The organism is Cellulosimicrobium sp. NPDC057127 (assembly GCF_042670945.1).
Classification (GTDB): Bacteria; Actinomycetota; Actinomycetes; order Actinomycetales; family Cellulomonadaceae; genus Cellulosimicrobium.
Genome location: NZ_JBHUUP010000012.1, coordinates 1 through 115,343, shown reverse-complemented (window position 1 = coordinate 115,343; position 115,343 = coordinate 1). Strand labels below are relative to the sequence as shown.

Sequence of the window (115,343 nt, the reverse complement as noted above, 5' to 3'; positions counted from 1 at the left end):
GCAACGAGGCGTGCGTGTGCACGTGGCAGGCGCGCGACTGACCGCTCGTCGCCGCGGGTCGCCGACGGCCGGACGGGATCCCGTCCGTACCGGTGGCCGTGCGCGCGTCTCGGGTCGAGAGATGCGCTTCGGTGCGAGGGATGCACCTGTGAGCGCATCGTTCGAGCCGGAGCGCATCGCTCGGCCGAGGCGGAGCCCGGTGTCGCGTCGCGTCGCGGCGAGGGGCGGCGTCGGGCAGGGTGGGAGGAGACCCACCTGACCCGAGAGGCGACCGGATGGCCCTGCACGCACCGACCGACGAGACCGCCCCCCGTGGCGGGTGGCCCGGCAGCGACGACCCTGGCGCCGCGCCCTGGTGGACGCGCGCCGTCGTGTACCAGGTCTACCCGCGCTCGTTCCAGGACTCCGACGGCGACGGGATCGGCGACCTGCCGGGTGTCCTGCGCCGCCTGGACCACCTCGAGCGGCTCGGCGTCGACGTCGTGTGGCTCTCGCCGGTGTACCGCTCACCCCAGGCCGACAACGGCTACGACATCAGCGACTACCAGGACGTCGACCCCCTGTTCGGCTCGCTCGCGGACGTCGACGCGCTGATCGCCGGCCTGCACGAGCGGGGCATGAAGCTCGTCATGGACCTCGTCGTCAACCACACGAGCGACGAGCACCCGTGGTTCCTCGACTCTCGCTCCTCGCCGTCGAGCGACAAGCGCGACTGGTACTGGTGGCGCCCCGCCCGCCCTGGTATGGAGCCCGGCACACCCGGGGCCGAGCCGACGAACTGGCGCTCGTTCTTCGGCGGCAGCGCGTGGCGGTACGACGAGGCGAGCGGCGAGTACTACCTGCACCTGTTCGACACCAAGCAGCCGGACCTCAACTGGGAGAACCCCGAGGTGCGCCGCGCCGTGCACGCGATGATGCGGTGGTGGCTCGACCGGGGCGTCGACGGCTTCCGCATGGACGTCATCAACCTGATCTCCAAGGCCGTCGCGCCGGACGGCTCCCTGCCCGACGGCGAGGTGCACTACGGCGTGCTCGGCGACGGCAGCCCGTACTATACCGACGGCCCGCGCGTGCACGAGTTCCTCGCCGAGATGCACCGCGAGGTGTTCGCGCCCTACCAGGCCGTGGGCCGCGAGATCCTCACGGTGGGCGAGACCCCCGGCGTGACCGTCGAGCACGGCCGCCGCTACACGGACCCCGCGCGCCGCGAGGTCGACATGGTGTTCCAGTTCGAGCACATGGGTGTCGACCACGGCGCCTCCAAGTGGGACCCCGTGCCGATGCGCCTGACGGACCTCAAGGCGACCTTCGGCCGCTGGCAGGTGGGCCTGGCCGAGGCCGGGTGGAACTCCCTGTACTGGGACAACCACGACCAGCCGCGCGTCGTCTCCCGCTTCGGCGACGACTCGCCCGAGCACCGCGTCGCGTCCGCGAAGGCGCTCGCGCTGCTCCTGCACCTGCACCGCGGCACGCCGTACGTCTACCAGGGCGAGGAGCTCGGGATGACGAACGCGCACTTCACGAGCATCGAGCAGTACCAGGACGTCGAGTCGCTGGGCCACTACGCCGAGATGGTGGAGCACGGCGTCGCGACGCCCGACCAGATGCTGGCGGCGCTCGCGGCGATGGGCCGCGACAACGCGCGCACCCCCGTCCAGTGGGACGCGGGCGAGCAGGCCGGATTCACCACCGGCACCTCCTGGCTCGAGGTCAACCCGAACCACGTGGAGGTCAACGCCGAGGCGGCGTGGGCCGACGAGGACTCGGTGCTGCACTTCTACCGCCGTCTGCACGCGCTGCGGCACGACGTCCCCGTCGTCGCGCTCGGTGACTTCCGCATGCTCGTGCCGGACCACGAGGCGCTCTACGCGTTCACGCGGGCGCTCGACGCACCGTCGGAGGCCGGCACAGGCTGGGAGCGCGACGAGCTGCTCGTGCTGGTCAACGTCGGCAGCGAGCCGCTGGAGCTGCCCGGCGAGGTGCTCGACGGGTGGGCCAGGTCCTCCGTGCTCCTCGCCACGCACCCGCTGCCGGACGGCGCGCCGGCACCGGCGCTCGAGGGGCGCCTGCGCCCGTGGGAGGCGACGGTGCTCCGCCGTCGTGAGGTCCTGCCGCCGCGGTAGGCCCAGGTCATGTGCGCGTCGAGAAAGCTTCCGCTCGACGCCATGCATCCCCTATGCTCCTGCCAGCCGACGGCACGGTCGGGGGGCGAGGCCGCCGCGCGGCCGGCGAGGGGGCACAGGTGCACGGCACGTCAGACGTCCCGGCGGTGGAGACCCGGGCACTGCGCAAGACGTACCGCACCGTGCGGGGGCGGGCCGTGGGCGTCGAGGGGCTCGACCTCGTGGTCCCCGTCGGCGGGGTCCACGGCTTTCTCGGCCCGAACGGGTCCGGCAAGACGACGACGATCCGCATGCTGCTCGGCCTCGTGCGCCCGGACTCCGGCGAGGCCCGGGTCTTCGGCCACGAGGTGCCGCGACACCTGCCCGACGTCATCGGACGGGTGGGCGCGATCGTCGAGTCGCCGAAGTTCTTCCCCTCGTTCAGCGCGCGCCGGAACCTCGAGCTGCTCGCCGGGGCGATCGGCGCGCCGCCCGGACGGGTGGGCGAGGTGCTGGCGGAGGTCGGTCTCGCCGAGCGCGCCCGCGACCCCTACCGCGGCTTCTCGCTCGGCATGAAGCAGCGGCTCGCCGTCGCGGCGACGCTGCTCAAGGACCCCGACCTGCTGATCTTCGACGAGCCGACCAACGGGCTCGACCCTGCCGGCATCCGCGAGATCCGCGACACCATGCGCGGGCTGGCCCAGCGTGGCAGGACCGTGCTGGTGAGCAGCCACATCCTCGCCGAGGTCGAGCAGGTGGCCGACACCGTGTCGATCGTCGCGCGCGGCCGGCTCATCGCGAGCGGGCGCGTCGAGGACCTGATCGGCGCCGGGGCCCGGTCGGTCCGCGTGGGCGTGCAGGACCCGGACCGGGCCGCCGACGTCCTGACCGCCGCCGGTCACGCCGTGCGCCGGGACGGGCGGAACCTGCTCGTCGACGGCGTCGTCGAGCCGGCGCGGATCACGCGCGCGCTCGCGGAGCAGGACCTGTGGGTCGACGAGCTCGTCCCGGTCCAGGCCGGGCTCGAGTCGGTCTTCCTCGAGCTCACCGCCAAGGACGCCGCCGCCGGGTCCCGACACGATCGTCGCCTCGCGGCGCAGGAGGTGACGGCATGAGCCGCCTGCTGCGCGTGGAGCTCCGCCGCTTCTCGGCCCGTCGTCTTGTCCGTTGGGCCGCGGCGGGGACCGTCGCGCTCGCGGTGCTGACGGTCGTGCTGGCGTTCGTCGCGAGCCGGCCGGCGTCCGACGCCCAGGTGGCGGCGGCGCACCAGGCGTACGAGAGCGAGCTCGCGCTGTGGGAGAGCCACGGCGAGGAGCAGGTCGCGCAGTGCGAGCGCGACGAGGAGGCCGCTCGGCAGACCGACCCGGGCGTCGACTTCGGGTGCGAGGACATGGCGCCGCAGCTGGAGTGGTTCCTCCCGCAGACACCGACGTTCGAGGCGGAGGGGAGCTCGTGGACGACGTCGGGGGCGGCGACGGTCGGACAGCTCGCGCCGCTCCTGCTGCTCTTCGCGCTGGTCGCCGGCGTCACGTTCCTCACGGCGGAGATCTCGACCGGCGCGATCGGGCTGTGGCTGACGTTCGAGCCGAGGCGGCAGCGCGTGTACTGGACGAAGGCCGCCGGCGCCGCGCTCGGGGTGCTCCCCGTCGTCGCGACCGCCTACCTCGTGATGCTGGGCGGGGCGTACGGCGCGTACGCGGTCAACGGGCAGCTCGGTCCCGTCACGGCGGACACGTGGGTGGAGCTCGCGGGCGTGGGGGGCCGCGCGGTCGTCGCCGCCGCCCTCGTCGCCGCGACGGGCGCCGCGCTCGGCGTGCTGCTGCGCAACGCGGCCGGGGCGCTCGGCGCCGTCGTCGTGTGGGTCGTGGTGGTGGAGACCGTCGCCGTCCTGGCCGTCCAGGACACCCAGCGCTGGCTCGTGCGCAGCAACGTCGCCGCATGGGTGCAGGGCGACCTGTCGATCTGGCTCGAGGAGTGCACCACCGGGCCGGACGGCACGACGTGCCAGGGGGTGCAGGAGACGTTGACGCTCGCGCAGGGTGGCCTCTACCTGCTCGGCGTGACGGCCGTGCTGTCCGTGCTCGCGGTGGCGGTGTTCCGACGCCGCGACGTGGCCTGACCGCGTCGCGGCACTCGCGCCCGTCCCATCCCGTGAGACGGGCGCCTCGACACGTGACATCGCCGGAGGGGCGGCGTAGAGTCCCATGCCGTGCAGACGATCCTTCTCGTAGTACTTCCTGAGCGCGCCGGCTGAGGCCACGCACACAGGCTTCGTCAGCGCGCTCACCCCTCGTCCAGCCCGTATCCCCGGGTCCGAGGGGTTTTTTGTTGCCACCACAACCGCACAGCACGACGCGACCGGCCCACCAGGCCACGCGACTGCCGCCCCCGCGAGACCCGTGGGTCCCGGCACCCGCACGCGCGAACCGCACGACCGCACCACGACGGTCGGCTCCGGCACCGGCGGAGCGTCCCCCGGGACGCCCGCCGGGCCGAGGCCACGACACGCAGGAGACACCATGGCCCAGGGTCCCACCCCGGCAGCCGCGCGACAGGACGCCCCGGCGTCCTCCGTGCCGGCGCCGAAGCCCGCCCCGACGCCGGCGTCCGTCGCCCCCCGGACCGACGCCCGCCGCGCGCCGGCCCGGTCCGCCTCGGCGGTCGGCGAGGAGATGACCGGCGCGCAGTCGATCGTCCGCTCGCTCGAGGAGGTCGGCGCCGAGGTCGTCTTCGGGATCCCCGGCGGCGCGATCCTCCCGACGTACGACCCGCTCATGGACTCCCAGCGCCTGCGCCACATCCTCGTGCGCCACGAGCAGGGCGGCGGGCACGCGGCGCAGGGCTACGCCCACGCGACCGGGAAGGTCGGCGTGACGATGGCGACCTCCGGCCCGGGCGCGACGAACCTCGTCACGCCCATCGCCGACGCGCACATGGACTCCGTCCCGCTCGTCGCGATCACCGGGCAGGTCGCGGAGTCGCTGATCGGCACGGACGGCTTCCAGGAGGCGGACATCGTCGGCATCACCATGCCGATCACCAAGCACTCCTACCTCGTGACCGATCCCGCCGAGATCCCGCGCACGATCGCCGAGGCGTTCCACATCGCGTCGACCGGCCGTCCCGGTCCCGTGCTCGTCGACATCGCGAAGTCGGCGATGCAGTCGACGACCGCCTTCTCCTGGCCGCAGGACGTCCACCTGCCCGGCTACCACCCGGTGACCAAGCCGCACAGCAAGCAGATCCGCGAGGCCGCACGGCTGCTCGCCTCGTCGCGGCGCCCGGTGCTGTACGTGGGCGGAGGCGTGATCCGCGCCGACGCCTCGGCCGAGCTGCGGCGTCTGGTGGACCTGTCCGGCGCGGCCGTCGTCACGACGCTCATGGCCCGCGGCGCCGTGCCGGACACGCACCCGCAGAACCTCGGCATGCCGGGGATGCACGGCACGGTGCCCGCCGTCGCCGCCCTGCAGAAGGCCGACCTCGTCGTCTCCCTCGGCGCACGGTTCGACGACCGCGTCACCGGCAAGCTCTCGAGCTTCGCCCCGCACGCCGCGATCGTGCACGCCGACATCGACCCGGCCGAGATCGGCAAGAACCGGGACGTGGACGTCCCGATCGTCGGCGACCTCAAGGAGGTCCTCGCGGACCTCGTCCCGGAGCTCGAGCGCGAGCACGCCTCCCACGGCAAGCCCGACGTCGAGGCCTGGTGGCGCCAGATCGACGACTGGCGCGAGACGTACCCGCTCGGGTACACCGCGCCGGACGACGGCCACCTCGCGCCGCAGCACGTCATCTCGCGGCTGGGCGAGATCGCGGGCCCGGACACGATCTACACCGCCGGCGTCGGCCAGCACCAGATGTGGGCCGCGCAGTTCATCCGGTACGAGCACCCGCGCACGTGGATCAACTCCGGCGGTCTCGGCACCATGGGCTTCTCGATCCCCGCGGCGATGGGCGCGAAGGTGGGGCGCCCGGACGCGACCGTGTGGGCGATCGACGGCGACGGCTGCTTCCAGATGACCAACCAGGAGCTCGCGACCTGCACGATCAACGAGATCCCGATCAAGGTCGCGCTGATCAACAACAGCTCCCTCGGCATGGTGCGCCAGTGGCAGACGCTGTTCTACGACATGCGCTACTCGAACACCGACCTGCACACCGGCCACGGCACCCGTCGCGTGCCCGACTTCGTCAAGCTCGCCGACGCGTACGGGTGCGAGGGCATCCGCGTCGAGTCGGCGGGCGAGGTCGACGCCGCGATCAAGCGGGCGATGGAGATCGACGACCGCCCCGTCGTCGTGGACTTCACCGTCTCCCGCGACGCCATGGTGTGGCCGATGGTCGCCGCCGGCGTGAGCAACGACGACATCCAGTACGCGCGCGGCATCTCGCCCGCGTGGGACCGCGAAGACTGAGGAGCGCGCAGCCATGTCCCGCCACACCCTCTCCGTGCTCGTCGAGAACAAGCCCGGCGTGCTCACGCGCGTCGCCGGCCTCTTCGCGCGCCGCGCGTTCAACATCCACTCGCTCGCCGTGGGGCCGACGGAGCACGAGGAGATCTCGCGCATCACCGTCGTGGTCGACGTCGAGGAGCGCCCGCTCGAGCAGGTGACGAAGCAGCTCAACAAGCTCGTGAACGTCATCAAGATCGTCGAGCTCGACGCGGCCGCGTCGGTCCAGCGCGAGCTCATGCTCGTCAAGGTGCGCGCCGACGGCGCGAACCGCACCGGCGTGCTCGAGGTCGTCAACCTGTTCCGCGCGAAGGTCGTCGACGTCGTCCCCGACGCCGTGACGATCGAGGCCACCGGCACAGGCGAGAAGCTCGACGCCCTGCTCGGCGCACTGGAGCCCTACGGCATCCGCGAGATCGTCAAGTCCGGGGCCGTCGCCGTCGGGCGCGGCGCCCGCTCCATCACCGACCGAGCGCTGGAACGCGTCGTCCGGTCCGCCTGACCATCGCCTACCCTCGCACCGGACCCGCACGGGCGCCGGGCGAGGGCGGCACCACCGCACGACCCACGCACCGCACACGACCAACCGAGGAGACCCACCGTGGCTGAGCTGTTCTACGACGACGACGCCGACCTGTCCATCATCCAGAGCAAGAAGGTCGCGGTCGTCGGCTACGGGAGCCAGGGGCACGCGCACGCGCAGAACCTGCGCGACTCCGGCGTCGAGGTCGTCGTCGCCCTGCGCGAGGGCTCCAAGTCCGTCGCCAAGGCGCAGGACGAGGGCTTCGAGGTCAAGTCCGTCGCCGACGCGGCGGCGTGGGCGGACCTCGTCATGATCCTCGCTCCCGACCAGCACCAGCGGACGATCTACAACGACGACATCAAGCCGCACCTCGCCGAGGGCAAGACGCTCGCGTTCGCGCACGGGTTCAACATCCGCTTCGGCTACATCGAGGCCCCCGAGGGCGTCGACGTCGTCCTCGTCGCTCCCAAGGCGCCGGGCCACACGGTGCGCCGCGAGTTCGTCGCGGGCCGCGGCATCCCGGACATCATCGCGGTCGAGAAGGACGCGTCCGGCCAGGCCTGGGACGTCGCCCTGTCGTACGCGAAGGCGATCGGCGGCACCCGCGCGGGCGTCATCAGGACGACGTTCACCGAGGAGACCGAGACCGACCTCTTCGGCGAGCAGGCCGTCCTGTGCGGCGGTGTCTCCCAGCTCGTCCAGTACGGCTTCGAGACCCTCAGCGAGGCCGGCTACCAGCCGGAGATCGCGTACTTCGAGGTGCTCCACGAGCTCAAGCTGATCGTCGACCTCATGTGGGAGGGCGGCATCGCCAAGCAGCGCTGGTCCGTCTCCGACACGGCCGAGTACGGCGACTACGTCTCCGGCCCGCGCGTCATCGACCCGCACGTCAAGGAGAACATGAAGGCCGTCCTGGCGGACATCCAGGCCGGCGCCTTCGCGAAGCGCTTCATCGACGACCAGGACGCCGGCGCGCCGGAGTTCCAGAAGCTCCGCGAGCAGGCCGCGCAGCACCCGATCGAGAAGGTCGGCAAGGATCTGCGGTCGCTGTTCGCGTGGAAGCAGCAGGACGCCGACTACACGGAGGGCAGCGCCGCACGCTGACGCAGGCAGGGCGACGAAGGAGCCCTTGCCGGAGTCGGCGGGAGGTGTCTGCCCGACCACGAGGTCCGGGGCAGCGCCGCACGCTGACGCAGGCAGGGCGACGAAGGAGCCCTTGCCGGAGTCGGCGGGAGGTGTCTGCCCGACCATGAGGTCCGAGGGCAGCGCCGCACGCTGACCTATCGCTGAACCGTCCGCGCTCACCTCGACGGGGTGGGTGACGCGTGCTGCGCGGTCTACCATCCGCGCCTCGTGCCTCGGCGCTCCCGCCAGGCCCGACCACGACCGCGCAGCACGCGTCACCCACCCCTCGTGCGTCTCGCCCCGGGCGCCGGCCGCCCGCCGTGCCCCGGCGTCGGGCGATCACGCCGCGGACGGGGCGACACACGGCGGGACGAACGTGCCGGGACCGGGCAGTTCGCCCGCGGGTGGGGGAGGATGCCTGCATGACGGCAGCACAGGGGGACGCGATGGCAGGGCGTGAGGACGAGGGCGCGACGGCGCCCGCGTCGGTCGACGGCGGTGACGAGCAGGCGCGGGCGATCCTCGCGTTCTGGGAGGCCGCGCGCCCGAGCGCAGGGATCGGGCGGGTCGGCGTGGTGATCGGGGCCGGCGCCCGGGAGAGCCTGCCCCCGCCGGCCTGGTCCTTCGGCGACAACCCGCGGCTGGCGGACACGCTGCTCGCCGCGGTGCTCTCCGGCGCCAAGACGGCGACGTCGTCGTCGTTGTGGGAGTACGACGACGAGACCCCCGTGCCGGAGAAGGGCGAGCTGTCGATCCTGCTCGACGGGGCGGGGAACCCGCGGGCGCTGATCCGCACGACGTCGGTCGAGATCGTCCCGTTCGGCGAGGTCGGGGCCGACTTCGCCCTCGCGGAGGGCGAGGGGGACACGACCGGGGACGAGTGGCGCGAGGGCCACCGCGGGTACTTCGCCCGCGTGCTCGACCGCGAGGTCGGCGACGACATGCCGGTGGTGTGCGAGCGGTTCGAGCTGCGCTACCCGCGCTGACCCCCAGGCCGCGTCCGGACAGTGAGATCGCCGTCCCGGTCCGTGGTTCGCGGGCGTAGGGTCGCTCGCATGACGCGCACCATCGAGCTGGCGGTCGTCGCCGGCGACGGCATCGGGACCGAGGTCGTCGAGCAGGGCCTGACCGTCCTCGAGTCCGTCCTCGCGGGCACGGACGTGAAGGTCACGACGACGCCGTTCGACCTGGGCGCGCGCCGCTGGCACGCGACGGGGGAGACCCTCACGGACGCCGACCTCGAGGCGATCCGCGGGCACGACGCGATCCTGCTCGGCGCGATCGGCGACCCGAGCGTCCCGTCCGGCGTCCTGGAGCGCGGCCTGCTGCTCAAGCTGCGCTTCGCGCTCGACCACTACGTGAACCTGCGTCCCGGCAAGCTGTACCCGGGCGTCACCTCCCCGCTGGCGGACCCCGGCGAGATCGACTTCGTCGTGGTGCGCGAGGGCACCGAGGGCCCCTACGTCGGCAACGGTGGCGCACTGCGCACCGGCACGCCGCACGAGATCGCGACCGAGGTGTCCGTGAACACGGCGTTCGGCGTCGAGCGTGTCGTGCGCGACGCGTTCGCCCGGGCGCAGGCCCGCCCGCGCAAGCACCTCACGCTGGTGCACAAGCACAACGTCCTCGTGCACGCGGGCCACCTGTGGCGTCGCACGGTCGAAGCGGTCAACGCGGAGTTCCCCGACGTCACGACCGACTACCTGCACGTGGACGCCGCGACGATCTTCCTCACGACGAACCCGTCGCGCTTCGACGTCATCGTCACGGACAACCTGTTCGGCGACATCCTCACGGACCAGGCCGCCGCGATCACCGGCGGCATCGGCCTGGCGGCGTCGGCGAACATCAACCCGGACCGCACCGCGCCGTCGATGTTCGAGCCGGTCCACGGCTCGGCGCCCGACATCGCGGGCCAGGGCAAGGCCGACCCGACGGCGACGGTGCTGTCCGTCGCCCTGCTGCTCGACCACCTGGGCCTCGCCGACGAGGCGCGTCGCGTCGAGTCGGCCGTCGCGGCCGACCTCGCCGAGCGGGGGACCCGAGTACGCTCGACGGCCGAGGTGGGCCGCGAGCTCGCCGCTCGCGTCGCCGGCTGACCGCGCCGGTCACCCTGACCGCGCCACCCGTGCTTCCTGCCGGGCCGGCCGGTCCTCGCCTCGGTCGTCGAACCCCGGACCGGAACCCTCTCGTTTCGACCCGGTGACGCCGTGCCGCGCCGCGCTGCCCTCACAGGGCTCGCCCGACGTGGAAAACTAGGCGAAGACCACCCGGGTCACCTGGTGAAAGGCCTCATGATGAGCACCCCGCTTGCAGCGCAGCACGAGCCGTCCTCCTCGACGGAGGACCTCATCGCCCTCTTCGACGTCCGCCGCTCCGACGCGCCGCGTCCTGCGGCCGAGCGCGAGGCCGCGATCGCGGCCCCGAAGTTCGGCACGGTCTTCACGGACCACATGGCGCGGATCAGCTGGAACTCGACCGACGGATGGACGGACCGGCGCGTCGAGAAGTACGGCCCGCTCCAGCTCGACCCGGCGACCGCAGTCCTGCACTACGCGCAGGAGATCTTCGAGGGCATGAAGGCGTACCGTCACGCCGACGGATCGGTGTGGACGTTCCGCCCCGAGGCGAACGCGGCACGGTTCGCCCGCTCCGCGCACCGCCTCGCCCTGCCCGCGCTCCCCGTGGACGACTTCGTCGCCTCGATCACCGCGCTCGTGCGCACGGACGTCGAGTGGGTGCCGTCGGGCGACGAGGCGAGCCTGTACCTGCGGCCGTTCATGTACGCCTCGGAGGCCTTCCTCGGCGTGCGCCCCTCGCTCGAGGCCGAGTACCTCGTCATCGCCTCGCCCGTCGGGCCGTACTTCTCCGGCGGCGTGAAGCCGGTGTCGATCTGGGTCGACCGCGAGTACAGCCGTGCGGGCGCCGGCGGCACGGGTGCCGCCAAGTGCGGCGGCAACTACGCCTCGAGCCTGCTGCCGCAGGTCGTGGCGCAGCAGCACGGCTGCGAGCAGGTGTGCTTCCTCGACTCGGCGACGCGCACGCACCTCGAGGAGCTCGGCGGCATGAACGTGTTCGTCGTGCGTGCCGACGGCTCCGTCGAGACGCCCGAGCTCACCGGCTCCATCCTCGAGGGCGTCACGCGGTCGTCGATCATCCAGCTGCTCACGGACCGCGGGCACGAGGTGGTCGAGCGCCGGATCCCGCTGACCGATCTGCTCGCGGGCATCCGTGACGGGTCCGTCACCGAGGTGTTCGCGTGCGGCACCGCTGCCGTGATCACGCCGATCGGCCGGCTCGCCGGCTCCGACTTCGACGAGATCATCGCCGACGGCGGCGCGGGACAGCTCACCATGGCGGTCCGCACGGAGCTCACGGACATCCAGACCGGCCGGTCCGCGGACCGGCACGGCTGGCTGCGCCGTCTGGCCTGAGCCGCCGCGAGCGGCCGGGCCCTGAGCCGACGTGCCCGACGCGCCCGGCGCCCCGTGCGTCGTCAGACGGCGGGGCGCCGGACGATCGTGCGGCCCGCGACGCCGGCGAGCAGCGACCAGACCGCGACGCCGATGAGCAGGTTGACGAGCCCGGACAGCGCCGCGGCGGTGAGGTCGTCCGTCCACGCGAACGGCAGGACGGCGATCACGACGATGACGAGCGCCATGATCCAGCCGAAGAACGCGCGTGGGCGCGGCGTGCTCAGGATCAGCAGGTGCAGCAGGCCCGCCGCGAGGAGCGCGAGGATCGCGCCGTCGATCGCGTAGGCGGCCTGCTGCGACCCCGTGCCGAAGATGTCCGGCGGCGGGACGAGAGCGACCCCGAAGATGCGCTCGAAGACGATGACGGCGATCAGCCCGATGAGGGCGGCGACGAGCGCGGTGGCGGCGGCGCCCGCCCAGAAGCGCCCCGCCTCGACGGTCAGGCGTGGGTCGGAGTCGCTGGTCACGGGCCGCTGCTGCGAGAAGTCTCCCCGCGGGTCGCCCGACGGCGGGACGGACGGAGGCTGCCCGTAGGCGCCGCCGGCAGGCTGCGCGGGCGGCTGGCCGTACCGCCTGGTCTCGCGCTGGGGGTCGTAGCCGGTGGGGTCGCTCATCGTCACTCCCTCGCTCGGTCCGGTCGCAGGGCCGCGCGGCGCGCGGGACTGCATGCGGCTGCCCAGAGGATGGACGCCGCGTCCATCGTGCCGGGACCTGTGGCACTATGTCGCCTGTGACACACGTCTCCTCGCTCATTATCGAGTAGCGCGTCCGGAAGCACTCGTCGGACGCGCAGACCTCCCGCACCCCGGGGGGTCTTTTTGTTGCCGGGCACCACCACGGTCCGGCGCGCGGCACCAGATCCAGCGAATCGGCAGGAAGAGGCCCATGACCTCGCAGACGACCCCCGTGACGACCCCGCCGGTCTTCCACGTCTACGACACGACGCTGCGCGACGGCGCCCAGCAGGAGGGCATGAACCTCTCCGTCGCCGACAAGCTCGCGATCGCCCCGCTGCTCGACGAGCTCGGGGTCGGGTTCGTCGAGGGCGGGTGGCCCGGCGCGGTCCCCAAGGACACGGAGTTCTTCCGCCGTGCCGCGAAGGAGCTGGACCTGCGGAACGCGGTCCTCGCCGCCTTCGGGGCGACCCGCAAGGCCGGCGTCCGTGCGTGGGACGACCCCCAGGTGCGTGCGCTCCTGGACTCCGAGGCGCCCGTCGTCACGCTCGTCGCCAAGTCCGACGTGCGGCACGTCGAGCGCGCGCTGCGCACGACGCCCGACGAGGGCCTCGCGATGATCACCGACACCGTCACGTTCCTCGTGGGCGAGGGGCGCCGCGTCGTCGTCGACGCCGAGCACTTCTTCGACGGCTACCGCCACGACCCGGCGTTCACCCGTGCCGCCGTCACCGCCGCGTTCGAGGCCGGCGCCGAGGTCGTCGCACTGTGCGACACGAACGGCGGCATGCTGCCCACCTGGGTGGGCGACGTCGTCGCCGAGCTGCGTGACGCCGTCGGGCTCGTGCACGGGCGCGACGCCCAGCCGGGCGACCGCCTGCTCGGCATGCACGCGCACAACGACTCCGGCTGCGCCGTCGCGAACACGCTCGCCGCGGTCGAGGCCGGGGCCGCGCACGTGCAGGGCACCGTCAACGGGTACGGGGAGCGCACGGGCAACGTGGACCTGCTCACCGTCGTCGCCAACCTCGAGCTCAAGCACGGCCTGCGCACGCTCGCGGGCGAAGGCCTCGAGGACTCGACGCGCATCGCGCACGCCGTCGCCGAGATCACGAACATCTCGCCGTACGCGCGGCAGCCCTACGTCGGCTCGAGCGCGTTCGCCCACAAGGCCGGCCTCCACGCCAGCGCCATCAAGGTCGACCCGGACCTCTACCAGCACATCGACCCGACGACGGTCGGCAACGACATCCGCATGCTCGTCTCCGACATGGCGGGTCGCGCCTCCATCGAGCTCAAGGGCCGCGAGCTCGGCTTCGACCTCGCCGGGCAGGGCGAGCTGCTCACGCGCGTGACGAACCGCGTGAAGGACGACGAGGCGCGCGGCTACACGTACGAGGCCGCCGACGCGTCGTTCGAGCTGCTGCTGCGCGAGGAGATCGCGGGCCAGCGTCCCGGGTACTTCCGCGTCGAGAGCTGGCGCACGATCGTCGAGCGCGCGGGCGGGCGCGGGACCGAGGCGAAGGCCGAGGCGACGGTCAAGCTCCACGCCGGCGGCGAGCGCATCGTCACGACGGGTGAGGGCAACGGTCCCGTGAACGCGCTCGACCACGCGCTGCGCCTCGCGCTCACGCGCGTCTACCCGGAGATCGAGGCGTACGAGCTCATCGACTTCAAGGTCCGCATCCTCGACACCGAGCAGGGCACCGACGCGATCACGCGCGTCCTCATCGAGACGACGGACGGGGTGTCGTCGTGGTCGACCGTCGGCGTCGGCCCGAACCTTATCGAGGCGGCGTGGGAGGCGCTGACGGACTCGGCGATCTATGGGCTCGTGCACGCGGGGGTCGAGCCCCGCTGACGTCTCGCGGGTGGCCGTGGCCGGGTGCGCCGGCGGGCCTCCGCGGGCGGGGTCGCGGGTCTACCATCTGGCCGCTCGTGCCTCGCGGCCTCCCGCCAGACCCGCCACGACCCGCGACCCCGCCCGCTCCGGCCCGTCCGCTCGTCCGTCGACCTCGCCGCGACCCCGCGCGCTCCGGCCCGTCCGCTCGTCCGTCGACCTCGCCGCGACCCCGCGCGCTCCGGCCCGTCCGCTCGTCCGTCGTCCCGCCTCGTGGTTCCGCTCCCGCGGCCTGCGTCTCGCCGTGTCGGGCTTAGGCTGGGCGGGTGCGCGGTGAGTACAAGGTCCCCGGTGGCAAGCTCGTGGCGGTCGACGTCGAGGTGGACGCGGGGAGGCTCTCCCGCGTCGCGCTGAGCGGCGACTTCTTCCTCGAGCCTGACGACGCTCTGGAGGACATCGACCGGGCGCTGACCGGGATGCCCGAGACGGCGACCGTGGCGCAGCTCGGGGACGCCGTCCGTCGCGCGCTGGCCGACGACGTGACGATGATCGGGTTCTCGCCCGACGCGGTCGCGATCGCAGTGCGTCGTGCGCTCGGGCGCGCGACCGGCTGGCACGACCACGAGTTCGAGATCGTGCACGAGGGACCGGAGTCCCCGGCGATGCACCTCGCGCTCGACCAGGTGCTCACCGAGGAGCTCGACGCCGGGAACCGCCGCCCCACCCTGCGGATCTGGGAGTGGGGCGCGCCGGCGGTGATCATCGGGTCGTTCCAGTCGCTGCGCAACGAGGTCGACGCCGAGGGGGCCGAGCGGCACGGCGTGACGGTCGTGCGGAGGATCTCCGGCGGGGGCGCCATGTTCGTCGAGCCCGGCAACACGATCACCTACTCGCTGTACGTGCCGGCGTCGCTCGTCGAGGGGCTGAGCTTCGAGCGCTCGTACGCGTTCCTCGACGACTGGGTGCTCGGTGCGCTCGCGGACGTCGGCGTCGACGCGACGTACAAGCCGCTCAACGACATCGCGTCGCCCGCGGGCAAGATCGCGGGGGCCGCGCAGAAGCGGCTGCGCGGAGGAGCGGTGCTCCACCACGTGACCATGGCCTACGACATCGACGCGGACAAGATGACCGAGGTGCTGCGCATCGGCCGCGAGAAGCTCTCCGACAAGGGCACGACGAGCGCGAACAAGCGCGTGGACCCCGTGCGCTCGCAGACGGGCATGGCGCGCGAGGACGTCATCGAGGCGTTCAAGGCACACTTCCGCTCGCGCTACCGCACGGTCGAGGGCAAGGTCTCGCCCGACGAGCGGGCGCGGGCCGAGGAGCTCGCGCGCACCAAGTTCTCGAGCCCGGAGTGGACCGCGCGCGTCCCCTGAGCGCGGCGGGACCCGCCGCGACGTCCGCTACGCCGTCGTGCGGAGGTCTACGACGACCTTCACGTCGTCCGGCCGGGCGCGGAGCGCGTCGTGCACGTCGTCGAGGCCGACACGGCGGGTGACGAGCCCGCCGAGCCAGTCCCGGTCCGCGGCGGCGAGCACGTCCGTCGCGCCGCGGTAGTGGTCGACGTTGGCGTTGACCGAGCCCACGACCGCGTCGTTCTCCAGCACCAGGTCGCGGTTGAGCGCCCCGGCGTCCACCTGGACGCCGCGACCGGTGGCGGAGACGCCCGTCAGGCACGTCACGCCGTAGTGCGACGTGCGGGACATGGCGTCGATGACGACCTGGCGTGCGCCGGTCGCCTCGACGACGACGTCAGGCTCCAGCTCGTCCATCACCTTCCCCGACGGCCCGGCGTGGTACGTCGCGCCGAGCCGGCGCACGAGCTCCGGCTTGGGGCCGTCCTCGACGAGGTCGAGGACGTGCACGTCGAGCCCGCGCTGGACGCCGATCAGCGCGGCGAGCAGCCCGATCGGCCCGGCGCCCGTCACGAGGACGCGCTCCGGCGCGAACCACGCCCGGCCGCCCACCGCGTCGATCTGCGCCCAGGCCTTGACGACGACGCTCGTCGGCTCGACGAGCACCCCCAGGTCGCCGAGGGCCGGGTCGACGAGGACGGCGTACTCCTGCTCGACGGTCCAGCGCTCGCTGCCGTAGCCGTGGCGCCCCACGATGCCCCGCTCGGTGTAGAGCCCGTTGCGGCACATGTCGAACTGCTCGCGCGCGCAGGCGCCGCAGGGCACGGGGTCGGGACGGCGCACGACGCCCACGACGAGGTCGCCGGGGGCGAAGGCGCTGCCCGCCGGTGCCTCGAGGACACGGCCGAGCGACTCGTGCCCGAGGACCAGGCGTTCCTCGCCGTCCGGCGCGCTTCCGTGCTCCCCGGCGACGATCTCGCGGTCCGTGCCGCACACGCCCATCACGAGGCCCTCGACCAGCAGCTCGCCCGGCCCGGCCTGCGGGTCGGGCAGGTCCTCCACCGCGAGGGATCCCGCGTCGCCCGGGACCAGCGTCAGCGCCCTCATCGTCCGCTCCTCCCGTCGGCTCGCCCGTCGCGTGGCCGGTCGTCGCCCCGCGACGTCGTGCCGCCCGTCCCCGGCTGCCCGCCGCGCCCGAGCGTGAGGGCCGCGTTGACGAGCCCGACGTGGCTGAACGCCTGCGGCACGTTGCCGAGCTGGCGTCCGGCGCGGGTGTCGTACTCCTCGGCGAGCAGACCGAGGTCGTTGCGCAAGGACAGCAGACGCTCGAACAGCGCGACCGCCTCGTCCCGTCGCCCGATGCCGGCCAGTGCCTCGACGAGCCAGAACGTGCAGATGAGGAACGCGCCCTCGTCGCCGGGCAGGCCGTCGACGCGGCCGTCGGCCGACGTGTCGTAGCGCAGCAGCAGGCCGTCCACGCCGAGCTCGCGCTGCACGGCCTCCACGGTCCCGACGACGCGCGGGTCCTCCCACGGCAGGAAGCCGACCCGAGGGATGAGCAGGAGCGCGGCGTCGACCCCGCGGGAGCCGTAGAACTGCGTGAACGTGTTGCGCCCGCCGTCGTACCCGTGCGCCAGGACGTCCGCGTGGATGGTGTCCCGCAGCTCGCGCCACCGGTCGACCGGGCCGTCGAGTCCGTGCTCGGTCACGGCACGGACGGCGCGGTCGACGCCAGCCCACGCGAGCACGCGCGAGTGGACGAACGCGCGCGGCTCGCCCCGGATCTCCCACAGCCCGTTGTCGAGGTCGGTCCAGTGCCCCTCGAGGTAGTCGAGCAGGGCGCGCTGCAGCTCCCACCCGTCCTCGGTCGGGGCGATCCCGGCCTGACGACCCACGTGCAGGGAGTCGAGCACCTCGCCCCACACGTCGAGCTGGTGCTGGTCGTAGGCGCCGTTGCCGACCCGCACGGGAGCGGACCCCTCGTACCCGGGGAGCCAGTCGATCGTCTGCTCGGGCAGCCGGCGCCAGCCGTCGAGCGCGTACATGATCTGCAGGTCGGACGGGTCGCCCGCCGCGGCGCGGAGCAGCCACTCGCGCCAGCGCCGTGCCTCCCGCAGGTACCCGGTGGCCACCAGCGCCTGCAGCGTGAAGGTCGCGTCGCGCAGCCAGGAGAACCGGTAGTCCCAGTTCCGCACGCCACCGAGCTCCTCGGGCAGGGACGTCGTGGCCGCGGCGAGGACGCCGCCCGTCGGCTCGTACGTGAGCGCCTTGAGCGTGACGAGCGAGCGGCGTACGGCCTCGTCCCACGGCCCGTCGTACGTGGAGCGCGCGCTCCACGACTCCCACACGTCCAGGGTCTGCGCCAGCGCCTCGTGGGCGTCGACGGGGCCCGGGGCCGGCTCGTGCGACGGGTGGTGCTGGAGCACGAACGCCAGCGGCGTGCCCGGTGCGGCGTCGAACCGGGCCCGCAGGACGCCGTCCTCCAGGGTGACCGGCACGGGCGTCTGGAGCGCGACGGCGTCCGGACCGGCGACGGCCGTCACGTGCGGCTCCGTGGTGACCCACGGCCGGATGCCGCCGTAGTCGAACCGGACCCGCAGGTCCATCTCGACGGGCACGCGACCGCCCCGCGCCTCGACGACGCGCACCAGGTCGGGGACGCGGTCGCGCGGCGGCATGAAGTCGGTGACCGTGAGCTCGCCGTCGGGGGTGCGCCACGTGGACTCGAGGACGAGCGTGTCGCCGACGTAGCGCCGGGAGGTGCACGGGCCGCCCGCCCGTGGCGCGATCCTCCAGCGGCCGTTCTCCGGCCCGCCGAGCAGCGCGGCGAAGCACGCGGGGGAGTCGAACCGTGGCATGCACGCCCAGTCGACGGAGCCGTCCCGTCCGACCAGCGCGGCGGTCTCGAGGTCGCCGATGATCCCGTAGTCCTCGATCAGTCCCGCCATGCCCGCGTGGTCCTCCTCCGTCGTCGCGGCCGTCGTCCCGGTCCGAGTATTCGTGCGTCGGCGGGGCGGCGCACGTCGGCGTCGGCCGGTGACCGGTCAGGCCACGGCGCGGGGGCCGAACACCGCGGTCCCGACGCGGACCGTCGTGGCCCCCTCGGCGATCGCGAGCTCGAGGTCGCCGCTCATGCCCATGGACAGCTCGCGGGCGTCGCGCGTGCGCGGGTCGCCCGCCCGCACGACGGCGTCCCGCACCTCGCGCAGGCGGGCGAAGCCTGCGCGCACCACGGACCCGTCCGGCGACTGGGCGCCGATCGTCATGAAGCCGGTGAGCCGCAGCCCGGGGAGCGTGGCCACCTCGAGCGCGGCGCCCGGAGCGTCGTCGGGCCCGACGCCGGCCTTGGACGGCTCGCCCGACACGTTGACCTGCAGCATGACGTCGAGCGTGCGGGTGTCGCGCACGCACCGCGCGGACAGCGCGCGGGCCAGCTCGGGGGAGTCGACCGACTCGACCGCCGACGCCGTCGTCAGCACCTGGTTGATCTTGTTGCGCTGCAGGCGCCCGATCATGTGCACGCGCAGCAGCCCGGCCGCGACGAGGTCGGCGACGTCGGGCGCCTTCGCGACGAGCTCCTGGACGCGGTTCTCCCCGACGAGGTCGACGCCGGCGGCCACCACGGCACGGACGGCTTCCGCGGGCTGCGTCTTCGTCGCCACGAGGAGGCGGACGTCCGACGGGTCGCGCCCGGCCGACCGGGCCGCGGCGTCGACCCGGGCCCGGACGCCGCGGACGTTGTCGGAGACGAGCGAGACGAGGTCGGCGGACGGGTCGGGCACCCGGTCAGTCTAGGTGCGGACGGCAGACCGGTCGCCGGGGTCCGGGTCCGGTCGACGTCCAAGATCAGGGTGGTCCCGGAGCCGCGACGGCGCCCGGTGCGCGACGATGGGCGGGTGAAGACCCTGCTCAACATCATCTGGCTCGTGCTCGCCGGGCTCTGGCTCGCGCTCGGCTACGTCGCGGCCGGCATCGTCTGCTGCGTGCTGATCGTGACGATCCCGTTCGGCATCGCGTCGTTCCGCATCGCGGGCTACGCCCTGTGGCCGTTCGGCCGCACGGTCGTCGACAAGCCGACCGCGGGCGCGTGGTCCACCATCGGCAACGTCATCTGGGTGCTCGTCGCGGGCATCTGGCTCGCGATCGGGCACGTGATCACGGCGATCCCGCTGTTCGTGTCGATCATCGGCATCCCGCTCGGCATCGCGAACCTCAAGCTCATCCCGGTCTCGCTCCTGCCGCTCGGCAAGGAGATCGTCCCGAGCGACGCGCCGTACCCGACGTACCGGCACTGAACGCCGAGGTAGAAACTGCGGTCGCGAGGTAGAACGCGCGGAGCACTACCTCGCGACCGGAGGTTCTACCTCGCGACGGGGGCGGTCGTGCCGTCCGTGAGGCGCAGCAGGTCGGCGGGGGAGAGCCCGACGTCGAGCCCGCGCCGCCCGCCCGAGACGTAGACGACGTCGAACGCGAGCGCGCTCTCGTCGAGCACCGTGCGGTGGCGCTGCTTCTGGCCCAGCGGTGAGATGCCTCCGACGACGTACCCGGTCGCGCGCTCGGCGACGGCCGGCTCGGCCATGGTCGCCTTCTTGCCGCCGACGGCACGGGCGAGCGCCTTGAGGTCGAGCTGACGGTCGACGGGCACGATCCCGACGACGAGCGGGCCGCCGTCGACCACGGCGAGCAGGGTCTTGAACACCTGCTCGGGCGCGGCGCCGATGGCGGCCGCCGCCTCCAGGCCGTAGCTCAGCCCGCTCGCGGGGTCGTGGTCGTAGGGGTGGAGGGTGTGCGCCGCGCCGTCGCGCTCGAGGAGCGCGACGGCGGGCGTCCCGGCGTGGGCGGACGACGACTTCTTGGCCACGGGCCGATTGTGCCCGATCGTGTCCGCTCCGTCCGTGCCCGGTCCGACGCAGGTCTTCCGCGGCCGCGCCCACCGGCCTAGCGTCGACGTATGCCGAGGTCGAGCAGTCCGACAGGGGTCGTCGAGGTGCGCCCCGCGAACGAGGTGTCGTGGGACGAGCTCGCCGCCGTCTTCGGGGACCGCGGCTACCCGGCGGTCTGCTGGTGCCAGCGCCAGGTGCTCGGCGATCGCGTCTGGTACCGGACCCCGCCGGAGGAGCGCGCGCGGCTGCTCCACGAGCAGACGAGTGCGGGCGACCCGGACGCGCCCGGGACGAGCGGGCTCGTCGCCCACCTCGACGGCGAGCCCGCCGGCTGGGTCGCGGTGGGACCGCGCCCGTCCTACCGCAGGCTGCGGGGCAGCCCCGTGCCGTGGAAGGGCCGCGCTCCCGGCGGCGCGCAGGACAAGGACGACCCCGACGTGTGGGCGGTCGCGTGCTTCGTCGTGCGGGCGGGTTTCCGCGGGCTCGGGCTCACCTACGACCTGGCGCGCGCCGCGGTGGCGTTCGCCCGCGAGCAGGGGGCGGCGGCCGTCGAGGGGTACCCGATCCTGGACCCGTCCGGTGCGCCGATCACGTGGGGCGAGAACTCGGTCGGCAGCGTCCAGGCGTTCCGCGCCGCCGGTCTCGAGGAGGTCGCGCGCCCGACGACGCGCCGCCGGGTCATGCGCCTCGACCTGCGCTGAGCAGCGACCGCCGGCGGCGGCCTACAGAGGACCGACCGCGAGGACCGTGACGACGGGCGCGCCGGCCTCGTCGCTCGCGGCGAGGTCGACGCTCGCGGTGATGGCCCAGTCGTGGTCGCCCGCCGGGTCGTCGAGCACCTGGCGCACGAACCACGTGCCCGCGGGAACCACGCCGCCGGGGGCGTGGTCCGACGTCGGGCCCTCGTGGCCCGGCGGCACCTCGCCGCCGGCCTCGACGACCCGGAACAAGGATGCGGCGCGGGCGCCCGGGCCGATGCCGACCGCGTCGTCGCCCTGGGCCTCGAACAACGGGTCCAGCGCGTCGCCCCAGGCGTCGGCGTCCCAGCCGCCGCCGAGCGCCGCCAGCCCTCGGTAGTCCTCGCGCGCGGCGAGCTCGACGCGGCGGAACATGGCGTTGCGCACGAGGCGGCGGAACGCGCGCGGGTTGCCCGTGACGGGGCGGGCGGGCGCGTCCTCGCCGGTGCCGGCGAGGGGGCCGTCCCCGACGAGGTCGTCCGCGTCGTCGTCCACGGGGCGCGACAGGCGCTCCCACTCGTCGAGCAGGGACGAGTCCGTGCCGCGCACCAGCTCGCCGAGCCACTCGACGACCTCGTGGACCTCCTCGGTGCGGTGCTCGTCGGGCACCACCTGGCGCAGTGCCCGGTAGGCGTCGGCGAGGTAGCGCAGCACGACGCCCTCGGTGCGCTCGAGCCCGTACACGGAGACGAACTCGGCGAACGTCATCGCGCGCTCGACCATGTCGCGCACGACCGACTTGGGGGAGAGCTCGGCGTCCGCCACCCACGGGTTGGACCGCTTGTACATCGCGAACGCCGGCGCGAGGAGGTCCTCGAGCGGCTTGGGCCAGGTGATCTCCTCGAGCAGCGCCATGCGCTCCTCGTACTCGTACCCCTCGGCCTTCATCGCCGCGACGGCCTCGCCCTTCGCCGCGTTCTGCTGCGCGTACAGCACCTGGCGCGGGTCGTCGAGCGTCGCCTCGATGACGGAGACGACGTCGAGGGCGTGCGTCGGGCTCGCGACGTCGAGCAGGTCGAGGGCCGCGAGCGCGAACGGGGACAGGGGCTGGTTGAGCGCGAACTCGCGCGGGACGTCGACGGTGAGCCGCACGCTCGGGCGGTAGCCGGCGGGCCGGGAGTCGTCGGGGACGCGGACGCGCTCGACGATGCCGGCCACGCGCAGCGAGCGGTAGATGCGGAACGTCTGGCGCACGTGCTCGCGGCGCTGGGTGTCCGTGTCGTGGTTGGCGAGCAGGAGGTGGCGCATCGCCTCGACCGGGTCGTGCTGGGCGTCGGCCGTCTCGGCCGCGCGGCGCGTGCGCGCGAGCACGTTGAGCACCATCGCGTGCGTCACGCGGAACGTGCTGACCAGCGGCTCGGGGTCGGCGTCGCGCAGGCGCTCGAACGTCGCGTCGGTCCAGTTGACGGAGCCCTGCGGCGCCTTCTTGCGGACGATCTTCTTGAGCTTCTTCGGGTCGTCGCCCGCCTTGGCGAGCATCTTGCGGTTCTCGACGACGTGCTCGGGCGCCATGACGAGCACCTCGCCGACCGTGTCATAGCCCGCGCGACCGGCGCGTCCCGCGATCTGGTGGAACTCGCGTGCCGTGAGGTGGCGCATGCGCTCGCCGTCGAACTTCACGAGGCTCGTGAGCAGCACGGTGCGGATGGGCACGTTGATGCCGACGCCGAGCGTGTCCGTGCCGCACACGACCTTGAGCAGGCCCGCCTGCGTGAGGCGCTCGACGAGGCGGCGGTACTTCGGCAGCATGCCCGCGTGGTGCACCCCGACGCCGTGCCGCAGGAACTTGCTCAGCGTCTTCCCGAAGCCGGTGCCGAAGCGGAAGTCGCCGAGCTCGGCCGCGATGGCCTCCTTCTCGGCCTTCGACGCGACGTTCATCGACAGCAGCGACTGCGCGCGCTCCACGGCGTCCTTCTGCGTGAAGTGGACGACGTACACCGGGGCGCGGCGTGTCGTGACGAGCTCCTCGAGCACCTCGGTGAGCGGCTCGACGACGTAGCTGAAGTGCAGCGGGACGGGCCGCTCCGCCGTCGTGACCTCGGCGACGGGGCGGCCCGAGCGCTCCTCGAGCTCGGTGACGAACCGGCTCGTGTCGCCGAGCGTCGCGGACATGAGCAGGAACTGCGTGCGGGGCAGCTCGAGGAGCGGGACCTGCCACGCCCAGCCGCGCTGCGGGTCGGCGTAGAAGTGGAACTCGTCCATGACGACCTGGGAGATCGCGTCCTCGTCGCCGCCGGGGTGGCCGTCGGCGTCGCCCGCGCCGCGGCGCAGCGCGAGGTTGGCGAGGATCTCCGCAGTGCAGCAGATGATCGGGGCGTCGGGGTTGACGGCGGAGTCGCCGGTCGCCATGCCGACGTTCTTGGACCCGAACGCCGCGACGAGCGCGAAGAACTTCTCGCTGACCAGCGCCTTGAGCGGCGCGGTGTAGTACGTGCGGCCACCGCGCCCGGAGCGGTGCGCGGCGAGCGCGGCGAACTGCGCGCCCATCGCGACGAGCGACTTCCCCGAACCGGTGGGTGTCGCGAGGATGACGTGCGACCCGGAGACGAGCTCGATGAGCGCCTCGCTCTGGTGCGGGTAGAGGTCGAGACCCTGCTCGGTCGCCCACGTCGTGAAGCCCTCGTACAGCGCGTCCGGGTCGGGCGCGGCGCCGGTGGGAGCAGGGACGTGCGCGAGGAGCGTGGCGGCGCGGCCGGTCGTCGTGGTCACGGGTCGAGTCTGTCAGGTCGGCCCGGCCACCCGTGCGGGCGAGTTCCGCGACGCTACTTGGCAGCGCTGTCAGTCGTGTGCGAAGGTGAGGCTCGCCGGTGCAGCCGCCGGTCCGAGGAAGCCCGAGACCCCACGACGCCGTGGGACCGAGGAGAAGACCCGATGAGGTTCCCCCGCGCCGTCGCCGACGCCACACCCGGCCGCCGGTCCGACGACGCACCCGCAGCGACGCGGTCCGACGGCGCCGCTGCGGCCCGGGCGGCCCGACCGCCCGCCCGGGACGAGCTCGCGCGTCGCGGTATCGACGACGACAGGGGACGTCGACACCGCGAGGCGCGTCGGACGGCGACAGGCCACCGCGCGCTCACCTGCCGGTAACCCGGCTCTGGCAGTGTGCGAGCCCGTACCGGGTTGTCACCGCTGTCAGGACCCGCCGTCGTCGACGACCCGACCCACCACCGCGACCACGCCCCACGGCCACGACGGCCTCCGGCGCACCCGTCCACGACCCCTGACCACGAGGACCCCATGAACCACGTACCCACCCGCCGCCGAGGCGTCCGACGCACCGGCCCGCTCGCCGGCGTCGTGGCGGGCGCGCTCGTCGCATCCGTCGCCCTCGTCGGGGCCGCGCCGGCCGCGTCGGCGGACCAGCTCCCGGCGCCGACGGCCGCCGAGCGCGACCTCGCGTCCCTCGTCGACGTCTTCGTCGGCACCGAGGGCGACTTCGGCAACGACATGCCCGCCGCCCAGGCGCCCAACGGGATCGCCAAGGTGAACCCGCGCACGACGCCGGGCCGCAACAACACGGGCTACGACTACGCGCAGTCGCAGATCTCCGGGTTCACCCACACGAACCTCGACGGTGTCGGCGGGTCCGGGGGCGGCGGCGACATCCTCGTCGTGCCCACGTCCGGCTCCTACACGTCGCGACCCGGCACCGGCACCTACGCACACGCGTTCAGCCACGACGAGGAGGTCGGCAGCCCCGGGTACTACGCCGTGGACCTCGGCAACATCGCGGGCACCGACGACGCGATCTCGGCCGCGGCGGGCACGATCGAGGCCGAGGTCACCGCGACCACGCGCTCCGGCGTCCACCGCTACCGGTTCCCCGACGGCGCGACGCCGAGCCTCGTCGTCGACCTCGCCACGAACAACACGAGCCGCATCGGGTCGTCGCTCGAGGTCGAGCAGCTGGACGACGGGCGGGTCGCGCTGAGCGGCGAGATCGTCGGCCACTTCTACAACGCGTCGTACACGATGCACTACTACGCGACGACGACCCGGCCCACCACCGACGTCAGGACGTGGGGCGACGACCGCGCGCTGACGGACGCCACGACGCAGGACGGCCGCGACACCGGCGCCGTCCTCACGTTCGACCCCGCCGACGCGGGCGAGATCGGCCTCGAGGTGACGCTCTCCCCGGTCAGCGCCGCGCAGGCCGAGGTCGACCAGGAGAACGAGCTGGGCGACCTCGGGTTCGACGAGGTGCGTGAGCGCACCCACGCCGAGTGGAACGCCAAGCTCGGCAAGGTCGACGTCACCGCGTCCCTCGCGACCGACCCGACCGGCGACGTCCAGCGGCTGTTCTACACGCACCTGTACCGGATGTTCGCGATGCCGATGAACGCGACGAGCACCTCCGGCACGTACCGCGGCGTCGACGGCGCCGTGCACCGTGCGCAAGGCTTCACCTACTACGACTCGTGGGCGACCTGGGACGACTTCCGCAAGTTCTCCGTGCTCGCGTACATCGACCCCGCGATGTACCGCGACATGGTGCAGTCGATGGTCTACCTGTTCGCCGACGCGGAGGCCGAGGGCACGGGCAGCGGACTCGGCGGGCTCATGCACACCGTGCCGACGGTGCGCTGGGAGCGGTCGAGCGTCGTGATCGCCGACGCGATCGCGAAGGGCTACACCGGTCTCGAGCGTCTCGACGAGGCGTACCCCGCCGTGAAGCGCCTCGTGGGCGGCTACGGCGAGGCGGACCTCGAGCGCGGCTACCTCCCCGACAACCCCGGCGCGTCCGTGCAGCTCGGCTACGACCAGTACGGCCTGTCGGTCATCGCCGACGAGCTCGGCATGACCGAGGAGGCGCAGGCGCTGCGCGAGCAGGCGGCGCTCCCCGTCGAGAACCTCGTCCAGCCCGGCGCGTGGACCGCGCAGGACGGCACGCCCGTCGGCCTCCTGACGCCGCGCAATGCGGCCGGTGACTGGCAGAGCGTGGACCACGAGCGGTTCGAGGCGGCGCGCCTGTACCAGGGCACGCTGTGGCAGTACCACTGGTACGACGCCTACGACATGGACGCGCTCGTCGAGGCCATGGGCGGCACGGAGGCCGCGCGGCTCGCTCTGCGCCACATGTTCGGCGAGCACGCGCCCGACGACGGCTCCGCGATGCTCCACTCCAACGCCAACGAGATCGACCTGCAGGCGCCGTACCTGTTCAACTACGTCGGCGAGCCGAGCCTCACGCAGAAGTGGACGCGGGCGATCTACACGAAGGAGACCTGGAACCGGTACATCGGGACCGGCTCGACGAGCTTCTTCCCGAGCGGCGGAGGCGAGTTCACGCCGCCGATCAGGACGAAGGTCTACCAGCTCGACCCGCGCGGCATGCTCGCGACCATGGACAACGACGCCGGCACCATGTCGACGATGTTCGTCGCCGCCGCGATCGGTCTCTTCCCGGTGACCGCCGGCTCGTCCGAGTACCAGATCGGCTCGCCGTTCTTCGACTCGGCGGTGATCGGCTACGACGACGGCACCACGTTCGAGATCACCGCCGACGGCGTCTCCGAGGACGCGTTCTACGTCCAGTCCGCCTCCCTCGGCGGCGAGCCGTTCGACAACACGTGGGTCGACTACGCGACGGTCGTCGGCGGGGGCGCGCTCGCGTTCCGGATGGGCACCGAGCCCAGCGACTGGGGCGCGGACACCGAGCCCGCGTTCTCCCTGAGCACGGCCTCCGACGACGACGAGACCGACGGCCCGCGCGTCGAGGCCGACCCGGCGACGGTCGAGGCCGCCGCCGACGGCGCGGTCGACACCGCGGTGACGCTCACCCTCAGCGGCGGCGCACGACTCGCCGCCGACGCCGGCACGGACCTCGTCGCGAGCGGTGACGCGCGCGTCGAGGGTCTTCCGGACGGCGTCGCGGCACGCGTCACCGTCACCTCCGCGACGGAGGCGACGGTCGTGCTCACGGGCTCGACGACCGACGACGCGCTCTTCTACGTGCGGCTGCGCGACGCGGCGCTCGCGGACGGCGTCCCCGCCTCGACGCTGCGGGGCGAGGGCGTCTCGCTGCGCTCGCCGCTGCGGCTCACCGTGGCAGCGGCGGAGCGCGAGTCGCTCGCCGCGCTCGTCGCGGACGCGGTGCTCGTGCGCCACGGCAACTACTCGTCCGTGTCGTTCGACCGGTTCTCCTCCGCGCTCGGCCGCGCGCAGGAGCTGCTCGCCGACGACGCGTCGTCGAGCACCGACCTGCGGTTCGCCGCGGACCGGCTCGAGGCCGCGATCGACGGGCTGGACATCGTCCAGGGCGGCTACCGCGTGCTCCAGGCCGAGGAGTCCGAGGCCTGGTCCGGCGGTGAGCTGAAGAACGAGGCGAACAGCTCGGACGGCAACCTCGGCGGCGTCCGGTCCGGCTCGTGGGTCCAGTACCGCGACATGGTGTTCGACGACACCGTGCCCGGCTTCCTCACGGTGCGCTACGACACGAGCTTCGCTGCGGGGGAGACCCCGAGCACCGTCGTCGTGCACGCCGGCGACGTCGACGGGCCGCAGGTCGCGACCGTCGAGCTCACCGGCACGAGCGGGTGGGGCAACTACCAGGAGGTGACGGTCGAGCTCGGCGACGCCCAGGCGCTCGTCGACGCGCAGACGGTCACGTTCGAGCTCCTCGCCCCGTCCGGGCGCAGCTGGGTCGGCAACTTCGACTGGTTCCGGTTCAGCGAGGACGACCCCGCCGAGGCGGAGGAGCCGGACTCGTCGGTCGGCGTGACGGTGGAGGCCGAGGACTGGACCGAGAACTCGGGCGGCGGGCTGAAGAACGAGTCGTCCACCTGGGCGAGCGGCCCGGTCACCAACGTCGGCGGCACCGCCGACGGCGACTGGCTCGCCTACGGGGAGGTCGACCTCGGTGAGCTGCCCCTCGGCGAGCTGTCCGTGCACTACGTGCACAACTCCGGGCGGTGCGGCGAGAGCTCGGCGCTCGAGGTGTACCTCGACGCGTTCGACCCGGCGAACCCCGGAGAGCCGTTCGCTACGGTCCCGCTGCCGACCACCGGGTCGAGCTGGTCCGCGGACGGCGTCGCCACGGTCGCGCTGCCCGAGACGGTCAGCGGCACGCACGAGGTGTTCGTGCGGCTGACGACCGAGGCGTACGCGAACCACCCGTACGTCGCCAACGTCGACAGCCTCACCTTCGCCCCCGGCGGTCCCACGGACGTCACCGTGGAGTCGGAGGCCTGGACCGAGAACTCCGGCGGAGGACTCAAGAACGAGCAGTCGACCTGGACCAGCGGTCCCGTGACGAACGTCGGTGGCACGGCCGACGGCGACTGGCTCGCCTACGGCGAGGTCGACCTCGGCTCCGCCGCGCTCGACCGGCTCTCGGTGCACTACGTGCACAACGCGAACCGGTCGGGTGAGAACTCCGCCCTGGCGGTGTACCTCGACGAGTTCGACCCGGCCGACCCCGGCGAGCCGTTCGCCACGGTGCCGCTCCCGACGACGGGTGGCAGCTGGTCCGAGGACGGCACGGCGACGATCGAGCTGCCCACCCCGGTGCGCGGCACGCACCAGGTGTTCGTCCGGTTGACCACCGAGGCGTACGCGAACCACCCGTACGTGGCGAACCTCGACAGCATGACGTTCTTCACGGACGCGTTCGACGTCGAGGAGCCCGAGACGGACACCACCGCGCTCGCGGTGGCGGTCGCCGACCTCGAGCACCTGGAGGGCGAGGCCGAGCGGTACGGCCGGATCGACTTCGGCGTCTTCACGCGCGAGCTCGCGGCCGCCCGGGCCGTGCTCGCCGCGCCGGACCCGACCCAGGAGCAGGTCGACGAGCAGCTGAGGCGCCTGCGGCTCGCGGCCGAGCAGCTCGTGCCGCTGGGCGTCGAGCTCGTCACCGTCGAGGTCAGCCCTCGCTGCCTCGCCGGCCGGCCGTACGTCGCGATCCGGGCGCACAACGTGTCCGACGCGGCGATCGACGTCGAGCTCGCGAGCGCGCTGGGGTCGCGGACGTTCGCGGACGTGGCCCCGGGGTCGAACGCGTACCAGGCGTTCGCCGCACGCGCGGCGTCGGGTGACCTCGAGGTCACCGTGACGGCCAGGGGCGCGCAGGGAGAGCAGACGGTCGAGCAGACCGTCACGATCTCGACGTGCTGACGCCGGGCTGCTGAGGCCGGACGCCTGACCGTGCCGGGTCCGGGCCCCTCGCGGGGCCCGGGCCCGGTGCGTCACGCCGTGACTGCCGCCTCGTGATCGAGCAGCAGGTCGCACGCGGCGAGCAGCGCGCGACGCAGCACGTCTCCGCGCGCGGCGAACGCGCGCTGGTGGCGCACGTACTCGGCCTTGCCGTCCGCCGTCTCGACGGCCACGGGCGCGAGCCCGTAGGACGACACGTCGTACGGGCTCGCCCGCATGTCGACCACGCGCACGTCGCGCGCCAGCTCGAACGCGGCGAGGGTGAGCTCGCCGGGCACGGCCGGTCCGAGCTTGAGGGCCCACTTGTACAGGTCCATGGTGGCGTGCAGGCAACCGGGCTGCTCGAGCGCCGGCTGGGTCTCGCGCGTCGGCGACAGCCGGTTGAGCGGCGCCGCCTCGGGCGTGAAGAAGCGGAACGCGTCGAAGTGCGAGCACTGCACGGGGTGGGTCTCGACGACCCGGTCCGTGCCCGGCCCGCCGAGCCGCAGGGGCAGCGGGTGCCGGTGGTCGCGACCGGCGTCGTGGTCGCGGTACACCATGGCCCACTCGTGGAGCCCGAAGCAGCCGAAGCGACCCGGCCGGGACGCCGTCGCTGCGAGCAGCGCGTGCACGTAGCGCACCGTGTCGCCGCGTTCGGCGAGGTACGCGTCGAGGTCGAGCGTCGTCCCCTCCTCGACCTCCCGGTACCACCGCCACGACGCGCGCTCGGAGGGCGCCGCCTGCGCGTCGCCGTCGCCGTCGCCGTCGGTGACGGGTCGGCCGAGCACCACGCCCGGCCCGGGGTGCCAGCGGCGCAGCTGCGCGGGACGCGTGGGGTAGTACGTGAAGAGGAAGTCCTCGATCGCGTGCTTCTCGCCGAGCGGCTTGCGCCGCCGCCAGCCGGCGGTCAGCGCGTCCGCGTGCTCGGCGTGCCGGCGCTCGCGCTCCTGCCACGCCGCGGGCGGCAGCACCGTGCCCGCGCGCGGCGGCGCAGCGGGACCGGCGAAGGAGTCGGAGGGCACCGAACCAGGGTACGAGACGCACGACACGCCCGACCCGGCCGGATTTCACCCGGTACGGGGGCCTGCTCGGGCCCGGTGGACGAAAGAATGGCCGTGAACGTGCTGTGAAGACCCGGCACACCTCACCACCCGACCGCGCGGCGATGCCGCGGAGGAGCACCATGACCCAGCCGCCCACCGGCTCTCCCGACCCGTACCAGCACGACCCGTACCGCGAGGGAGCGCCGCCGGCGCCCCAGCAGGACCCGTTCGCCCCGCCGTCGGGCGGGCAGGCGCCCGCACCGGAGCAGCCGTCGACGTGGGGGGCGCCCGGTGGCGAGCCGGCTCCGGCGCCCTACGGCGCGCAGCCCTACGGCGCTCCGCAGGAGCCCTACGGCGGCCAGCAGCCGTACGCGGCCGCCCCGCCCCAGGGCGGGCAGCAGCCCTACGGCGGCCAGCCCTACGCCCCGGGCGACCCGGCGCAGCAGTACGGCGGGTACCCGACCTACAACGCGCCCGCGCCGTCGACCACGAACGCGCTCGCGATCACGGGCTTCGTGCTCGCGGTGCTGGGCCTGCTCGGGTGCTGGATCCCCGGCGTGAACTTCTTCGCCGTGGTCCTCGGCGTCGCGGGCCTCGTGCTCGGGATCGTCGGCCTGCTGCAGGTCAAGAAGGGCAAGAGCGGCAAGGGCCTCGCGCTGTCGGCCATCGTCGTGGGGGCGCTCGCCGTCATCGGCTCGATCGTCGCCTGGATCGTGTTCGCCCAGTGGATCGACCGCGTGAGCACCGACTACGAGGACTCGCTCGCGCAGCTCGAGGAGGACCTGGGGGACACGTCGGCCGTCGTGCCCGAGGACGAGGGGACGACGACGGAGGAGGAGTCTCCGGTCGAGGAGGACCTCGCGGCCGAGGTGCCGTCGGCCGTGGCGCCGTTCGGCGAGGCGGTCGTCTACGAGGACGGCCTCGAGGTCAGCGTCTCCGCGCCCGTCCCGTTCACGCCCAGCGAGTGGGCGGCCGGCGGCGAGGACTACCCGAGCCACGTGCTGGTCGACGTCACGATCACCAACGGCACCGACGCCCCGTTCGAGCCCACCCTGGTGTACCTGACCGCGTCCTCGGCCGGGACGGAGGGCGACCAGGTGTTCGACTCCGACAACGGGCTGGAGGGCGGGCCCATGACGTCGGTGCTCCCGGGCCAGAGCGTGACGTTCACCGCCGGCTTCGGCGTGACCGACCCGGCCGACGTCCTCGTCCAGGTCGCGCCCGGCATGTTCGAGTACGACGACGCGCTGTTCTCCACCGCGCCCTGAGGCACCGCACCGTCACCGCCGCGCCGCGGCACGCGCAGGCCCGTCCGGACGTCCGGGCGGGCCTGCGTCGTCGTACCGGCCGGCTCGCGCCCGGCGCTACTCCGACTCCTCGAGGTACTGCGCCGCGAGCCGCTTCGGTGCGCGGGCGAGCCACGCGTCCTGGACGAGCTCCTCGAGCTCGGGCACGGGAACGCGGTCGAGGCGCGCGAGGACGACCGCGTAGCCGGCGAAGTGCGACGTGGTGAAGAACGTCCCGGGCTCGTCGCCGAGAAGCGCCTCCTTCTCGCCCTCGTCGGCGACGTAGAACGCCGCGGGCGGCTCGGACGGTGCGGCGTCGCCGAGCTCCGCGCGGTCCTTCGCGCGCAGGGGGCGTTCCCAGACGAAGGTCCTGCCGTGGACGCGCCAGGTCCGGTCGCCGTCGGCGGCCGTGTCCGGCAGGACCGCGGCGACGCGGTCGACGTCCTCCCACGAGGCCATGCCCCCACGGTAGGCCCGGCGGCGCGGTTAGGCTCGGGCGCATGGCCGACGCCCCCGCACAGCGCACCGACCGCACCCCCGCCTCGGCCGACCTGCGCCGCCTGGGCCGCTCCGGCCTCGCCGTGACGACGGTCGGGCTGGGGTGCAACAACCTCGGCCGCGCCGGGACCGCGACGCAGACGCAGGAGGGCAGCACCGCCGTCGTGCGGGCGGCTCTCGACGCCGGCGTCACGCTGTTCGACACGGCCGACAGCTACGGCGCGCAGCCCGGGCTGAGCGAGGAGCTGCTCGGCCGCGCGCTCGGCGCGCGTCGCGACGAGGCCGTCGTCGCGACGAAGTTCGGCATGGACGTCCGCGGTCTCAACGGCCCCGACTTCGGAGCGCGCGGTGCGCGCCGGTACGTGGTGCGCGCCGTCGAGGGCTCGCTGCGCCGGCTCGGCACCGACCACATCGACCTCTACCAGCTCCACACGCCCGACCACCTCACCCCGGTCGAGGAGACGCTCTCCGCGCTGGACGACGTCGTGCGCGCGGGCAAGGTCCGCTACGTCGGGCACTCGAACCACAGCGGCTGGCAGATCGCGGACGCCGAGCACGTCGCCCGCGCACGGGGCACCGAGCGGTTCGTGTCGTCGCAGTCGCACTACAACCTCCTCGACCGGCGCGCGGAGCTCGAGGTCGTCCCGGCCGCCCAGGCGTACGGCCTCGGCGTGCTGCCGTACTTCCCGCTCGCCAACGGGCTGCTCACGGGCAAGTACACGGCCGGCGGACGCCCCGAGGACTCGCGCCTGGTGCGCACCAAGCCGCACCTGCTCGAGTCGGCGCCGTGGGAACGGCTCGACCGGCTCCACGCGTTCTGCGTCGAGCGGGGCATCACCGAGCTGCAGGTCGCGTTCGGCTGGCTGCTCGCGCAGCCGCAGGTGACGAGCGTCATCGCCGGCGCGACACGGCCGGAGCAGGTCGAGCAGAACGTCGCGGCCGCCGCGTGGCGCCCGACGGACGCCGACCTCGACGCGCTCGACGCGATCTTCCCGCCGGCCGACAGGGTCGCGCTCTTCTGAGCGTCCGGTCAGCGCCCGGTCAGCGCCTCGGACGCGGTCGCGCGTCGGCCGTGCGGCGCGCGACGCCCGCCACGCCGCGTTCGAGCGGGCCCTGTCCCAGCGACCACCGCCACGCGGTCGCCACCGCGAGCGTCGCGAGCACGAGCACGAGCAGGGGACCGTTCGTCGTCTGCTCGTACGCCGCCTCGCCCCACGCCCACAGCACGACGATCTGCGCGGAGTAGACGGTCAGCGCCATCGCGCCGACGGCGGCCAGCGGGGCGAGCACCCACCGCCCGACGCGCCCCGCGAACAGGCACAGCCCGAGCACCGCGACGGCGAACCCGCCGGAGCCCACGACCTCGGGCAACGTGTCGGTGTGGGGGCCGGCGAGCCACAGGTACGTCGACGTCGGCCACGGGTCGTCCCACGCGAGCGGCTCCGGCCGGTACGTGCTCGACCACGCCGCCGCCGCGTCCTCCACGACGCGCGTGCCGCCGAGCGGCTCCACCACCGCGACCGAGACTCCGTACGCGATCACCATGGCGAGCAGGCCGCCGCCCACGAGCGCGACGCGCACCGCGGTCGACGTGAGGTCGAGACGACCGATCGCGAGACCCGCGAGCACGTACGCCATCCACACCACCGCGGGGTAGTGGCCCGACACCAGGAAGTCCGTCAGCGCGCCGGACCCGTCCTGCGGCAGGCGCAGCCCGGCACGCGCGAGCACCTCGGGACCGTAGTAGGCGAGCACCGGGCCCGCGAGCGCGAACGCCCCGGCCGCGACGGCCAGACGACCGGCCGACCACCGCACGAACGGCAGCGCGAGCACGAAGTACGCGGCGTAGAAGCCGAGGATGAGCAGCACGCGCGTCCCCAGCAGGTCGAGCAGACCGACGAGCGCGAGGAGCAGCACGGCCCGGACGAGGACGCGCGTGCGCACCTGCAGCGCCGGCAGGCCGTCGAGCGGCGTCCGGCCCCCCGAGACGATCGCGAGCGAGACCCCCGCGACGAGGGCGAACAGGATCGACGAGCGCCCGTGCGAGACCGCGAGCCAGTTCTCCGCCCCGGTGACCGGGTCCGTCGTGTACCCGACGTGCGCGGCGAACATCCCGAGGACCGCGAGCCCGCGGGCCACGTCGACACCGGTGATGCGCCCGGCACCGCCGAGCAGGAGGGCGGCGTGCCGTCGCGCGAACGTCGGTGCGGGGGCGGCCGGCGGGGCGACGGTCATGCGTGCGATTCTGCGCCCCGTTCGCCGTCCGTGCACACCGCCCAGAGTGTGAGAACGGGGTCGAGAAGGACGAACGCGCGCCCTACGGTGCGGGTATGACGGAAACCCCCACCAGCGGAGTCGGCACCAGCGGCGGCTCCCGAGGCGACGCCCCCACCGGGGCTGCCGGATCCAACCCCGCCAAGGAGTCCGAGTCCTACACGCACGGCCACCACGAGTCCGTGCTGCGCTCCCACCGGTGGCGCACCGCGGAGAACTCCGCCGGGTTCCTCCTGCCGCACCTGCGCGAGGACATGGACGTCCTCGACGTCGGCTGCGGGCCGGCGACCGTCACCGTCGACCTCGCCCAGCGCGTCCCGTCCGGCCGCGTCGTCGGCGTGGACGCCTCGGCGAAGGTCCTCGAGAGCGCGCGCGAGCTGGCCGCGCGGCGCAGCACCCCCAACATCACGTTCCAGCAGGCCAACGCCTACGAGCTGCCGTTCGCCGACGACACGTTCGACGTCGTCTACGCCCACCAGCTCCTGCAGCACCTGTCCGACCCGGTCGCTGCCCTGCGCGAGATGCGGCGCGTCACGAAGCCGGGCGGGCTCGTCGCCGTGCGCGACGCCGACTACGCCGCCATGACCTGGTACCCCGAGTCGCCCGGGCTCACCGAGTGGAACACGCTCTACCACGAGGTCACGCACACGTACGGGTTCGAGGCCGACGCCGGGCGCCGTCTCTTCGCGTGGGTCCAGGACGCCGGCTTCGACCCGGCCGGCATCGAGCCGTCGGCGAGCACGTGGTGCTACGCGACGCCCGAGGACCGCACCTGGTGGGGCGGGCTCTGGGCCGAGCGGTGCGTCGCCTCCAACTTCGCCGTGCAGGCCAAGGAGTCGGCGCTCGCGGACGACGTGGCGCTCGAGCAGCTCGCGCAGGACTGGCTGCGCTGGGCCGAGGAGCCGGCCGGCTGGTTCGCGGTGCTCAACGGCGAGGTGCTGGCCCGCGCGTGACGCCCGGCGCGCGTGACGCCCGGGTGAGGTGGGCTCGCGGCCGATAGCCTGTGCGCGTGCGCATCGCGAGATTCACCACCGGAGACGACCCCCGCTACGCCCTGGTCCAGCAGGAGGGCGACCGCACCTTCCTCGCGGTCCTCACCGGCGACCCGCTGTACATGCCCGTCACTCCGACGGGGGAGCGGATCGAATTGGGCGACGGCGTGCGCCTCCTCGCGCCGGTGATCCCGCGCTCGAAGGTGGTCGCCGTGGGCCGCAACTACGCCGACCACGCCCGCGAGATGGGCAACGAGGTGCCGCCGCGCCCCATGATCTTCTTGAAGCCCAACACCTCGGTGGTGGGCCCGGACGACCCGATCGTGCTGCCCGACTTCTCGCAGGAGGCGTCGTACGAGGCCGAGCTCGCCGTCGTCATCGGGCGGCTCGCGAAGGACGTCTCGCCCGACGCGGCGTCGGCGTACGTGCTCGGCTACACCGTCGCGAACGACGTCACCGCGCGCGACGCGCAGCGCACCGACGGCCAGTGGGCGCGCGCCAAGGGCTTCGACTCGGCGTGCCCGCTCGGGCCGTGGATCGACACGGACCTCGACCCCGAGGACGTCGCCGTGCGCAGCCGCGTCAACGGCGAGACCAAGCAGGACGGCCGCACGCGCGACATGGTGTTCGACGTCGCCTACCTCGTCTCCTACATCTCCGAGGCGATGACGCTCCTGCCGGGCGACGTCATCCTCACCGGCACGCCCGCCGGCGTCGGCCTCATCGACGCCGGCGACCGTGTCGAGTGCGAGGTCGAGGGCATCGGCGTGCTCAGCAACCCGGTCCTGCGCCGGGGCTGAGGCCGGGCGAGAGGCGTCCGGGCCGGGGGGAGCGGCCCGCGTCAGGCAACTAGGCTGGGCCGCGTGATCCCCGCACCTGGTTCCTCGCCCGTCCGTGTCCGCTTCTGCCCGTCCCCGACCGGGACGCCGCACGTGGGGCTGATCCGCACCGCGCTGTTCAACTGGGCGTACGCGCGGCACGTGGGCGGCACGTTCGTGTTCCGCATCGAGGACACCGACGCGGCGCGCGACAGCGAGGAGAGCTACCAGCAGCTCCTGGACGCGCTGCGCTGGCTCGGGCTCGACTGGGACGAGGGCGTCGAGGTCGGCGGGCCGCACGCCCCGTACCGGCAGTCGCAGCGCGCCGACCTGTACCAGGACGTGATCCGCCGGCTCGTCGAGGGCGGCCACGTCTACGAGTCGTTCTCGACGCCCGAGGAGGTCGACGCGCGCAACGCGGCGGCGGGCATCAAGACCAAGGGCTACGACAACTTCGACCGCGCGCTCACCGAGGAGCAGCGCGAGGCGTTCCGGGCCGAGGGCCGCGAGGCGGTGCTGCGCCTGCGCATGCCCGACGAGGACATCACCTTCACCGACCTCGTGCGCGGCGAGATCACGTTCAAGGCCGGGTCGGTCCCGGACTACGCGATCGTGCGCGCCAACGGTCAGCCGCTCTACACGCTCGTCAACCCGGTCGACGACGCGCTCATGGGCATCACGCACGTGCTGCGCGGCGAGGACCTGCTCTCCTCGACGCCGCGCCAGATCGCGCTGTACCGGGCGCTGCTGGAGATCGGCGTCGCGACGGTGATGCCGGAGTTCGGCCACCTGCCCTACGTCATGGGGGAGGCGAACAAGAAGCTCTCGAAGCGTGACCCCGAGTCGAACCTGTTCCTGCACCGCGAGCGCGGCTTCACGCCCGAGGGCCTGCTCAACTACCTCGCGCTGCTGGGCTGGTCCATCTCGCCCGACAACGACATCTTCTCGGTCACGGAGATGATCGAGGCGTTCGACGTGCACGACGTCCTGCCCAACCCCGCGCGCTTCGACCTCAAGAAGGCCGAGGCCATCAACGCGACGCACGTGCGGATGCTCGCGCCCGAGGACTTCCGCGACCGCCTCGTGCCGTACCTGCACGCGGGCGGCCTCGTGCCCGCGGACTCGTTCGCGGACCTCGAGCCGCGCCACCGCGAGCTGCTCACCGCGGCCGCGCCGCTCGTGCAGGAGCGCATGGTCCTGCTCGGCGAGTCCGTCGGGATGCTCGGCTTCCTCTTCACGGCCGACGACGCCCTGGAGGTCGACGAGGACGCGCGCAAGGGGCTCAAGGAGTCCGCACCGCAGGTGATCGACGCCGCGATCGCCGCGCTCACCCCGCTCGACGACTTCCGGACCGAGCCGATCCAGGACGCGCTGAACGCGGCGATCGTCGACGGGCTGGAGATCAAGCCGCGCCTCGCGTTCACGCCGCTGCGCGCTGCGGTGAGCGGGCGCCGCGTGTCGCCGCCGCTGTTCGAGTCGATGGAGCTGCTCGGCAAGGAGTCGACCCTCGCGCGCCTGCAGCGGCTGCGGGCCTCGCTGTGAGCGGGGCGGGCGCGGTGCCCGGCGCGGCGCCTCTCGAGGGGGTGCTGTTCGACGTCGACGACACGCTCGTCGACACGATGGCCGCGTTCGGGGCGGCGATCACCGCGGCGTCGCGCGTGTGGCTGCCGCACCTGCCCGAGGACCGGCACCCCGAGGTCCTCGCGCTGTGGCGGGCCGACCCGAACGGTCACTACCGCGCGTACACGCGCGGCGAGGTCGACTTCGACGCGCAGCGGATGGCGCGCGCCAACGAGCTCCAGGCGGCGTTCGGCGGCGAGCTGCTCGACGACGCCGCGTACGTGGACTGGAAGGACCTCTTCTGGGGCACGTTCGAGCAGTCGTGGACGGCGTTCGACGACTCCCGGCCTGTGCTCGACGCGCTCGCGTCCGCCGGCGTGCGGGTCGGGTCGCTGACGAACGCGCGCGTCGAGCTCCAGACGCGCAAGCTCGCCGCCGCTGGGTTGGAGGACGTGCCTCTGCTCGTCGGCGTCGACACGCTCGGCTTCGGCAAGCCCGACCCTCGTGTCTTCGCCGAGGCGTGCCGGCGGCTCGGCACCGACCCGGCGCGCACCGCCTACGTGGGCGACGAGCTCGACGTCGACGCCCGCGCCGCGCTCGCGGCCGGCCTCGTCGGCGTGTGGCTCGACCGCCCCGGCACGCGCCGCGGCGGTCCGCACCCGGAGGACCCGGACGCCGCCCGCGCGTCGGGCGTGCACGTGCTGCACGGCCTCGCGGACCTGGCCGCCGTCGTCGGCGTCGCCGCGCCCACCGGCGAGCCTGCCCCGACGCCGAGATAGAGCTTCCGGTCGCGAGGTAGAGCTCTGTGGCCTCTATCTCGCGACCGGAAGCTCTATCTCGCGTGCCCGGCTCGGCCGCGTCGCACGCGCTCAGGTGAGGAGCAGGACGCCGGCGAGCGCCGTCGTCGTCACGACGACGGCGGACAGCCCGCCGAGCGCGAGCGAGCGACGGCCCGTGCGCAGCAGGCGGGGGACGTCGACCCCGAGCCCGAGCGCGAACATCGCCGCGGTGAACGCGGCCGTCGTCACGAGCGCGGCCACGTCGATGACGACGGCGGGCAGCACTCCGGTCGAGCGCAGCGCCACGGCCACGAGGAACCCGACCACGAACCACGGGACCGGACCGACGCGCGCCCGCCCGCCGGCCGGTCGTGCGTCGTCCGCTCCCCGTCCCGCTCGCCCGTCTTCGCCCGCCCGCCGTGCCGCGACGAGGCCGGCGCCCGTCACGACGGGGGCGAGCAGTGCCACGCGGGCGAGCTTGGCGACCGTCGCCGTCGCGAGCGCGGCGCCCGAGATGGACCCCGCGGCGGTGACCACCTGCGCCACCTCCTGCACGCTCGCGCCGATCCACAGCCCTGCCCGGTCGTCGTCGAGGCCGATCAGCGTGGCGAGCCAGGGCAGGACGGCGATCGCGAGCGTGCCGTAGACCGTCACGAGCGCGAGCGCGGTCGCGACCGCGTCGTCGTCCTCGCGCACCTGCGCGGGCGTGCGCCCGGGCCGGGCGACGACGCCCTGCATCGCCGAGATCGCCGCCGCGCCGCAGATCGAGAACCCGGTGGCGACGAGCAACGCGGCCGTCCGCGGCACGCGCAGCACGCGCCCGAGCGCGAGGGTCGCGACGAACGTGACGGCGAGCGTCGTGGTGACCACGACGAGCCCGCGCCACCCGAGCGTGAGGACGTCGGGGAGGGACAGCTGGAGCCCGAGGAGGACCACGCCGGCGCGCAGCACGGTCGATGCGGTCCACGCGACGCCGGGGCGGACCGCGGCCGCCGCGGCCACCGTACGGGCGCCGCGGGCGCGCCCCAGGGCGAGCGAGCCCACCGCGGCACCCGCGACGAGCGCGACGACGAGCGGCGACACGGTCGGCACGAGCCGGGACATCAGCAGGAGCACGGCCGTGGCGAGCCCGGTCGCGACGAGCCCCGGCAGCAGGCGGGGCGTGGGGGCGGCGCCGTCCGGGGTCACGACGCCGGGCGCGGCGTGCACGGTCGGGCTCGGGTCCGTGGGCATGCTCCCACCCTGGGAGGCGCTGGGGGCGGTTCGGAAGGGCGAGGTGGCGAGTCCGCCATAGGATTCACCTATGGCTTCCGGATCCCGTGCCGCCAGGACGTCGCTCGGCACCCTCGAGCTGCTCGTCGCGACGGACTCGCACGGCTCGATCAGCGCGGCGGCGCGCGCCCTCGGCATCGCCCAGCCGACCGCCTCGGCGGGTTTGCGGGCGCTCGAGCGGCGCGTGGGTCACGAGCTGCTCGAGCGCACGACGCGCGGCGCCCGGCTCACCGAGACGGGCCGTGCGACCGCGGCGTGGGCGCGGGAGGTGATCGAGGCGTCCGACCGGTTCGAGCGGTCCGTCGCGTCACTGCGTGAGCGTCCCGTGGAGCGTACGCGCGTGGCGGCGAGCCTCACGGTCGCGGAGTACCTCGCCCCGCGCTGGCTCGCGCGGCTGGCGCTGTCCGGGCAGCCCGGCAGGGGAGGGCAGGCGGCGCCCGACGTCGAGCTCGTGGTGCGCAACTCGCGCGACGTCGCCGAGGCGGTCCTCGCGGGCGAGGTCGAGCTGGGCTTCGTGGAGAGCGCGACGCTGCGGCGGGGCCTGCGCAGCCGCACGATCGCGCACGACGAGCTCGTGGTCGTCGTCGGGCCCGGCCACCGCTGGGCCCGGCGCAGCGCGCTGCGCGTCGACGAGCTGCTGACGGGCGGTCTCGTCGTGCGCGAGCGCGGGTCGGGCACGCGCGAGACCCTCGAGCGCGGCCTCGCGGCCCTCGGCGCACGGCTGCCCGAGCACCTGCCGCACCTGGGGTCGACCGCCGCCCTCAAGACCGCGGTGCAGCACGGCGGCGCCGTGGCGGCGCTCTCCAGCCTGGCCGTCGCCGACGACGTGGCGCGTGGGGCGCTCGTGCGCCTCGCCGTGCCCGGTCTGGGGCTGGAGCGTCGGCTGCGCATGGTCTGGAAGGACGGGGCGGCCCTCTCCGCGGGCGCGCGGCGCATCGCCGCGGCGGCCGGCTCGACCGCCGGCTGACCGGGTGCCCGCCTCCGGCGGAGGGCCCGGTTGCCGGGAGCGACGCCCGCCCGGAGAGTGGGCCGATGCGCACCCTCGATCTCGGCACCCGTGTCCCTGCTTCCGTGATCGGCCTCGGGACCTGGCAGTTCGGCTCCCGCGAGTGGGGCTACGGCGACGACTTCGCGGACCGGCGCGCAGGGGACATCGTGCGGCGCGCGCTCGAGCTCGGGGTGACGTTCGTCGACACCGCGGAGCTCTACGGGTTCGGTCGCAGCGAGCGCATCCTCGGCGAGGCGCTGGGGGAGCGGCGCGAGGACGTGGTCGTCGCGACCAAGCTCTTCCCCGTCCTGCCCGTGGCCCCCGTCGTCGAGCAGCGCGCGGTCGCGTCGGCGGACCGGCTCGGCGTGCGCCGGATCGACCTGTACCAGGTGCACCAGGCCAACCCGGTCGTGCGGGACGGCCCGACGATGCGCGGCATGGCGGCGCTGCGGCGCACCGGTCTCGTCGACCAGGTCGGCGTCTCGAACTACTCCCTCGAGCGCTGGCAGGCCGCCGAGCGTGCGCTCGGCGCCCCGGTGGTGAGCAACCAGGTCGAGTACTCGCTCGTGCGGCGCGCGCCCGAGGCGGACCTGCTTCCGTGGGCGCGCTCGCGGGGCCGGGTCGTCATCGCCTACAGCCCGCTCGGTCAGGGCGTGCTCTCGGGGCGATACACGCCCGACGACCGGCCGCGGGACACCGTGCGGCGTGCGAACCCGCTGTTCGCACCTGAGAACCTCGAGCGGATCGCGCCGTTGCTCGACACGCTGCGGCAGGTGGCCGACGCGCACGGCCTCACGCCGTCGCAGGCCGCGCTCGCCTGGGTGGTGGCCCGGCCGGGCGTGCTCGCGATCCCGGGGGCCTCGAGCGTCGAGCAGCTGGAGAAGAACGTGGAGGCGGGCACGGTGCGCCTCGCCGACGACGAGGTGGCGGCGCTCGACGCGGCGTCGGACGCCTTCGAGCCCGTCGGTGCGCCCGAGCGCGTGCGCGGAGCGGTGCGGCGCCGGCTGCGCGGCGCATTTGGTCCCCGTCCACGACTCCGGTAATGTTCTCGCCCGGTGAGACCTCCACGGAGCGCCTCACCGAGCACCGTGTCATCGGCCGTCGACCCTTCTGGATCGGCACCGGTGATACCACCATGGGGTATGGTGTAATTGGCAGCACGAGTGATTCTGGTTCACTTAGTCTAGGTTCGAGTCCTGGTACCCCAGCGATGAGCTCCGGCTCTGGAACGAGCGGTCAGAACGGCTCGGAACATGAGGTAGAGTTCTCACCGGTGAAACGGTCCCAGCGGATCGAGCAGCCACAGGCCCCCATCGTCTAGCGGCCTAGGACGTCGCCCTCTCACGGCGGTAACACGGGTTCAAATCCCGTTGGGGGTACATCGGAAAGGCCCGGTCATCACACGATGACCGGGCCTTTCGCGTGTCCCACAAGGCTCTTCGCGTGTCCCACAAAGCACGGGGTCGCCGTCCGGCATCGCCATCGCCGTCCGGCATCACCGGGGTGGTTCCGCGCGCCAGATGTGACGTCCGTCGCTACGCTCGCGAGCATGGTGCGACTCCTGATCCGCCTCGCCATCCTGCTGGTGTCGGCCGCCCTGGGACTCCTCGCCGCGTCGGCGCTCGTCGACGGGGTCGAGGTCACCGCGACGGGGTTCGTCGTGGTGGTCGGCGTCTTCACCGTCGCCCAGGCCGTGCTCTCACCCTTCATCGCCAAGACGGCAGCGCGCTACGCGCCCGCCTTCCTCGGCGGCATCGGCCTCGTGTCGACGTTCGTCGCGCTGCTCGTCGCCTCCCTCGTCGGAGACAGCCTGCGGATCACCGGGGGTGCCGTGCCCTGGATCCTCGCGACGCTCGTCGTGTGGCTCGTGACGGCGCTCGCCACCTTCCTCCTGCCGATGTTCTTCCTCAAGGAGAAGCTGGGCGACCGTCGTGGCGACGGGGACGGTCCGGCGGCCCGGGCGGCCCGGGGCTGAGCCCGTCCGGGGCGGGCGTCGCGGCCGGCTCCGCGGGTCGCGGCGCCACCCGCACGTACGGTGCGCGCTGCTCGTCCGAGACCTCCCACCCGCGCTCGTCGTCGTCCGCGGGGCGTGCGACCGGCAACGGCTGCGTCGGGCCGCTCGCCACCCGCGCGTCGTGCGGTGCCACGGACGGAGGCGGAGCCGACGGCGGGCCCGGGGCTGCCGGTGGCGCGGTCGGCGGGGGCGGGGGCACCGGGGGGACGGCCCCCGCCGGCGCAGGAACGGCACCGCGCGCGCGGGACGCGACGCCTGCCGGCCCGAAGAGCGTGTCGCAGATCTGGCGGTAGGTCGCCTCCGGGTGCGCGACCCAGTCGATCTGCCGCAGCGCCTGGTCCTGTCCCGCGGACTCGAGCAGGAACTGCCCGTACCCGAGGACGCGCCCGGCGGGGGAGCGCCCGTAGTTCATGTCGGTGACCTTGGTGAGCGGCATCATCGCCACCTTGTGCGTGATCAGCCCGTAGAGCAGCAGCAGGCGCTTGTCCGTGGCGACGAACCACTCGTTGCGCCACTCGAAGACCTTCCACACCAGCCGGGCGGCGACCAGCAGCCAGAGGCACCCGAGGGCCAGCACGGCGTCGCGCGCGCCCGCGCCGACCTGGACGCCGACCCAGACGACGGCGAGCAGCGCGGCGAGCGTCGTCGCGACCGGTTCGAGCAGCATGCCCCAGTGGTGGCGCGTCGCGACCACCACCCGCTCGCCGCTCAGCACGTAGCGGTCGAGCATCCGGCTGCGTGGCCGGCCACGGGCGGCGGCCACCGGGTCAGTCCAGGAGCGAGCTGAAGAACTGGCCGATGCTGCGGAACGCTCCGAGGACGACGTCCCAGACGCCCTCGAGGATGTCGGCGGCGCGTTCCGGGCTCGTCACGATCGCGTACAGCGCGAAGATCACCAGCGCCCAGATCAGGATCGCCTTCACCTTGGGATGCATCGGGGTCCTCCCGTGTCAGGGGTCGGGTCGGCAGTCGTCGCGCACCCCCTGCTCGGACCATGTGGGGCGGCCCGCACAGCATGACAGCATTCCGGGTGATTGTGACAGGGTCTGTCCCGTTTGTGTCACCCGCCGCGCCGGGCGGTGACGGGAGCCTGCGCGGTCCGGCCGGGCGGCGGCGGTGCGGCTCGCCCGGACCGCGACGAGCAGCCCTACTCGCCCGCGCGGCGCAGCACCTCGGTGAGCCGGTTGGCCGCGGCGACGACCGAGCCGGAGTGCAGGCGCCCCGGCTGGCGCGTGAGCCGCTCGACGGGCCCGGAGATCGACACCGCCGCGACGACGCGGCCCGAGGGCCCGCGCACGGGGGCGGAGACCGACGCGACCCCGAGCTCGCGCTCGGACACCGACTGGGCCCAGCCGCGCCGTCGGACGCCGGAGAGGATGGTCGCCGTGAACACGGCCTCGCGCAGCCCGCGGTGCAGGCGGTCGGGCTCCTCCCACGCGAGGAGGATCTGCGCGGCGGACCCGGCGCCCATCGTCAGCGTCGCGCCGACGGGGATGGAGTCGCGCAGACCCACGGGGCGCTCCGCCGCGGCGACGCAGATGCGGTGGTCACCCTGACGGCGGTAGAGCTGCGCGCTCTCGCCCGTGTGGTCGCGCAGGGCCGTGAGCACCGGGTTCGCGGCGGCCAGCAGGCGGTCCTCGCCGGCGGCCGTGGCGAGCTCGTTGAGGCGCGGCCCGAGGACGAAGCGACCCTGCATGTCGCGCGCGACCATGCGGTGGTGCTCGAGGGCGACGGCGAGGCGGTGCGCCGTCGGGCGGGCGAGACCCGTGGCCGTGACGAGCTGCGCCAGGGTGGCCGGTCCGGACTCCAGGGCGCCCAGGACCGAGGCGGCCTTGTCCAGCACGCCGACTCCGCTAGTATTGTCCATAGGTCGATATTGACGTCTCACGCAATGAGATGCAAGTCGACGGGGCACGGTCCAAGCGCTGGACGGTTCCCCGGAGCCGTGATCGAAGGGCGGACCATCGGTCCAGCGGCGCCCGTGCCCCCGCGGGAGACGCCGTGACACACGACGAGGAGTTGAGCAGCATGGCCGGCACGCTGGCGGAGAAGGTCTGGGACGCGCACCTGGTGCGCCGCGGCACCGACGGGTCGCCCGACCTCCTCTACATCGACCTCCACCTCGTGCACGAGGTCACGAGCCCGCAGGCGTTCGAGGGCCTGCGCCTCGCCGGGCGCCCGGTCCGCCGGCCCGACCTCACGATCGCGACCGAGGACCACAACACCCCGACGCTCGACATCGACCTGCCGATCGCGGACCTCACGAGCCGCACGCAGATCGACACGTTGCGCAACAACGCACGCGAGTTCGGCGTCCGGATCCACTCGCTCGGCGACGCGGACCAGGGCATCGTCCACCAGGTCGGCCCGCAGCTCGGCCTGACGATGCCCGGCCTGACGGTCGTGTGCGGCGACTCGCACACCTCGACGCACGGCGCGTTCGGCGCGCTCGCGTTCGGCATCGGCACGTCCGAGGTCGAGCACGTGCTCGCCACGCAGACGCTCCCGCTCGCGCCGTTCAAGACCATGGCGATCAACGTCGACGGCGCGCTGCCCCCGGGCGCCACGAGCAAGGACATCATCCTCGCGATCATCGCCAAGATCGGCACGGGCGGCGGGCAGGGCTACGTCCTGGAGTACCGCGGCGAGGCCATCCGGTCGCTCTCCATGGAGGCGCGGATGACGATCTGCAACATGTCGATCGAGGCCGGGGCGCGCGCCGGCATGATCGCCCCGGACGAGACGACCTTCGAGTACCTCAAGGGCCGTCCGCACGCGCCCGAGGGCGCCGACTGGGACGCCGCCGTCGAGTACTGGCGCACGCTGCGCTCGGATGACGACGCCGTGTTCGACACCGAGGTCACGCTCCGCGCATCCGACCTCGAGCCGTTCGTCACGTGGGGCACCAACCCGGGGCAGGGCCTGCCGATCTCGGCGACCGTGCCGGTGCCGTCGGAGATCGCCGACGAGAACGAGCGCGTCGCCGCCGAGCGCGCCGTGGAGTACATGGGCCTCACGCCCGGGCAGCCGCTGCGCGAGATCTCCGTCGACACGGTGTTCATCGGCTCGTGCACCAACGGCCGTATCGAGGACCTGCGGTCCGTGGCCAAGGTGCTGCAGGGCCGCCGCAAGGCCGACGACGTGCGCGTGCTGGTCGTCCCCGCCTCGGCGCGCGTGCGCCTGCAGGCCGAGGCCGAGGGCCTCGACGTGATCTTCAAGGAGTTCGGCGCCGAGTGGCGCAACGCCGGCTGCTCGATGTGCCTCGGCATGAACCCCGACCAGCTGCAGCCGGGGGAGCGCGCGGCCTCGACGTCGAACCGCAACTTCGAGGGCCGCCAGGGCAAGGGCGGGCGCACGCACCTCGTCTCGCCGCTCGTCGCGGCGGCCACGGCCATCCGCGGCACGCTCTCGTCCGTCTCGGACCTCGACCTGCCCGACGACGTCGACCTCACCTCGTTCGACGGCACCCCGCTCGCGCCGCTCGACCCGCGCGTCCTCGTGCAGGTCTGAGCCGACCGCCTCCGCCCGCGCCCGCCACCCCGAAGCCCCGAAGAAGGTCCCGCCATGGAGAAGTTCACGACCCACACCGGCGTCGGCGTCCCGCTGCGCCGCAGCAACGTGGACACCGACCAGATCATTCCCGCCGTCTACCTCAAGCGCGTCACCCGCACGGGCTTCGAGGACGCGCTGTTCGCGGCGTGGCGCGGCGACCCGACGTTCGTGCTCAACCAGGACGCCTACAAGACCGGATCGGTGCTCGTGGCGGGCCCGGACTTCGGCACCGGCTCGTCCCGCGAGCACGCGGTGTGGGCGCTCAAGGACTACGGGTTCCGCGTCGTCCTCGCGTCGCGCTTCGCCGACATCTTCCGCGGCAACTCGGGCAAGCAGGGCCTCGTCGCCGGCATCGTCGCGCAGGAGGACGTCGAGCTGCTGTGGAAGGTCCTGGAGACCAACCCGGGCACCGAGGTGACCGTCGACCTCGTCGCGCGCACCGCGTCCGCGCTCGACGTCACCGTGCCGTTCCAGATCGACGACTACACGCGGTGGCGCCTCATGGAGGGCCTCGACGACATCGGCCTGACCCTCCAGCAGGAGGACGCGATCGCGGCGTTCGAGGCGACGCGCGCGTCGTGGCGTCCGAAGACGCTGCCGGCGAAGACGCTGCCGAAGGTCGAGATCGAGGCGGCGCGCCCCGTCGGCTGAGTCAGCGCGGCGGGCCCTGACGGATCGCGTCGAGCAGGGAGGCCGGGGTCACGGTCCCGGGGTCCCACCGGGCCTCGACCCACCACGTGGCGCCCGCCGCGGCGAGGGCCGCGAGCCGGTCCGCCGCGGCCGCGCGGTCGGTCGGCAGCTCGCCCTGGAGCACGACGTCGAACGGCCGGTCCGCGAGGCCCAGCTCGCTGCGGCGTGCGGTGAGCCAGGCGACGAGGGCGGCGACGTCGTCGGGCGCCGGGACGTCCATGGCGCGGTCGCCGCGCAGCTGGACGACGATGCCGTCGTGGCACAGCGCCCGGTCGAGCGACCGGCGCGGAGGACGCTCGGCGTCCCACACCCCGACGGGCCACACCGGGACGCGCGGGCCCACGGCGGGGCGGTGGGCCGGCCGGGGGAGGAACTGCATCTCCGCCGTCTCCAGGCGCGTGCCGGTGAACGAGAACGGCTCGCCCGTCCAGGCGCGGTCGAGGAACGCGAGGGCGTCGTCGAGCTGCTCCGCGCGGTCGCGCAGCGGTTGCGGCTGGTCGGGGACCGCCGAGAACCCGCCGTCGTCGAGCACGCCCACGCCGACCGGCAGGACGAGGCGCCCGCCGGACAGGTGGTCGACGGTGAGCGCCTGCCGCACCACCTCCCACGGGCGTCGCCTCGGTAGCGCGAAGACCATCGCGCCGAGCGTCACGCGTCGCGTGCGCGCGGCGGCCGCCGCGAGCACCGACCACGGGTCCCACACACCGGGCATGCCGATGCTGATGGCGTCCCACGTGAAGTACCCGTCCCAGCCGTGCTCGTCGGCGGCGACGGCGAGGTCGAGCATCTCGGCCGCGGAGCCGAAGCTTCCCACGACCCCGACCTTCAGCACTGACCCCGCGCTCCCCGTCCCGATCCGCGTCGACGCGTCCATGCGAGCGACGCTAGGCGCGGCCACCGACAGTCACGGCGCCTCGGTGACGTCGAGCCGGACGAGGCGGCGGCGGTCGACGTCCGTCACGGTGAGGCGGTGCTCGTCGACGTCGACGTGGTCGCCGACGGCGGCGAGCCGACCGAGCTGCGCGACGACGTACCCGGCGACCGTCTCGTAGGGGCCGTCGGGCAGCTGCACGCCGGTGCGGCGGGCGAACTCCTCGATGGTCTGCCCGGCGTCGACGCTCGTCGTGCCGCCGTGGTCGCGCGCCGCCGACGGCTCGTCCGGGTCGTACTCGTCGCGGATGTCGCCCACGAGCTCCTCGACGAGGTCCTCGAGGGTGACGATGCCGTCGGTGCCGCCGTACTCGTCCACGACGACCGCGATGTGCACGCCCTCGCGGCGCATCCGCGACATCGCGGGCAGCACGGTGTTCGTCGCCGGCAGCTCGAGGATGGGGCGCACGACGTCGCGCACGCGCACCGGCTCGTCCGTCCCGGGGTGCGTCTCCGGGTGCTCGGGGCAGTCACGGCCCAGCAGGTCGCGCACGTGGAGGAACCCGAGGACGTCGTCGAAGTCGTCGCCCGTGACGGGGTAGCGCGAGTAGTGCCCGGTCGCCACCGTGCGCGCGGCCTCGGTGAGGGTGGTCTCGCCCGGCATGAAGGCGACCTCGCCACGGGGTGTCATGGCCTCGGCGAGCGACCGGTCGCCCGCCGCGAACACGTCGTCGAGGATCTGCCGCTCGTCCTCGGGCAGGGCCTCGTGCGCGACGACCATCTCACGCAGCTCCTCCTCGCTCATCTCCTCGCCGCGCGCCGACGGGTTCCCGCCGAGCAGCCGCACCACGGCGTCCGTGGAGCGGGACAGGAGCCAGATGACCGGGCGCATGAGCGTCGCGAAGCGGTCGAGCGGCGGTGCGACGACGAGCGCGACCCCTGCGGAACGCTGCAGCGCGATGCGCTTCGGCACGAGCTCGCCGAGCACGAGCGAGAGGTAGGCGACGAGCAGGGTGAGCGCGACGAGCGCGACGGTCGACGCGAGGGACTCGGGCAGCCCGATGCGCTCGAGCACGGGGGCGAGGTCGGGGGCGAGGGTCGAGGCGCCGTACGCGGCGGAGAAGAAGCCCGCGACGGTCACACCGATCTGGACGGCCGCGAGGAACCGGTTGGGGTCCCGGGCGACCGCCGCGACGCGTGCCCCGCGGGCCGACTGCCGCTCGAGCTGCGCGACCTGGCTCTCGCGCAGCGACACGAGCGCGATCTCGGTGCCGGCGAACACGCCTCCGACGACGACGAAGAGCAGGACGAGGCCGATGTTGGTCCAGGTGCCGGAGTCCATCGCTCCATCCAAGCAGCCGGGGACGCGTCCCGCGGGCCGAGCGCAGCTCAGGCGTGCGCGCGCCGGTGCTTGACGGTGTGGACGAGGTGCACGACGGCGACGACGACCGCGCCGACGACGACGCCGACGATCGCGGAGCCGAGGGTGTCGACCAGCCAGGCGAGCACGCCGCCCACGCCGGAGACCCCGTGGACGCCGTCCTCGAGGTGGTGCAGCAGGTCGTACGGCGCGTGCCAGCCGAGGTCGTAGACGCCCTGGAGGAGGATGTGCCCGCCGACCCACAGCATCGCGGCGATGCCGATGGTCGAGATGACGGCCATGACCTTGGGCATCGCGGTGACGAGGCCGCGGCCGAACGACTGCACCCAGCCGGTGCGCCGGCGCGCGAGGTGCAGGCCGATGTCGTCCATCTTCACGATGAGGGCGACGATCCCGTACACGACGGCGGTGATGAGGACGGCCACGACGGCGAGGATGATCGCGCGCGCCCAGAAGCCCTCCTCCGCGACCTCGTTCAGCGCGATGACCATGATCTCCGCGCTGAGGATGAAGTCCGTGCGCACGGCCGTCGACACCACGCGGTCCTCGTCGACGGCCTTCTTGGCCGCCGCGTCCTCGACGGCCGCGCCGTGCTTGCCCGAGACCGCCTCCCACAGCTTCTCGGCGCCCTCGAACGCGAGGTACGTGCCGCCGAGCATGAGCAGGGGCGTGAGCAGCCACGGCAGGAACTGGCTCAGCAGCAGCGCCGCCGGAAGGATGAACAGGAGCTTGTTGCGCAGCGACCCCGTCGCGATGCGCTTGATGATCGGCAGCTCCCGCTTCGCGGCCAGACCCTCGACGTACCGCGGCGTGACGGCCGTGTCGTCGATGACGACGCCGGTGGCCTTGACGCTCGCGCGCCCCGCAGCGGCGCCGATGTCGTCGACGGACGCCGCGGCGAGCTTGGCGAACGCGGCGATGTCGTCGAGGAGGGCGGCGAGTCCGACGGCCATGGGTGGTCTCCGTACGCGGGCCCGAGGTGCCGCGGGCGGGTCCGCTGGGTCGTGTCGGGACGCGGCCGGAGCATCGTATCCACCGTCTCGTCCGCTCGCGCCGCCGCGTCCGCGCGCCGTCTCAGCCGGCGGCCGCACGCGTCACCACGTTCACCAGCCGGGGCGCGCGCACGACGACGCGCACCACCGCGCGGCCCGCCGTCGCCCGGGCCACGACGGACAGGGCGAGCGAACGTTCGTGCAGCGTGGCGTCGTCGACGTCGGCGGGGACGACGACGCGGCCCCGGACCTTCCCGTCGACCTGCACGACGGCCTCGACCGTGTCGTCGACGAGCAGGTCGGGGTCGACGCGCGGCCAGCCCGCGTCCGCCACCGACGGCGCGTGCCCGAGCCGCTCCCACGCCTCCTCGGCGGTGTACGGCGCGAACATGCCGAGCAGCACCGCGACGACCTCGGCGGCCTCGCGCACGGCGGCGGCGTGCACGACGGCGTCCTCGTCGGGCGCGGGACCGTCGACCGCTGCGCGCCGCGCCGCCGTCACGAGCTCCATCAGGCGGGCCACGACGACGTTGAACCGCGTGCGCTCGAGGAACCCCTCGGCGTCGTGCACGGTGCGGTGCGTCGCGCGGCGCAGGGCGTGGGCGCGGGTGCCCGGCCGCGCCCGGGCCGCGGCGCGTGCGTCCGACGCCGGTCCGGCAGCGACCAGGTCGACGAGCCGCAGCACGCGGTCGCAGAACCGGCGCATCGCGGCGGGATCGACGTCCGCCCAGTCGACGTCGTCCTCCGGGGGACCGGAGAACACCATTGCGAGCCGCACGGCGTCGACACCCCAGCGGTCGAGCTGGGCACCCAGCTCCACGCCGTTGCCCAGCGACTTGCTCATCGCCCGCCCGCCGTTCAGCACCTGCCCCTGGTTGAGCAGCGTCGCGAACGGCTCGACGACGTCCACCCACCCCAGGTCGTGCAGCACCTTGGTGACGAACCGGCTGTAGAGCAGGTGCAGGATCGCGTGCTCGACCCCGCCGACGTACTCCGCGGCCGGCATCCAGCGGCGCGCGTCCTCGGGGCGGAAGGGGACGTCGTCGGCCGGGCCGTGCCCCCGGAGGAGCCGAGCGAGCAGTACCGCAGGAAGTACCAGGAGGAGTCGACGAACGTGTCGAGCGTGTCGGGGTCGCGCTCGGCGTCGGCGCCGCACCGCGGGCACGGCACGCGCCGCCACGCGTCGGCGGCGGGGGAGGCCAGCGGCGAGCGACCGCGGGGCAGCAGGTCGTCGCCCGCCAGGTCGGGCAGGCGCACGGGCAGCTCGTCGTCGGGCACGGGCACGACGCCGCACGCGCCGCAGTGCACGACCGGCACCGGGGCGCCCCAGTACCGCTGCCGGGACACCAGCCAGTCGCGCAGCCGGTACGACGTCGCCCGCTCGCCCTGGCCGTCCGCCTCCAGCCGGGCCACGGCGTGGTCGACGGACGGCCACGTCGCGCCGTCGCCCACGGGCAGGCCGTGAGCGCGGGCGAAGGCCGCGTCGCGCTCGTCGTGCGCGGGCACGCCCATGACGACGCCGGTGCCGTACCTGGGCAGCACGTAGTCCGCCGCCCACACGGGCAGCCGCACGCCCGTCACCGGGTGCTCCGCCCACGCGCCGAGGAACACGCCGCGGCCCGTCCCCGGGCCTGACCGCGCGATCTCGCCGGCGTCCAGGGCGTCGCGCCGCAGGGCGGCGAGCGCGTCGGCGCGGTCCGGCGTGCACAGCGCCGCGGCGACCGGGCTCTCCGGCGCGACGGCGAGGAACGTCGCGCCGGGCAGGGTCTCGGGCCGGGTCGTGAACACGGTGACGGGCTCGGGCGACTTGGTGGCCGGGGCGCCGTCGGACCCTGCGACGTCCGGTCCGGCGACGGTGAACCGGACGCGCGCGCCCTCGCTGCGCCCGATCCAGTGGCGCTGCATGGCGAGCACGCGATCGGGCCACGCACCCTCCAGCGCGGCCATGTCGTCGAGCAGGCTGTCCGCGTACGCGGTGACGCGCACGAACCACTGCGTGAGCTCGCGCTGCACGACGGGCGTGCCGCAGCGCTCGCACCGGCCGTCGACCACCTGCTCGTTGGCCAGGACGGTGCGGTCCTGCGGGCACCAGTTCACGGGCGCCGTCGCGCGGTAGGCGAGGTCGTGCTCCAGCAGCCGCAGGAACAGCCACTGCGTCCAGCGGTAGTACTCGGGCCGGTGCGTCTCGAGCCGGCGCGACCAGTCGAAGGAGACGCCGTACCGGCGCGCGGTCGCGGCCTGCGTCGCGATGTTGGTCTCGGTGAAGACGGCGGGGTTCTCGCCGCGGCGGATCGCGGCGTTCTCGGCGGGCAGGCCGAACGAGTCCCAGCCGATCGGGTTGAGCACGTCGTACCCCCGCAGGCGCCAGGACCGCGCGACGACGTCCTCGAGCGCGAAGACCTCGGCGTGGCCCATGTGCAGGTCGCCGGAGGGGTACGGGAACATCGTCAGCAGGTAGCGGCGTGGGCGCGTCCCGTCGTCGCGGGTGCGGAAGGTGTCGTGCTCGGACCAGTACCGCTGCCAGCGGTCCTCGACGTCGGCGGTCGACGGTCGGGTGGTCGGGTCCGCGTCGACGGCTCGGTAGACAGGGGTGTCGACACGGGTGCCGACGGGGGAGGGGTGTGCGGCGTCCACGGTGGGGCTCCTCGAGACGGTGGGCTTCGTCGTCGGGCACTCGCCGTGCGCTCACCGGGGATGGTCACCGGGACGCGCAGGCACCGCCGCGCTGAGCGTGCCCGCCCGGCGGGCTCAGCGCGGCCGGCGAAGGAGGAGCCGCAGGTGTCGCATCTCGGTCATCGTGGCGCGCCGAGGCGTGCGGGTCAAGGACTGCGGGCTGTTCGCGGGCCGGGGAGTGTGGCGGACGTCGCCCGCGTGCGCCGTCCGTGGCCGTGCACGCGCCAGTAGGCTTGCCATATGGCATCCCACTACGACGTCGTCGTCCTCGGTGCAGGTCCCGGTGGTTACGTGGCCGCGATCCGTGCAGCCCAGCTGGGCCTGCAGGTCGCGGTCGTGGAGGAGAAGTACTGGGGTGGGGTGTGCCTCAACGTGGGCTGCATCCCGTCCAAGGCGCTCCTGCGCAACGCCGAGCTCGCGCACCTCTTCACGCACGACGCGAAGACCTTCGGCATGTCCGGCGAGGTGTCCTTCGACTTCGGTGCGGCGTTCGACCGCTCGCGCCAGGTCGCGGAGGGCCGCGTCAAGGGCGTGCACTTCCTCATGAAGAAGAACAAGATCACCGAGTACGACGGGCGCGGCACGTTCCGCGACGCGAACACGCTCGACCTGAAGCTGTCCGACGGCTCGACGGACCAGGTCACGTTCGAGAACGTGATCATCGCGACCGGCTCCAAGGTGCGCCTGCTGCCGGGCGTCGAGCTGTCCGAGAACGTCGTGACGTACGAGAAGCAGATCCTCACGCGCGAGCTGCCGAAGTCGATCGCCATCGTCGGCGCCGGCGCGATCGGCATGGAGTTCGCCTACGTCATGAAGAACTACGGCGTGGACGTCACGATCATCGAGTTCCTCGACCGTGCGCTGCCGAACGAGGACGCGGACGTCTCCAAGGAGATCGCCAAGCAGTACAAGAAGCTCGGCGTCAACATCCTGACGTCGACCGCCGTCCAGACCGTGAAGGACGACGGCTCGTCCGTGACCGTCTCCTACAAGGGCGTCAAGGACGACAAGCCGGGCGAGCTCGTCGTCGACAAGGTCCTCATGGCCGTCGGCTTCGCGCCGAACGTCGAGAACTTCGGGCTCGAGAACACGGGCGTCGAGCTCACCGAGCGCGGCGCCATCGCGATCGACGACGTCATGCGCACCAACGTGCCGCACATCTACGCCATCGGCGACGTCACGGCGAAGCTCATGCTCGCGCACGTCGCGGAGGCGCAGGGCGTCGTCGCGGCCGAGACCATCGGCGGCGCCGAGACCCTCACGCTCGGCGACTACCGCATGATGCCGCGCGCCACGTTCTGCCAGCCCCAGGTCGCCAGCTTCGGCCTCACCGAGCAGCAGGCCAAGGACGAGGGCTACCAGGTCAAGGTCGCGACGTTCCCCTTCATGGCGAACGGCAAGGCCCACGGCCTCGGCGACCCCGTCGGCTTCGTCAAGCTCATCTCCGACGAGACCTACGGCGAGCTCCTCGGCGGCCACCTCATCGGCCCCGACGTCTCCGAGATGCTGCCCGAGCTCACCCTCGCGCAGAAGTGGGACCTCACCGTCCACGAGGTCGCCCGCAACGTGCACACGCACCCGACGCTGTCCGAGGCCGTCCAGGAGTCGATCCACGGCCTCGCGGGGCACATGATCAACTTCTGACCGATCGTTCGGTCGCGATCGACCTCAGCCGTGCCGAAGGGCCCGGACCTGCGAACCTCTGCCGGTCCGGGCCTTCTCGCGTCCTGAGGGCGCGATGGACGCCGAGGGGCTTCAGGGCTCCGACGAGGGCGCGTGGCCGCCCGGTCGACGTCGGTGAGTCACCCGCGGTCGTGCGGACGGCGGAAGGAGCCGCCGGTCGGATGGTGGACGCGCACCTCGCCGTCTCGCCAGTTCAGGGCGAAGCCCGCCGGGACGGGAGCCCACGGCTCCCAACCGCAGTCCTCGAACGCTCGACGGGCGATCCTGAGAGACCCGAGCGTCGCATCGCTGAACTCGGCACACGAGATCGTTCGAGTCGGTCGAGCGGAGCCGTGGAACTGGCTCTTCCGCAGTCCTGCGTCGCGAAGCACGCGGAGTGCGCTGGCAGGGCTCTCCGCCTGGACGGCGATCTCTGCCGTCCAGGAAGCCGCGCGACCGTCCTCCACCTCGTACACGTAGACCTGATCCACTCCGACAGGGTTCCACAGCGGCGGTCTGCGGACCGCTACGGCGGTCACGCCGTCCGGAGTGGTCCGCGCTGAGTCCGACGTGGGTACCCCGGACGACGGCCCGCGACATGATGAGATGGACCAGACTCGAACGAAGGAGACCCATGGCCCTGCCCGCCACGCCTACCCGCGAGTTCATCACCGGCCTGCCGAAGGCCGAGCTGCACCTGCACCTCGAGGGGACGCTGGAGCCGGAGCTCAAGCTGCGCCTCGCGGAGCGCAACGGCATCGACATCGGCCAGACGACGGTCGAGGAGGTGCGCGCGACGTACGAGTTCGACTCGCTCGCGAGCTTCCTCGCCGTGTACTACCCGGCGATGGAGGTGCTGCAGACGGCGGACGACTTCCACGAGCTCGCGGACGCGTACCTCGCGCGCGCCGCGGACGACGGCGTGAAGCACGTCGAGATGTTCTTCGACCCGCAGGCGCACACGTCGCGCGGCGTGCCGTTCGAGGCCGTCGTGACGGGCTACCACCGCGCGGCTGCCGAGGCGCCGGAGAAGCACGGCGTCGACGCGCACCTCGTCCTGTGCTTCCTGCGCGACATGTCGGCGGAGAGCGCCGCGGAGGCGCTCGAGGCGTCGGTGCCGTTCCGGGACAAGATCGTCGGTGTCGGGCTCGACTCCGACGAGCGCGGCAACCCGCCGGAGAAGTTCGCCGAGGTCTTCGACCGCGCCCGCGAGCTCGGCTACCGCCTGACGGCGCACTGCGACATCGACCAGGAGGGGAGCATCGACAACATCCGCACGGTGCTCGACCGCATCGGCGTCGACCGCGTCGACCACGGCACGAACGTCGTGGAGGACCCGGCGCTCGTCGACGTCGTGCGCGAGCGCGGCCTCGGGCTCACGTGCTGCCCGATCTCCAACTCGTTCGTCACCGACGACATGAAGGCCACGGAGATCGCCGGGCTCCTGCGCGACGGCGTCCGCGTGACGGTCAACTCCGACGACCCCGCGTACTTCGGCGGGTACGTCGCGGACAACTACGTCGCGCTCGCCGAGGCGGCCGACCTCACGACGGCCGAGGTCGTCCAGCTCGCCCGCAACTCGTTCGAGGCGTCGTGGCTGAGCGACGAGCAGCGCGCGGCCTACCTGGCCGACATCGACGGCTACGTGGCCGCGTACGAGGCGCAGTCGGCCTGACGGCCCGGCGCCGGCGCCACCGCGAGATAGAGGGATCCCCGCGAGATAGAGCCGTAAAGGCCTCTATCTCGCGGGGATCCCTCTATCTCGGCACCTGGGGTGTGCCGGCTGGGAGTCCGTCCGGCGTCAGGAGACGTAGTCGCTGTACGCGACGTCCTTCGTCTCCTTCGAGACGAGCAGCGCGACGAGCGTGATCACGGCCATGGCGGACAGGTACACGCCCACCAGGACGGTGGAGCCGTCCGCGAGGGTCCACAGCCACACCGCGATGAACGGTGCGACGGCCGCGCCGAGGATGGACGAGACGTTGTACGCCACCGCGGAGCCCGTGTACCGCACGTTCGCGGGGAACAGCTCGGGCAGCACCGCGGCCATCGGCCCGAACGTCAGGCCCATGAGCGAGAACCCGACGACGAGCAGCGCCATGACGCCGACCGTCCCCCCGGAGAACAGCGGCACGAACAGCGCGCCGAAGACCGCGATGGCGACGGTCGTCCAGAGCAGGTGGCGGCGTCGGCCGAACCGCTCCGCCATCGGGCCCGACGCGAGCGTGAACCCGCCGAAGAACACGACGCCGACGATGAGCATGATGAGGAAGTCCGTGCGCTCGTACCCGAGGCCGGCGGGCGACGCGTCGTCGGCGGCCGTCCCGTACGTCAGCGTGAACGTCGTCATGAGGTAGAACAGCACGTACGTGGCGAGCATGATGAACGTGCCCGAGACGATCTGGCGCCACGAGACGCGGAACACGCGGGCGACCGGCACCTTGGCGACGGCCTCGGCCTCGACGACCTTCTGGAACGCGGGCGTCTCGATGAGCCTCAGGCGCACCCACAGGCCGACGATGACGAGCACGGCGCTCGCGAGGAACGGCACGCGCCAGCCCCAGGCCTGGAACTGCGCGGCGTCGAGCGTCTCCGCGAGGACGAGGAACACGGTGTTGGCGAGGATGAAGCCGATCGGCGCACCGAGCTGCGGGAACGTGCCCCACACGGCGCGCTTGCCCTCCGGGGCGTTCTCCGTCGCGAGCAGCGCCGCGCCGGACCACTCGCCGCCGAGCCCGAGGCCCTGGCAGAAGCGCATGAGGACGAGCAGCGCGGGGGAGAGGATCGCCCAGCCGGGCGTGCTCGACGGCGGCAGCACGCCGATGAGGAACGTGGCCACGCCCATGGTGAGCAGCGAGGCGACGAGCGTGCCCTTGCGGCCGACGCGGTCGCCGAAGTGGCCGAACAGCACGGAGCCGACCGGGCGGGCGACGAACGCGACGCCGAAGACCGCGAACGACTGCAGGAGCGCGTACGTCGGGTCCTCGCTGGCGAAGAAGACGGTGGGGAACACGAGCACGGCGGCGGTGGCGTACGCGTAGAAGTCGTAGAACTCGATCGACGTGCCGATGAGGCTGGCGAAGATCACGCGGCCGCGAGAGTTGCTCGGGGCAACTGGCGGTGCGGAGGTGTCGGTCGTGGTGGTCACGGGGGTCTCCTGCAAGACACGGCGGAACGGAGGCGTACCGATGGGTACGCTGCGACCGACGGTAGCCGCGCTTCTCGCATGCCGAACTGCACGTCTCACGATCCGATCACGACGTGGTGCGTCGTGCGCCGTCCCACCCGCGCCGCGTCCGCGCCGGTGGGGCCGCCGATCTGCGCCGTACCGGGCGCGACGCGCGCCAGCGCCCCGCGACACCTCCACCGGTCCTCCACCCGCAGAGGGGCCGTGGCGCGCCGGGAGGTGAATAATCCTCGGGTGCCGCGCGTTGGCCTCACCGGACCGACACGGCGCACCGCGCCCGGAACCACGGGCCGGTCCATCGGCTCCACACCACCCGGCATCTGCGAGAGGGCACCTGAGCTCATGAACGACGTGCTGTACGTGAACGGCGGAACCCCGCTCGAGGGGACGATCACCGTGCGCGGCGCGAAGAACTTCGTGTCCAAGGCGATGGTGGCGTCGCTGCTGGGCGAGTCGCCGAGCGTGCTGCGCAACGTCCCGCAGATCCGCGACGTCGGCGTCGTGACCGGGCTGCTCGAGCTGCACGGGGTCGCGGTCGAGGCCGACCCGGAGGCCGGGATCCTCGAGCTCGACCCCTCGAACGTCGAGTCCGCGCACGTCGCCGACATCGACGCGCACGCCGGGTCGAGCCGCATCCCGATCCTCTTCTGCGGCCCGCTGCTGCACCGTCTCGGCGAGGCGTTCATCCCGGACCTCGGCGGCTGCCGCATCGGCGACCGGCCGATCAACTACCACCTCGACATCCTGCGCCAGTTCGGCGCCGTCGTGGACAAGCGCGAGAACGGCATCCACATCCGCGCCCCGCGCCGGCTCCAGGGCACGAAGATCGAGCTGCCCTACCCGTCGGTGGGCGCGACCGAGCAGCTGCTCCTGACCGCCGTGCGCGCCGAGGGCATCACCGAGCTGTCGAACGCCGCGATCGAGCCCGAGATCATGGACCTCATCGCCGTCCTGCAGAAGATGGGCGCGATCATCTCGGTCGACACCGACCGCGTGATCCGCATCGAGGGCGTCGACCGCCTCGAGGGCTACACCCACACCGCGCTCGGCGACCGCATCGAGGCGGCGTCCTGGGCGTCGGCCGCCCTCGCGACCGGCGGCGACATCATGGTCAAGGGCGCGACGCAGCCCGAGATGATGACCTTCCTCAACACGTTCCGGAAGGTCGGCGGGCGCTTCGACGTCCAGGACGACGGCATCCGCTTCTGGCACCCGGGCGGCGACCTCACGCCGATCGTCCTCGAGACGGACGTGCACCCCGGCTTCATGACGGACTGGCAGCAGCCGCTCGTCGTCGCGCTCACGCAGGCCAAGGGCCTGTCGATCGTCCACGAGACGGTCTACGAGAACCGCTTCGGCTTCACCGACGCGCTGCGCGGCATGGGCGCGACCATCCAGGTCTACAAGGAGTGCCTGGGCGGGCGCGACTGCCGGTTCGGCCAGCGCAACTTCCACCACTCCGCCGTCGTCTCCGGCCCGACGCCGCTCGAGGCCGCCGACATCGAGGTCCCCGACCTGCGCGGCGGCTTCTCCCACCTCATCGCCGCCCTCGCGGCGAAGGGCACCTCCACGGTGCGCGGCATCAGTCTCATCGACCGCGGCTACGAGAACTTCCAGGACAAGCTCACCGCGCTCGGCGCCGACGTCTCGCGCGGCTGACGTCTCCCGCGGCTGACCTGGACCGCCGCGGATCGCCCACCCTCATGACGCGTGTCACGGGGGTGGGCGCCCGCGCCGTGACAGGCTGACGTCGTGAGTCCCTCGCGCACGTTCCTCGAGTCGTGGACGCGCCGGTCCGCGCCCGCACGGTTCGACGCGTACACGCGCTGGTCGCTGTACCTCCTGTCGGCGTTCGAGCCGTTCGTCGCGCTGTTCGTCGTCGGGGCGGACCCGGGCTTCTCCCGATCGACCGTCGCGCCGTGGCTGCTCCTCACCCTCGTGCACACCGTCGCGTGCGTCGTCGTGCTGCGCCGAGGGGTCGACCGCTTCCTCGGCGGGCCGCGGGTCCCGCGCTGGCAGCTCTGGGTGCTCGCGGTGCTCTCGGTCGCCGTCGCGGTGCTCGCGCTGCCGACGTTCCCCATGGACGGCCCCGACGGCGTCGCCGGCAGCGGGCGCTTCTGGGCCCTGATCCTGGGCCCGGGGTACGGCGTGCTCGCGGTGACCCCGCTCGTCACGTACCGCTGGCTCGCGCTCGTCGCGTTCGTGCTCGCCGTCGGGATCGGGTGCTCCGTGTGGATCGGGACGGGCCCCGTCACGGCGACGACCGCCGGGATGGCGGTCGGCCTCTTCCTGTCCTTCGCCCTCATGCTGGTCGCGCTGTTCGGCTCGTACCGCGCCTCGATCTGGATGCTCGGCGTCGTCTGGGAGCAGGAGCGCAGCCGCGTCCTGCACGCGCGCCTCGCCGTCGCCGAGGAACGGCTGCGGTTCTCGCGCGACCTGCACGACGTCTTCGGCCGCACGCTGTCCGTCGTCGCGGTCAAGAGCGAGCTCGCCGCCGAGCTCGCGGCCCGCGGCCGGCCCGGGGCCGAGGAGCAGATGATCGAGGTGCGCCGCATCGCCCAGGACGCCCTGCGCGAGGTGCGCGCCGTCGTCGCCGGGTACCGCACCGCCGACCTCGCCGCGGAGCTCGCCGGGGCGCGGTCCGTGCTGCGCTCCGCCGGCGTGGAGACGGTCGTCCACGGCGACGAGACGCCGGTCGGTCCCGCGGCCCAGGAGGCGCTCGCGTGGGTCGTGCGGGAGGGCGTCACCAACGTCGTGCGGCACTCCACCGCGTCGTCGTGCACCATCACGCTCCACCACGACGGCCGCGAGAGCGTCCTCGAGCTCGTCAACGACGGCGTCCCGCCCGGCACGCGCTCCGGCCGGGGATCCGGCCTGCTGGGCCTGGCCGAGCGCCTCGACGGCGCGGGCGGATCGCTCGACACGTGGGCCGAGGCAGGCCGGTTCGGCCTGGTGGCCCGCGTGCCCGACGAGACGCTGTCCCTGCCCCCCGCCCGCACCATCGGAAGGACCACCGGCGCGTGATCCGCATCCTGCTCGCCGACGACGAGAACCTCATCCGCGACGCCGTCGCGTCCCTGCTCGCGCTCGAGGACGACCTCGACGTCGTCGCCCAGGCCGCGTCCGGGCCGGAGGCCGTCGCCGCCGCGCTCAAGCTGCGCCCCGACGTCGCGGTGCTCGACCTGCAGATGCCCGGCCTCGACGGTGTCGAGGTCGCCGAGCGGCTCGCGGCCGGGCTGCCCGGCTGCGGCGTGGTCGTCGTCACGAGCCACGGGCGCCCCGGCTACCTCAAGCGTGCGCTCGAGGCCGGTGCGCGCGGGTTCCTGCCCAAGACCGTGTCCTCGCGCGTGCTCGCCGACGTCGTGCGCCAGGTCCACGGCGGCGGTCGCTACGTCGACCCCGAGCTCGCCGCCGAGGCGATCGCGGCCGGCGCGAGCCCGCTCACCGCGCGCGAGGCCGACGTGCTCGAGCTCGCGGCCGGTGGTGCGCCCGTCGAGGAGATCGCGACCCGAGCCCACCTCGCGCCCGGCACGGTCCGCAACTACCTGTCGTCCGCCGCGGCCAAGCTCGGCGCCGCCAACCGGCACGAGGCGGCGCACGTGGCCCGCCGGCACGGCTGGATCTGAGCCGCCCGCGCAGCGGACGGGCGAGCCCGTCCGACCCGGCGGGTAGGCTCGGTGCTCGTGCCGAGCCTGCCCCCCACGCCGCGCGCCTACCGCGTCCTCGCGTCCTTCCTGCGCCCGCTCCTGTTCCTCATCACGCGCCGGGACTGGCAGGGTGCCGAGCACCTGCCGCAGCGCGGGTTCATCGCGGCGGCGAACCACGTGACCGAGGTCGACCCCGTGACGCTCGCCCACTTCCTGTACGACCAGGGGCGGGCGCCGAAGATCACGGCGAAGGCGTCGCTGTGGAAGGTCCCCGTGCTCGGTGCCGCGCTGTCGCGCACCGGCATGATCCCCGTGCACCGCGGCACCGGCGGCGCCGCGCAGGCGCTCGTCGACTCCACCGCCCGCCTGGACGAGGGGGAGTGCGTCGTGTTCTTCCCCGAGGGCACGCTCACGCGCGACCCCGACGGCTGGCCGATGGTCGGCAAGACGGGCGTGGCGCGCCTCGCGCTCACGAGCCGCGCGCCCGTCGTCCCGATCGGTCAGTGGGGAGCGCACCGGCTCCTCGCCCCGTACGGCAAGGTGTTCAAGCCGTTCCCGCCGAAGCACGTCGCCGTCCACGCCGGCCCGCCCGTCGACCTCACGGACCTGTACGACCGCCCCCTCGACGGCGCGACGCTGCGCGAGGCGACCGAGCGCATCATGGCGGCCATCACCGACCAGGTCGAGCAGATCCGCGGCGAGAAGGCGCCCGCCGAGCGGTTCGACATGCGCAAGCACCCCGGCTCGGAGCGCCGGCGGTGACGGGCACCGGGACGGGCACGGGGCACCCCGTGGCGCACGACACGGCGCCCGACGAGCGCGTGGTGGCCGCCGTCCTCGGCTCCGGCAGCTGGGGCACGACCTTCGCGGCCGTCCTCGCCGACGCCGGCTGCGAGGTGCGCCTGTGGGGCCGTGACGCCGAGGTGGCCGAGCAGATCACGACGCGGCGCCGCAACGACAAGCGTCTGTCCGGCATCGAGCTGCCCGCCGGCATCGCCGCCACGACCGACGCCGCGCAGGCGCTCGCCGGCGCCGGCCTCGTCGTCGTCGCGATCCCGTCCCAGGTGGCCCGGGCCACCCTCGAGCAGCTGCGCCCCCACGTCGAGCCCGGCGCGGTCGCCGTCTCGCTCATGAAGGGCGTCGAGCTCAGCACCGACCGGCGCATGAGCGAGGTCGTCGCGGAGGCCCTCGACCTGCCGGCGGGGCGCGTCGCCGTCGTCTCCGGTCCCAACCTGGCGCGCGAGATCGCCCACCGGCAGCCGACCGCGACGGTCGTCTCGTGCGTCGACGAGGACGTCGCGCGGTACGTGGCGCGCGCGTGCTCGTCCGCCTACTTCCGCCCGTACACGAACCAGGACGTCGTGGGCGTCGAGCTGTGCGGCGCGGTGAAGAACGTCATCGCGCTCGCGGTCGGCATCGCGCAGGGGCGCGGCTTCGGCTACAACACGACCGCGACCGTCATCACCCGCGGGCTCGTCGAGATCACGCGCCTCGGCCTCGCGCTCGGCGCCGACGCCGAGACGTTCCCCGGCCTGGCCGGCCTCGGAGACCTCGTCGCCACCTGCTCGTCGCCCCTGTCGCGCAACCACACGCTCGGCAAGCACGTGGGCCAGGGCATGTCGCTCGACGAGGCGGTCGCCGCCACGGGCGGCACGGCGGAGGGCGTGAAGTCGTGCCGGTCGGTGCTCGAGCTCGCGCAGTCCGTCGGTGTCGAGATGCCCATCACGGCCGGCGTCGTCGCCGTCCTCCACGAGGGCATGCCCGTCGACGAGATGGCGCGCGGCCTGCTGTCGCGACCGCAGAAGGCCGAGGGGCTCTCCGCCGAGCGGTGAGCCCCTCGGGCCGGTGGTCCGTCAGTCCACGTGGCGCACGTCGACGACCACGCGCGCCGGGTCCTCCAGGAGGAAGGCGCGGAACGGGCGAGGCTCGTCGTCGACACCGATGAAGGCCTGCGTGTAGCCCTCGAAGACGCCGCGCAGGAGCACCTCCTCGATCTCCCCGTCCTCCACCTCGACCGGGTTCGGCTCGGAGTACTCCTCCACGCCGGTGTCCATCGGGTAGCCCGAGCCGGAGATCATGACCTGGAGGTACGCGTCGCCGTCCATCTCGATGGCGGTGCCCTTGCCGTCCTCGACCGGCTGGTCGACGTACTCGACGCGCCAGCCGGGCGCACCCTCGCCGTCCATCTCGAAGACGACGCGGTCGTAGTCCTCGTGGTGCCCGACGCGGATGTCGGTCACCGTGAGCATCGCGGCCTCCGACGGCTCCCTCGTGTCGGGCTCGGTGTTCGCCGGGAACGGGACGGACGGCTCCTCGGACTCGTCCGCCGGCGCCGACGGCTCCTCGGTGGGCGAGGCCGTGTCGTCGTCCGTCGGGGAGGGCGACACGGTCTCCGTCTCCGTGGCGGTCTCCGTGACGGTCTCGTCGTCGCCCGCGCCGTCCGACGCGCAGCCCGCCAGCGCGAGGGCGAGGGACAGCGGCACCGCCCACAGGGCGGGTACCCGTCGGGCCTGGGTCGTCGTCCGGGTGTGGTGAGCCATGCCCCGATCGTAGGGACGGCGCACCGTGGCCGCCCGCAGGCCCGGCCACGGGCGTGTCTCGGTCCTGTCTCGATCCGGTCTCGGCAGTGCGCGGGTCGTCAGCGCGCGGGGGTTCGCAGCGCCTGGTCGAGGTCGCGCCACAGGTCCTCGACGTCCTCGATGCCGACCGAGAGCCGCAGCAGGTCCTCGGGGACGGTCGCCGACTCCGTCGCGAAGCGGCGACGGCGCTCCAGGCTCGACTCGACGCCGCCCAGGCTCGTCGCCGGCACCCACAGGCGCACGGCCGCCACCACGGCGTCCGCGGCGCCGGGGCCGCCGACCGGTCGCAGGCCGAGGATCGAGCCGAACCCGGTCATGAGGCGCGCGGCGCGCTCGTGCCCCGGGTCGTCGGGCAGGCTCGGGTGGCGCACCTCGGCGACACCCGGGTGCGCGGCGAGGCGGCGCGCGAGCTCCGCGGCGGTCGCCTGGGAGCGCTCGACCCGCAGCGCGAGCGTGCGCAGGCCGCGCAGCGCGAGCCACACCTCGAACGGCCCCGGGATGGCGCCGTGCAGCGTGCGGTACGCCCGCACCTCCTGCGCGAGCTCGTCCGTCGAGGCGACGACGGCGCCCAGCACGACGTCCGAGTGCCCGGCCAGGTACTTGGTCACCGAGTGCACGACGAGGTCCGCGCCGTGGTCCAGGGGGCGCTGGCCGAGCGGCGTCGCGAACGTGTTGTCGACCGCCGTCAGCACGCCCCGCTCGCGCGCGGCCGCGAGGAGCACCGGCAGGTCCGCGACCTCGAGCATGGGGTTGGTCGGCGACTCCAGCAGCAGCAGGGACGCACCGTCGAGCGCGGCGACGACCTGCTCGGTGTCCGCCACGTCCACGCGCACCACCGTGACGCCGGCGCGCCGCGCGAGGTCGTCCGCGAACCCGAGCGTCACCTGGTACGCGTGGCGCGGCACGACGACGGTCCCGCCCGCGGGCACGAACGCGAAGACGGATGCGATCGCCGCCATCCCGGAGGAGAACACGACCGCCGGACGGTCGGCGCCCTCGAGCGCGGCGAGCGCCTCCTCGAACGGGTGCCACGTCTCGGTGTCCATGCGCGCGTAGAGCAGCTCGCCCGGCCCCTGCACGCCCTGGGAGACGTACGTCGACGACATGACGATGGGCGGGTTGACCGGCCCGCCCTGCGTGCGCTCCGGGCGACCGGCCGCGACGACGACGGTCGCGGGAGACAGGTCGGCGCCGTGCGTGGGGTGGGCGGCGTCGGGCAGGTCGTGCTGGGTCATGGCGGCAGGCTACGCCGCCGTGGCGGTCGGGTGTCCCGGGCGACCGCTCCCCGGCGACGAGCAGGCGGCCTGCCCGGTCGGTCGGGCCGGGGTCTACTCGAGCGGGCCGAGGAGCGACTGGGCGACGGTCGAGTGGGCCGACTCGTCGTCGGACGGGTGGAAGATGCCCGCGAGCACGTCGCGGTACAGCCGGCCGAGCTCGTTGCCGGAGAAGTAGCTGGAGCCCCCGGCGACGCGCACCGCCTGGTCGACGACCGTCTTCGCCGTCTCGGTCGCGCGGACCTTCAGGCCGGCCGTCGCGCGGAACCAGCCGGCGCCGCGGTCGACGAGCGCGTCGATCTCGCCGGCCGCCGTGTCGAGCTGCGGCCAGATCCCGTCGAGCGCGAGGGCCGCGTCGGCCAGCCGCCAGCGGATGTCGGGGTCCTGCGACAGCGGTGCGCCGTCGTTCTTCATCGACGTGCGGCGGCGGGCCGCGGCGACGGCGAGCTCGAGCGCGCGGTCGGCGATGCCCGTGTAGACCGAGGCGAGGAGAATCTCGAACGTCGTGAAGATGCCCAGGACGAGGGGGTCGAGCGTCGGTCCCGGCGTGAGCCGCCGCACCACGCGGTCGGAAGGGGCGGGAGCACCGTCGAGGACCGTCGAGCACGACTGTGACGCGCGCATGCCCATCGTGTCCCAGTCGTCCTTCACCTCGACCCCGCCGCCGTCCCGGGTGACGAACGCGTGCACGAGGCGGGGCGCGTCGTCGGACACCGTGTCGAGGCCCAGCACGCCGAGGCGCGTCCAGCCGGGGGAGTTCGACGTGAAGATCTTGCGGCCGTGGAACGTGTACCCGCCGGAGCCGTCCGGCCGGGCCTCGGTGCGCGAGCCGAGCAGGACGAGGTCGTTGCCCGCCTCGGAGTACCCGAACCCGAACACCTCGCCGCGGCCCGCCTCCTCGAGCAGCCAGTCCAGCGAGGAGTCCCCGCGCTCGTGCAGGTAGCGCGCGACGCCCGTCCACACGTGGTGCATGTTCACCGCGAGCGCCGTCGCGGGCGCCGCACCGGCGAGGCGCGCCTGCTCGCGCGCCGTCTCCCGCAGGCCGAGGCCCGCCCCGCCGAACGACTCGGGGACGAGCGCGCGCAGGTACCCGGCCTCGCTGAGGTCCGCCATGTCGTCGTCGAACCACGTGTTCTCGCGGTCGTGACGGGCGGCACGGGACCGGACGGTCTCGAGGAGGTCGTCGCCGAGGAGGGTGCGCGGGGCGGGGAAGGGGACGGGCGTGGGCATGGCCTGCCTCCGGGTCGAGTCGGGTCGGGTCGGGCAACAGGAGAGGGGCCCGGCGACGTGCCGCCGGGCCCCTCCACCGTACGCCGACGGCCGAGGTCAGCCCCCTGCCGTGGGTGCGTGCTCGCCCGGCCGGCCTCCGAGGTAGAGGTCGGAGAGCTGGGGGTCGGCGAGCAGCTCGGGCGCCGGGCCCGAGATGTGGACGCGGCCGAGGTCGAGGACGCACCCCACGTCCGCGGTCTCGAGGGCGCGCCGCGCGTTCTGCTCGACGAGCAGCACCGCGACGCCCGCGTCGCGCATGCGCACGACCTGCTCGAACACCGTCGCCGTCGTCTTGGGGTCGAGGCCCATGGACGGCTCGTCGAGGAGCACCACGCGCGGGCTCACCATGAGCGACCGCGCGAACTCGACCTGCTTCTGCTGCCCGCCGGACAGCAGGCCGGCGAGCTGCTTCCACCGCTCGCCGACGATCGGGAACAGCTCCTGCACGAACTGCACGCGCTCGGCGACCTGCTGCTTGTCGCGGAGCGTGTACGCGCCGAGCAGCACGTTCTCCGCGACGGTCATCTCGCGGAACACGCTGTGGCCCTGGAGCACGTGCGCGAGGCCCGACGACAGCATCTCCTGCGGTCCCTGGCCCGTGACGTCCTGGCCGTCGACGAGGATGCGGCCCGCCCGCGGCTTGAGCAGCCCGGACGCGACCTTGAGCACCGTCGACTTCCCGGCGCCGTTCGGCCCGACGAGGCACACGACCGTCGAGGCCGGGACCTTGATCGTCAGCCCGCGCAGCACGAGCGCCGCCCGGCCGTAGCCGGCCTCGACGTCCTCGAGCTCGAGGAGGTACTTCTGCTCAGACACCAAGGTAGGCCTCCAGGACTCGCGGGTCGGACTGCACCACCGAGGGCGGTCCCTCGGCGATGGGGCGTCCCCGGTCGAACACGACGACGTGGTGGGACAGGCTCATGACCATGTCCATGTTGTGCTCGACGACGAGGAACGTGCGCCCCTCGGCGTTGAGCTCCTGCACGAGGGTCCCGATGCGCCCGATGAGCGCGGGGTTCACTCCGCCTGCGGGTTCGTCGAGCATGATCGTGTCCGGGTCGCCCATGAGCACGCCCGCGAGCTCGAGGAGCTTCTGCTGCCCGTAGGAGAGGTTGCGGGCCTCGGCGTTCTCCAGGTGGTCGATGCCGACGCGCACGAGCAGCGCGCGCGCCTTGTCGATCTCCTCGGCGTTGCGCGCACCCGCCAGGAGCTCGCGCACGGACCTGCTCCGGACGGCCACGAGCATGTTCTCGAGCACCGTCATGCGCGGGAAGACGCGGCACAGCTGGAAGCTGCGCCCGATCCCGGCGCGCGCGATGCGGTGCGGCGCCCTGCGCGTGATGTCCGCGCCGCGGAACGTCACGGTGCCGGAGTCGGGCTTGATCATGCCCGTGACGCAGTTGAAGAACGTCGTCTTGCCCGAGCCGTTCGGCCCGATGAGCGCGTTGATCTTGCCCTCGTGGAACGTGACCGTCGCGTCCCGGACGGCGTGGACGCCGCCGAACGACTTGGTGAGCCCGACGGTCTCGAGGTTCCGGGTCGTCGGGGGTGCGGTCGTGGTCGTCATCGGTCGTCGTCCTCTCCCGTGACCTCGGTGGTCGTGTCCCCGCCCGACGCCGCGCGGTTGCGCTCGAGGAGCTCGGCCGCCGTCATCTCGCGGATCGAGGAGTCCTGCGGCCCGAAGCGGCGCACGAGGGACTGCGCGGCGGGGATGATCCCGTCCGGCATGAACAGCACGACGACGCCGAGCAGCAGCGCGGTCGCGACGAGGTGGAGCTGGGTGTCGCCGAACTCGAGCTTGAAGTACTCCAGCCCCGTGCCGACGATGACCGCGCCGAGGAGCGGGCCGAACAGGTGCCGGACGCCGCCCAGCAGCGCCATGAGCACCATGTAGGCGCCGAGCAGGATCGAGAACTGGAAGATCGGGTCCAGGTCGCCGAACCACAGGGCGTACATGCCGCCGGCCAGGCCGGTGAACGTGGCGGACACGACGTACGCGACGAGCTTGTAGTCGCGCGTCGGGACGCCGAGGGCCTGCGCCTTGTCCTCGTCCTCGCGCACGGCCTTGAGCCCGGTGCCGAACCGCGACCGGTCGATCGCCCACCACGCGACGAGCATGACGGCGAGCAGCGCGGCGAACAGGTAGAAGAACGTGCGGTGGTGCTCCGGTCGCAGCAGGTCGGGGAACGGCCGCGGGACGACAAGGCCGTCGGACCCGCCCGTGAACGACCCCCACCCCTGGAACACGAGCAGCAGGATGAGCACGAACGCGATCGACACGATCACGAACGACGCGCCGCGCACGCGCAGCGCCGCGATGCCGACGGGGATCGTCACGACGAGGACGATCGCCCCCGCGACGAGCCACGCGACGAAGCTGGGCAGGCCGAGGTCGCGCACGAGCAGCCCGGTCCCGTAGGCGCCGAGCCCGAAGAACGCGGCGTGGCCCAGGGAGACGTACCCCGTGAAGCCGCCCATGAAGTTCCACGCCGTCGCCGTGCACGCGTAGCTCGCGACGACGATGCCCGCGGACAGGATGTACGCGTTGGGCGCCATCGCGGGGAACGCGAGGACCAGTGCCACGCCGACGACGAGCGCCGCCACGCGGGCCGCGCGGGTCCACGGACGGCGCGCCGCCGCACGGGACGCGCCGGCGCTCGCGGCGGGGCCGGCGACGGCGTCGCCCGCGTGCGCGCCGCGGCCGTGCGCCGAGGCGGGTCGGGTGTCAGAAGCGTTGGGCAAGGCGACCTCCGAAGAATCCCTGGGGCCGCAGCATCAGCGTCACGAACAGCGCGACGTAGAAGATGGTCTGCGCCCACGTGGTGCCGAGCGGCACCTGGAGCAGGCTCTGGCCGATGCCGAGCACCATGGCGGCGATCGCGGCGCCCGGGATGGAGCCCAGACCGCCGACGACGATGATCGCCATCAGCGGGCCGATCCAGTGCCAGTGCAGCGACGGGTAGATCGTCGCGTCGAGCGAGAGAGCGGTGCCGCCGACGGCGGCCGTCGCGAGCCCGAGGCCGAAGCCGAACCCGGCGACCCGGTCGGTCTTGATCCCGACGAGCTGCGCGGCCTCGCGGTGCTGGATGGTCGCGCGCAGCGCCTGGCCGAAGCGGCTGTGCTTCATGAGCACGTAGAGCAGCCCGAGCGAGAGCGCCGCGAGCGCGAACGCGACGAGCTTGACGACGGCGATCTGGGCCCCGAACAGCTCGATGCTCGCCCCCGAGTACGGCAGCTGGATGCGGCGCTGCGTGCCGCTCCAGACGAAGCCGATCATGCCCTCGATGAACAGCGCGACCGCGAAGGTGAGGAGCACCGACATCATCGTGAGCGTCGCCGGCCGCAGCCGCGTGATGAGCAGCCGCTGCATGCCGACGCCCACGAGGAAGAAGAGGGGGACGGTGACGACCAGGGAGAGCAGCGGGTCCAGTCCCGTCTGCTGGTGGAAGTACCACGCGAGGTAGGCCGCGAGGATGAGGAACGCCGAGTGGGCGATCATCACGACGCGCATCACGCCGAAGTACAGGGTGAGGCCCGCCGCCAGGAGGGCGTAGAGCCCTCCCAGCAGCACGCCGAGCACGAGGCTCTGGACGAGGAGCGTCGACGTCACGAGCCGATCACCACGCCGGCTTCGGGAAGATCAGCTCGGCCTCCTGCGCGTCCTCGGGGAGCACGATCTGGATCTCGCCGTCCACGTACTGCTGGATGAGGTGGGCGCCCTGCGGGCGGCCCGTCTCGTCCCACGTGAGGGGGCCGACGACCGTGTCCACCTCGTTGTCACGCAGCCAGTCGACGAGCTCCTGCTGGCACTCGCCCTGCTCGGCGCAGCCCACCGCCTCGACGGCGGCCGCGACCACCTGACCCGTCGTGTAGGCGTTCGCCTCGTCCTCGCCCGGGGGGGTGCCGTGCAGCTCGGTGTACCGCTCGACGAACTCGACGTTCGAGGGCCAGCTCGCGGTCTCGGTGTAGCCGGTGGGGGACAGGATGCCCTCGGTCTTCGCGCCGATGGCCTCGGAGAACTCGGGGTTGGTCGGGGCGGTCGAGAACGCCGCCATCTCCGGCTGGTAGTCGAGCTGCTGGAGCGCCACGATGAGGTTGACGGCGTCCTGGTACTGCGTGCCGCCGATGACCATCTCGGCCCCGGAGTCCGCGATCTTCGCCGCGATGGAGGAGAAGTCGGTCGTGTTCGGCGGGTAGACCTCGTCGACGACGACGTCGACGCCGCCCTCGGCCAGCTTGTCGCGCAGGCCGTACGCCGTCCCCTGGGCGAACGGGTCGTCCATGGCCGCGACGGCGACGGTCGCCGGGCGCTCCGCCTCGGGCATCGCGAGGATGTGGTCCGCGAGGTGGTTGTAGTGGTCGTCCGCCACGGCCGGCGCGGCGTAGAACAGGTTCTCGAACCCCTGCTCGAAGACCTCGTTGGCGGCGCCCGCCGGCTCGACGAAGAGCATGCCGTACTCCTCGGCGACGCGGGCGCTCGGCACCACGAGCCGGGTCGAGAACGGGCCGAAGACGAGGTCGACCTCGTCCTGGGCGATGAGCGCCTCGTAGTCCTGGACCACGCGGTCGGCGTTGGACTGGTCGTCGAGGATCTTCAGCTCGACCTGGCGACCGAGCAGTCCGCCGTCCTCGTTGACGAACTGCGCCCACGCCTCGTAGCCGCGCTGGACGCCCTTGCCGGGCTCGGAGAAGTCGCCCGTGAGCGGCAGGGAGATGCCGACGACGATCGGGTCGTCGGCGCCGCCCCCGCCGCCGCCGTCGTCCGAGCCGCCGCCGGAGCAGGCGGTGAGGACGAGCGCCGACGCGGACAGGCCCGCCGTCAGGGCGAGACCGGTCCGTGAGCGGGTGCGTCGTGACGTCGGGGACGGCTTCCGGAAGGACTTCCGTGGGGACATGGGGCTGGCTCTCCCTACCTCGTCGTAGTGAGTACTCGTCGTACCTCGATGTACGTAAGCGCTTTCGTAAGCGCTTGCGCCAGGTTACGCTGCTCCCGGTGGATGTGGCAAGCGTCACGTCGGCGCACGGCCTGCGGGCCGCCGGCGGTCGCCCGGACGGACGGGGTCGGGTTGCGTCGAGACAGCAGGGCCGCAGGGCGCGCCGGCCTCCGGCTCGCGGACGTCGCCGAGCGCGCCGGGGTCTCCCTCGCGACCGCGTCGCGGTCGCTCGCCGGACGGGAGGGCGTCTCTGAGCAGGTCGCGGCGCAGGTGCGCCAGGTCGCCGCGGAGATGGGCTACGTGGCGAACCCGCACGCGCGGACGCTGGCCGGGGGCACCGCCTCGGTCGCGGGGCTGGTCGTGTACGAGATCGGCGACCCCTACTTCTCCGAGATCGCGAGCGGCGTCGTGCGCGTGGCCGCCCAGCACGGGTGGAGCGTCCAGCTCAGCCACACGGAGCGCGAGCCGAGCGCGGAGGTCGCGCAGATCCGTCTCATGCGCGCCCACCGCGTCGGCGCGATCCTCATGGCCGGCTCCGGCTACGTCGACCCCGCGATGGAGGCCGACGCCGCCCGCGAGCTCGCCGCGTTCCAGGAGTCCGGGGGGCGCGTCGTCGTCGTCGGTCGTCACCACCTGGGCAGCGACGCCGTCCTGCCCGACAACGGCCCGGCGGGGGAGAGCGTCGCGGAGCACCTGCTCGGTCTCGGCCACCGGCGGCTCGCGGTGGCGGCCGGACCGGCGCACCTCACCACGATCGCGGACCGGCTCGCGGGCGTCCGCTCGGCCGTCGCGCGCCACCGGCTCGACGCGGACGCCCTGCCCGTCGTGCACGCGCCCTTCACGCGCGAGGGCGGCCGCGACGCGGCGCGGCGGCTGCTCGACGAGCACCCCGCGACGACCGCGATCCTCGCCCTCAACGACGCCATGGCGACCGGGGTCCTGTCCGTGCTGCGCGAGCGCGGCGTCGCCGTGCCGCGCGACGTGTCCGTGACGGGCTTCGACGACATCCAGGTGGCCCAGGACCTCGCGCCGGCGCTGACGACCGTCCGGCTGCCCATGAGCGAGATCGGCGCGGCGGCGCTCGAGCTGGCGCTGCGGCCGGCGTCCGCGCGCCCCCGGCGCCGGTCCACGGGGCACACGCTCGTCGTGCGGGACTCGACGGCACCGCCGCCCGACCGCGCCGACCACGCCGACCGGGCCTGACGGACCACCGACGGAGGGGGTGCGCGCGGCCTGCGCGCACACCCCCTCGGTCACGGCGCTGCGGGGATCACCCGCACGCGTGCTCCGCGTGGTCGACCACGACCTCCGACGTCACCTCCTGCCCGTCGACCGTGCCGGTCCCGGTCACCGTGACCGACCCGGCCTCCAGCGACGACGCGCGGACCGCGAACGCCTGGTACGCCGCCGCGCCCGGGGCGACGTCGGCGACCGTCCGGCTGCCGTACGCCGTCGTGAGGGTCACGTCGGCCGGTGCGGCGCTCGCGTTCGTCGCCGCGACCGCGAGGTACACCCGGCCGGCGAGGCAGCGCGGCGCCACCTCGACGTCGAGCTCGAGGCCCGCAGGCTCCTCGGCCGCCGTGACCGTGAGGTCCCGGATCCGGCCGGTGTTGTCGAACGAGCCGAACCCGACGCGTCCGGTCGCGAACGTCGTGTCGTTCGCGGTGAGGAGCGGGACGTCGAGCCCGTCGACGTAGACCGCGACGTCGCCGCTGTCCGCGCAGCGCACGACGCGGACGTCGTGCCACTCCTCGTCGGTCACGGCCGGCGGCGCGCCGACGGCCCCGTCCCACTGGTCGTCGATCCGCTCCCGGTCCCGGCCGTCCACCTTGAAGATGCCGTTGTGGGCGTAGATCGTGTTGTCCTGCGACAGGTGGGCGTAGTAGTACTGCGTGTCCGACTGCCAGCCGAACACGACGATGACGTCCCGGTTGTTCACGGACGCCGGAGCGTCGAGCCGGACCTCCGCGTCGAGGGCGAACGAGCCGAGCTCGGGACCCTCGGTGAGGACGGCGTACTCGAACGGGCGGCGGATGCCGTCGTCCGGGTTCGTGCCCGCCTCGGCGAGCACGACCTCGTCGCCGGGGAACTGCCACTTCGCCGGGGTGCGCGGTGCCCAGTGCTCCGCGCCCATGACGTCCGTGACCTGCTCGCCCGCCGGGGCGCACGACGGCGGCGCGGGCGGCTCCACCGGCTCGGCCCCGAACAGCGCGTACTGCGCCGCGACCTGCTCGGGCGTCGGGACGACGTCGAGGAACATGAGGTCGTCCATGCGGCCGTGGAACGGGTTGGCCTCGCGCGTGTCCTGCGGGTAGCTCCCGCCGATCTTGATCCCGGCGGGGTCGCTCGGCGACGTCGCACCGGCGCCCCAGGGGTTGGTCGACGAGGTGTAGCGGCCCTCGAGCTCCTCGCCGTTCATGAACAGCTGCATCTCGCCGCCCGCGAAGTCGAACGTCGCGGCGAGGTGCACCCACTTCCCGCGCTCGAGGATCTGGTCCCACGGCAGGTCCGCGGCGAAGGTCCACGACCCCGCCCCGTCCACGCGACGGCCGAGCGCGACGAGCTTGAGCTCCCCGTTCACGGTGATCACCTCGAGCAGCGCCCGCACCGCGTGGCCGTCGGAGGTGCCCGTGAGCACGCCCGCGAGGCCGATGGCGTTGTAGCGGTCGTCGGGGTTCGTGGTGCCCGAGTTCAGCGCGGGGTGCTCGCCGGTCGGCTTGAACCACCCCATGACCGAGATCTCCTCGGCGTCGGCGAAGGCCCCGAGCGAGTCGACGCCGTCGGCGTCGTGGACGCCGGCCTTCCAGTCGTCGTTCGAGGCGGTGCCCGGGCTCATCTGCTGCGTCTGCAGAGCCTCGCCCGCCCCCGGGTACGCGCGGTCCGCGACCCGCATCTCGGTGCCGCCGTTGACGAGCTGGATGTCGGTGCCCGACCAGCCCTGGTCGTCCTCCCACGTCGCGTCGCCCGCGACCGGGTGGTCGAAGTCGTAGTGCGCGACGAGGTTCGGCGCGAGCTCCGGCAGGGCGTGCGGCGACGACGCGCCGACGTGCCGGGCACCCGTCACCTTCCACACCTTCCCGTCCGCCTTCGAGACGAGGTAGAGCTCCCCGTCCGCGTCGGCGCCGAAGCGCAGGTCGACGCGCCGGTCCCCGACGAGGTCCTGGAACGTCGTCTCGACGCCGTCGTGGAAGACCTTGAGGTGCTCGATCTCCGCGAGGTCCTCCAGGTCGCCGTCGTTGCGCTGCATCTCGTCGGCGTGCGTGGACAGCACCCAGCCGCGCACGAGGTCGGTGAACAGGTAGCGGCCCTGGAGCTCGGGGATGTCGCCGCGGTACACGAAGCCGCCGTTGAGCGCCACGCCCGCGTCGCCGGTCTGGCCGGGGTCGCGGTTGTGGTCGTACGCGGCGACGGGGTAGGTGAAGCCGTTCTCGGCGTCGTCGGCGGGCAGCGGGAAGATCTGCCGGTTCTCCGCGAGGAACGGGCCCTCTCGCACGGACCAGCCGAAGTTGTCACCCGGCTCGACGGCGTAGACCGACTCGACCTGCCACTCGCCGATGTGGCCGAGGTACATCGTGTGGTCGCCCTCAGGGTCCCAGCTGATGCGGTGCGGGTCGCGCATGCCCACGGCGTAGATCTCGGGCAGGGCACCCGGCGTGCCGACGAACGGGTTGTCCGCGGGGATCCCGTACTGGCCGTTCGCGCTGTCGTCGCCCGTCGGGTCGATGCGGAAGATCTTGCCCTGCGGCGTCGCGAGGTCCTGCGGGTTGCCGTTGCCGACGCCGTTGCCCCCGTCCCCGACGAGGACGTAGAGCATCCCGTAGTCCGGGTCGCCCGGTTCGACGGTGGGGTTGAACGCGATCTGCTGGACGGTGTGCACGCGGCCCGCGAACGGCACGCGCATGAGCTCGCGGCTCGTGCCGGCGAAGGTCTCCGCCGCCGGGTCGGTGGCCGTCCACTCCGTGATGACGCTGTGGTAGTTCGTGCCGCCGAACGCGGGGAAGTCGGGCGTGTCCTCGGTCAGCGCGCTGCCGGCCTCGGTGTGCACGGTGTAGAAGACGCCGTTGTCCGCGAACTCCGGGTGGAACTCGACGAAGCCGAAGCCGGTGCCGAGCCCCGCGTGGTTGTGGAAGTTGTCGACGAACTGGTCGCGCACGTTGAGGTACGCGACGTGCTCGCCCGTCTCCTCGTCGACCATGTAGAGGATCTCGTTCATGTCCGGCACCGCGAGGCGGCCGGAGCCGTCGGGCACCTCGTCGAGGTGGGTGATGCGGTTGTGCCGCACGAGCCGCTGGTCGGAGGTCGCGGGCGTCGTCTGCGACGCGGGGAGCTGGACGAGCTCGGTCACCTCGATGCCCAGGGCCGACGGCGTCGGGTCGGGCAGCGGGTTGAGCAGCGGCTCCTGCGGCTGGGTCCCTCCCGCCGCGCAGTCGCCGGGGTTGCCCGTCGCGATCTCGAGGTTCTGGCCGCTCGTGTCGACGGCGACGTCGTCGAGCATGAGCCGGCCGGCGCTGCTCGCGCCGTTGATCCAGAAGAACCGGTCGAGCGCGGTGCTCACGCCCTGGCGGAAGCCGAACTGCTGCTCGGTGCCCTCGGGCAGGCGGGTGATCTCCTCGTACGGCCCGCCCTGGCTGTAGACGGACACCTTGTCGGTGGCGTTGTCCGCGACGACCCACACGCACTGCCACGTGTCGCGCGACCACACGCCGGCCGGCTTGAACGACCCGCCGTCGCGCACGAGCATGACGTCGTCGTTCTGGTTGTTCACGTAGGCCCGGCTGTTGACGTAGTCGGACGGCGCGTCGACGTCCGTGAGGCCGAACGACGTGTCGACGCTCCCGGTGCGCATGAACCGGAAGAACAGGGTGCCGGTGTCGCCCTCGGCGACCGGCGGGACGGCGCGGTAGGACTTCTGGCCGCCGCCGACCATCTCGAGGATCTGGTTGTTCGCGTTGAGCGGGTCGGCCACGACGCGGGCGGCGGCCGACGCCGTCCACCCGTCCTGGCCGTCGAGCGCGGTGCGCGTGTACTCCTCGAAGTCCAGGACCTCGGTGAACCCCTCGTCCGCCGCGACCTCCGCGGCGGCCGGCGGCCCGAGGAGGGTCCCGCCCAGGACGGTCGCGAGGGTGACCGCGAGCGCGGCCCTGCCTCGGCGACGGGAACGCAAAGACGTCATCGTCTGCTCCACTTCGTCGGATGCTGCTGCCAGAACGCTGGTTCCGCCGGGGCGTCGTCGCCCCGGCGCCGCACGGGTCCACCCCGGCAGGCACGGCCCCTGTCATGTCGAGGCACGTCCCTGTGCGCGACCCTCGAAGGCTAGGAAAGGGCTTTCCCGCTGTCAACAGGTGCTGGAAAGTCCCGGCCGGGTCCCGGGGACGCGCGAGGGCCCGGCAGCTCGCGTTGCCGGGCCCTCGCGCCGCTCCGTCCCGCCGGCCGTCAGCCGACGAGCGCGGCCGCGGGCTCCTCCGGTCGCGGCAGGATGCGCCGCAGCACGTCCGCGAGCGTCACGACGCCGACGAAGCGGTCGCCGTCCATGACGATCGCGAGATGCTCGCTCGACTCGCGCATGCGCGCGAGCGCGGCGTACACGGTCGTGCCCGACTCCAGGACGAAGCCGGGACGCGCGAGGTCGTGCGCCGGGCGGTCGTCGGGCTCGAGCAGCGTGTCGCGCACGTGCAGGACGCGCGGCACCACGCTCCCGTTGCGCACGAGGATGCGCAGGTGCCCGGACGCGGCGGACGCCGCCCGGACGTCGGCCGCCGTCGCGTGCGCGGGCACCGCCGTGGGGGCGCTGCCTGCCGGGACGAGCGCGTCGACGGTGAGCGTCTGCAGCTCGAGCGCGCCCGAGATCTGCACGCGGTAGGACGCCTCGAGAGCCCCGACGTTGGCCGAGTGCTCGACGAGGTGCCGCAGGGTCGCGGCGTCCTGGCCACCGCCCTCGACGTTCTCGACGGGCTCCACGCCGACGGCGCGCACACACCGGTTGGCGAGCGCGTTGAGCCAGCGCAGCAGCGGACGGAAGACCGCCATGAACCCGCGCATCGGCAGGGCGAGCAGCGTCGCGGAGCGCTCGGGGTGGGCGATGGCCCACGACTTGGGCGCCATCTCGCCGACGACGAGGTGGAGGAACGTGACGACGACGAGCGCCAGCACGAAGCCCGCGACGTCGGCGGCCCACAGCGGGGCGCCCCACGTCTCGAACACCGGCGTCAGCCAGTGGTGCACGGCCGGCTTGGTGATGGCACCGAGCGCGAGCGTGCACGCCGTGATGCCGAGCTGCGCGCCCGCCATGAGGAGCGTGAGCTCGTTGGAGCTGCGCAGCGCGGCCCGCGCGGCACGGCTCGTGGCGGCGGCGTCCTCGAGACGGTGCCGCTTGGCGCCGAGGAGCGCGAACTCCACGGCGACGAAGAACGCGCTGAGCGCGATGATGGCGACGGTCGCCACGACGACGACCCACGGGTTGCTCATCGGGTCTCCTCCCCGGCGGTCGTCCGGCGCACGGCGTCGTCCCCGGCGCCGGTGTCGTTCTGCGGGGGTCCGGCGGCATCGGGCGCGGGCTCGTCGGCCTCGTCCCCGCGCCGCTCCTCGAGCCGCACGCGCACCAGGCGCGGGACGTGGCGCTCGACCGAGAGCACGTCGACGACGAGCGAGCGCGAGACGGGCTCGTCGTGGACGAGGTCGGCCGGGTCGTCGGGCAGGGGGACCTCGATGGTCTCGCCCGCGCGCGGCAGCGACCCGTGCTGGGCGATGAGGAGGCCGGAGACGGTCTCGTGGTCGCCGCGCGGCAGGTCGTGCCCGATGGCGCGCTCCGCCTCGTCGACGTGGACGTCACCGCCCATGACCCACACGTCGTCGTCCTCGGCGGTCACCGTGACGGGCTGCCCCGGGTCGTGCTCGTCGGTGATCTCGCCGACGACCTCCTCCGCCAGGTCCTCGACGGTCAGCACGCCGGTGAACCCGCCGTACTCGTCGATGACGCACGCGAGCTGGTTGCGCGAGCCGGTGAGCTCGGCGAGCGCGTCGGGGAGCGTCATCGACGTCGGCAGGACGACCGCCTGCCGCATGATCTCGGTGACGGGCGCGTCGTCCGCCAGCGGCGTGTCGAGCACGTCCGCGAGCTGTACGACGCCGAGCGGCTGGTCGGTCTCGTCGACCACCGGGTAGCGGGTGTGGGCGCGCGCCATGAGCTCGCGCACCTCGCCGACGGTGGCCCCGGGGCGGACCGTGCCGACGCGCGAGCGCGGGATCATCGCGTGCTCGACGTCCTGCTGCGGGAAGTCGAGGATGCGGTCGAGCAGCACGGACAGCTCGTCCGGGAGGTCGCCGCTCTCGCGGGACTCCGCGACGATGTGCTCGAGGTCGCGCGCCGTGGCGGTGCTGTCGACGTCGTGCACGGGCTCGATCTTGAGCAGGCGCAGCAGGGCGTTGGACGCCTTGTCGAAGACGGCGATGAGCCAGCCGAACACCGTGAGGTACGCGTTCGTGGAGCGCGCGAGGCCGCGGGCGAGCGGCTCGGGCCGCGCGATGGCGAGGTTCTTCGGGAACAGCTCGCCGAACAGCATCTGGACGAGGGTCGACAGCACGAGGGCGAGCACCGTGCCCACCGCGACGCCGACACCGGTCGGCACGCCGACCCCGCCGAGCATCGTCCCGAGGGACTCGCCGATGAGGGGCTCGGCCACGTAGCCGACCAGCAGGCCGGTCACCGTGATGCCGAGCTGCGCGCCCGACAGCACGAACGACGTGCGCCGGGTGACCGCGAGCGCACGCTTGGCGGACTCGTCCCCGGCGTCGGCCTTGGCGCCGAGCCGTGACCGGTCCACGGTCATGTAGGCGAACTCCTGGGCGACGAAGTAGGCCGTCGCCGCCGTGATCGCGAGGACCACGAGGAGCCCGAGGAGAAGGGAGAGGAACGTCGTCACCGGGCCCGCACCGCCCCTCGGTCGTCACGGACGCGGTGTCGCGTCGTCGTGAGGCCGGGGCCGGTGCGGCCGGGACTATGGTCGGGGTCGTCGGCCGCGGGGGCCTCGAGAGTCATCTCTTCCACGCGCGGGTCAACGCCCGGAGACCGCGATTCGTTCCCGCGGGTGTCCGGTAGGGTCGTCCGCGATGTCCAGCCAGCCCACGCCGCGCGGCGCCGAGCCCGCTCCGGCCGCCGACACCCCGTCCCGCAAGCCCCGCGTCCTGCTGCTGTTCGGGGGCCGTTCGGGCGAGCACGCCATCTCGGCCGCGACCGCCGCCGGGGTGCTGCGCGCGATCGACCGCTCCCGGTACGAGGTGGTCCCCGTGGGGATCACGCCGGCCGGTGAGTGGGTGCTCGCCGAGGACGACCCGGAGCGCTGGCAGATCGCCGACGGACGGCTCCCGCAGGTCGAGCCCACGGGCGAGGAGGTCGTGCTGCCGCTCGCGACGGACCAGCGTGGCATGCGCGTCCTCGCGCCCGGCGAGATCCCTCGCGAGCTCGGCGAGGTCGACGTCGTCTTCCCCCTCCTGCACGGCCCGTACGGCGAGGACGGCACGGTGCAGGGCCTGCTGGAGCTCGCCGACGTGCGGTACGTGGGCGCCGGCGTGCTCGCGTCGGCCGTCGGCATGGACAAGCACTTCATGAAGCTCGTGCTCGCCGGTCAGGGGCTGCCCGTCGGGCCGTACACCGTGATCCGCCCCGGGGAGTTCGAGCGCAACCCGCAGGCGTGGACGGAGACGGTCGCGGGCCTGGGCCTGCCCGTGTTCGTCAAGCCCGCGCGTGCCGGTTCGAGCCTCGGCATCTCGAAGGTCGACGACCTCGCCGACCTGCCCGCCGCCGTCGCGGAGGCGCAGCGCCACGACCCGAAGGTGGTCGTGGAGGCGGGCATCGTCGGGCGCGAGATCGAGTGCGCCGTGCTGGGCGGCCGTGGCGGGGAGCGTCCGCGCGCCTCGTTGCCGGGCGAGATCGTGGTCACGGGCGCCGACCACGCCTTCTACGACTTCCAGGCGAAGTATCTCGACGAGGCCGGTGTCGAGCTCTCCTGCCCGGCGGACCTGCCGGCCGAGCTCGTCGAGGAGGTCCGCGACGTGGCGGTCCGCACGTTCGAGGCCGTCGGGGCCGAGGGGCTCTCGCGCGTCGACGTCTTCGTCACGGACGACGGCCAGGTCGTCGTCAACGAGATCAACACCATGCCCGGCTTCACGCCGTTCTCCATGTACCCGCGCATGTGGGAGAAGTCCGGCCTGAGCTACCCCGACCTCATCGACGAGCTCATCGCCCTCGCGCTCGAGCGCCCCACCGGCCTGCGCTGACCCGTCCGCCGCACGGGCCGGGGTGCCGCGCGGGCGCGGCGGGGGGAGGCCTCAGCCCGGGAGATCGGCCACGTCCAGGCACCGACGCGTCTGCGGCACCGTCTGCACCGCGGGCCCCAGGTCGGCGACGAACGACGTCGAGTGGTTCGCGCTCACCGCGGGCGGCACGACGACCTGGACGGCCGGGTCGCGCCCGTAGGTCGTGAACGTCCACGTGCCCTCGCCGTCCTCGACGACGAGCCAGTCCACGGTGCCCGAGCCGGTGCCCACGCTCTGGCACAGGTCCGTCGTCGGACCGGGGACCTCCACGCCGCAGCGCAGGGTCACCGCGGCGCCGGGCGCTCCCCACGCGGCGGTGGCCTGGCTCGTCGTGCCCACCTTCGGCAGGTCCTCGCCGAGCGACTCGGGCAGCGCGAGCACCACCTCGGCGCACAGCGGGTCCGCCGCGTCGTCCGCGACGGGGACGCCGATGCGCGGTGCGCACCCCGCGGTCGCTCCGGCCGCGCCCACGGCGAGCACGGCGACGAGCGTGCGCGCACCTCGGCGTCGCCGGGGGCGGTGAGCGGGAGCGGGAGGGTGGTGCAGGACGTCGGGCACGCGACCACCGTAGTCGCCCCACGACGGAGTCCGGGCACGTGCCCGCCGCCCCGCGGCGCCGCGCGACGGCACTCGTGACGGCGCTCGTGACGGCACTAGGGTGACCGGGTGAGCGAGACGCCCCTGCTGGTCCGCGACGTGCCCGAGGAGGCGCTCCTCGCGCGGATCTTCCCCCTCCTGCCCGCCGCACCCACGACGATCGTGGGACCCGGTGACGACTGCGCCGTGGTCGCCGCGCCCGACGGCCGGTACGTGGTGTCCACGGACGTGCTCGTCGAGGACCGGCACTTCCGCCGGGCGTGGTCGTCCGGGTACGACGTGGGGTGGCGCGCCGCCGTGCAGAACCTCGCCGACGTCGTGTCCATGGGGTCGCGTCCCACCGCGCTCGTCGTCTCCCTCGTCATGCCGGGCGACCTGCCCGTCGACTGGGTCACCGGCCTGGCGCGCGGACTCGCCGCCGCGTGCACGCCGGTCGGGGCGGCCGTCGTGGGCGGCGACCTGTCGGGCGGGGATCAGGTGGTCGTCGCCGTCACCGTCCACGGCGACCTGGAGGGGCGCGCCCCGGTGCTGCGCTCCGGCGCGCGGGCCGGCGACGTCGTCGCGCTCGCCGGCACCCTCGGCCGCTCCGCGGCGGGGCTCGCGCTGCTCGAGCTCGGTCGGCCCCAGCCGGAGCTCACCGACGCCTACCTGCGCCCCGACCCTCCCTTGCGGGCCGGTCCGCTCGCCGCGGACGCGGGCGCGACGGCCATGATGGACGTCTCGGACGGCCTCCTGCGGGACGCCGGGCGCATCGCTCGGGCGAGCGGCGTGCGGGTCGACCTGGCGAGCGGGGCGCTCGCCGACGACCGGCGCGCGCTCGCCGACGCGGCACGCGTCGTGGCAGGCGACGGACCGCGAGAGGCGGACGTCGTCGCGGACGGCTGGGTGCTGACCGGGGGAGAGGACCACGCCCTGCTCGCGACCTTCCCCGCCGGGCACCCCCTCCCGGCACCGTTCCGGGCGATCGGCACGGTGGGCGAGGTCGACGGCGCACCGGGCGTGAGCGTCGACGGTGCGCCTCCGCGCCACCGGGCGACGGGCTGGGACCACTTCGGCGAGTAGCCCGCCCTCGGCGCCGGCTCAGCTGCGGCGGAAGCGGACCATCGTGAGGTCCTTGCCGCCGATGTCGTCGCGCCGCTCGACACCGTCGGGCGAGAAGCCGTGGCGGCGGTAGAACCGCAGGGCCCGCTCCGCGTCGGCCAGCACCCACAGCGTCACCGTCACGCCCGGCGGGACGTCGGCGAGCATCGTGCGCATGAGGTCGCGGGCCACCCCTCGGCCCCACGTCTCCGGATCGAGGTAGATCGCGTAGATCTCGAGGTCGCCGGGCTCCGCGTCCTCGTCGCGGCACGGGCCGATCGTCGCGAACCCGATGGTGCGGCCGTCGGCGTCGGCGAGCCAGGTCCGCGCCCCGGGCCGCGACAGGCTCTCCACCCAGTGCTTCTCGCGCTGGTCGACGTCGAGCGAGGCGAGGTACTCGTCGGGCACGATGCCGGCGTACGCGCCGCGCCAGGACGCGACGTGCACCGCCGCGATGGCGCTCGCGTCAGCGGGACCGGCAGGGCGGATCGTTACCTCGCTCAGTTCCGTCACCATGGGCAAAGCCTGCCACCGGCCACCGGTTCCGCCAAACCGGTTTGTCCGTGCTTCAGGGAATCTCCGTATCCGCGGGCGACGGGCGCGTGCCCGGAGACGCCACAGCGCCCGCCGGCGATGCCGACGGGCGCTGTGGGGAAGGCGGGTTCGCGCTGGCTCAGGCCGGGCGCGTGACCTTGCCGGCCTTGAGGCACGAGGTGCACACGTTGAGGCGCTTGGGCGTGCCGGCCACCACGGCGCGGATGCGCTGGATGTTCGGGTTCCAGCGACGCTTCGTGCGGATGTGGGAGTGCGAGACGCTGTGCCCGAAGCCCGGGCCCTTGCCGCAGACGTCGCAGTTGGCAGCCACGGTTTCTCCTGATCGTCGTGCACGTCGCGCACGCAGCGGCGACGTATGAGGTGGTCTGAGGGTGTCTCGCCCGGTGGTCCGTGCGGCAGCAGGCACGCCGAACATCCGGGCAACCTCGTCAGAGTAGCCGATCGGGCGGCGTCGGCTCAAGTGAGGTCCCCTGCACCCGGGCGGGGCGAGGTGCGCGAGCCGTCGCAGACTACGGTGTTGCCGTCGCCCGCCGGGCGGCGCGCCGTCCCCGTCAGCGAGGAGACCGACCGACGTGAGCCGTGCCACCGGGGTGCTCGACGGCCCCGCCGTCGCGGCGTGGGCACGTGAGGGCGTGCGCTCGCTCGGGGCGGTCCGCCGGGCGCTCGACCGCGTAAACGTCTTCCCGGTCCCCGACGCCGACACCGGCACGAACATGTACCTGACGTTCCTGGACGGCGCGCGCGGCCTGCCCGACGACGAGGGCGGGGACGCCGGTGCCGGGCAGATGCTCGTGCGCCTGGCCCGCGGGGCGCTCGTGGGGGCGCGCGGCAACTCCGGCGTCATCCTCAGCGAGTACCTGCGCGGGCTCGCCGTCGCGCTGGCCGCCCACCCCACCGTCGCCGCGCCCGCGCTGGCCGACGGGCTCGCGTCCGCGGCGCGCACCGCCCGCCGTGCCGTCGCCCGACCGGTCGGCGGGACGATCCTCACGGCCGCCGACGCCGCGGCACGGGCCGCCGCCGACGCGCTGATGGACGAGGACGCCGACGGGACGGCGGGTCCGGACACCTCCCGCGGCGCGGCGGGGGCCGTGCGCGTGGTCGCGGCCGCCCGAGACGGCGCCCTCGCCGCGGCGCTGCGCAGCCGCGGGGAGCTCGACGTCCTCGCCCGCGCCGACGTGCTCGACGCCGGTGCGCTCGGCCTGACCGTGCTCCTGGACGCCCTGCGTGCGGCGGTCGGCGGCACGCTCGCCGACGGGCCCGACGGGCCCGAGGGGCCCCAGGGGCAGGGCGCCGCCGCGGTCGCGCCGCCCGCGGGAGTGTCGGAGGTGCTCGCCATCATGTCCACCACGGACCCTGCCCCGGACGCGAGGCCGACTCCCGCGGACACCGCGGCACCCCCGGGCGGCACGCGGTCGGGCCCGGACGACGGAGGAGGAGCGTTCGAGGTGATGTTCGTCGTCGACGCGACCTCGGCACCCGCGGACGGTGCGCGCGCGGCGGCCGTCGACGCCGTGCCGGACCTCGCGGTACGCCTGCGCGCCGGGCTGGGGGAGGTCGGCGACTCGGTCGTCGTGGTCGGGGGAGAGCTCACGGCCGAGGCGGACACGGCGCCGCCGCCCGCCGTCGAGCGCGGCGCCCACGGTGGTGCGCACGGTGCTCTGTGGCAGGCCCACGTGCACACCGACGACCCGGTGGCCGCCGTGGCCGTGGGCCGGTCCGCGCTCGCGGACGTCCCCGGTGCCGCGCTGCGCCAGGTGCGCGTGCGCCACCTCGTGCGGCACGACGGACCCGCGCCCGAGGTCGAGGCGGACCCGTCCGCAGGTGCCGTCGCCGCGCCGACCGGGGAGCCGCCCGGCGCACCGGTCGGCGTCGTCGCCGTGACGACGGCCCCGGGCCTCGTCGCCGACCTCGCGCGCGCGGACGCCGTCGTGCTCCTACGCGAGCCCGGCGCCGAGACGGACGTGCCGGCGCTGCACCGGGCCGTCGTGGACGCGGGCAGGCGCCACGTGCTCGTGCTGCCCGGCGACGCGCTCGACCCCGCGACCGTCGGCACGCTGCGGGACGCGGTCCGCGAGGACGGCGTCGAGCAGCTCGACGTGCTCGACGCGCCGACGGACCTGCACGTGGTCGCCGCGCTCGCCGCGAGCCAGCTCGTCGAGGCCGCCGGCCCTGGGCGGGTCGCGTCCGCGCGGGCGGCCACGACGCACGTGCGCGTCGCGCGGGCCGCGGTCCCGGGCGTCTGGACGACGGCGCACGGCGCCCTCCCGGACGCCGTCTCGCAGGCGCTCGCCGGGGTGCTCGCCGGGCCGGCCGAGGTGCTGACCGTGCTCGCCGACAACGACGTCGACCCCGGGCTCCTGGAGGCGGTGGCCGCCCGGGCGGCCGAGCACGGGGCCGAGCCCGTCCTGCTCCGCTCGGGGCGGACCGGTGCGGGCGTGACGTTCGGTGCCGAACCGCCCGCCGACGCCGGACCCGACCGGACGGAGACGACCCGATGACCACCAGCCCGACGACCGGTCCGGCCGACGGCCCCACGACGGACCCGGCGACCGGCCGGGCCACCGACCGCCTGGCGGAGCCGTTGACCAGGGCGCTCGGTACGCGCAGCGCCAACCCGCTCGCCAAGCTCGGCCTGCGCACCGTGGGCGACCTGCTGCGTCACTACCCGCGCCGGTACGGCGACCCGGGCACGCTCACGGACCTCGCCGGCCTCGCCCTCGGCGAGCACGTGACGATCGTCGCGCAGGTGCGCAGCGCGACCGTGCGGCGCATGCGCAACCGACCTGGCGCGATCCTCGAGGCCATCGTCACCGACGGCCCGCAGCAGCTGTCGCTGACGTTCTTCGCCAAGAGCCCGAACGCGCTGCGCTACCACGAGCAGCGGCTGTCGCCCGGGCGGCTCGGGCTCTTCACCGGCGTCGTCGGGTTCTACCGCGGCACCCGCCAGCTCACGCACCCGGACTACCGCATCATCGGCATGGACGACGACGCGGAGGACGCGGAGAGCGCCGTGCTCGAGGCGAGCCGTCCCATCCCCATCTACCCGGCGAGCGCCAGCATCCCGAGCTGGAAGATCCAGCCCGCGGTGCGCACGGTGCTCGACCCGCTGCGCGAGGAGGACGTGCCGGACCCGGTGCCCGGCACCGTGCGCGAGCAGCACGGGTTCGGCACGCGGCTCGAGGCGCTGCGCGACGTCCACGAGCCGTACGACGAGGCGCAGTGGCAGCGCGGACGGGACCGGCTGCGCTACGAGGAGGCGTTCGTCCTGCAGGCGGCCCTCGCGCAGCGCAGGGCGCGGGCCGCGGCGGAGCCGGCGACGGCACGCCCGCCGCGCGCGCCTGGGGAGCCCGGGATCCTCGCCGACTTCGACGCGGCCCTGCCGTTCACGCTCACGCGCGGGCAGCGCGAGGTCGGCGAGGAGGTCGCGGCGGACCTCGCGCGCTCGCGGCCCATGCAGCGGCTCCTGCAGGGCGAGGTCGGCTCCGGCAAGACGGTCGTGGCGCTGCGCGCGATGCTCCAGGTGGTCGACGCCGGCGGGCAGGCCGCGCTGCTCGCCCCGACCGAGGTGCTCGCCGCGCAGCACGCCCGCACGCTGCGCGCGCTCCTCGGTCCGCTCGCCGAGGACGGGTTCCTCGGCGGTGCGGAGCACGGCACGCGCGTCGCGCTCCTCACGGGCTCGCTCGGCGCGACGGCGCGCAAGGAGGCGCTGCTGGACGCCGCGAGCGGAGCGGCGGGGATCGTCGTGGGCACGCACGCGCTGCTGTCCGAGAACGTGCAGTTCGCCGACCTCGGGCTCGTCGTCGTCGACGAGCAGCACCGGTTCGGCGTCGAGCAGCGCGACGCCCTGCGGGCCAAGGCGCGCACCAGCCCGCACCTGCTCGTCATGACGGCGACGCCCATCCCGCGCACCGTCGCGATGACGGTGTTCGGCGACCTCGAGACGTCGTCGCTCACCGAGGTCCCCGCGGGGCGGTCGGGCATCACGACGCACGTCGTCCCGGCCGGCAACGCCGCCTGGACGGACCGCACGTGGGCGCGGGTGCGCGAGGAGGTCGACGCCGGGCACCGGGCGTACGTGGTGTGCGCGCGGATCCACCCCGACGAGCCGGGCGACGGCGCGTCGCGCGCGGGTGCCGCGGGTGCCGACGACTTCGACGACGTGCCCGACTTCCTCCTGGAGGACGCGGCGGACGGGGCCTCCGACGCACCGGCGCCCCTGCGTGCCGTGCTGGAGGTCGCCGAGGAGCTGCGGGCCCACCCGCGGCTGGCGGGGGTGTCGGTCGGGGCGCTGCACGGCCAGATGCCTCCGGCGGACAAGGACGCCGTGATGGCCGCCTTCGCCTCGGGCGAGGTCCAGGTGCTCGTGTCGACCACGGTCGTGGAGGTCGGGGTGGACGTGCCCGAGGCGACCGTCATGGTCGTGCACGACGCCGACCGCTTCGGCATCTCCCAGCTCCACCAGCTCCGGGGACGGGTCGGGCGCGGGAGCGCCCCCGGCCTGTGCCTGCTCGTCTCGACGGCCCAGCCGGGCACGCCCGCGGCGACCCGCGTGGAGACGCTCGCGCGGACGACCGACGGGTTCGAGCTCGCGACGGTCGACCTCGAGCTGCGCAGCGAGGGCGACGTGCTGGGCGCGGCGCAGTCCGGCCGTGCGAGCTCGCTGCGGCTCCTGCGCGTCGTCAAGGACGCGGACGTCATCGCGACGGCGCGCGCCGACGCGGCGGCGGTCGTCGCCGAGGACCCGGACCTGACCGACCACCCGGCGCTCGACCGCGCCATCCACGAGCAGCTCGACCCGGAGCGCGAGGAGTTCCTCGAGCGCGCCTGACCTGCCGGTGGCGCGGCACGTGCCGAGCGGTGTCCGGCACGGGTGCCGTGGCTGGCTACCCTGGGGCGCGTGACGAGGATCGTGGCGGGGACCGTGGGCGGGCGCACCATCCAGGTCCCGCCGCGGGGGACGCGACCGACGAGCGACCGCGTGCGGGAGGCGGTCTTCTCGCGCCTCGAGCACCTGGGCGTGGTGGACGACGCCCGCGTCCTCGACCTGTACGCGGGGTCCGGAGCGCTCGGCCTCGAGGCGGCGAGCCGCGGCGCGCGGACGGTCACGCTCGTCGACTCGGCCCGTGTCGCGGCCGACGTCGCGCGGCGCAACGTGGCCGTCCTGGGGCTCCCGGACGTGCGCGTCGTCGCGCAGTCCGCCGAGGCGTTCGTCACGGCGGCGGCGTCCGAGGCGGGCGCGTCCGCGCAGCGGGCCGGCGGGCCCTTCCACCTCGTCTTCCTCGACCCGCCGTACGACCTCGGCGCCGAGGCGCTCGAGCGCGTGCTCGACCGCCTGGCCGCACCGGGCGTGCTCGACCCGTCGGCCGTCGTGGTGGTCGAGCGCTCCGCCCGCACCCCCGAGCCCGCCTGGCCCGTCGGCTGGGAGCTGCTCGCGAGCCGGACGTACGGCGAGACGGCGGTCTGGTTCGCGGGTCCGCCAGCGGCCGACGACGGCACCGCCTGACCGGCACGCCTCCGGGCCCCGCCGCGGCCCGTGTACTACCGTGACGAGGTGACCACAGCCGTCTGTCCCGGGTCGTTCGACCCGATCACCCTGGGCCACCTCGACATCGTCGTGCGTGCCCGCGCGCTGTTCGACGAGGTCGTCGTCGGGGTCGCGCGCAACGCGTCGAAGCGGGCCCTCCTGGACGTGGACGAGCGGGTGCGTCTCGCCCGGGCGGCGGTCGAGCACGCGGGCCTGGACGGTGTGCGGGTCGAGGTCGTCCCCGGTCTGCTCGTCGACTTCTGCCGCGAGGTCGGTGCGGCGGCGGTCGTCAAGGGGCTGCGCGGCGGTGCGGACTTCGACGCGGAGCTGCCCATGGCGCTCATGAACCGCCATCTCGGGTCGGTCGAGACCGTCTTCGTCGCGGGGGACGCCGCGCTGCTCCACGTCGCCTCGTCGCTCGTCAAGGACATCGCGGGGCACGGCGGGCCGGTGGACGACCTCGTCCCGCCGGGCGTGGGGGACGCGGTACGGGCGGCGCTCGCGAGCGGCGGGCGGTGAGCGACGGATGAGCACGACGGAGAGGGCAGGGCGGATGACCGAGCAGGGTGGCGTGCGGGACCGGTTCGACGGCGGGGGCCGGCCGGAGGCGGAGGCGGCCCACGCGGGGCTCCACGCGATCCTCGACGACCTCGCGGCCCTGCTGGAGAACGCCCGGGCCATGCCGATGTCGTCGTCGGTGCTCGTGCACCGGGGGGACGCGCTGGCGCTCGTGGACGAGCTGCGCTCCGCGCTCCCGGAGCAGCTCGCGCACGCGGACGAGGTCCTGGCCGAGGCGGACGCCGTCCTCGAGGACGCGCAGCGCCAGGCGGACGAGACCTTGGCGACGGCCCGCGCCCGCGCCCTCGAGCTCGTGCAGACGGAGCAGGTCGTGGTGCAGGCGCAGTCGCGCGCGCACGAGATCGTCGACGAGGCCGAGCGGACCGCAGAGGGTCTGCGCCGCGACGCGGACGACTACTGCGACCGTCAGCTCGCCGACTTCGAGGTCGACCTCGGCAAGGTGCTCGCCCAGGTCCAGGCCGGCCGGGCCAAGCTCGCGGGGCGGCTCGGCGGCACGGCCCCGTCCGGACCGTCACCGTTCCCGAGCACGATGGCGCCGCGCGGGCCGGAGCGGGGCTCCCGCTAGAGCCGGGCGGTACCGGTCCGGCGTCGTTCGCCCCGAGCGCTCCGCGTGCCGTAGGATCGTTCTTTGGGCTCGGCGCCTCTCGCTGCCGACCCGTGCCCGGCGGCCCGACCGCCGACCTTCCCCGAGAACCGTCCGCGAGACCTCCCGCCCGTGCGGGAGCCGACCCTGGAGCGCGCCATCGCCACCGAGAAGACGTCGCCGCTCGTGCTGGACACGCACGAGCTCGGTCGGCGACCCGGCAGCATGCGCCCCGTCGAGCGGACGGTGGCGGCACCGGCCGACCTGGGCACCGCGGTCATCGGCATCCCCGAGGGCAGCGAGCTCGAGCTCGACCTGCGTCTCGAGGCCGTGATGGAGGGCGTGCTCGTCTCGGGCTCGGTCTCCGGGCGCGCGGTCGGCGAGTGCGTGCGGTGCCTCGACGAGGTGACGCAGCCGGTCCGTGTCGACCTGGCCGTGCTGTTCTCCTACGCGGAGCGCGCGCAGGCCGCGGAGGACTCGGGGGACGACCTCGAGGACGCCGAGGACGTCTACGAGCTCGACGGCGACCTCGCCGACATCGAGCCCGCGCTACGGGATTCGGTGGTGACTGCACTACCATTCAGTCCGGTGTGCCGACCGGACTGCCCGGGCCTCTGCTCCGAGTGCGGCGTCCGTCTCGCGGACGACCCGGGGCACGCACACGAACTTGCCGACCCCAGGTGGTCGGCGCTGGAGAGCATGTTCGACACCTCGAACGTGTCCGACGAGACGAAAGAGAGCTAGCCGTGGCTGTTCCGAAGCGCAAGATGTCGCGCAGCAACACCCGTGCGCGTCGTTCGCAGTGGAAGACGACCGCCGCGAACCTCACCACCTGCCCGCAGTGCAAGGGCGACAAGCTGTCGCACGCGGCGTGCCCGACGTGCGGCACCTACAAGGGCCGCCAGTACGCCGAGGCGCTGCGCTCCGAGCACGCAGGCTGAGGCGCGTGGCACCGGCTGCACCGGCAACCGGTCTGCTCGAGAAGCTCGGGGTCCAGCTGGATCCCGAGCTTCTCGTGCTTGCGCTCACGCACCGGTCGTTCGCGCACGAGAACGGCGGCATCCCGACGAACGAGCGTCTCGAGTTCCTCGGTGACACCGTGCTCGGACTCGTGGTGACCGAGACGCTGTACCGGCGTCACCCGGACCTGTCCGAGGGCGAGCTCGCCAAGATGCGGGCCGCGACGGTGTCGCAGAAGTCGCTCGCCATCATCGCGCGGGCCCTCGACCTCGGGCGGTTCGTGCTGCTCGGCAAGGGCGAGATCCGCACGCGCGGCAACGACAAGGACTCCATCCTGTCCGACACGGTGGAGGCGCTGATCGGTGCCGTCTACCTGAGCCACGGGCTCGAGCCTGCGCGCGAGCTGGTGCTACGCCTCGTCGAGCCTCGGCTGGCCGCCGCCGCGGACCTGGGCGCCGGGCTGGACTGGAAGACGTCCCTGCAGGAGGCCGCGGCCGCCGCGGGGATGAGCGCGCCCGCGTACTCGAGCGACGCGGTCGGGCCGGACCACGCGCGCGTGTTCACGTCGTACGTGCACCTCGACGGTCGCCTGTACGGCACGGGCAGCGGGACGGCGAAGAAGTACGCCGAGCAGGAGGCGGCCGAGCGGGCGTACCGCGCGATCGCCGTCGAGCAGGCCCAGCGGGCCGCGGCCACCGACGAGACGACCGAGCCCGCGGGTGCCTGAGCTCCCCGAGGTCGAGACCGTCCGCGACGGACTCGCGCGGCACGTGCTCGGCGGCGTGGTGACGGACGTCGAGGTGCTGCGCGACTACAGCGTCCGCCGCCACGACGGCGGACCGGCCGGGTTCCGCGACCAGCTCGTCGGCCAGCGGCTCGACGCGGCGGTCCGCCGGGGCAAGTTCCTCTGGCTGCCGCTCAGGCCCACCAGCGCGTACGGGGCGCCGGACGAGCGGCCCGCGGCCGCGCTGCTCGCGCACCTCGGCATGTCGGGACAGCTCCTCGTGCGCTCGGAGGACGGTCTCGCCGTCCGGTCGCCGCACCTGCGCGTGCGCCTGCTCCTCGAGCCCGAGGGCGGCGGCGACGCGCTCGCGCTCGACTTCGTCGACCAGCGCACGTTCGGTCACCTGTCGGTCCAGGACCTCGTCCCCACGCCCGACGGCGCCCCGGGAGGTCTCGGCACCGAGCTCGCCGCGGTCCCGGAGCCGGTCGCGCACATCGCGCGCGACCTGCTCGACCCGGCGCTGCGCCGTGACGACGTCGTCGCGGCCGTCCGCCGTCGTCGCACGGGCGTGAAGCGGGCGCTGCTCGACCAGACCGTCGTGTCCGGCGTCGGGAACATCTACGCCGACGAGGCGCTGTGGCGCGCCCGCCTGCACTACGCGCGCGCGACCGACACCCTGCGCCGGCCTGAGGCGCACCGGCTGCTCGACGCCGCCGCGGAGGTCATGAGCGAGGCGCTCGTCCAGGGCGGCACGAGCTTCGACGCGCTCTACGTCAACGTCAACGGCCAGTCGGGGTACTTCTCGCGCTCGCTCGCCGTGTACGGGCAGGAGGGGGAGCCGTGCCCGCGCTGCGGCACGCCCGTGCGGCGCGACGAGTTCATGAACCGCTCGGCGTACACGTGCCCCCGGTGCCAGCCGCGCCCTCGCAACGGGCGGTGGTGACCCGGCGGCGGGTCCGTCCCGTCAGCGCTCGACGACGTTGCGCAGCGGCCGGCCGGCGCGCAGGTTCTCGAGGTTCTCCTGCACGAGCTGCGACGCCCCCTGCGGACGGTTGCCCGCCGCGTGCGGGGTGAGGACGAGCCGCGGCGCGTCCCACAGGGGCGACCCGGCGGGCAGGGGCTCGGTCTCGGTGACGTCGAGGGCTGCCGCGCCGAGCCGGCCCTCCCGCAGGGCGGCGACGAGCGCGTCCTCGTCGACGGTCGCGCCGCGGCCGACGTTGACGAACACCGCGTGGTCGGGCAGCTGGTCGATCCGTGCGGCGTCGAACGCGTGCCGGGTCGCGTCCGTGGCGGGCAGGAGCGAGACGAGGACGTCCGCGGTCGGCAGCACGTCCGCCAGGTCCTCGTCGGTCACGACGGGGTAGCCGTGGCGCTCGCCGCGGCTGCTCGCCACGCCCGTCACGCGTGCGCCGAGGGCGGTCAGCAGCGGCGCCAGCCGGGCCGCGATCGACCCGAACCCCCACACCACGACGTGGGCGCCGTCGAGCGTGTAACGGCGCGCCGTGGCCGGGTCGGCCTGCGCGACGGTGTGCCGCGTGTCCCACCGGTGCTCGCGCTGCGCGGCGCCGAGCTCGTCGAGGTGGCGCACGACGGCGAGCAGGAGCGCGAGCGTGTGCTCGGCGACCGGGCCGTCGTGCAGCGACCGCCCCGACGTGATCGTGACGTCGGGCGCGAAGCCGGCGGCGAGCACCGCGTCGGGCCCCGCGGCGAGGGTCTGGACCCAGCGCAGACGCTCGAGGCGCCGGGCGGCGTCGACGAGGTTGTCGGCCGTGCTCGCCCAGGCGACGAGCACCTCGGCGTCGAGCACCTCGGCCGGGAGGGGGGCCGTCGGGTCGTACCCCACGACCTCGTCCTCCGGTGCCGGGTGCACGTCGAGGGCGAAGGTGTCGGGGACGAGGATCTTCACGGCGTTCTCCAGCGCGTCGGGGAGTGCGGGCCCGGCGAACGTACCAGCGGTGCCGGGCACCCACCCGGCGACGGTCAGCGCACCGTCGGGGCCTCCTGCTCGAGCGCCCAGCGGTAGGCGGGCAGGGCCAGGAGCTCGGCGTGCGTGCCTCGCGCGACGACCCGTGCCGTGCCGTCCGGCTCGTCGTCGGGACGCCCGAGCAGCAGCACCTCGTCGACGGCCTCCAGGGCGCTGAGGCGGTGCGTCGCGAGGACGACGCCGCGCGGGACGCCGCCGTGCGCCGTCGCGCCGTCCGTCCCGGCGCTGCGCGTCGTCGCGACGAGGTGGCGCACGAGCGCGTCGGCGGTCGCGCCGTCGAGGTGCTCGGCCGGTTCGTCGACGAGCAGCAGCGGAGCGGGCGCGAGCAGCGCACGGGCGACGAGGAGCCGGCGGCGCTCGCCGCCCGACACGTCGGTGCCGTCCGGGCCGAGCGCCGTGGCGAGGCCGTCGGGCAGCGCGTCGAGCCAGGCCCCCAGGCCGACCTCCCGCAGGGCCGACTCCGCGTCGGCCTCGGTCACGTCACCACGGGCGACGCGCAGGTTCTCGAGCACGGTCGTGTGGAACACGTGGCCGTCCTCGGCGACCAGCACGACCCCGCGCGCGGCGTCCTCGCGGGGGAGCGCCGCGACGTCGGCGTCGTCGAGCGTCGCCCGCCCGGCGAGGGGCGGCAGCAGGCCCGCGGCGGTGGCGAGGAGCGTCGTCTTGCCCACGCCGGACGGGCCGACGAGGGCGACGGCCCGGCCCGGTCGCAGGGCGAGGCCGACACCGGCGACGACGGCGTGGTCGCGGCCTGGCCACGAGGCCGCGACGTCGTCGAGCGCCAGCGTCGTGTCAGCGCCACGACGCGCCCCGGCGGCAGGAGGTGCTGACACGGGGAGCGCCTGGCCCGACGTGTCAGCGCGACGGGATGCCGTGGTGCTGGCTGGTGCTGACACGTCGAGCAGGTCCATGACGCGCGCGGCCGCCTGTCGGGAGCGGTGGAGCTGCACGGCCGCACCCGGCAGCGCGTTCGCCGCCTCGAACACCGCGAGGGGAGTGAGCACGACGACGGACAGCTCCTCCGGCGTCAGGGTCCCGGCAACGACGGCGGGGACGCCGAGCAGCAGCGCCGCGAGCACGGCGAGCCCGACGGCCGCGGCGGCGATCCCGGCGGCGACCCCGGCCGTGCGGGCGCCGTCGTCGGTGGTGCGCGCGAGGTCGCGGTCGGCCGCGCGCAGGTCGTCGAGACGTCCGCCGAGGCGCCCGGACACCGCGAGCGCCCCGGAGGCCTCGAGGATCTCGAGCGTGGTCGTGGTCATCGCCGCCCGGGCGGCGGCGCCGCGCGCCTCGACCTGCCGTGCCGAGCGTGCCGACAGCCACGGCGCGACGACCGCGGCGAGCACGAGGCACAGCGCCAGCGTCACGCCCGCGGCGGGCAGGAAGGCGGCGACGAGCGCCACCGAGCCGGCCGACACGGCGAGCGCGACGCCTGCGGGGACGAACGCGCGCACGACGACGTCCCCGACGTCGTCGACGTCCGCGCCGACACGCGCCAGCAGGTCCCCGCGGCGCAGGCGGGCGACGGACCCCGCCGACCCGCCGGCGAGCGCGGCGTAGAGGTTCGCGCGCAGGGCCGCCATGCCGCGCAGGGCGACGTCGTGCGACGCGAGCCGTTCGAGGTAGCGGAACACGCCGCGGGAGATGCCGAACGCCCGCACCGCGACGACCGCGACCGACAGCGTGAGCACCGGGGGCATCTGGGACGCGCGGGCGACGAGCCACGCGGCGACGGCCGCGAGCGCCACGGAGGAGCCGAGCGCGAGCGTGCCGAGGACCACGGCGGTGACGACGCGGCGGCGCCGCACGTCGAGCAGCCGTACGGCCTGCCACAGCGGGTCGGCGTGGAGCCGGTCGGCGAGCGGGCGGGGGACCAGGCTCATGCGGCGGCCTCCGTCCGGTGGACCGTGAGCGCGTCGGCCGTGCCGGCCGCGGCGACGTCGACGACCTCGTCGGCCGCGCGGACGAGCGAGGTGCGGTGCGCGACGACGACCACGGTGCGGCCCTGGTCGCGCCACGTGCGCACGGCGTCGAGCACGACCTGCTCACCGCGGGCGTCGAGGTGGGCGGTCGGCTCGTCGAGCACGACGAGCGGCGTGCGGGCCGGGTCGCCGAGCAGGGCCGCGGCGAGGGCGGCGCGCTGGCGCTGGCCCACGCTCAGCCCCGTCCCCCCGCGGCCGACCGGGGTGTCCCAGCCGTGCGGGAGCCCTGCCACGACGTCGTCGAGCCCGGCGGTCGCGGAGGCGCGGGCGAGGGTGGTCTCGTCGACGTCACGGCCGTCCGTGACGGCCTCGCGCAGCGTCCCGGGCGGCAGGGTCGGGCGCTGGGGGAGCCAGGCGACCTGCGGCCAGTAGGTCGTGGGGTCGATCTCGTCGAGCGGCACGCGCACGCCGTCGGACGACGTCCAGGTGACGGTGCCGTGGTCGGGGCGCACGAGCCCGAGCAGGACGAGCGTGGCCGTGGTCTTGCCGGCGCCGCTCGTCCCGGTGAGCGCGACGACGCGGCCGCCGGGCACGCGTGCCGCGTCGCCGCCGCGGCCCGGGGAGCCGTCGCCGACGCGCAGGACGAGGTCGAGGCCCGCGGGTGCCAGGACGTCGCGCTCGCCGGCGCGCACGCCGACGCCCGCGAGCGTGAGGGTCGAGCCGGCGAGGCGGGGCGCGGGACGGCGCCCCGTCTCGGGCGCGGGCTCGTCGAGCACGGCGAACGCCTGGTGAGCCGCGGCGATCCCGTCGGTGGAGGCGTGGAAGTGGGTGCCGACCTGCCGCAGCGGCAGGTAGACCTCCGGGGCGAGGACGAGCACCGCGATCGCGGGCTCGAGGTCCATGCCGCCGTGCACGAGCCGGAGCCCGACGCCCACGGCGACGACCGCGACGGACAGCGTGGTGAGGAGCTCGAGGACCATGCCGGAGAGGAACGCGACGCGCAGCGTCCCCATCGTCGCGCGCCGGTTGGCGTCGCCCAGCGCGCGCACGCGTCGTTCCGGCCCGCGGGCGCGGCCGAGCGCGAGGAGGGTGGGCAGCCCCGCCAGCAGGTCGAGCACCTGCGCCCCGAGGCGCTGCATGACGACGAGCCGGCGCTCCGAGGTCCCTTGCGTGAGCTGGCCGACGAGTACCATGAACAGCGGGACGAGGGGGATCGTCACGGCGATCACGACGGCGGACACCCAGTCCAGGCCCAGCACCAACGCGAGCGCGGCGGGCGTGACCGTCGCGGCGAGCAGGAGCTGGGGCAGGTACCGCACGAGGTACGGCTCGAGCGCGTCCAGCCCTCGCGTCGCGAGCGTCGCGACCTCCGGGCCGCGCCCGCTCGCGAGCCACCGCGGCCCGAGCGCCGCGGCGTGGGCCACGACCTGCTCCCGCAGCTCGGCGACGGTGCGGGTCGCGGCCCGCAGGGCGAAGCGCTCCTGCGCCCACGACGTCGCCGCCCGGGCCACGACCACGGCCGCGAGGAGACCGAGCGGGCGGGCGACGTCGTCCAGGGACGCCGTGCCCTGCACGGCGGGGGCCAGCACCGCCGCGAGCAGGATCGCCTGTGCGACGACGAGGGCTGCCGTGAGGAAGCCCAGAGCCGCCGTGAGCGCGACGTACCCGCGCGCGGCGCGCGCCTGGCGAAGGAGGCGAGGGTCGAGCGGCTTCACGTGCGGGGTGCCTCGTCAGGCGTCCCGGCCGAGGTCAGCCCGCGACCCGCCGCGCCGCCCGACGAGGCCCCGCCGAACGCGGCCTCGCGCACCTTCCGCAGGGACAGTCCGGCAGGGGCCGGGATGTCGTGCGTCGACAGGCGGCGGCGGAACACCCAGTACGTCCACGCCTGGTAGGCGACGACGAGCGGCGTGAGCACGAGGGCGACCCAGGTCATGACGGTGAGCGTGTAGTCCGTCGACGACGCGTTGTGGACGGTGAGCGAGTTCGCCGGGTCGGTCGCCGGCATGACGTCGGGGAACATCGAGCCGAAGATCAGCACGACGGCCGCGACGATCGTCACCGCGGACCACGTGAACGCCCGGCCCTCGCGGCCGCGCCGGTTGGCGACGAGCGTCGTGACGAGGCCGCCCGCGGCGGCGAGCACCGCGAGCCACGTCCACGCGACGGAGTACGCGAGCTGCGCCCAGACGGCCCAGCCTCCCGCGAGCACCAGCGCGGCGAGGCCGAACCCGGCCGCGAAGCGGCGTGCGCGGTGGCGGATCTCGCCGTCGGTCTTGAGCGCGACGAAGACGGAGCCGTGCAGCAGGAAGAGGCTGAGCGTGACCAGGCCGCCGAGCAGCGCGAACGGCGACAGGAGCGAGAAGAACCCGCCGACGAACTGGTGGTCCGCGTCGAGCTGCACGCCGCGCACGAGGTTCGCGAAGGCGACGCCCCACAGGATCGCCGGGACCCAGGAGCCGACCTGGATGGCCAGGTCGCAGCGCCGGGCCCAGCCCGCGTCGGCGATCTTGCCGCGGTACTCGAACGCGACGCCGCGCACGATCAGCGCGACGAGGATCATCAGCAGCGGCAGGTAGAAGCCCGAGAACAGGGTCGCGTACCACTCGGGGAAGGCGGCGAACGTCGCGCCGCCGGCGGTGAGCAGCCACACCTCGTTCCCGTCCCACACGGGTCCGATGGTGTTGATGAGGACGCGGCGCTCCTTCTCGCGGTGCTCCTTGTCGCCCCGGGGGAGGAGGGACACGAGCATGCCCACCCCGAAGTCGAAGCCCTCGAGCACGAGGTAGCCCGTCCACAGGACGGCGATGAGCAGGAACCAGACGACGGCGAGATCCACGGCGGGTGCTCCTTGCGTGTCAGCGAGTCGGGTGTCGTGGTCGCGTCAGTACGCGAAGGACAGGGGTCGGTCGACGGAGTCGGACGAGTCGTCGCCGTCCCCGTCGTCGTCGCGACGCTGCGCCTCGGGCGACTCGTCGCGCACCGACAGCGGCACGCCCTCGACCGTGTAGCGCCGGATGAGCAGGAACCACACGGCGGCGAGCGCCCCGTAGACGAGCGTGAAGACGATCATGGACGTGAGCACCATCCCGGGGCTGACCGCGGTCGAGACGCCGCGCTCGGTGAGGAGGCGGATCTGGTCGATACCGGTGGGGTTGGGCGCGACCACCCAGGGCTGACGCCCGACCTCCGTGAAGATCCAGCCGAACGAGTTCGCGAGGAAGGGCATGGGGATCGCGATCAGCCCGACACGGGCGAACCACACGTTGTCCGTGACGCGCCCCTTGCGGGTCAGCCAGAGCGCCATGAGCGCGAGCAGCACCGACCCGGCGGCCATGCCGATCATGAGGCGGAACGACCAGTACGTGATCGCGAGGTTCGGCGTGTACGTCACCGGGTCGCCGGCCGCGGTGGTGTCGCCGAAGCGCTCGGTCATCTGCTCCTGGACGTCCTCGACGCCGGGCAGGTAGCTCTCGGGGCCGGAGAAGTGGCCGGTGCCGAGGTAGGACGCGAGGCCCGGGATCTCGATGAGGTGCCGCACGTTCTCGCACGAGTTCGACAGGTCGCCGATGGTGAGGATCGAGAACGCGGCGCCCTCCTCGCCCTCGCACAGCGCCTCCGCGGACGACATCTTGCCGGGCTGCTGCTCGTACATGATCTTGCCCTGGATGTCGCCGGAGATCCCGACGCCGAGGCCGCCCACCAGCATCGCGACGACGCCGAGGAGCACGGCCGGCCGGTACACGTCCCGCGCGAGCTCCACGTTCTCGGCCGTGCGCGTCCGCACCAGCCGGACCATCCACCACGCGGCGATGCCGGTGACGAACGTGCCCGCGGTGAGCATCGTCGCGGTGATCTGGTGGGGGAACGCGGCGAGCAGCGTGTTGTTCGTGAGCACGGCCCAGATGTCGTTCATCTCGGCGCGGCCCGTCTCCGGGTTGTAGATCGCCCCGACCGGGTGCTGCATCCACGAGTTCGCCGCGAGGATGAAGAACGCCGACAGGTTCGTCGCCAGCGCGACCGCCCAGATGCACGCGAGGTGCACCTTCTTGTTCAGCCGGTCCCAGCCGAAGATCCACAGGCCCAGGAACGTCGACTCGACGAAGAAGGCGGCGAGCGCCTCCATCGCGAGCGGCGCGCCGAAGACGTCGCCGACGAAGCGCGAGTACTCGCTCCAGTTCATGCCGAACTGGAACTCCTGCACGATGCCGGTCACGACGCCGAGGGCGAAGTTGATGAGGAGCAGCTTGCCGAAGAACTTCGTCAGCCGCAGCCAGCGCTCGTTGCCGGTGCGGACCCAGGCCGTCTGCATGATGGCGACCAGGGGCGAGAGGCCGATCGTGAGCGGCACGAAGATGAAGTGGTAGACGGTGGTGATGGCGAACTGCCACCGGGCGAGGTCGAGGGCTTCCACGTGCGCTCCAGGGGAGAACGGCGGGTCGGGGCGGAGCACCGGGGTGGGTCGGCGAGGTGCCCGTCCGGTTCCGGTGGTAGCTCCAATCTGCACCATCGAGGACCTGCAAGATGACGGAAAGTGCTGAAAACGCGCGCCTTGTGACCATGTTCACAAGGGTGCGGGACGAAGGTCCCGCACCCCCGGGACGGGCGGCCCTGCGACCGGTGCGTGTCGGAGGAGCCGGTCGTCACCCCTGTGCGATACTGGGCGGGCCGGGAGGGCACCGCATCGTCCCCTGGCGCACACGTGCTCGCAGCAACCGCGGACAGCGGCTCGCGGAGCGCCGCCCAGGGGCGAAGGGCCCGAACGGCAGGCGCCCGCGTCGCGCTCGCGGGCTGCGGCCGTGACCGACGACTTCCGTCGCGGGGACAGCGCTCAGGAGCGCTCCGCCCCGAGCGACGACGACCGTTCGAGGGGCCGCACGGTGCGGGGCGGGACCTCGGGCAAGCAGGAGCACGACGCGTGACGCTCGACAGCACCTCTGACAGCACGGCCGGCGACAACTCCGGCGAGACCCCTCAGTCCGGGACCCCGGCGGCGGGCGGCCGCAAGCCCGGCCGACGACGCGCGACCCGCAGCGTCGCACCGCCCCAGCACCCCGCGGAGGCGCCGGCGGCACAGCCCGCGAGCCCCACGACCGGGTCGACCTCCGCGACCGGTGCGAGCGGCGCCGGCTCATCGGCGCCCGCCGAGCCGGCCACCACGGAGCCCGTGGTCACGACCACGGAGCAGGGGGAGCGCCCCGCGCGCCGTTCGCGCCGCGCGACCCGCGACACCACCTCGGCCACCCCGGCGGTGACGCCGGACGCCGACACCTCCGCCGCCGCGCCGGCGGCGTCGGCAACCACCGAGGCCGGTGACGGGGCCGACGCCGGGCAGACCGGTGCCGGCACCGCGCGGTCGACCGCGAAGACCGCGGGCGGACGGTCCACCGGCCGCACGCGGTCGGGCGCCGCGAAGCGCTCCTCCAAGGCCGCCGCGCAGACGCCCGAGGCCGCGGACACCGCCGACGCGACGGAGAGCGCCTCGCCGACGGCCGAGCCGGCCGGACGCGCGCAGGCCCCGGTGCTCGACGTGCTCTCCGAGTTCGGGCTGACGACGCGCTCCACCGTCCCGGAGGCGACGACCTCGCGGGAGCCGGACGCCGACGCGCTGTTCGGCGCGCCCGAGGAGCCGCGCCGTCCACGCCGGGCGAGCCGCCGCGCGACGTCCGCCCCGACGACCGAGGGCGGCGCGACCGACGTCGCTCCGGCCGAGGGCGAGACGGCGCCGGGTGCGTCGCGGACCGGGGCCGCGCCCGCGGTCGATGCTGGTGCACCGGCCGCGGAGGCGGCCGCGGAGAAGAAGCCGGCCCGCCGGTCCCGCCGGGCGACCAAGACCCAGGCCGAGCCGGAGACGGCGCAGCCCGCCACCCTGGAGGACGCGACCGGGAGCGCTCCGGAGAGCGCCGCCCCGGCGGACGCCTCCGCCGAGACGCCCGCGGTGCCGGCCGACGACGCGCAGGAGCGTCCGCGCGCCCGACGCTCGCGCCGCAAGGCCGCACCGGCGGGCCCGGACGAGAGCACCGCCGTCGACGAGACGCCCGCGCAGGCGGCGGCCGAGCCGGCCGGCACGCAGGCGGACGAGAAGGCGGAGAAGAAGACCGGCAGGAAGTCCGGCACGAAGGCCGACAAGAGGGCTGACAAGAAGGCGGACGAGAAGTCCGGTCGGACGGGCGACGAGTCGCCCGCCACGACGACGACCGGCGGCACGCCGCGCCTCGCGACGACGGCGCTGCTCTTCCAGGCGCCCGACCCCGCGGCGGCACCGCGCCGCTCGCGCCGGGCGCAGAGCCCCGCCGGGCCGCCCCGGCACGTGGAGCCGACGCCCACCGCACCCGCCTCGCAGGAGCCGCCGGCCGCGACGTCGGAGGCCACGGAGCGCCCGGCCGAGCGCGGCGGTCGCACGCCCGCCGCCGAGCCGGCGCCCGAGACGCCCGCCGTGCTCTCCGGCGAGGACCGGGCCGCGGTCGAGGAGATCGAGCTCATCGAGTCCGAGCTCGCCGCGGAGGGCGTCGAGCTGCCGGACGACGCCTTCGGGCCCGAGGACTTCGTGGACCTCGAGGAGGAGCCGCAGGACGAGGCCGGCGACAGCGACGAGGCGGACACCGCCCCGCGCCGTCGGCGTCGTCGTGGCGGGCGGGGACGGCGCGGCCGCCCCGACGCCCCGCGCGAGGCCGACGACTCCGAGTCCGTGGAGTCCGGGGAGTCCGAGGGCGCGGCACCGGAGGCCGGGACAACCGGCGAGCCGGCCGACGCCGAGCCCGCCGAGGACGCTGCCGGGTCCACCGAGGGCGACGACGACGAGTCCGGCTCGAGCCGCCGTCGGCGCCGTCGGCGCCGCGGCGGGCGGGGCGAGAACGGCGACGGCCCGACCCGCCCCCGGTCGCGCGACCGCAGCCTCGCGGACGAGGTCACGGCGCTCAAGGGGTCGACCCGGCTCGAGGCCAAGCGTCAGCGCCGCCGCGAAGGTCGCGACGCCGGCCGCCGCCGCCAGATCATCACCGAGGCGGAGTTCCTCGCTCGCCGCGAGTCGGTCGAGCGCTCGATGGTGGTGCGCGAGAAGGACGGGCGCACCCAGATCGCCGTGCTCGAGGACGGCGTGCTCGTCGAGCACTACGTCTCGCAGCAGTCGCAGACGTCGATGGCGGGCAACGTGTACCTCGGACGCGTGCAGAACGTGCTGCCGAGCATGGAGGCCGCGTTCATCGACGTGGGCAAGGGCCGCAACGCCGTGCTCTACGCGGGCGAGGTCAACTGGGACGCGGCGGGCCTCGAGGGGCAGCCGCGCCGGATCGAGCAGGCGCTGAAGTCGGGCGACTCCGTGCTGGTGCAGGTCACCAAGGACCCGATCGGGCACAAGGGCGCCCGGCTGACGTCGCAGGTCACCCTGGCCGGGCGCTACCTCGTGTTCGTGCCCGGCGGCGGCATGACGGGCATCAGCCGCAAGCTGCCCGACACCGAGCGCAACCGTCTCAAGAAGATCCTCAAGGAGGTCGTGCCCGACGGTGCGGGCGTCATCGTGCGCACCGCGGCCGAGGGCGCGAGCGAGGAGGAGCTGCGCGCGGACGTCGAGCGCCTGCGCGGGCAGTGGGACGCCATCCAGAAGAAGGCGAAGAGCGCCTCGGCGCCCGCGCTGCTCCAGGGCGAGCCCGACCTCGCGATCCGCGTCGTGCGCGACATCTTCAACGACGACTTCAGCTCGCTGGTGGTCGAGGGCGACGGGGCGTGGGACGAGATCTCCACGTACGTCGAGGAGCTCGCGCCGGACCTGCGTGAGCGCGTCTCCCGCTGGACGGGGCAGCAGGACGTCTTCACGGTGCACCGTGTCGACGAGCAGCTCGCGAAGGGCATGGACCGCAAGGTCTGGCTCCCCTCGGGCGGCTCGCTCGTCATCGACCGCACCGAGGCGATGACGGTCGTCGACGTCAACACCGGCAAGTTCACCGGCTCGGGCGGCACGCTCGAGGAGACCGTCACGCGCAACAACCTGGAGGCCGCGGAGGAGATCGTCCGCCAGCTCCGGCTGCGCGACATCGGCGGCATCATCGTCATCGACTTCATCGACATGGTGCTCGAGTCCAACCGCGACCTCGTGCTGCGCCGCCTCGTCGAGTGCCTCGGCCGGGACCGCACGAAGCACCAGGTCGCGGAGGTCACGTCGCTCGGCCTCGTGCAGATGACGCGCAAGCGCGTCGGGCAGGGTCTCGTCGAGGCGTTCAGCGAGACGTGCGAGCACTGCCACGGCCGCGGGTTCGTCGTCCACACCGAGCCCGTCGAGCGCTCGGGCGGGAACGGCAACGGAAACGGCGGCTCGTCGGACGACGCGGGCGAGGGCAGGTCGCGCTCGCGGCGCAAGCGCAGCGGTTCCGGTTCGGGATCGGGCTCGGCGTCGTCCTCCGGCTCCTCCAAGGACGCTGCGATCGCCCTGCCGCACGCGGGGGTCCCGGTGCTGCCGGAGGTCTCCTCGCAGGCCCGCGAGGCGGTCAAGGCGACGCTCGCCACGATCGCCGCGGCCGCCGCGCACGCCCACGAGCACGAGGACGTCGAGGGTCTCGAGCCTGCGGTCGGCACCGACGGCGACGCGACGGCCGGCACGGCGCCCGAGCCCTCGGCCGGCGACGAGACGCCCGCCGAGAGCGTGCCGGCGGCGGCCGAGCCCGACGAGACGTCCGAGGACGGGACCGCGCCCACCGCGTGAGACCGGCGCCGGCCGGCCCGGGCCCCGGTGGGGTGCCGGCGCCGGCCGGCGTTCCGCCGGGGCGGGTGACCCTGGCATAGTGCGGGCCATGGGTTACGACCTCACGGGCCGCCTCGTCGTCGGCGTCGCCTCCTCCGCACTGTTCGACCTCTCCGACGCCGACCGCGTGCTGCGAGCCGGGGGAGAGGCCGCGTACCGCGCGCTCCAGGAGGAGCAGCTGGACGTCCCGCTCGCCCCGGGCGCCGCGTTCGGGTTCGTACGGCGTCTCCTCGCCCTCAACGACCTCGCGCCGGCCGACGACCCGCTGGTCGAGGTCATGGTGCTGTCCCGGCGCCCGCCCGAGACGGGCCTGCGCGTCATGCGCTCGGTCCGCCACCACGACCTCGCGATCACCCGCGCGGTGTTCCGCCAGGGGCGTGCGCCGCACGAGCTGGTCCGGCCGCTGCACGTCGACCTGTTCCTGTCCGCCGACGAGGCGGTGGTGGACGAGACGGTGGACCGCGGGCTGCCCGCCGGGCACGTGCTCGACCCCGCGTTCGGCGACGAGCCGGGCGAGGAGCTGCGCGTCGTGTTCGACGTCGACGGGATCCTCGCGGACGGCCCGGACGCGCAGGCGGAGGACGACCTGTCGAGCCGTCGTCCGGCAGGGGACGCGGACGTGGCGCCCGGCGGTGGTGCGCTCCGCGACCTGCTCGCCGGCCTGCGTCGCGTGCAGGAGGCCGAGCGCGCCCGGCGCGAGACCGACCCCACCTACACGCCGCGCGTGCACGTCGCCCTCCTCACGGGCCGTTCCGCGCCGGCGCACGAGCGCGCCGTCGCGACCCTCCGGGCGTGGGGGGTGCGCATCGACGACGCGTTCTTCCTCGGTGGCGTCGACCCCGCGGGCGTGCTCGAGATGCTGCGCCCGCACGTCGTCGTCGGCGACCGCGTCCAGCCGTCCGGGCCCGTGCGCGGCACGGCGCCGACGGTGCACGTCCCGTACGGCGCGTCGCGGAGGACGGCCGGAGCCGCACCCGGCACGACGTCGACCGTCGCGCCTGCGCAGAGCCCCCGACGGGCCGCGCCGGAGGCCGCCCCCGTCGAGCGCGCGGCGGGGCCCGCCCGGCCCGCGCCGGCGACGGACGCCGCACGACCTGCGACCTCCACCGCCCTGACCGTGCCCGGGCCGTCGGGTCGCCCGACCGGGACGCGTGAGCTGCCGGTCGTCACCCGGGTCCCCGAGCTGACGGTCCTGGGTGGCGAGGGCGGAGCGCCCGGCGCGGTCGAGGACTCGCGCCGGGGCCGGCGCGCGGAGCTCGCCGGTCCCGAGGGCGCGTTCCCCGACCGCAGCGAGGCGCCGAAGCCGCTCCCGGTCCGCCAGTCCGCGGCGCTCGCGCGCCACCACTGACCCGTGGACGCCGCACCGGCCGCCGACGTGCGACCCGCGCCCCGTGCCCGGCCCGGACGGGTCGAGGTGGTGTGCGGGCCGATGTTCGCCGGCAAGACCGAGGAGCTGCTGCGGCGTGTGCGGCGGGCGCAGGTGGCCGGGCGGCGCGTCCTCGTCGTCGGGCACGAGCTCGACACGCGGCGCGGGACCGGCGTCGTCAGCTCGCACTCCGGCCTGTCGGTGCCGTCGCGCACCGTCGCCGGTGCGGACGACCTCGAGGAGACCGTCGGGCGGGACGGGCCGTGGGACCTCGTCGCGGTGGACGAGGCGCACTTCTTCGGTCCCGGGCTGGTCGACGTGGTGCAGCGGCTGGCCGACGCGGGCGCCGTGCTGGTCGTCGCGGGGCTCGACGTCACCTTCGACGCCCGCCCCTTCGAGCCTTTGCCGTCCCTGGCGTCCCTCGCGGAACGGGTCGTCAGGCTCACGGCGGTCTGCGCCGTGTGCGGGGAGGACGCGGCGTTCCACGTGCGCACAGGGTCGGCCGAGGCGGCCGACGCGCTCGTCGCCGCCGCGTCCCACGTCGGGGGCGCGGAGTCGTACGAGGCGCGCTGCCGCGTGCACCTGGGCGCGGCGCCCTGGCGGCTCGGGGGAGCGGACCCGCCCGCTCAGCCGGGCGGGTCCTCGACGAGCGGCACGAACGAGTAGGTGCCGTGCTCGCTCGTGCGGAACCCGTCGCCGGCCAGGTCCCGCACGACGAGCGTCATGGCGTGCCGGACGGGCACCACCATCCGGCCCCCGGGACGCAGCTGGTCGACGAGAGGTCGCGGCAGCCGCTCCGCCGCGGCGGAGACCAGGATGCGGTCGTAGCCGCCGTCGGGCCGCCCGAGCACGCCCGGCCGGGCCCGCTCCACCTTCGCCCACGGCACGCCCGCGGCGGCGACGTTGGCAGCGCCCCACCCGGCCAGGTCCGCGTGGCGCTCGAGCCCGAGCACCTCGCCGTCCGGGCCGACGAGGTGGGCGAGCAGCGCCGTCGTCCAGCCGGACCCGGACCCCACGTCCAGGACCCGGGCCCCGGGCGTGACCTCCAGCAGGCGCAGCATCGCGGCGACCGTCGACGGCTGGGAGCTGGTCTGCCCGTGCCCGATGTCGAGCGGGCGGTCCTGGCCGGCCCAGCGACGCTGGGAGGGCGGCAGGAACGCCCGGCGGTCGACCGCGCGCATCGCGACCGTGACCGCGTCGCCCGCGGGGCGCCGTCCGCGCCGCACGTCGGCGCGGGCGGCCGCCTCGTGGGTGCGCTCGTCGTCGCGCCCGGTGTCCGCAGGCACGGCCCACCTCCCGGATCCGTCCCTCCCAGCGTGGCACCGCGAGCGGTCGCGCGCGCGGTGCCAGGCATTCGCGGCACCGCGGCATTTGACCTGCTCCCCGCACCTCCGTAGTCTTGAACGTCGGCGCGCTCTGGGCGCGCCGGTCCCGTGTGCCCACGGACGGTACGCACTCGCACGCTGCGGCGTGGTCCGAGTCTCCAAGACGTCCCCGCCGTGACGAGCACGCCAAGACTAGGAGAGATGAGCAGCAACGTGGTGTACGCGATCGTCAAGGCCGGTGGCCGTCAGGAGAAGGTTTCCGTCGGCGACATCGTCGTGGTGGACCGTGTGTCCGCCGGCGTCGGTGACTCCGTCGAGCTGCCCGCTCTCCTGCTGGTGGACGGGGAGAAGGTGACCACCGACGCCGCGAAGCTCGCGAAGGTCAAGGTCACCGCCGAGGTCGTGCGGGACGAGAAGGGTCCGAAGATCACGATCCTGCGGTACAAGAACAAGACCGGTTACCGCCGTCGCCAGGGTCACCGTCAGCAGCTGACCCGCCTCAAGGTCACCGGCATCAAGTGATCTCCCGCGGCGTGAGGTGACGGGCCCCCGGGCCCGGCCGACCGCCGCCAGGCACCTTCCCCTTCGCACGAAAGCAGGTCCGTCATGGCACACAAGAAGGGCGCGAGCTCCTCGCGCAACGGTCGCGACTCGAACGCCCAGCGCCTGGGCGTCAAGCGCTTCGGCGGTCAGGTCGTCAAGTCGGGCGAGATCATCGTCCGTCAGCGCGGCACCCACTTCCACCCCGGTGACAACGTCGGCCGCGGTGGGGACGACACACTGTTCGCCCTCGCTGCCGGCGCCGTGCAGTTCGGCACGCGCCGCGGCCGCAAGGTCGTCGACATCGTCGCCGTCGAGGCCTGAGCGGCACCGACCCAGACTTCCCGCAGGAGGGGCGCACCGTGGTGGTGCGCCCCTCCTGCTGTTCCACCGCGCGCACCTGCGAGAGGATCCACCCATGGCCACGTTCGTCGACCGCGTCGTGCTGCACGTCTCCGGCGGCAACGGCGGGAACGGCTGCGCCTCGGTGCGCCGCGAGAAGTTCAAGCCCCTCGCCGGGCCCGACGGCGGCAACGGCGGTGACGGCGGCACGGTCCGCCTCGTCGTCGACCCGCAGACCACCACGCTGCTGGAGTACCACCACTCGCCGCACCGGCACGCGCCGTCGGGCACCCAGGGCATGGGTGACGACCGCGACGGTGCCAACGGCGGCGACCTGGTGCTGCCCGTGCCCGACGGGACGGTCGTGAAGACGCCCGACGGCGAGGTGCTCGCCGACCTCGTCGGTCCCGGCGCGGAGTACGTGGTCGCGGCGGGCGGTCGCGGCGGTCTCGGCAACGCGGCCCTGTCGTCCCCGCGCCGCAAGGCGCCGGGCTTCGCGCTGCTCGGCGAGCCGGGCGAGGAGCGCGACGTCGTGCTCGAGCTCAAGACCATCGCCGACGTCGCGCTCGTGGGGTTCCCGAGCGCCGGCAAGTCGTCGCTCGTCGCGGCGATCTCCGCGGCCAAGCCGAAGATCGCCGACTACCCGTTCACCACGCTCGTGCCGAACCTCGGCGTCGTCCAGGCGGGCGGCGCGCGGTACACGGTCGCCGACGTCCCCGGGCTCATCCCGGGCGCGAGCGAGGGCCGCGGTCTCGGCCTGGAGTTCCTGCGGCACATCGAGCGCACGGCCGTGATCGTCCACGTGCTCGACTGCGCGACGCTCGAGCCGGGGCGCGACCCGATCAGCGACCTCGACGTCCTCGAGTCCGAGCTCGCCGCGTACGCCGGCGATCTCGGTATCGAGGGCGGCCGCGTGCCGCTCATGGAGCGCCCGCGCGTCGTCGTGCTCAACAAGGTGGACGTGCCGGAGGCGCGCGAGCTCGCCGAGCTCGTGCGGCCGGACCTCGAGGCCCGCGGACTGCGCGTCTTCGAGATCTCGACCGCGAGCCACGAGGGCCTGCGCCGGCTCACCTACGCGCTCGCCGAGCTCGTCGAGAAGGCGCGGTCCGAGGCGCCCGCCCCCGAGCCGACGCGCGTCGTCCTGCGACCGCGAGCCGTCGACGAGACGGGCTTCACCGTGCAGCGCAAGGGTGGGGCGACCGACTACTGGTTCGAGGTGCGCGGCGCGAAGCCGGAGCGGTGGGTGCGCCAGACGGACTTCTCGAACGACGAGGCCGTCGGCTACCTCGCGGACCGGCTCGCCCGGCTCGGGGTCGAGGAGAAGCTCTTCGCGGCGGGCGCCGTCGCGGGCGACGAGGTGCGGATCGGCACGGACGCGAACGCCGTCGTGTTCGACTGGGAGCCCACGCTCATGACCGGGGCCGAGCTGCTCGGCGGCCCGCGCGGCTCGGACCAGCGGCTCGACGAGCGGCTGCGGCCGACGCGTGCCGACAAGCGCCGCGAGCACCACGAGCGCATGGACGCCAAGGCGGAGGCGCGCCGCGAGCTGTGGACCGAGCGCGAGTCGGGGACGTGGACCGACCCCGACGCCGACTGATCGGAGGCGCGCGAGCGCCTCGGAGGCTCCGTGGGCCCGCGCGGCCGTCACGCCGCGTCCTGCCACGTGAAACCGGCAGCGGCGACGTGCGCGCTCCGCGATGATGGGGCGGTGAACGCCCTGTCCTCCCGCTCGCAGATCGCCACCGCGCACCGGGTCGTCGTGAAGATCGGCTCGTCGTCGCTCACGGGCGACGACGGGCACCTCGACCTCGGGGCGCTGCGCGCGCTCGTCGACGTGATCGCCGCGCGGCGTGCCGCCGGGGCCCAGGTGGTCCTCGTGACCTCCGGTGCGATCGCCGCCGGCCTCGGCCCCCTGGGGCTGCCGGCCCGCCCGCGCGACCTCGCGACGGCGCAGGCGACGGCGTCGGTGGGTCAGGGCATGCTCGTCGCCCGTTACACCGAGGCGTTCGCCGCGCACGGGCTGCGCGTGGGCCAGGTGCTCCTCACCGCCGAGGACACGGTGCGTCGTGGGCACTACCGCAACGCGCAGCGGTCCCTCGAGAGGCTGCTCGACCTCGGCGTGGTCCCCGTCGTCAACGAGAACGACGCCGTCGCGACCGACGAGATCCGCTTCGGCGACAACGACCGTCTCGCCGCGCTCGTGTCCCACCTCGTGCGTGCCGACGCGATGGTCCTCCTCACGGACGTCGACGGCCTCTACGACGGCCCGCCGTCGCGGCCGGGCGCGCAGCGCGTCGCCGAGGTGCGGTCGCCCGCGGACCTCGAGGGCATCGAGGTCACCGGCCGGGGGAGCGCGGTCGGGACGGGCGGCATGCTGACCAAGCTCGAGTCCGTCTCCATCGCCACCGGCACCGGCATCCCCGTCGTGCTGACCACCGCGCGCAACGCCGCGGCGGCCCTGGCCGGCGAGCAGGTCGGCACGTGGTTCGCCGCGACCGGCCGGCGCACCACCCGACGCCGTCTGTGGCTCGCCCACGCCGCGCGCACGCGCGGGCGGCTCGTCCTGGACGACGGCGCGGTCCGGGCCGTGCAGGGCGGGCGCGCGTCGTTGCTGCCGGCCGGCATCACCGCGGTCGAGGGCGAGTTCGACGCCGGCGACCCGGTCGAGATCGTGGCCGCCGACGGGCGCGTGGTCGCGCGGGGCCTGGTCGCGTTCGAGTCGCGCGACATCCCCGGCCTGCTGGGCCGGACCACGACGGACCTGCGCGACGAGCTCGGCGAGGGCTACGACCGTGAGGTCGTGCACCGCGACGACCTGGTCCTCGTGCGGCGGCGCGACGGCTGAGGCGGACGGCGGGCCGACGGCGGTCCCGCAGCGCGGACGGGCCTCCCGGCCGGCTGCGCGCGGTCGTAGGCTCGGGCCATGACCACCACCGACGCGCGCGTCACCGGCTCCCCGTCCGCTCCGGCCGCCGAGGCCGCGGCCGGGCCGCAGCCCGACGTCACCGCGGCGGTCGAGGACGTCGCACGACGGGCCAAGACCGCCTCGCGGGCCCTCGCGACGGCGACGCGGGCCACCAAGGACGCCGCGCTGCTCGCGCTGGCCGACGCGCTCGTCGTGGCGACGGACGAGATCGTGGCCGCGAACGCCGTCGACCTCGAGCGCGGGCGGGAGAACGGCATGGCGGCCGGGCTGCTGGACCGGCTCGCGCTCACCCCGCAGCGCGTCGCCGCGATCGCCGACGCGCTCCGCGAGCTCGCGGGCCTGCCCGACCCGGTCGGCGAGGTGGTGCGCGGGTCGACGCTGCCGAACGGGTTGCGGCTGCGCCAGCTGCGCGTCCCCATGGGCGTCGTCGGCATGATCTACGAGGCCCGGCCCAACGTCACGGTCGATGCCGCCGGTCTCGCGCTCAAGAGCGGCAACGCGGTGATCCTGCGGGGCGGGTCGGCGGCCGCGAGCTCGAACGAGGTGATCGTCGCCGTGCTGGCGCGCGCGCTCGAAGCGCGCGGCCTGCCGGGCGACCTGGTGCAGTCCATCGACGCGCACGGTCGGCCGGGCGCCGTCGCGCTCATGCACGCGCGCGGCCTCGTCGACGTCCTCGTCCCGCGCGGCGGTGCGGACCTCATCCGCACCGTCGTGCGGGAGTCCACGGTGCCCGTCATCGAGACGGGCGTGGGGAACGTGCACGTGTACGTCGACGCGAGCGCCGACCGTGCCATGGCGCTGGAGATCCTGCTCAACGCCAAGACGCAGCGCGTCGGTGTGTGCAACGCCGCGGAGACCCTCCTCGTGCACGCCGACGCCGCCGCGGACTTCCTGCCCGGGGCGCTCGCCGCGCTGGGGGAGGCGGGCGTCGTCGTGCACGGCGACGAGCGGACCGCCGCCTTCGCGCCCGAGGGGCTCGAGGTGCGGCCCGCGACGGACGAGGACTGGGCCACCGAGTACCTCGCGCTGGAGATCGCCGTGCGCGTCGTCGACGACCTCGACGCCGCGATCGAGCACGTGCGCACGTGGTCGTCCGGGCACACGGAGGCGATCGTCACGCGCGACCTGCCGTCCTCCGAGCGGTTCGTCGCCGAGCTCGACTCCGCCGCGATCATGGTCAACGCCTCGACGCGGTTCACCGACGGCGGGCAGCTCGGGCTGGGCGCGGAGATCGGCATCTCGACCCAGAAGCTCCACGCCCGCGGTCCCATGGGTCTCGCCGAGCTGACGACGACGAAGTGGGTCGTCCACGGGGACGGCCACGTCCGCCCGTGACGAGCGGCGCGCCGGGACGTACCCGGTACCGCCAGGACCACGTGCTCGCGCGGCCGTGAGAGACTGGTCGGCGACCGGAGCACCTCCGGTCGCCCGCAAGCACCGCACCAACCCGCACCGTCCCGGCCGCGGGCCCCGACACGGGTCCGCCCGGGAGGACGACTCTCGAGGAGGACGTCGTGATCTCAGCCGTCGTGCTGGCCGCCGAGGAGGGCGCGGAAGCCGCGTCGCACCTGCCCATCCCGCCGCTCGCGTTCGGGCTGCTCGCCTTCGGCGGGCTGGTGGCGCTCCTGCTCGTGACGTACGCCTTCCGCAGCGTCGGCACGCGGCACTGACACGGCACGACGGACGGGGCACGCGACCGATGACCGACCGATGACCTCGCGCAGCCCTCGGCTGGGCGTCATGGGCGGCACGTTCGACCCCATCCATCACGGGCACCTCGTCGCCGCGAGCGAGGCCGCGGCGCGGTTCGACCTCGACGAGGTCGTGTTCGTCCCCACGGGGAAGCCGTCGTTCAAGCAGCACCAGTTCGTCAGCGCCGCGGAGCACCGGTACCTCATGACGGTCATCGCGACCGCCTCGAACCCCCGGTTCACCGTGAGCCGGGTCGACGTCGACCGCCCCGGTCTGACGTACACGGTGGACACCCTGCGGGACCTGCGCGAGGCGCGGCCGGACGCCGAGCTGTTCTTCATCTCGGGCGCGGACGCCATCGAGCAGATCCTGACCTGGAAGGATGCCGACGAGCTGTGGAAGATGGCACACTTCGTGGCTGTCTCGCGTCCGGGGCACCATCTGGACGTCGCCGGGCTCCCGCCCGGCGTGGTCACGACGCTCGAGGTCCCGGCGCTCGCCATCTCGTCGACCGACTGCCGTCGGCGCGCGGAGGCGGGTCGGCCGGTGTGGTACCTGGTACCGGACGGCGTGGTCCAGTACATCGCCAAGCACGGTTTGTATCGAGGTCAGCACGATGAGTGACAACGGCAGCAACATGCAGCCCGTCCGCCCGCTCACGCGGCGCGAGATCCGCGAGCGCGAGCAGGCCGCGGCCGCGGAGCGCGCCGCACAGGGTGGGGGCGCGGGCGCTCCCGCGTCCCCCGGCGCGCCCGGCGCGGGGCGCAGCGCCCAGCCGCCGTCGCGGCCGAGCGGCCCGCCGCCGTCGCGTCGGGCGCTGCGCGAGTCCACCGGGCCGACGGAGCAGGCGTCACCGCCGACGGTCGTGCGGCCGCCGGCGGCGTCCGGCGGCATGCGCGGGCTGGACGAGACCGGGCGGCTCACGCCGGTGCAGGAGACCGCCGAGCGGCACACGATCCGTCCTCCCGCACCGTCGCCGTCCGCGCCGAACCGCACGAGCGCGCGCCCGGCTGCCGGATGGCAGCGCCCGGGGGCGCCCGGGGCGAGCGGGCCGGTGCGCCCGCCGAACCCCTCCCCGGGGGCGTTCGGCGCGCCCGGTGCGAGCCCCGCCGCGCGGCCGGCCGGCCCGACGGGCGCGTCGGAGCAACCGCAGCGCACGTCGGCCTTCGGCGGCGGCCAGGCGGCGGCGCCGCGCGTGTCCGCGTCGCCGTGGTCCACCGAGCAGGCGGACCGGGGAGCGCCGGCGAGCCGGCAGGCGCCCGCGACGCCCATGTCGCCGGCCCGCACCGGTGCGTCGGCACGCCCTGCGGGGCCCGCGACCGAGCCCGCGGGCCCTGACCTGCCGTGGGCCGCGATCACCTCGGGGGCCGCGCCCGAGCGCGCGACCGGTGAGCCGTCGGCTCCCGCGTCCCCGTTCGCGGCGACGTCGGGCACCTCGGGCTCGCCCTTCGCGGCGACCGCCGCCGGGGCGCGCTCGGAGGAGTCTGGCGACGAGCTCTTCCCGCGCACCGGACGGGACGACGCGCACCCGGCCGAGGTCGACGACTCGCCCCGCGGGCCGTCGTACACGTGGTTGCACTACCTCGTCCTCGTGGCCGTCGCCTTCGTCCTCGGCCTGCTCGTGTGGGAGCTCATCTCGCGCGACGATCCCGGCCCCGCCGCCCAGGCCCCGCCCGTGTCGACGGTCGAGGTCGCTGCCGTGGACGGTGCGTTCGCACCGTCGGTCCCAGGCCGCTGAGCGGCACCGAAGAACGGAGTCTCGTGACTGCAACCGAACGGGCCGTCGAGCTCGCCGTCACCGCGGCGCGTGCCGCGTCCGACCGCAAGGCCGAGGAGGTGCTCGCGCTCGACGTGAGCGAGCAGCTCGTCCTCACCGACGTGTTCCTGCTCGCCTCGGGCACGAACGAGCGGCAGGTCTCGGCGATCGTCGACGCCGTCGAGGAGGCCATGCACAAGGCCGGCGCGAAGCCGATCCGCCGCGAGGGCAAGCAGGAGGCCCGCTGGGTCCTGCTCGACTTCGGCGACGTCGTCGTGCACGTGCAGCACGCGGAGGACCGCCTCTACTACGCGCTCGAGCGGCTCTGGAAGGACTGCCCGGTGATCGAGCTGCCCGCCGACGCGCGCGGCGGCGACGGGTCGGCGCGCGACCGGGACGAGGACGGCGACGACGGCGCGATCCGCCTGTCGGGGGAGCCGCTCGCGTGACGGCGGGCACCGTCGTCCTCCTGCGGCACGGCCGTACCGCGTACAATGCGTCCCTGCGCCTGCAGGGCCAGGTCGACGTGCCGCTCGACGCCGTGGGGCAGTGGCAGGCGGAGCAGGGCGCCGACGCCCTGGCGAGCGCGCACCGCGCGACGCGCCTGGTGTCCTCCGACCTGGTGCGCGCGGCGGACACGGCGCGTCCCTACGGGGCCGCGGTCGGTCTGGAGCCCGTGCTCGACCCGCGCCTGCGTGAGCGGAGCTTCGGGGCGTGGGAGGGGCTCACGGGCGACGAGATCGCCGCCCGCTGGCCCGAGGAGTACGCGCAGTGGCGCCGGGGCGAGGAGCCGGTGAGCGCCGGCGCGGAGGCGAAGGCGGACGTGGCGGCCCGGATGGTCGCCGCGGTCGCCGACCACGCCGCGGATCTCACCCGCGAGGACACGCTCGTCGTCGTGTCGCACGGCGCGGCGATCACGCTCGCCGTGACCGCGATGCTGGGCCTGGACCCGGCCGGGTGGCGAGGTCTCTTCGGTCTGCACAACGTGCACTGGGCGCACCTGCACGCCTCGGGGCCGACGGCGGTCCCGCCGTGGCGGCTCGTGGCGCACAACGTGGGGGCGGGCTTCCCGCTGGACCGCTGGAACGCGGGGCCGGATTGGAACTTGGAGCCCGTTTCTGCGTAGACTAGCGACGCTCCGCAGGGCGGGGATCGTACGATCCGCCGTCTGGCAGGGCTTCTCACCTGGACCTTCGGGTCCACGGGGCTGTGGCGCAGCTGGTAGCGCACCTGCATGGCATGCAGGGGGTCAGGGGTTCGAGTCCCCTCAGCTCCACCGGACGGCGAGGCGGGACATCAGGACGATGTCCCGCCT

At 74.1% G+C, this 115,343-nt stretch carries 97 protein-coding genes, 3 tRNA genes and 1 pseudogene (1 of these 101 running past the window's edge); 62 read left to right on the top strand and 39 right to left on the bottom strand.

All coding sequences use genetic code 11. The features are described from left to right. The 10 genes from ACFTZA_RS13085 to ACFTZA_RS13040 all read left to right on the top strand — a co-directional run. Positions 1-41: the 3' portion of a VOC family protein gene (locus ACFTZA_RS13085; RefSeq protein WP_378195360.1), read on the top strand. It extends 628 nt beyond the left edge of the window; the window shows 41 of its 669 coding nt (coding positions 629-669); the start codon falls outside the window, past its left edge; it ends in the stop codon at positions 39-41. A gap of 234 nt (positions 42-275) precedes the next feature. Then, positions 276-2,123 carry an alpha-glucosidase gene (locus ACFTZA_RS13080; protein ID WP_378195357.1) on the top strand — a complete coding sequence of 616 codons (1,848 nt, stop codon included), beginning with the start codon at positions 276-278 and terminating at the stop codon, positions 2,121-2,123. 146 nt (positions 2,124-2,269) lie between these two features. Beyond that, positions 2,270-3,217 carry an ABC transporter ATP-binding protein gene (locus ACFTZA_RS13075; protein ID WP_378195354.1) on the top strand — a complete coding sequence of 316 codons (948 nt, stop codon included), beginning with the start codon at positions 2,270-2,272 and terminating at the stop codon, positions 3,215-3,217. Continuing rightward, positions 3,214-4,221 (top strand): hypothetical protein, encoded by a 1,008-nt coding sequence (locus tag ACFTZA_RS13070; protein ID WP_378195351.1) that lies wholly within the window; start codon positions 3,214-3,216, stop codon positions 4,219-4,221. Before ACFTZA_RS13075 ends, ACFTZA_RS13070 begins: the two co-directional genes overlap by 4 nt. A 400-nt stretch (positions 4,222-4,621) precedes the next feature. Next, positions 4,622-6,517 (top strand): acetolactate synthase large subunit, encoded by a 1,896-nt coding sequence (locus tag ACFTZA_RS13065; RefSeq protein ID WP_378195348.1) that lies wholly within the window; start codon positions 4,622-4,624, stop codon positions 6,515-6,517. A gap of 13 nt (positions 6,518-6,530) precedes the next feature. Further along, the gene (gene ilvN / locus ACFTZA_RS13060) at positions 6,531-7,055 is read left to right on the top strand and encodes an acetolactate synthase small subunit (RefSeq protein ID WP_378195345.1); all 525 of its coding nucleotides are present in this window, start codon (positions 6,531-6,533) and stop codon (positions 7,053-7,055) included. 99 nt (positions 7,056-7,154) lie between these two features. Next, positions 7,155-8,180, top strand: a complete 1,026-nt coding sequence (gene ilvC / locus ACFTZA_RS13055; protein ID WP_378195342.1) for a ketol-acid reductoisomerase — start codon at positions 7,155-7,157, stop codon at positions 8,178-8,180. A 443-nt stretch (positions 8,181-8,623) separates the two neighbouring features. Then, a complete protein-coding gene (locus ACFTZA_RS13050) occupies positions 8,624-9,187 on the top strand; it encodes an ASCH domain-containing protein (protein ID WP_378195339.1) in 564 nt (187 codons plus the stop codon). Positions 9,188-9,256: 69 nt separating this feature from the next. Beyond that, the gene (locus ACFTZA_RS13045; RefSeq protein WP_378195336.1) at positions 9,257-10,300 is read left to right on the top strand and encodes a 3-isopropylmalate dehydrogenase; all 1,044 of its coding nucleotides are present in this window, start codon (positions 9,257-9,259) and stop codon (positions 10,298-10,300) included. Positions 10,301-10,498: 198 nt separating this feature from the next. Continuing rightward, entirely contained in the window at positions 10,499-11,635 is a 1,137-nt protein-coding gene (locus tag ACFTZA_RS13040; RefSeq protein ID WP_378195333.1) for a branched-chain amino acid aminotransferase, read from the top strand. 62 nt (positions 11,636-11,697) lie between these two features. Here the strand turns inward: ACFTZA_RS13040 and ACFTZA_RS13035 are convergent, their stop codons facing one another. After that, on the bottom strand, positions 11,698-12,291 hold the full coding sequence (locus ACFTZA_RS13035) for a DUF6069 family protein (protein WP_378195329.1): 594 nt from the start codon (positions 12,289-12,291) through the stop codon (positions 11,698-11,700). 271 nt (positions 12,292-12,562) lie between these two features. On the opposite strand from ACFTZA_RS13035, the gene cimA reads away from it, so the two are divergent. Next, complete coding sequence (cimA, locus tag ACFTZA_RS13030) at positions 12,563-14,212, top strand: citramalate synthase (protein WP_378195326.1); 1,650 nt, start codon at positions 12,563-12,565, stop codon at positions 14,210-14,212. 305 nt (positions 14,213-14,517) lie between these two features. Beyond that, positions 14,518-15,567, top strand: coding sequence for a biotin/lipoate A/B protein ligase family protein (locus ACFTZA_RS13025; protein WP_378195323.1), 1,050 nt, complete (start codon positions 14,518-14,520; stop codon positions 15,565-15,567). Positions 15,568-15,594: 27 nt separating this feature from the next. Here ACFTZA_RS13025 and ACFTZA_RS13020 read toward each other — a convergent pair whose 3' ends face one another. From ACFTZA_RS13020 to ACFTZA_RS13010, 3 genes are all read right to left on the bottom strand, one after another. Further along, complete coding sequence (locus ACFTZA_RS13020) at positions 15,595-16,653, bottom strand: glucose 1-dehydrogenase (RefSeq protein ID WP_378195320.1); 1,059 nt, start codon at positions 16,651-16,653, stop codon at positions 15,595-15,597. Then, positions 16,650-18,494, bottom strand: a complete 1,845-nt coding sequence (locus ACFTZA_RS13015; RefSeq protein WP_378195317.1) for a glycoside hydrolase family 15 protein — start codon at positions 18,492-18,494, stop codon at positions 16,650-16,652. Before ACFTZA_RS13015 ends, ACFTZA_RS13020 begins: the two co-directional genes overlap by 4 nt. A gap of 96 nt (positions 18,495-18,590) precedes the next feature. Beyond that, on the bottom strand, positions 18,591-19,328 hold the full coding sequence (locus ACFTZA_RS13010) for a YggS family pyridoxal phosphate-dependent enzyme (RefSeq protein ID WP_378195315.1): 738 nt from the start codon (positions 19,326-19,328) through the stop codon (positions 18,591-18,593). Positions 19,329-19,442: 114 nt separating this feature from the next. Between ACFTZA_RS13010 and ACFTZA_RS13005 the strand changes: the two genes are divergently transcribed. Next, complete coding sequence (locus tag ACFTZA_RS13005) at positions 19,443-19,841, top strand: YccF domain-containing protein (protein ID WP_378195312.1); 399 nt, start codon at positions 19,443-19,445, stop codon at positions 19,839-19,841. 65 nt (positions 19,842-19,906) lie between these two features. Here ACFTZA_RS13005 and ybaK read toward each other — a convergent pair whose 3' ends face one another. Then, entirely contained in the window at positions 19,907-20,407 is a 501-nt protein-coding gene (ybaK, locus tag ACFTZA_RS13000; RefSeq protein WP_378195309.1) for a Cys-tRNA(Pro) deacylase, read from the bottom strand. Between the two features lie 90 nt (positions 20,408-20,497). Here ybaK and ACFTZA_RS12995 point away from each other — a divergent pair, with 90 nt between their 5' ends. Beyond that, on the top strand, positions 20,498-21,130 hold the full coding sequence (locus ACFTZA_RS12995) for a GNAT family N-acetyltransferase (protein ID WP_378195306.1): 633 nt from the start codon (positions 20,498-20,500) through the stop codon (positions 21,128-21,130). Positions 21,131-21,151: 21 nt separating this feature from the next. Here the strand turns inward: ACFTZA_RS12995 and ACFTZA_RS12990 are convergent, their stop codons facing one another. Further along, positions 21,152-23,875 (bottom strand): DEAD/DEAH box helicase, encoded by a 2,724-nt coding sequence (locus tag ACFTZA_RS12990; protein ID WP_378195303.1) that lies wholly within the window; start codon positions 23,873-23,875, stop codon positions 21,152-21,154. A 528-nt stretch (positions 23,876-24,403) separates the two neighbouring features. Between ACFTZA_RS12990 and ACFTZA_RS12985 the strand changes: the two genes are divergently transcribed. Next, positions 24,404-29,281 carry a glycoside hydrolase domain-containing protein gene (locus ACFTZA_RS12985; RefSeq protein WP_378195300.1) on the top strand — a complete coding sequence of 1,626 codons (4,878 nt, stop codon included), beginning with the start codon at positions 24,404-24,406 and terminating at the stop codon, positions 29,279-29,281. Between the two features lie 71 nt (positions 29,282-29,352). Here the strand turns inward: ACFTZA_RS12985 and ACFTZA_RS12980 are convergent, their stop codons facing one another. Then, positions 29,353-30,321 (bottom strand): 3-methyladenine DNA glycosylase, encoded by a 969-nt coding sequence (locus ACFTZA_RS12980; protein WP_378195297.1) that lies wholly within the window; start codon positions 30,319-30,321, stop codon positions 29,353-29,355. Positions 30,322-30,482: 161 nt separating this feature from the next. On the opposite strand from ACFTZA_RS12980, the gene ACFTZA_RS12975 reads away from it, so the two are divergent. Continuing rightward, complete coding sequence (locus tag ACFTZA_RS12975; RefSeq protein ID WP_378195293.1) at positions 30,483-31,610, top strand: hypothetical protein; 1,128 nt, start codon at positions 30,483-30,485, stop codon at positions 31,608-31,610. A gap of 96 nt (positions 31,611-31,706) precedes the next feature. Here ACFTZA_RS12975 and ACFTZA_RS12970 read toward each other — a convergent pair whose 3' ends face one another. Then, a complete protein-coding gene (locus ACFTZA_RS12970; protein WP_378195291.1) occupies positions 31,707-32,087 on the bottom strand; it encodes an MmcQ/YjbR family DNA-binding protein in 381 nt (126 codons plus the stop codon). Positions 32,088-32,128: 41 nt separating this feature from the next. Here ACFTZA_RS12970 and ACFTZA_RS12965 point away from each other — a divergent pair, with 41 nt between their 5' ends. After that, positions 32,129-33,148 (top strand): aldo/keto reductase, encoded by a 1,020-nt coding sequence (locus ACFTZA_RS12965; RefSeq protein WP_378195288.1) that lies wholly within the window; start codon positions 32,129-32,131, stop codon positions 33,146-33,148. A 19-nt stretch (positions 33,149-33,167) separates the two neighbouring features. Here ACFTZA_RS12965 and ACFTZA_RS12960 read toward each other — a convergent pair whose 3' ends face one another. Then, positions 33,168-34,361 (bottom strand): heparan-alpha-glucosaminide N-acetyltransferase domain-containing protein, encoded by a 1,194-nt coding sequence (locus ACFTZA_RS12960; protein ID WP_378195285.1) that lies wholly within the window; start codon positions 34,359-34,361, stop codon positions 33,168-33,170. A 95-nt stretch (positions 34,362-34,456) separates the two neighbouring features. Here ACFTZA_RS12960 and ACFTZA_RS12955 point away from each other — a divergent pair, with 95 nt between their 5' ends. From ACFTZA_RS12955 to ACFTZA_RS12940, 4 genes are all read left to right on the top strand, one after another. Further along, complete coding sequence (locus tag ACFTZA_RS12955; protein ID WP_378195282.1) at positions 34,457-35,353, top strand: methyltransferase domain-containing protein; 897 nt, start codon at positions 34,457-34,459, stop codon at positions 35,351-35,353. Between the two features lie 56 nt (positions 35,354-35,409). Continuing rightward, positions 35,410-36,192 carry a fumarylacetoacetate hydrolase family protein gene (locus ACFTZA_RS12950; protein ID WP_378195279.1) on the top strand — a complete coding sequence of 261 codons (783 nt, stop codon included), beginning with the start codon at positions 35,410-35,412 and terminating at the stop codon, positions 36,190-36,192. Positions 36,193-36,255: 63 nt separating this feature from the next. Beyond that, entirely contained in the window at positions 36,256-37,752 is a 1,497-nt protein-coding gene (gene gltX, locus ACFTZA_RS12945) for a glutamate--tRNA ligase (RefSeq protein WP_378195276.1), read from the top strand. Next, positions 37,749-38,549, top strand: coding sequence for an HAD family hydrolase (locus ACFTZA_RS12940; protein WP_378195273.1), 801 nt, complete (start codon positions 37,749-37,751; stop codon positions 38,547-38,549). Before gltX ends, ACFTZA_RS12940 begins: the two co-directional genes overlap by 4 nt. Positions 38,550-38,639: 90 nt before the next feature. Here ACFTZA_RS12940 and ACFTZA_RS12935 read toward each other — a convergent pair whose 3' ends face one another. Beyond that, complete coding sequence (locus ACFTZA_RS12935) at positions 38,640-39,782, bottom strand: YeiH family protein (protein ID WP_378195270.1); 1,143 nt, start codon at positions 39,780-39,782, stop codon at positions 38,640-38,642. A gap of 70 nt (positions 39,783-39,852) precedes the next feature. Here ACFTZA_RS12935 and ACFTZA_RS12930 point away from each other — a divergent pair, with 70 nt between their 5' ends. The 5 genes from ACFTZA_RS12930 to ACFTZA_RS12910 all read left to right on the top strand — a co-directional run bounded on the left by ACFTZA_RS12930 (position 39,853) and on the right by ACFTZA_RS12910 (position 42,784). Beyond that, on the top strand, positions 39,853-40,788 hold the full coding sequence (locus ACFTZA_RS12930) for a LysR family transcriptional regulator (protein WP_378195266.1): 936 nt from the start codon (positions 39,853-39,855) through the stop codon (positions 40,786-40,788). Between the two features lie 65 nt (positions 40,789-40,853). Continuing rightward, positions 40,854-41,852, top strand: a complete 999-nt coding sequence (locus ACFTZA_RS12925) for an aldo/keto reductase (protein WP_378195263.1) — start codon at positions 40,854-40,856, stop codon at positions 41,850-41,852. Positions 41,853-41,945: 93 nt separating this feature from the next. After that, positions 41,946-42,017: transfer RNA gene (locus ACFTZA_RS12920), tRNA-Gln, on the top strand. Between the two features lie 98 nt (positions 42,018-42,115). Beyond that, positions 42,116-42,188 (top strand) — tRNA-Glu (locus ACFTZA_RS12915). Between the two features lie 170 nt (positions 42,189-42,358). Further along, positions 42,359-42,784 (top strand): hypothetical protein, encoded by a 426-nt coding sequence (locus ACFTZA_RS12910; protein WP_378195260.1) that lies wholly within the window; start codon positions 42,359-42,361, stop codon positions 42,782-42,784. Here the strand turns inward: ACFTZA_RS12910 and ACFTZA_RS12905 are convergent. The 3 genes from ACFTZA_RS12905 to ACFTZA_RS12895 form a co-directional block, all read right to left on the bottom strand. After that, entirely contained in the window at positions 42,717-43,553 is an 837-nt protein-coding gene (locus ACFTZA_RS12905) for a PH domain-containing protein (protein WP_378195256.1), read from the bottom strand. The two genes, ACFTZA_RS12910 and ACFTZA_RS12905, sit on opposite strands and share 68 nt — an antisense overlap. A 37-nt stretch (positions 43,554-43,590) precedes the next feature. Continuing rightward, a complete protein-coding gene (locus ACFTZA_RS12900; protein ID WP_378195253.1) occupies positions 43,591-43,758 on the bottom strand; it encodes a hypothetical protein in 168 nt (55 codons plus the stop codon). A gap of 212 nt (positions 43,759-43,970) precedes the next feature. Then, a complete protein-coding gene (locus ACFTZA_RS12895) occupies positions 43,971-44,690 on the bottom strand; it encodes an IclR family transcriptional regulator (RefSeq protein WP_378195250.1) in 720 nt (239 codons plus the stop codon). Between the two features lie 161 nt (positions 44,691-44,851). Here ACFTZA_RS12895 and leuC point away from each other — a divergent pair, with 161 nt between their 5' ends. Continuing rightward, complete coding sequence (leuC, locus tag ACFTZA_RS12890) at positions 44,852-46,333, top strand: 3-isopropylmalate dehydratase large subunit (RefSeq protein ID WP_378195247.1); 1,482 nt, start codon at positions 44,852-44,854, stop codon at positions 46,331-46,333. A 54-nt stretch (positions 46,334-46,387) separates the two neighbouring features. Next, complete coding sequence (gene leuD, locus ACFTZA_RS12885; protein ID WP_378195244.1) at positions 46,388-47,026, top strand: 3-isopropylmalate dehydratase small subunit; 639 nt, start codon at positions 46,388-46,390, stop codon at positions 47,024-47,026. Between the two features lies 1 nt (position 47,027). On the opposite strand, the gene ACFTZA_RS12880 is transcribed toward leuD, so the two are convergent. The 4 genes and pseudogenes from ACFTZA_RS12880 to ACFTZA_RS12865 all read right to left on the bottom strand — a co-directional run bounded on the left by ACFTZA_RS12880 (position 47,028) and on the right by ACFTZA_RS12865 (position 52,942). Then, entirely contained in the window at positions 47,028-47,939 is a 912-nt protein-coding gene (locus ACFTZA_RS12880) for an LLM class flavin-dependent oxidoreductase (protein WP_378195241.1), read from the bottom strand. 30 nt (positions 47,940-47,969) lie between these two features. After that, a complete protein-coding gene (locus ACFTZA_RS12875; RefSeq protein ID WP_378195239.1) occupies positions 47,970-49,277 on the bottom strand; it encodes a hemolysin family protein in 1,308 nt (435 codons plus the stop codon). 47 nt (positions 49,278-49,324) lie between these two features. Then, positions 49,325-50,269: a DUF808 domain-containing protein gene (locus ACFTZA_RS12870; protein ID WP_378195237.1), complete on the bottom strand. Its 945-nt coding sequence runs from the start codon at positions 50,267-50,269 to the stop codon at positions 49,325-49,327. A 121-nt stretch (positions 50,270-50,390) separates the two neighbouring features. Next, positions 50,391-52,942: pseudogene (locus ACFTZA_RS12865) on the bottom strand (leucine--tRNA ligase). 279 nt (positions 52,943-53,221) lie between these two features. Between ACFTZA_RS12865 and lpdA the strand changes: the two are divergent. After that, positions 53,222-54,625: a dihydrolipoyl dehydrogenase gene (gene lpdA, locus ACFTZA_RS12860; RefSeq protein WP_378195234.1), complete on the top strand. Its 1,404-nt coding sequence runs from the start codon at positions 53,222-53,224 to the stop codon at positions 54,623-54,625. Between the two features lie 158 nt (positions 54,626-54,783). Here lpdA and ACFTZA_RS12855 read toward each other — a convergent pair whose 3' ends face one another. Further along, complete coding sequence (locus ACFTZA_RS12855; protein ID WP_378195231.1) at positions 54,784-55,134, bottom strand: hypothetical protein; 351 nt, start codon at positions 55,132-55,134, stop codon at positions 54,784-54,786. Between the two features lie 143 nt (positions 55,135-55,277). On the opposite strand from ACFTZA_RS12855, the gene ACFTZA_RS12850 reads away from it, so the two are divergent. Next, entirely contained in the window at positions 55,278-56,318 is a 1,041-nt protein-coding gene (locus ACFTZA_RS12850) for an adenosine deaminase (protein ID WP_378195229.1), read from the top strand. 126 nt (positions 56,319-56,444) lie between these two features. Here the strand turns inward: ACFTZA_RS12850 and ACFTZA_RS12845 are convergent, their stop codons facing one another. Next, on the bottom strand, positions 56,445-57,791 hold the full coding sequence (locus tag ACFTZA_RS12845; RefSeq protein ID WP_378195226.1) for an MFS transporter: 1,347 nt from the start codon (positions 57,789-57,791) through the stop codon (positions 56,445-56,447). A 381-nt stretch (positions 57,792-58,172) separates the two neighbouring features. On the opposite strand from ACFTZA_RS12845, the gene murA reads away from it, so the two are divergent. From murA to ACFTZA_RS12820, 5 genes are all read left to right on the top strand, one after another. Beyond that, a complete protein-coding gene (murA, locus tag ACFTZA_RS12840; RefSeq protein WP_378195223.1) occupies positions 58,173-59,489 on the top strand; it encodes a UDP-N-acetylglucosamine 1-carboxyvinyltransferase in 1,317 nt (438 codons plus the stop codon). A 93-nt stretch (positions 59,490-59,582) separates the two neighbouring features. Then, positions 59,583-60,854, top strand: a complete 1,272-nt coding sequence (locus ACFTZA_RS12835) for a sensor histidine kinase (RefSeq protein WP_378195220.1) — start codon at positions 59,583-59,585, stop codon at positions 60,852-60,854. After that, a complete protein-coding gene (locus tag ACFTZA_RS12830; protein WP_378195217.1) occupies positions 60,851-61,456 on the top strand; it encodes a DNA-binding response regulator in 606 nt (201 codons plus the stop codon). Before ACFTZA_RS12835 ends, ACFTZA_RS12830 begins: the two co-directional genes overlap by 4 nt. A 57-nt stretch (positions 61,457-61,513) precedes the next feature. After that, on the top strand, positions 61,514-62,239 hold the full coding sequence (locus ACFTZA_RS12825) for a lysophospholipid acyltransferase family protein (protein ID WP_378195214.1): 726 nt from the start codon (positions 61,514-61,516) through the stop codon (positions 62,237-62,239). A gap of 29 nt (positions 62,240-62,268) precedes the next feature. Then, complete coding sequence (locus tag ACFTZA_RS12820) at positions 62,269-63,309, top strand: NAD(P)H-dependent glycerol-3-phosphate dehydrogenase (RefSeq protein ID WP_378195211.1); 1,041 nt, start codon at positions 62,269-62,271, stop codon at positions 63,307-63,309. A gap of 21 nt (positions 63,310-63,330) precedes the next feature. On the opposite strand, the gene ACFTZA_RS12815 is transcribed toward ACFTZA_RS12820, so the two are convergent. The 8 genes from ACFTZA_RS12815 to ACFTZA_RS12780 form a co-directional block, all read right to left on the bottom strand. Beyond that, positions 63,331-64,017, bottom strand: a complete 687-nt coding sequence (locus ACFTZA_RS12815; protein WP_378195208.1) for a hypothetical protein — start codon at positions 64,015-64,017, stop codon at positions 63,331-63,333. A gap of 98 nt (positions 64,018-64,115) precedes the next feature. Next, positions 64,116-65,291 carry a trans-sulfuration enzyme family protein gene (locus tag ACFTZA_RS12810; RefSeq protein ID WP_378195205.1) on the bottom strand — a complete coding sequence of 392 codons (1,176 nt, stop codon included), beginning with the start codon at positions 65,289-65,291 and terminating at the stop codon, positions 64,116-64,118. 93 nt (positions 65,292-65,384) lie between these two features. Next, entirely contained in the window at positions 65,385-66,560 is a 1,176-nt protein-coding gene (locus tag ACFTZA_RS12805; RefSeq protein ID WP_378195202.1) for an acyl-CoA dehydrogenase family protein, read from the bottom strand. A gap of 96 nt (positions 66,561-66,656) precedes the next feature. After that, a complete protein-coding gene (locus ACFTZA_RS12800; RefSeq protein WP_378195200.1) occupies positions 66,657-67,415 on the bottom strand; it encodes an ABC transporter ATP-binding protein in 759 nt (252 codons plus the stop codon). Further along, the gene (locus tag ACFTZA_RS12795; protein ID WP_378195197.1) at positions 67,408-68,166 is read right to left on the bottom strand and encodes an ABC transporter ATP-binding protein; all 759 of its coding nucleotides are present in this window, start codon (positions 68,164-68,166) and stop codon (positions 67,408-67,410) included. Before ACFTZA_RS12795 ends, ACFTZA_RS12800 begins: the two co-directional genes overlap by 8 nt. Beyond that, on the bottom strand, positions 68,163-69,341 hold the full coding sequence (locus tag ACFTZA_RS12790) for a branched-chain amino acid ABC transporter permease (RefSeq protein ID WP_378195194.1): 1,179 nt from the start codon (positions 69,339-69,341) through the stop codon (positions 68,163-68,165). Before ACFTZA_RS12790 ends, ACFTZA_RS12795 begins: the two co-directional genes overlap by 4 nt. Continuing rightward, positions 69,325-70,209 carry a branched-chain amino acid ABC transporter permease gene (locus tag ACFTZA_RS12785; protein WP_378195190.1) on the bottom strand — a complete coding sequence of 295 codons (885 nt, stop codon included), beginning with the start codon at positions 70,207-70,209 and terminating at the stop codon, positions 69,325-69,327. Before ACFTZA_RS12785 ends, ACFTZA_RS12790 begins: the two co-directional genes overlap by 17 nt. Positions 70,210-70,216: 7 nt before the next feature. After that, a complete protein-coding gene (locus tag ACFTZA_RS12780) occupies positions 70,217-71,494 on the bottom strand; it encodes an amino acid ABC transporter substrate-binding protein (protein ID WP_378195187.1) in 1,278 nt (425 codons plus the stop codon). A 171-nt stretch (positions 71,495-71,665) separates the two neighbouring features. On the opposite strand from ACFTZA_RS12780, the gene ACFTZA_RS12775 reads away from it, so the two are divergent. Further along, complete coding sequence (locus ACFTZA_RS12775) at positions 71,666-72,736, top strand: LacI family DNA-binding transcriptional regulator (protein WP_378195185.1); 1,071 nt, start codon at positions 71,666-71,668, stop codon at positions 72,734-72,736. A 67-nt stretch (positions 72,737-72,803) separates the two neighbouring features. Here ACFTZA_RS12775 and ACFTZA_RS12770 read toward each other — a convergent pair whose 3' ends face one another. The 3 genes from ACFTZA_RS12770 to ACFTZA_RS12760 form a co-directional block, all read right to left on the bottom strand. Then, positions 72,804-76,706: a PQQ-dependent sugar dehydrogenase gene (locus tag ACFTZA_RS12770; protein WP_378195182.1), complete on the bottom strand. Its 3,903-nt coding sequence runs from the start codon at positions 76,704-76,706 to the stop codon at positions 72,804-72,806. Positions 76,707-76,966: 260 nt separating this feature from the next. Next, positions 76,967-77,998 carry a CNNM domain-containing protein gene (locus ACFTZA_RS12765; RefSeq protein WP_378195179.1) on the bottom strand — a complete coding sequence of 344 codons (1,032 nt, stop codon included), beginning with the start codon at positions 77,996-77,998 and terminating at the stop codon, positions 76,967-76,969. Beyond that, a complete protein-coding gene (locus ACFTZA_RS12760) occupies positions 77,995-79,452 on the bottom strand; it encodes a hemolysin family protein (protein ID WP_378195176.1) in 1,458 nt (485 codons plus the stop codon). The genes ACFTZA_RS12765 and ACFTZA_RS12760 overlap by 4 nt, the downstream gene beginning before the upstream one ends. A gap of 187 nt (positions 79,453-79,639) precedes the next feature. Here ACFTZA_RS12760 and ACFTZA_RS12755 point away from each other — a divergent pair, with 187 nt between their 5' ends. Then, positions 79,640-80,806, top strand: coding sequence for a D-alanine--D-alanine ligase family protein (locus ACFTZA_RS12755; RefSeq protein ID WP_378195173.1), 1,167 nt, complete (start codon positions 79,640-79,642; stop codon positions 80,804-80,806). Positions 80,807-80,857: 51 nt separating this feature from the next. Here ACFTZA_RS12755 and ACFTZA_RS12750 read toward each other — a convergent pair whose 3' ends face one another. Next, a complete protein-coding gene (locus ACFTZA_RS12750; protein ID WP_378195170.1) occupies positions 80,858-81,403 on the bottom strand; it encodes a DUF3515 family protein in 546 nt (181 codons plus the stop codon). 108 nt (positions 81,404-81,511) lie between these two features. Here ACFTZA_RS12750 and ACFTZA_RS12745 point away from each other — a divergent pair, with 108 nt between their 5' ends. Beyond that, entirely contained in the window at positions 81,512-82,504 is a 993-nt protein-coding gene (locus ACFTZA_RS12745) for a thiamine-phosphate kinase (protein WP_378195167.1), read from the top strand. Between the two features lie 18 nt (positions 82,505-82,522). On the opposite strand, the gene ACFTZA_RS12740 is transcribed toward ACFTZA_RS12745, so the two are convergent. Both ACFTZA_RS12740 and rpmB read right to left on the bottom strand, forming a co-directional pair. Continuing rightward, positions 82,523-83,038, bottom strand: a complete 516-nt coding sequence (locus ACFTZA_RS12740) for a GNAT family N-acetyltransferase (RefSeq protein ID WP_378195164.1) — start codon at positions 83,036-83,038, stop codon at positions 82,523-82,525. Between the two features lie 157 nt (positions 83,039-83,195). Continuing rightward, the gene (gene rpmB / locus ACFTZA_RS12735; RefSeq protein ID WP_378195161.1) at positions 83,196-83,387 is read right to left on the bottom strand and encodes a 50S ribosomal protein L28; all 192 of its coding nucleotides are present in this window, start codon (positions 83,385-83,387) and stop codon (positions 83,196-83,198) included. A gap of 262 nt (positions 83,388-83,649) precedes the next feature. On the opposite strand from rpmB, the gene ACFTZA_RS12730 reads away from it, so the two are divergent. From ACFTZA_RS12730 to mutM, 9 genes are all read left to right on the top strand, one after another. Beyond that, positions 83,650-85,575 carry a DAK2 domain-containing protein gene (locus tag ACFTZA_RS12730; RefSeq protein WP_378195158.1) on the top strand — a complete coding sequence of 642 codons (1,926 nt, stop codon included), beginning with the start codon at positions 83,650-83,652 and terminating at the stop codon, positions 85,573-85,575. Continuing rightward, on the top strand, positions 85,572-87,905 hold the full coding sequence (locus ACFTZA_RS12725) for an ATP-dependent DNA helicase RecG (RefSeq protein ID WP_378195155.1): 2,334 nt from the start codon (positions 85,572-85,574) through the stop codon (positions 87,903-87,905). Before ACFTZA_RS12730 ends, ACFTZA_RS12725 begins: the two co-directional genes overlap by 4 nt. A gap of 69 nt (positions 87,906-87,974) precedes the next feature. Next, positions 87,975-88,580 carry a 16S rRNA (guanine(966)-N(2))-methyltransferase RsmD gene (gene rsmD / locus ACFTZA_RS12720; RefSeq protein WP_378195153.1) on the top strand — a complete coding sequence of 202 codons (606 nt, stop codon included), beginning with the start codon at positions 87,975-87,977 and terminating at the stop codon, positions 88,578-88,580. A gap of 48 nt (positions 88,581-88,628) precedes the next feature. After that, complete coding sequence (coaD, locus tag ACFTZA_RS12715; RefSeq protein WP_378195150.1) at positions 88,629-89,120, top strand: pantetheine-phosphate adenylyltransferase; 492 nt, start codon at positions 88,629-88,631, stop codon at positions 89,118-89,120. Between the two features lie 34 nt (positions 89,121-89,154). Beyond that, positions 89,155-89,745 (top strand): hypothetical protein, encoded by a 591-nt coding sequence (locus ACFTZA_RS12710; RefSeq protein WP_378195147.1) that lies wholly within the window; start codon positions 89,155-89,157, stop codon positions 89,743-89,745. A gap of 165 nt (positions 89,746-89,910) precedes the next feature. After that, on the top strand, positions 89,911-90,507 hold the full coding sequence (locus ACFTZA_RS12705) for a YceD family protein (protein WP_378195404.1): 597 nt from the start codon (positions 89,911-89,913) through the stop codon (positions 90,505-90,507). Between the two features lie 2 nt (positions 90,508-90,509). Further along, on the top strand, positions 90,510-90,704 hold the full coding sequence (rpmF, locus tag ACFTZA_RS12700) for a 50S ribosomal protein L32 (RefSeq protein WP_069387572.1): 195 nt from the start codon (positions 90,510-90,512) through the stop codon (positions 90,702-90,704). Between the two features lie 5 nt (positions 90,705-90,709). Beyond that, positions 90,710-91,450: a ribonuclease III gene (gene rnc / locus ACFTZA_RS12695; protein ID WP_378195144.1), complete on the top strand. Its 741-nt coding sequence runs from the start codon at positions 90,710-90,712 to the stop codon at positions 91,448-91,450. Further along, a complete protein-coding gene (gene mutM / locus ACFTZA_RS12690; protein WP_378195141.1) occupies positions 91,443-92,390 on the top strand; it encodes a bifunctional DNA-formamidopyrimidine glycosylase/DNA-(apurinic or apyrimidinic site) lyase in 948 nt (315 codons plus the stop codon). Before rnc ends, mutM begins: the two co-directional genes overlap by 8 nt. Positions 92,391-92,411: 21 nt before the next feature. Here mutM and ACFTZA_RS12685 read toward each other — a convergent pair whose 3' ends face one another. From ACFTZA_RS12685 to ACFTZA_RS12665, 5 genes are all read right to left on the bottom strand, one after another. Beyond that, positions 92,412-93,353, bottom strand: a complete 942-nt coding sequence (locus ACFTZA_RS12685; RefSeq protein WP_378195401.1) for a phosphoglycerate dehydrogenase — start codon at positions 93,351-93,353, stop codon at positions 92,412-92,414. A 74-nt stretch (positions 93,354-93,427) separates the two neighbouring features. Continuing rightward, positions 93,428-95,311, bottom strand: coding sequence for a thiol reductant ABC exporter subunit CydC (gene cydC, locus ACFTZA_RS12680; RefSeq protein ID WP_378195138.1), 1,884 nt, complete (start codon positions 95,309-95,311; stop codon positions 93,428-93,430). After that, positions 95,308-97,065, bottom strand: a complete 1,758-nt coding sequence (cydD, locus tag ACFTZA_RS12675) for a thiol reductant ABC exporter subunit CydD (protein ID WP_378195134.1) — start codon at positions 97,063-97,065, stop codon at positions 95,308-95,310. Before cydD ends, cydC begins: the two co-directional genes overlap by 4 nt. Next, complete coding sequence (cydB, locus tag ACFTZA_RS12670; protein ID WP_378195131.1) at positions 97,062-98,186, bottom strand: cytochrome d ubiquinol oxidase subunit II; 1,125 nt, start codon at positions 98,184-98,186, stop codon at positions 97,062-97,064. Before cydB ends, cydD begins: the two co-directional genes overlap by 4 nt. A 45-nt stretch (positions 98,187-98,231) precedes the next feature. Then, positions 98,232-99,761 (bottom strand): cytochrome ubiquinol oxidase subunit I, encoded by a 1,530-nt coding sequence (locus tag ACFTZA_RS12665; RefSeq protein WP_378195128.1) that lies wholly within the window; start codon positions 99,759-99,761, stop codon positions 98,232-98,234. A gap of 385 nt (positions 99,762-100,146) precedes the next feature. Between ACFTZA_RS12665 and ACFTZA_RS12660 the strand changes: the two genes are divergently transcribed. From ACFTZA_RS12660 to ACFTZA_RS12645, 4 genes are all read left to right on the top strand, one after another. Continuing rightward, positions 100,147-100,269: a hypothetical protein gene (locus ACFTZA_RS12660; protein ID WP_378195124.1), complete on the top strand. Its 123-nt coding sequence runs from the start codon at positions 100,147-100,149 to the stop codon at positions 100,267-100,269. Further along, positions 100,266-104,042 carry an Rne/Rng family ribonuclease gene (locus tag ACFTZA_RS12655; protein ID WP_378195121.1) on the top strand — a complete coding sequence of 1,259 codons (3,777 nt, stop codon included), beginning with the start codon at positions 100,266-100,268 and terminating at the stop codon, positions 104,040-104,042. The genes ACFTZA_RS12660 and ACFTZA_RS12655 overlap by 4 nt, the downstream gene beginning before the upstream one ends. Before the next feature lie 88 nt (positions 104,043-104,130). Beyond that, positions 104,131-105,429, top strand: a complete 1,299-nt coding sequence (locus ACFTZA_RS12650) for a 5'-nucleotidase (RefSeq protein WP_378195118.1) — start codon at positions 104,131-104,133, stop codon at positions 105,427-105,429. Positions 105,430-105,432: 3 nt separating this feature from the next. Continuing rightward, positions 105,433-106,113 (top strand): thymidine kinase, encoded by a 681-nt coding sequence (locus tag ACFTZA_RS12645; RefSeq protein WP_378195115.1) that lies wholly within the window; start codon positions 105,433-105,435, stop codon positions 106,111-106,113. Here the strand turns inward: ACFTZA_RS12645 and ACFTZA_RS12640 are convergent. Continuing rightward, on the bottom strand, positions 106,074-106,628 hold the full coding sequence (locus ACFTZA_RS12640; RefSeq protein ID WP_378195398.1) for a protein-L-isoaspartate O-methyltransferase: 555 nt from the start codon (positions 106,626-106,628) through the stop codon (positions 106,074-106,076). The genes ACFTZA_RS12645 and ACFTZA_RS12640 overlap by 40 nt on opposite strands. 357 nt (positions 106,629-106,985) lie before the next feature. Here ACFTZA_RS12640 and rplU point away from each other — a divergent pair, with 357 nt between their 5' ends. The 11 genes from rplU (at position 106,986) to ACFTZA_RS12585 (ending at position 115,304) form a co-directional block, all read left to right on the top strand. Beyond that, on the top strand, positions 106,986-107,294 hold the full coding sequence (gene rplU / locus ACFTZA_RS12635; RefSeq protein WP_216093437.1) for a 50S ribosomal protein L21: 309 nt from the start codon (positions 106,986-106,988) through the stop codon (positions 107,292-107,294). Positions 107,295-107,378: 84 nt separating this feature from the next. Next, positions 107,379-107,636 (top strand): 50S ribosomal protein L27, encoded by a 258-nt coding sequence (gene rpmA / locus ACFTZA_RS12630; RefSeq protein ID WP_378195113.1) that lies wholly within the window; start codon positions 107,379-107,381, stop codon positions 107,634-107,636. Between the two features lie 94 nt (positions 107,637-107,730). Then, entirely contained in the window at positions 107,731-109,251 is a 1,521-nt protein-coding gene (gene obgE / locus ACFTZA_RS12625) for a GTPase ObgE (RefSeq protein WP_378195110.1), read from the top strand. Positions 109,252-109,371: 120 nt separating this feature from the next. Continuing rightward, positions 109,372-110,499 carry a glutamate 5-kinase gene (gene proB, locus ACFTZA_RS12620; RefSeq protein WP_378195394.1) on the top strand — a complete coding sequence of 376 codons (1,128 nt, stop codon included), beginning with the start codon at positions 109,372-109,374 and terminating at the stop codon, positions 110,497-110,499. A 78-nt stretch (positions 110,500-110,577) separates the two neighbouring features. Beyond that, positions 110,578-111,915: a glutamate-5-semialdehyde dehydrogenase gene (locus ACFTZA_RS12615; protein WP_378195107.1), complete on the top strand. Its 1,338-nt coding sequence runs from the start codon at positions 110,578-110,580 to the stop codon at positions 111,913-111,915. A gap of 179 nt (positions 111,916-112,094) precedes the next feature. After that, entirely contained in the window at positions 112,095-112,250 is a 156-nt protein-coding gene (locus ACFTZA_RS12610; RefSeq protein WP_378195104.1) for a hypothetical protein, read from the top strand. Between the two features lie 40 nt (positions 112,251-112,290). Beyond that, positions 112,291-112,896, top strand: a complete 606-nt coding sequence (gene nadD, locus ACFTZA_RS12605; protein ID WP_378195101.1) for a nicotinate-nucleotide adenylyltransferase — start codon at positions 112,291-112,293, stop codon at positions 112,894-112,896. Beyond that, positions 112,889-114,010, top strand: coding sequence for a hypothetical protein (locus tag ACFTZA_RS12600; RefSeq protein ID WP_378195098.1), 1,122 nt, complete (start codon positions 112,889-112,891; stop codon positions 114,008-114,010). The genes nadD and ACFTZA_RS12600 overlap by 8 nt, the downstream gene beginning before the upstream one ends. Positions 114,011-114,033: 23 nt before the next feature. Continuing rightward, positions 114,034-114,477 carry a ribosome silencing factor gene (rsfS, locus tag ACFTZA_RS12595; RefSeq protein ID WP_378195095.1) on the top strand — a complete coding sequence of 148 codons (444 nt, stop codon included), beginning with the start codon at positions 114,034-114,036 and terminating at the stop codon, positions 114,475-114,477. Beyond that, positions 114,474-115,154, top strand: coding sequence for a histidine phosphatase family protein (locus ACFTZA_RS12590; protein ID WP_378195092.1), 681 nt, complete (start codon positions 114,474-114,476; stop codon positions 115,152-115,154). The genes rsfS and ACFTZA_RS12590 overlap by 4 nt, the downstream gene beginning before the upstream one ends. 77 nt (positions 115,155-115,231) lie before the next feature. After that, a tRNA-Ala gene (locus ACFTZA_RS12585) sits at positions 115,232-115,304 on the top strand. Positions 115,305-115,343 lie beyond the last annotated feature (39 nt).

Coding starts and splice junctions, on each gene's coding strand:
- ACFTZA_RS13050 (WP_378195339.1), top strand. CDS start 8,624: ATGACGGCAGCACAGGGGGACGCGATGGCAGGGCGTGAGGACGAGGGC.
- ACFTZA_RS12770 (WP_378195182.1), bottom strand. CDS start 76,706: ATGACGTCTTTGCGTTCCCGTCGCCGAGGCAGGGCCGCGCTCGCGGTC.
- murA (WP_378195223.1), top strand. CDS start 58,173: ATGAACGACGTGCTGTACGTGAACGGCGGAACCCCGCTCGAGGGGACG.
- ACFTZA_RS12960 (WP_378195285.1), bottom strand. CDS start 34,361: ATGACCGTCGCCCCGCCGGCCGCCCCCGCACCGACGTTCGCGCGACGG.
- ACFTZA_RS12615 (WP_378195107.1), top strand. CDS start 110,578: ATGACCACCACCGACGCGCGCGTCACCGGCTCCCCGTCCGCTCCGGCC.
- ACFTZA_RS12600 (WP_378195098.1), top strand. CDS start 112,889: ATGAGTGACAACGGCAGCAACATGCAGCCCGTCCGCCCGCTCACGCGG.
- ACFTZA_RS12765 (WP_378195179.1), bottom strand. CDS start 77,998: ATGAGCAACCCGTGGGTCGTCGTCGTGGCGACCGTCGCCATCATCGCG.
- ACFTZA_RS13070 (WP_378195351.1), top strand. CDS start 3,214: ATGAGCCGCCTGCTGCGCGTGGAGCTCCGCCGCTTCTCGGCCCGTCGT.
- ACFTZA_RS12795 (WP_378195197.1), bottom strand. CDS start 68,166: ATGACGACCACGACCGCACCCCCGACGACCCGGAACCTCGAGACCGTC.
- ACFTZA_RS12965 (WP_378195288.1), top strand. CDS start 32,129: ATGGCCGACGCCCCCGCACAGCGCACCGACCGCACCCCCGCCTCGGCC.
- rpmA (WP_378195113.1), top strand. CDS start 107,379: ATGGCACACAAGAAGGGCGCGAGCTCCTCGCGCAACGGTCGCGACTCG.
- ACFTZA_RS12985 (WP_378195300.1), top strand. CDS start 24,404: ATGAACCACGTACCCACCCGCCGCCGAGGCGTCCGACGCACCGGCCCG.
- ACFTZA_RS13065 (WP_378195348.1), top strand. CDS start 4,622: ATGGCCCAGGGTCCCACCCCGGCAGCCGCGCGACAGGACGCCCCGGCG.
- ACFTZA_RS13040 (WP_378195333.1), top strand. CDS start 10,499: ATGAGCACCCCGCTTGCAGCGCAGCACGAGCCGTCCTCCTCGACGGAG.
- leuD (WP_378195244.1), top strand. CDS start 46,388: ATGGAGAAGTTCACGACCCACACCGGCGTCGGCGTCCCGCTGCGCCGC.
- ACFTZA_RS12815 (WP_378195208.1), bottom strand. CDS start 64,017: ATGGCTCACCACACCCGGACGACGACCCAGGCCCGACGGGTACCCGCC.
- ACFTZA_RS12995 (WP_378195306.1), top strand. CDS start 20,498: ATGCCGAGGTCGAGCAGTCCGACAGGGGTCGTCGAGGTGCGCCCCGCG.
- ACFTZA_RS12810 (WP_378195205.1), bottom strand. CDS start 65,291: ATGACCCAGCACGACCTGCCCGACGCCGCCCACCCCACGCACGGCGCC.
- ACFTZA_RS12805 (WP_378195202.1), bottom strand. CDS start 66,560: ATGCCCACGCCCGTCCCCTTCCCCGCCCCGCGCACCCTCCTCGGCGAC.
- ACFTZA_RS12905 (WP_378195256.1), bottom strand. CDS start 43,553: ATGCTCGACCGCTACGTGCTGAGCGGCGAGCGGGTGGTGGTCGCGACG.
- ACFTZA_RS12895 (WP_378195250.1), bottom strand. CDS start 44,690: ATGGACAATACTAGCGGAGTCGGCGTGCTGGACAAGGCCGCCTCGGTC.
- obgE (WP_378195110.1), top strand. CDS start 107,731: ATGGCCACGTTCGTCGACCGCGTCGTGCTGCACGTCTCCGGCGGCAAC.
- ACFTZA_RS12850 (WP_378195229.1), top strand. CDS start 55,278: ATGGCCCTGCCCGCCACGCCTACCCGCGAGTTCATCACCGGCCTGCCG.
- ACFTZA_RS12650 (WP_378195118.1), top strand. CDS start 104,131: ATGGGTTACGACCTCACGGGCCGCCTCGTCGTCGGCGTCGCCTCCTCC.
- ACFTZA_RS12780 (WP_378195187.1), bottom strand. CDS start 71,494: ATGTCCCCACGGAAGTCCTTCCGGAAGCCGTCCCCGACGTCACGACGC.
- ACFTZA_RS13020 (WP_378195320.1), bottom strand. CDS start 16,653: ATGAGGGCGCTGACGCTGGTCCCGGGCGACGCGGGATCCCTCGCGGTG.
- ACFTZA_RS12725 (WP_378195155.1), top strand. CDS start 85,572: ATGACCACCAGCCCGACGACCGGTCCGGCCGACGGCCCCACGACGGAC.
- ACFTZA_RS13015 (WP_378195317.1), bottom strand. CDS start 18,494: ATGGCGGGACTGATCGAGGACTACGGGATCATCGGCGACCTCGAGACC.
- ACFTZA_RS12880 (WP_378195241.1), bottom strand. CDS start 47,939: ATGGACGCGTCGACGCGGATCGGGACGGGGAGCGCGGGGTCAGTGCTG.
- nadD (WP_378195101.1), top strand. CDS start 112,291: ATGACCTCGCGCAGCCCTCGGCTGGGCGTCATGGGCGGCACGTTCGAC.
- ACFTZA_RS12975 (WP_378195293.1), top strand. CDS start 30,483: ATGACCCAGCCGCCCACCGGCTCTCCCGACCCGTACCAGCACGACCCG.
- ACFTZA_RS12900 (WP_378195253.1), bottom strand. CDS start 43,758: ATGCATCCCAAGGTGAAGGCGATCCTGATCTGGGCGCTGGTGATCTTC.
- ACFTZA_RS13080 (WP_378195357.1), top strand. CDS start 276: ATGGCCCTGCACGCACCGACCGACGAGACCGCCCCCCGTGGCGGGTGG.
- ilvN (WP_378195345.1), top strand. CDS start 6,531: ATGTCCCGCCACACCCTCTCCGTGCTCGTCGAGAACAAGCCCGGCGTG.
- ACFTZA_RS12710 (WP_378195147.1), top strand. CDS start 89,155: ATGACCGAGCAGGGTGGCGTGCGGGACCGGTTCGACGGCGGGGGCCGG.
- ACFTZA_RS12970 (WP_378195291.1), bottom strand. CDS start 32,087: ATGGCCTCGTGGGAGGACGTCGACCGCGTCGCCGCGGTCCTGCCGGAC.
- ACFTZA_RS12935 (WP_378195270.1), bottom strand. CDS start 39,782: ATGCCCACGGACCCGAGCCCGACCGTGCACGCCGCGCCCGGCGTCGTG.
- ACFTZA_RS12740 (WP_378195164.1), bottom strand. CDS start 83,038: ATGGTGACGGAACTGAGCGAGGTAACGATCCGCCCTGCCGGTCCCGCT.
- leuC (WP_378195247.1), top strand. CDS start 44,852: ATGGCCGGCACGCTGGCGGAGAAGGTCTGGGACGCGCACCTGGTGCGC.
- ACFTZA_RS13035 (WP_378195329.1), bottom strand. CDS start 12,291: ATGAGCGACCCCACCGGCTACGACCCCCAGCGCGAGACCAGGCGGTAC.
- cimA (WP_378195326.1), top strand. CDS start 12,563: ATGACCTCGCAGACGACCCCCGTGACGACCCCGCCGGTCTTCCACGTC.
- ACFTZA_RS12925 (WP_378195263.1), top strand. CDS start 40,854: ATGCGCACCCTCGATCTCGGCACCCGTGTCCCTGCTTCCGTGATCGGC.
- ACFTZA_RS12955 (WP_378195282.1), top strand. CDS start 34,457: ATGACGGAAACCCCCACCAGCGGAGTCGGCACCAGCGGCGGCTCCCGA.
- ACFTZA_RS13045 (WP_378195336.1), top strand. CDS start 9,257: ATGACGCGCACCATCGAGCTGGCGGTCGTCGCCGGCGACGGCATCGGG.
- ACFTZA_RS12755 (WP_378195173.1), top strand. CDS start 79,640: ATGTCCAGCCAGCCCACGCCGCGCGGCGCCGAGCCCGCTCCGGCCGCC.
- ACFTZA_RS12640 (WP_378195398.1), bottom strand. CDS start 106,628: ATGCGCGCGGTCGACCGCCGGGCGTTCCTGCCGCCCTCCCAGCGTCGC.
- ACFTZA_RS12870 (WP_378195237.1), bottom strand. CDS start 50,269: ATGGCCGTCGGACTCGCCGCCCTCCTCGACGACATCGCCGCGTTCGCC.
- ACFTZA_RS12875 (WP_378195239.1), bottom strand. CDS start 49,277: ATGGACTCCGGCACCTGGACCAACATCGGCCTCGTCCTGCTCTTCGTC.
- cydC (WP_378195138.1), bottom strand. CDS start 95,311: ATGAGCCTGGTCCCCCGCCCGCTCGCCGACCGGCTCCACGCCGACCCG.
- ACFTZA_RS12930 (WP_378195266.1), top strand. CDS start 39,853: ATGGCTTCCGGATCCCGTGCCGCCAGGACGTCGCTCGGCACCCTCGAG.
- ACFTZA_RS12910 (WP_378195260.1), top strand. CDS start 42,359: ATGGTGCGACTCCTGATCCGCCTCGCCATCCTGCTGGTGTCGGCCGCC.
- lpdA (WP_378195234.1), top strand. CDS start 53,222: ATGGCATCCCACTACGACGTCGTCGTCCTCGGTGCAGGTCCCGGTGGT.